106 protein-coding genes and 2 tRNA genes (2 of these 108 running past the window's edge) are annotated in these 112037 nt (G+C 72.3%); 60 read left to right on the forward strand and 48 right to left on the reverse strand.

Features of this window, described 5'->3' with window-relative positions; translation table 11 throughout:
* Positions 1-823 carry the 5' portion of an ROK family protein gene (locus ACZ4TR_RS29955; protein WP_465290491.1) on the reverse strand. Its footprint begins 347 nt before the window's first position, so only the first 823 of its 1170 coding nucleotides appear in the window; the start codon lies at positions 821-823; its stop codon lies beyond the left edge, outside the window.
* A 207-nt stretch (positions 824-1030) separates the two neighbouring features.
* On the opposite strand from ACZ4TR_RS29955, the gene ACZ4TR_RS29960 reads away from it, so the two are divergent.
* The 3 genes from ACZ4TR_RS29960 to ACZ4TR_RS29970 are packed head-to-tail and all read left to right on the forward strand — an operon-like array spanning position 1031 to position 6152.
* The gene (locus ACZ4TR_RS29960) at positions 1031-2401 is read left to right on the forward strand and encodes an APC family permease (RefSeq protein ID WP_465290721.1); all 1371 of its coding nucleotides are present in this window, start codon (positions 1031-1033) and stop codon (positions 2399-2401) included.
* Positions 2398-5265, forward strand: coding sequence for a glycoside hydrolase family 2 protein (locus ACZ4TR_RS29965; protein ID WP_465290493.1), 2868 nt, complete (start codon positions 2398-2400; stop codon positions 5263-5265). Before ACZ4TR_RS29960 ends, ACZ4TR_RS29965 begins: the two co-directional genes overlap by 4 nt.
* Positions 5262-6152: an ROK family protein gene (locus tag ACZ4TR_RS29970; protein WP_465290495.1), complete on the forward strand. Its 891-nt coding sequence runs from the start codon at positions 5262-5264 to the stop codon at positions 6150-6152. The genes ACZ4TR_RS29965 and ACZ4TR_RS29970 overlap by 4 nt, the downstream gene beginning before the upstream one ends.
* A gap of 47 nt (positions 6153-6199) precedes the next feature.
* Here ACZ4TR_RS29970 and ACZ4TR_RS29975 read toward each other — a convergent pair whose 3' ends face one another.
* On the reverse strand, positions 6200-7414 hold the full coding sequence (locus ACZ4TR_RS29975; protein ID WP_465290497.1) for an MFS transporter: 1215 nt from the start codon (positions 7412-7414) through the stop codon (positions 6200-6202).
* Between the two features lie 77 nt (positions 7415-7491).
* Entirely contained in the window at positions 7492-8487 is a 996-nt protein-coding gene (locus ACZ4TR_RS29980; protein ID WP_465290499.1) for a LacI family DNA-binding transcriptional regulator, read from the reverse strand.
* Positions 8488-8600: 113 nt separating this feature from the next.
* Between ACZ4TR_RS29980 and ACZ4TR_RS29985 the strand changes: the two genes are divergently transcribed.
* Genes ACZ4TR_RS29985 through ACZ4TR_RS29995 form a run of 3 tightly spaced genes read left to right on the forward strand, consistent with a single transcriptional unit; the run spans position 8601 to position 10971 of the window.
* Entirely contained in the window at positions 8601-9140 is a 540-nt protein-coding gene (locus tag ACZ4TR_RS29985) for an NADPH-dependent FMN reductase (RefSeq protein ID WP_465290501.1), read from the forward strand.
* Between the two features lie 11 nt (positions 9141-9151).
* Positions 9152-10129, forward strand: a complete 978-nt coding sequence (locus ACZ4TR_RS29990; protein WP_465290503.1) for an ATP-binding cassette domain-containing protein — start codon at positions 9152-9154, stop codon at positions 10127-10129.
* Complete coding sequence (locus ACZ4TR_RS29995; RefSeq protein WP_465290505.1) at positions 10126-10971, forward strand: ABC transporter permease; 846 nt, start codon at positions 10126-10128, stop codon at positions 10969-10971. The genes ACZ4TR_RS29990 and ACZ4TR_RS29995 overlap by 4 nt, the downstream gene beginning before the upstream one ends.
* On the opposite strand, the gene ACZ4TR_RS30000 is transcribed toward ACZ4TR_RS29995, so the two are convergent.
* Together ACZ4TR_RS30000 and ACZ4TR_RS30005 are read right to left on the reverse strand one after the other, a co-directional pair.
* Entirely contained in the window at positions 10956-11615 is a 660-nt protein-coding gene (locus ACZ4TR_RS30000) for an 8-oxoguanine DNA glycosylase OGG fold protein (RefSeq protein WP_465290507.1), read from the reverse strand. The genes ACZ4TR_RS29995 and ACZ4TR_RS30000 overlap by 16 nt on opposite strands.
* 38 nt (positions 11616-11653) lie before the next feature.
* Positions 11654-14713, reverse strand: a complete 3060-nt coding sequence (locus ACZ4TR_RS30005) for an ATP-binding protein (RefSeq protein ID WP_465290508.1) — start codon at positions 14711-14713, stop codon at positions 11654-11656.
* A 111-nt stretch (positions 14714-14824) separates the two neighbouring features.
* On the opposite strand from ACZ4TR_RS30005, the gene ACZ4TR_RS30010 reads away from it, so the two are divergent.
* On the forward strand, positions 14825-16507 hold the full coding sequence (locus ACZ4TR_RS30010) for a peptide-N4-asparagine amidase (RefSeq protein ID WP_465290723.1): 1683 nt from the start codon (positions 14825-14827) through the stop codon (positions 16505-16507).
* A 466-nt stretch (positions 16508-16973) separates the two neighbouring features.
* A complete protein-coding gene (locus ACZ4TR_RS30015; protein WP_465290509.1) occupies positions 16974-18251 on the forward strand; it encodes a cytochrome P450 in 1278 nt (425 codons plus the stop codon).
* A 4-nt stretch (positions 18252-18255) separates the two neighbouring features.
* On the opposite strand, the gene ACZ4TR_RS30020 is transcribed toward ACZ4TR_RS30015, so the two are convergent.
* The 3 genes from ACZ4TR_RS30020 to ACZ4TR_RS30030 form a co-directional block, all read right to left on the reverse strand.
* Positions 18256-19212 carry a DUF1152 domain-containing protein gene (locus ACZ4TR_RS30020; RefSeq protein WP_465290511.1) on the reverse strand — a complete coding sequence of 319 codons (957 nt, stop codon included), beginning with the start codon at positions 19210-19212 and terminating at the stop codon, positions 18256-18258.
* A 231-nt stretch (positions 19213-19443) separates the two neighbouring features.
* Positions 19444-20070, reverse strand: a complete 627-nt coding sequence (locus tag ACZ4TR_RS30025; RefSeq protein WP_364519890.1) for an alpha-ketoglutarate-dependent dioxygenase AlkB — start codon at positions 20068-20070, stop codon at positions 19444-19446.
* Positions 20071-20104: 34 nt separating this feature from the next.
* On the reverse strand, positions 20105-20680 hold the full coding sequence (locus ACZ4TR_RS30030) for a dihydrofolate reductase family protein (RefSeq protein WP_465290513.1): 576 nt from the start codon (positions 20678-20680) through the stop codon (positions 20105-20107).
* 219 nt (positions 20681-20899) lie between these two features.
* Here ACZ4TR_RS30030 and ACZ4TR_RS30035 point away from each other — a divergent pair, with 219 nt between their 5' ends.
* Positions 20900-21511 (forward strand): hypothetical protein, encoded by a 612-nt coding sequence (locus tag ACZ4TR_RS30035; protein WP_465290515.1) that lies wholly within the window; start codon positions 20900-20902, stop codon positions 21509-21511.
* Between the two features lie 23 nt (positions 21512-21534).
* On the opposite strand, the gene ACZ4TR_RS30040 is transcribed toward ACZ4TR_RS30035, so the two are convergent.
* Together ACZ4TR_RS30040 and ACZ4TR_RS30045 are read right to left on the reverse strand one after the other, a co-directional pair.
* Positions 21535-22470 carry an RluA family pseudouridine synthase gene (locus ACZ4TR_RS30040; protein ID WP_465290517.1) on the reverse strand — a complete coding sequence of 312 codons (936 nt, stop codon included), beginning with the start codon at positions 22468-22470 and terminating at the stop codon, positions 21535-21537.
* Between the two features lie 16 nt (positions 22471-22486).
* The gene (locus ACZ4TR_RS30045; RefSeq protein ID WP_465290725.1) at positions 22487-22864 is read right to left on the reverse strand and encodes a DUF5313 domain-containing protein; all 378 of its coding nucleotides are present in this window, start codon (positions 22862-22864) and stop codon (positions 22487-22489) included.
* 79 nt (positions 22865-22943) lie between these two features.
* Here ACZ4TR_RS30045 and ACZ4TR_RS30050 point away from each other — a divergent pair, with 79 nt between their 5' ends.
* The 3 genes from ACZ4TR_RS30050 to ACZ4TR_RS30060 all read left to right on the forward strand — a co-directional run bounded on the left by ACZ4TR_RS30050 (position 22944) and on the right by ACZ4TR_RS30060 (position 24891).
* The gene (locus tag ACZ4TR_RS30050) at positions 22944-23381 is read left to right on the forward strand and encodes a MarR family winged helix-turn-helix transcriptional regulator (protein WP_284745634.1); all 438 of its coding nucleotides are present in this window, start codon (positions 22944-22946) and stop codon (positions 23379-23381) included.
* Positions 23382-23440: 59 nt separating this feature from the next.
* Positions 23441-24322, forward strand: a complete 882-nt coding sequence (locus tag ACZ4TR_RS30055) for a TIGR03854 family LLM class F420-dependent oxidoreductase (RefSeq protein WP_465290519.1) — start codon at positions 23441-23443, stop codon at positions 24320-24322.
* A 92-nt stretch (positions 24323-24414) separates the two neighbouring features.
* Positions 24415-24891 (forward strand): hypothetical protein, encoded by a 477-nt coding sequence (locus tag ACZ4TR_RS30060; protein ID WP_465290521.1) that lies wholly within the window; start codon positions 24415-24417, stop codon positions 24889-24891.
* 9 nt (positions 24892-24900) lie between these two features.
* On the opposite strand, the gene ACZ4TR_RS30065 is transcribed toward ACZ4TR_RS30060, so the two are convergent.
* On the reverse strand, positions 24901-26418 hold the full coding sequence (locus ACZ4TR_RS30065) for an MDR family MFS transporter (RefSeq protein WP_364519902.1): 1518 nt from the start codon (positions 26416-26418) through the stop codon (positions 24901-24903).
* A gap of 125 nt (positions 26419-26543) precedes the next feature.
* Here ACZ4TR_RS30065 and ACZ4TR_RS30070 point away from each other — a divergent pair, with 125 nt between their 5' ends.
* Positions 26544-27722: a DUF1015 family protein gene (locus ACZ4TR_RS30070; protein ID WP_465290523.1), complete on the forward strand. Its 1179-nt coding sequence runs from the start codon at positions 26544-26546 to the stop codon at positions 27720-27722.
* A gap of 33 nt (positions 27723-27755) precedes the next feature.
* Here the strand turns inward: ACZ4TR_RS30070 and ACZ4TR_RS30075 are convergent, their stop codons facing one another.
* Both ACZ4TR_RS30075 and ACZ4TR_RS30080 read right to left on the reverse strand, forming a co-directional pair.
* Complete coding sequence (locus tag ACZ4TR_RS30075) at positions 27756-28688, reverse strand: squalene cyclase (protein WP_465290525.1); 933 nt, start codon at positions 28686-28688, stop codon at positions 27756-27758.
* Positions 28688-29194 (reverse strand): DinB family protein, encoded by a 507-nt coding sequence (locus ACZ4TR_RS30080; protein ID WP_465290527.1) that lies wholly within the window; start codon positions 29192-29194, stop codon positions 28688-28690. Before ACZ4TR_RS30080 ends, ACZ4TR_RS30075 begins: the two co-directional genes overlap by 1 nt.
* A gap of 71 nt (positions 29195-29265) precedes the next feature.
* Here ACZ4TR_RS30080 and ACZ4TR_RS30085 point away from each other — a divergent pair, with 71 nt between their 5' ends.
* From ACZ4TR_RS30085 to ACZ4TR_RS30095, 3 genes are read left to right on the forward strand one after another with little or no spacing between them, the layout of a single operon-like run.
* The gene (locus ACZ4TR_RS30085) at positions 29266-30345 is read left to right on the forward strand and encodes an ATP-dependent DNA ligase (RefSeq protein WP_465290529.1); all 1080 of its coding nucleotides are present in this window, start codon (positions 29266-29268) and stop codon (positions 30343-30345) included.
* The gene (gene ligD, locus ACZ4TR_RS30090; RefSeq protein WP_465290531.1) at positions 30342-31346 is read left to right on the forward strand and encodes a non-homologous end-joining DNA ligase; all 1005 of its coding nucleotides are present in this window, start codon (positions 30342-30344) and stop codon (positions 31344-31346) included. The genes ACZ4TR_RS30085 and ligD (ACZ4TR_RS30090) overlap by 4 nt, the downstream gene beginning before the upstream one ends.
* Before the next feature lie 10 nt (positions 31347-31356).
* Positions 31357-31812 (forward strand): GNAT family N-acetyltransferase, encoded by a 456-nt coding sequence (locus ACZ4TR_RS30095; protein ID WP_465290533.1) that lies wholly within the window; start codon positions 31357-31359, stop codon positions 31810-31812.
* Between the two features lie 63 nt (positions 31813-31875).
* Here ACZ4TR_RS30095 and ACZ4TR_RS30100 read toward each other — a convergent pair whose 3' ends face one another.
* Positions 31876-32157 (reverse strand): hypothetical protein, encoded by a 282-nt coding sequence (locus ACZ4TR_RS30100; RefSeq protein WP_364519916.1) that lies wholly within the window; start codon positions 32155-32157, stop codon positions 31876-31878.
* A 70-nt stretch (positions 32158-32227) separates the two neighbouring features.
* Positions 32228-33232 carry a CobW family GTP-binding protein gene (locus ACZ4TR_RS30105; RefSeq protein ID WP_465290534.1) on the reverse strand — a complete coding sequence of 335 codons (1005 nt, stop codon included), beginning with the start codon at positions 33230-33232 and terminating at the stop codon, positions 32228-32230.
* Positions 33233-33647: 415 nt separating this feature from the next.
* Here ACZ4TR_RS30105 and ACZ4TR_RS30110 point away from each other — a divergent pair, with 415 nt between their 5' ends.
* The 3 genes from ACZ4TR_RS30110 to ACZ4TR_RS30120 all read left to right on the forward strand — a co-directional run bounded on the left by ACZ4TR_RS30110 (position 33648) and on the right by ACZ4TR_RS30120 (position 36789).
* On the forward strand, positions 33648-34799 hold the full coding sequence (locus ACZ4TR_RS30110) for a nitric oxide synthase oxygenase (protein ID WP_465290536.1): 1152 nt from the start codon (positions 33648-33650) through the stop codon (positions 34797-34799).
* Positions 34800-34908: 109 nt separating this feature from the next.
* The gene (locus ACZ4TR_RS30115; RefSeq protein ID WP_364519922.1) at positions 34909-35415 is read left to right on the forward strand and encodes a flavodoxin domain-containing protein; all 507 of its coding nucleotides are present in this window, start codon (positions 34909-34911) and stop codon (positions 35413-35415) included.
* A 78-nt stretch (positions 35416-35493) separates the two neighbouring features.
* Entirely contained in the window at positions 35494-36789 is a 1296-nt protein-coding gene (locus ACZ4TR_RS30120; protein WP_465290538.1) for an MFS transporter, read from the forward strand.
* Positions 36790-36838: 49 nt separating this feature from the next.
* Here the strand turns inward: ACZ4TR_RS30120 and ACZ4TR_RS30125 are convergent, their stop codons facing one another.
* From ACZ4TR_RS30125 to ACZ4TR_RS30135, 3 genes are all read right to left on the reverse strand, one after another.
* Entirely contained in the window at positions 36839-37354 is a 516-nt protein-coding gene (locus ACZ4TR_RS30125) for an STAS domain-containing protein (RefSeq protein WP_465290540.1), read from the reverse strand.
* A 164-nt stretch (positions 37355-37518) separates the two neighbouring features.
* On the reverse strand, positions 37519-39003 hold the full coding sequence (locus ACZ4TR_RS30130) for a sialidase family protein (protein ID WP_465290541.1): 1485 nt from the start codon (positions 39001-39003) through the stop codon (positions 37519-37521).
* A gap of 116 nt (positions 39004-39119) precedes the next feature.
* Positions 39120-40088, reverse strand: a complete 969-nt coding sequence (locus ACZ4TR_RS30135; RefSeq protein WP_465290543.1) for a YeiH family protein — start codon at positions 40086-40088, stop codon at positions 39120-39122.
* 70 nt (positions 40089-40158) lie between these two features.
* On the opposite strand from ACZ4TR_RS30135, the gene ACZ4TR_RS30140 reads away from it, so the two are divergent.
* Positions 40159-41061: a LysR family transcriptional regulator gene (locus ACZ4TR_RS30140; protein ID WP_465290545.1), complete on the forward strand. Its 903-nt coding sequence runs from the start codon at positions 40159-40161 to the stop codon at positions 41059-41061.
* Here ACZ4TR_RS30140 and ACZ4TR_RS30145 read toward each other — a convergent pair.
* Complete coding sequence (locus tag ACZ4TR_RS30145) at positions 41042-41263, reverse strand: hypothetical protein (RefSeq protein WP_465290546.1); 222 nt, start codon at positions 41261-41263, stop codon at positions 41042-41044. The two genes, ACZ4TR_RS30140 and ACZ4TR_RS30145, sit on opposite strands and share 20 nt — an antisense overlap.
* Positions 41264-42014: 751 nt before the next feature.
* On the opposite strand from ACZ4TR_RS30145, the gene ACZ4TR_RS30150 reads away from it, so the two are divergent.
* Complete coding sequence (locus ACZ4TR_RS30150; protein WP_364519936.1) at positions 42015-42503, forward strand: PadR family transcriptional regulator; 489 nt, start codon at positions 42015-42017, stop codon at positions 42501-42503.
* A 528-nt stretch (positions 42504-43031) separates the two neighbouring features.
* The gene (locus ACZ4TR_RS30155; RefSeq protein ID WP_465290548.1) at positions 43032-44063 is read left to right on the forward strand and encodes a class I SAM-dependent methyltransferase; all 1032 of its coding nucleotides are present in this window, start codon (positions 43032-43034) and stop codon (positions 44061-44063) included.
* A gap of 1 nt (position 44064) precedes the next feature.
* Here the strand turns inward: ACZ4TR_RS30155 and ACZ4TR_RS30160 are convergent, their stop codons facing one another.
* Entirely contained in the window at positions 44065-45387 is a 1323-nt protein-coding gene (locus ACZ4TR_RS30160; protein ID WP_465290550.1) for a M14 family zinc carboxypeptidase, read from the reverse strand.
* 201 nt (positions 45388-45588) lie between these two features.
* On the opposite strand from ACZ4TR_RS30160, the gene folP reads away from it, so the two are divergent.
* The 3 genes from folP to ACZ4TR_RS30175 are packed head-to-tail and all read left to right on the forward strand — an operon-like array spanning position 45589 to position 47674.
* Complete coding sequence (folP, locus tag ACZ4TR_RS30165) at positions 45589-46452, forward strand: dihydropteroate synthase (protein WP_465290727.1); 864 nt, start codon at positions 45589-45591, stop codon at positions 46450-46452.
* Complete coding sequence (locus ACZ4TR_RS30170) at positions 46449-47189, forward strand: dihydrofolate reductase family protein (RefSeq protein WP_465290729.1); 741 nt, start codon at positions 46449-46451, stop codon at positions 47187-47189. The genes folP and ACZ4TR_RS30170 overlap by 4 nt, the downstream gene beginning before the upstream one ends.
* Positions 47186-47674, forward strand: coding sequence for a DUF6630 family protein (locus ACZ4TR_RS30175; RefSeq protein WP_465290551.1), 489 nt, complete (start codon positions 47186-47188; stop codon positions 47672-47674). The genes ACZ4TR_RS30170 and ACZ4TR_RS30175 overlap by 4 nt, the downstream gene beginning before the upstream one ends.
* Positions 47675-47711: 37 nt before the next feature.
* Here ACZ4TR_RS30175 and ACZ4TR_RS30180 read toward each other — a convergent pair whose 3' ends face one another.
* Positions 47712-53285, reverse strand: a complete 5574-nt coding sequence (locus ACZ4TR_RS30180; protein WP_465290553.1) for an ATP-binding protein — start codon at positions 53283-53285, stop codon at positions 47712-47714.
* A 323-nt stretch (positions 53286-53608) separates the two neighbouring features.
* Positions 53609-53848 carry a hypothetical protein gene (locus ACZ4TR_RS30185; RefSeq protein ID WP_364519946.1) on the reverse strand — a complete coding sequence of 80 codons (240 nt, stop codon included), beginning with the start codon at positions 53846-53848 and terminating at the stop codon, positions 53609-53611.
* Positions 53849-54058: 210 nt separating this feature from the next.
* Between ACZ4TR_RS30185 and ACZ4TR_RS30190 the strand changes: the two genes are divergently transcribed.
* The 3 genes from ACZ4TR_RS30190 to ACZ4TR_RS30200 all read left to right on the forward strand — a co-directional run bounded on the left by ACZ4TR_RS30190 (position 54059) and on the right by ACZ4TR_RS30200 (position 56875).
* On the forward strand, positions 54059-54379 hold the full coding sequence (locus tag ACZ4TR_RS30190) for a hypothetical protein (protein WP_465290555.1): 321 nt from the start codon (positions 54059-54061) through the stop codon (positions 54377-54379).
* A gap of 90 nt (positions 54380-54469) precedes the next feature.
* On the forward strand, positions 54470-55984 hold the full coding sequence (locus ACZ4TR_RS30195) for a CehA/McbA family metallohydrolase (RefSeq protein WP_465290557.1): 1515 nt from the start codon (positions 54470-54472) through the stop codon (positions 55982-55984).
* Positions 55985-56086: 102 nt separating this feature from the next.
* Positions 56087-56875 (forward strand): hypothetical protein, encoded by a 789-nt coding sequence (locus ACZ4TR_RS30200; RefSeq protein ID WP_465290559.1) that lies wholly within the window; start codon positions 56087-56089, stop codon positions 56873-56875.
* Positions 56876-57032: 157 nt separating this feature from the next.
* Here the strand turns inward: ACZ4TR_RS30200 and ACZ4TR_RS30205 are convergent, their stop codons facing one another.
* Genes ACZ4TR_RS30205 through ACZ4TR_RS30215 form a run of 3 tightly spaced genes read right to left on the reverse strand, consistent with a single transcriptional unit; the run spans position 57033 to position 59744 of the window.
* Entirely contained in the window at positions 57033-58058 is a 1026-nt protein-coding gene (locus tag ACZ4TR_RS30205; protein ID WP_465290560.1) for an NAD(P)-dependent alcohol dehydrogenase, read from the reverse strand.
* Positions 58055-58729 carry an iron-sulfur cluster assembly protein gene (locus tag ACZ4TR_RS30210; protein WP_465290561.1) on the reverse strand — a complete coding sequence of 225 codons (675 nt, stop codon included), beginning with the start codon at positions 58727-58729 and terminating at the stop codon, positions 58055-58057. Before ACZ4TR_RS30210 ends, ACZ4TR_RS30205 begins: the two co-directional genes overlap by 4 nt.
* A 1-nt stretch (position 58730) precedes the next feature.
* Entirely contained in the window at positions 58731-59744 is a 1014-nt protein-coding gene (locus ACZ4TR_RS30215; protein WP_465290563.1) for an amidohydrolase family protein, read from the reverse strand.
* 179 nt (positions 59745-59923) lie between these two features.
* On the opposite strand from ACZ4TR_RS30215, the gene ACZ4TR_RS30220 reads away from it, so the two are divergent.
* On the forward strand, positions 59924-61393 hold the full coding sequence (locus ACZ4TR_RS30220) for an AAA-type ATPase lid domain-containing protein (protein WP_465290565.1): 1470 nt from the start codon (positions 59924-59926) through the stop codon (positions 61391-61393).
* A 12-nt stretch (positions 61394-61405) separates the two neighbouring features.
* Here the strand turns inward: ACZ4TR_RS30220 and ACZ4TR_RS30225 are convergent, their stop codons facing one another.
* A complete protein-coding gene (locus ACZ4TR_RS30225) occupies positions 61406-62629 on the reverse strand; it encodes an MFS transporter (RefSeq protein ID WP_465290566.1) in 1224 nt (407 codons plus the stop codon).
* Between the two features lie 81 nt (positions 62630-62710).
* Here ACZ4TR_RS30225 and pdxR point away from each other — a divergent pair, with 81 nt between their 5' ends.
* Positions 62711-64114, forward strand: coding sequence for a MocR-like pyridoxine biosynthesis transcription factor PdxR (pdxR, locus tag ACZ4TR_RS30230; protein ID WP_465290567.1), 1404 nt, complete (start codon positions 62711-62713; stop codon positions 64112-64114).
* On the opposite strand, the gene ACZ4TR_RS30235 is transcribed toward pdxR, so the two are convergent.
* Positions 64042-65475 (reverse strand): MFS transporter, encoded by a 1434-nt coding sequence (locus tag ACZ4TR_RS30235; protein WP_465290569.1) that lies wholly within the window; start codon positions 65473-65475, stop codon positions 64042-64044. The genes pdxR and ACZ4TR_RS30235 overlap by 73 nt on opposite strands.
* 237 nt (positions 65476-65712) lie before the next feature.
* Positions 65713-66186, reverse strand: a complete 474-nt coding sequence (locus tag ACZ4TR_RS30240) for an SRPBCC family protein (RefSeq protein ID WP_465290571.1) — start codon at positions 66184-66186, stop codon at positions 65713-65715.
* Positions 66187-66345: 159 nt separating this feature from the next.
* Between ACZ4TR_RS30240 and ACZ4TR_RS30245 the strand changes: the two genes are divergently transcribed.
* Positions 66346-66861 (forward strand): bifunctional nuclease family protein, encoded by a 516-nt coding sequence (locus tag ACZ4TR_RS30245; RefSeq protein ID WP_465290573.1) that lies wholly within the window; start codon positions 66346-66348, stop codon positions 66859-66861.
* Between the two features lie 46 nt (positions 66862-66907).
* Positions 66908-67876, forward strand: coding sequence for a sigma-70 family RNA polymerase sigma factor (locus tag ACZ4TR_RS30250; RefSeq protein WP_465290574.1), 969 nt, complete (start codon positions 66908-66910; stop codon positions 67874-67876).
* On the opposite strand, the gene ACZ4TR_RS30255 is transcribed toward ACZ4TR_RS30250, so the two are convergent.
* Positions 67840-68304, reverse strand: a complete 465-nt coding sequence (locus ACZ4TR_RS30255; RefSeq protein ID WP_465290576.1) for a DUF2087 domain-containing protein — start codon at positions 68302-68304, stop codon at positions 67840-67842. The genes ACZ4TR_RS30250 and ACZ4TR_RS30255 overlap by 37 nt on opposite strands.
* Before the next feature lie 78 nt (positions 68305-68382).
* On the opposite strand from ACZ4TR_RS30255, the gene ACZ4TR_RS30260 reads away from it, so the two are divergent.
* Genes ACZ4TR_RS30260 through ACZ4TR_RS30295 form a run of 8 tightly spaced genes read left to right on the forward strand, consistent with a single transcriptional unit; the run spans position 68383 to position 76732 of the window.
* On the forward strand, positions 68383-68826 hold the full coding sequence (locus ACZ4TR_RS30260) for a MarR family winged helix-turn-helix transcriptional regulator (RefSeq protein ID WP_465290578.1): 444 nt from the start codon (positions 68383-68385) through the stop codon (positions 68824-68826).
* On the forward strand, positions 68823-70214 hold the full coding sequence (locus ACZ4TR_RS30265; RefSeq protein WP_465290580.1) for an MFS transporter: 1392 nt from the start codon (positions 68823-68825) through the stop codon (positions 70212-70214). Before ACZ4TR_RS30260 ends, ACZ4TR_RS30265 begins: the two co-directional genes overlap by 4 nt.
* Complete coding sequence (locus ACZ4TR_RS30270) at positions 70207-70809, forward strand: cysteine hydrolase family protein (RefSeq protein WP_465290581.1); 603 nt, start codon at positions 70207-70209, stop codon at positions 70807-70809. Before ACZ4TR_RS30265 ends, ACZ4TR_RS30270 begins: the two co-directional genes overlap by 8 nt.
* A 10-nt stretch (positions 70810-70819) precedes the next feature.
* Complete coding sequence (locus ACZ4TR_RS30275; protein WP_465290583.1) at positions 70820-72466, forward strand: fatty acyl-AMP ligase; 1647 nt, start codon at positions 70820-70822, stop codon at positions 72464-72466.
* Entirely contained in the window at positions 72459-72716 is a 258-nt protein-coding gene (locus ACZ4TR_RS30280; protein ID WP_465290585.1) for an acyl carrier protein, read from the forward strand. Before ACZ4TR_RS30275 ends, ACZ4TR_RS30280 begins: the two co-directional genes overlap by 8 nt.
* A 1-nt stretch (position 72717) precedes the next feature.
* Positions 72718-73035 carry a hypothetical protein gene (locus ACZ4TR_RS30285; protein WP_465290587.1) on the forward strand — a complete coding sequence of 106 codons (318 nt, stop codon included), beginning with the start codon at positions 72718-72720 and terminating at the stop codon, positions 73033-73035.
* Entirely contained in the window at positions 73035-76331 is a 3297-nt protein-coding gene (locus ACZ4TR_RS30290; RefSeq protein WP_465290589.1) for a WXG100 family type VII secretion target, read from the forward strand. The genes ACZ4TR_RS30285 and ACZ4TR_RS30290 overlap by 1 nt, the downstream gene beginning before the upstream one ends.
* Positions 76332-76339: 8 nt before the next feature.
* Positions 76340-76732 (forward strand): hypothetical protein, encoded by a 393-nt coding sequence (locus ACZ4TR_RS30295; protein WP_465290591.1) that lies wholly within the window; start codon positions 76340-76342, stop codon positions 76730-76732.
* A gap of 17 nt (positions 76733-76749) precedes the next feature.
* Here ACZ4TR_RS30295 and ACZ4TR_RS30300 read toward each other — a convergent pair whose 3' ends face one another.
* Positions 76750-77565 carry a class I SAM-dependent methyltransferase gene (locus tag ACZ4TR_RS30300; RefSeq protein ID WP_465290593.1) on the reverse strand — a complete coding sequence of 272 codons (816 nt, stop codon included), beginning with the start codon at positions 77563-77565 and terminating at the stop codon, positions 76750-76752.
* A 26-nt stretch (positions 77566-77591) separates the two neighbouring features.
* On the opposite strand from ACZ4TR_RS30300, the gene ACZ4TR_RS30305 reads away from it, so the two are divergent.
* The 6 genes from ACZ4TR_RS30305 to ligD (ACZ4TR_RS30330) all read left to right on the forward strand — a co-directional run bounded on the left by ACZ4TR_RS30305 (position 77592) and on the right by ligD (ACZ4TR_RS30330) (position 82005).
* Complete coding sequence (locus tag ACZ4TR_RS30305; RefSeq protein ID WP_465290595.1) at positions 77592-79166, forward strand: glycoside hydrolase family 13 protein; 1575 nt, start codon at positions 77592-77594, stop codon at positions 79164-79166.
* A gap of 127 nt (positions 79167-79293) precedes the next feature.
* Positions 79294-79482: a hypothetical protein gene (locus tag ACZ4TR_RS30310; RefSeq protein WP_465290597.1), complete on the forward strand. Its 189-nt coding sequence runs from the start codon at positions 79294-79296 to the stop codon at positions 79480-79482.
* Positions 79482-79658, forward strand: coding sequence for a hypothetical protein (locus ACZ4TR_RS30315; RefSeq protein WP_364526666.1), 177 nt, complete (start codon positions 79482-79484; stop codon positions 79656-79658). The genes ACZ4TR_RS30310 and ACZ4TR_RS30315 overlap by 1 nt, the downstream gene beginning before the upstream one ends.
* A gap of 56 nt (positions 79659-79714) precedes the next feature.
* A complete protein-coding gene (locus tag ACZ4TR_RS30320) occupies positions 79715-80269 on the forward strand; it encodes a hemerythrin domain-containing protein (protein WP_465290599.1) in 555 nt (184 codons plus the stop codon).
* 5 nt (positions 80270-80274) lie between these two features.
* Entirely contained in the window at positions 80275-80409 is a 135-nt protein-coding gene (locus tag ACZ4TR_RS30325; protein WP_364526662.1) for a hypothetical protein, read from the forward strand.
* Positions 80410-80427: 18 nt separating this feature from the next.
* Positions 80428-82005, forward strand: a complete 1578-nt coding sequence (gene ligD / locus ACZ4TR_RS30330; RefSeq protein WP_465290601.1) for a non-homologous end-joining DNA ligase — start codon at positions 80428-80430, stop codon at positions 82003-82005.
* Positions 82006-82122: 117 nt separating this feature from the next.
* Here ligD (ACZ4TR_RS30330) and ACZ4TR_RS30335 read toward each other — a convergent pair whose 3' ends face one another.
* Positions 82123-83061, reverse strand: coding sequence for a PfkB family carbohydrate kinase (locus ACZ4TR_RS30335; RefSeq protein WP_465290603.1), 939 nt, complete (start codon positions 83059-83061; stop codon positions 82123-82125).
* Between the two features lie 258 nt (positions 83062-83319).
* On the opposite strand from ACZ4TR_RS30335, the gene ACZ4TR_RS30340 reads away from it, so the two are divergent.
* Positions 83320-83715: an anti-sigma factor antagonist gene (locus ACZ4TR_RS30340; RefSeq protein ID WP_465290605.1), complete on the forward strand. Its 396-nt coding sequence runs from the start codon at positions 83320-83322 to the stop codon at positions 83713-83715.
* A gap of 8 nt (positions 83716-83723) precedes the next feature.
* Here the strand turns inward: ACZ4TR_RS30340 and ACZ4TR_RS30345 are convergent, their stop codons facing one another.
* Positions 83724-85133 carry a PP2C family protein-serine/threonine phosphatase gene (locus ACZ4TR_RS30345; protein WP_465290607.1) on the reverse strand — a complete coding sequence of 470 codons (1410 nt, stop codon included), beginning with the start codon at positions 85131-85133 and terminating at the stop codon, positions 83724-83726.
* 7 nt (positions 85134-85140) lie between these two features.
* Positions 85141-85872, reverse strand: a complete 732-nt coding sequence (locus ACZ4TR_RS30350; RefSeq protein WP_364526652.1) for a GAF and ANTAR domain-containing protein — start codon at positions 85870-85872, stop codon at positions 85141-85143.
* Positions 85873-85978: 106 nt separating this feature from the next.
* Between ACZ4TR_RS30350 and ACZ4TR_RS30355 the strand changes: the two genes are divergently transcribed.
* From ACZ4TR_RS30355 to ACZ4TR_RS30370, 4 genes are all read left to right on the forward strand, one after another.
* Positions 85979-86722 (forward strand): ANTAR domain-containing protein, encoded by a 744-nt coding sequence (locus tag ACZ4TR_RS30355; RefSeq protein WP_465290609.1) that lies wholly within the window; start codon positions 85979-85981, stop codon positions 86720-86722.
* 284 nt (positions 86723-87006) lie between these two features.
* A tRNA-Leu gene (locus tag ACZ4TR_RS30360) sits at positions 87007-87079 on the forward strand.
* Positions 87080-87183: 104 nt separating this feature from the next.
* Positions 87184-87257, forward strand: a tRNA-Cys gene (locus ACZ4TR_RS30365).
* Between the two features lie 636 nt (positions 87258-87893).
* Positions 87894-88736: a lysostaphin resistance A-like protein gene (locus ACZ4TR_RS30370; RefSeq protein WP_465290611.1), complete on the forward strand. Its 843-nt coding sequence runs from the start codon at positions 87894-87896 to the stop codon at positions 88734-88736.
* On the opposite strand, the gene ACZ4TR_RS30375 is transcribed toward ACZ4TR_RS30370, so the two are convergent.
* From ACZ4TR_RS30375 to ACZ4TR_RS30425, 11 genes are all read right to left on the reverse strand, one after another.
* Positions 88727-89425 carry a response regulator gene (locus tag ACZ4TR_RS30375; RefSeq protein ID WP_465290613.1) on the reverse strand — a complete coding sequence of 233 codons (699 nt, stop codon included), beginning with the start codon at positions 89423-89425 and terminating at the stop codon, positions 88727-88729. The two genes, ACZ4TR_RS30370 and ACZ4TR_RS30375, sit on opposite strands and share 10 nt — an antisense overlap.
* Positions 89392-90534: a sensor histidine kinase gene (locus ACZ4TR_RS30380; protein ID WP_465290615.1), complete on the reverse strand. Its 1143-nt coding sequence runs from the start codon at positions 90532-90534 to the stop codon at positions 89392-89394. The genes ACZ4TR_RS30375 and ACZ4TR_RS30380 overlap by 34 nt, the downstream gene beginning before the upstream one ends.
* 329 nt (positions 90535-90863) lie before the next feature.
* Positions 90864-92336 carry a class I adenylate-forming enzyme family protein gene (locus ACZ4TR_RS30385; protein WP_465290617.1) on the reverse strand — a complete coding sequence of 491 codons (1473 nt, stop codon included), beginning with the start codon at positions 92334-92336 and terminating at the stop codon, positions 90864-90866.
* Complete coding sequence (locus ACZ4TR_RS30390; RefSeq protein WP_465290619.1) at positions 92333-93700, reverse strand: CoA transferase; 1368 nt, start codon at positions 93698-93700, stop codon at positions 92333-92335. The genes ACZ4TR_RS30385 and ACZ4TR_RS30390 overlap by 4 nt, the downstream gene beginning before the upstream one ends.
* Complete coding sequence (locus tag ACZ4TR_RS30395) at positions 93697-94482, reverse strand: class I SAM-dependent methyltransferase (RefSeq protein ID WP_465290620.1); 786 nt, start codon at positions 94480-94482, stop codon at positions 93697-93699. Before ACZ4TR_RS30395 ends, ACZ4TR_RS30390 begins: the two co-directional genes overlap by 4 nt.
* Positions 94479-96026 (reverse strand): class I adenylate-forming enzyme family protein, encoded by a 1548-nt coding sequence (locus ACZ4TR_RS30400; RefSeq protein ID WP_465290622.1) that lies wholly within the window; start codon positions 96024-96026, stop codon positions 94479-94481. The genes ACZ4TR_RS30395 and ACZ4TR_RS30400 overlap by 4 nt, the downstream gene beginning before the upstream one ends.
* Positions 96023-97321 carry a protoporphyrinogen/coproporphyrinogen oxidase gene (locus ACZ4TR_RS30405; RefSeq protein ID WP_465290623.1) on the reverse strand — a complete coding sequence of 433 codons (1299 nt, stop codon included), beginning with the start codon at positions 97319-97321 and terminating at the stop codon, positions 96023-96025. Before ACZ4TR_RS30405 ends, ACZ4TR_RS30400 begins: the two co-directional genes overlap by 4 nt.
* Positions 97318-98235 carry a UbiA family prenyltransferase gene (locus ACZ4TR_RS30410; RefSeq protein WP_465290624.1) on the reverse strand — a complete coding sequence of 306 codons (918 nt, stop codon included), beginning with the start codon at positions 98233-98235 and terminating at the stop codon, positions 97318-97320. The genes ACZ4TR_RS30405 and ACZ4TR_RS30410 overlap by 4 nt, the downstream gene beginning before the upstream one ends.
* Positions 98232-98870 (reverse strand): class I SAM-dependent methyltransferase, encoded by a 639-nt coding sequence (locus ACZ4TR_RS30415; RefSeq protein WP_465290626.1) that lies wholly within the window; start codon positions 98868-98870, stop codon positions 98232-98234. The genes ACZ4TR_RS30410 and ACZ4TR_RS30415 overlap by 4 nt, the downstream gene beginning before the upstream one ends.
* 12 nt (positions 98871-98882) lie before the next feature.
* The gene (locus ACZ4TR_RS30420; RefSeq protein ID WP_465290628.1) at positions 98883-99986 is read right to left on the reverse strand and encodes a DegT/DnrJ/EryC1/StrS family aminotransferase; all 1104 of its coding nucleotides are present in this window, start codon (positions 99984-99986) and stop codon (positions 98883-98885) included.
* Positions 99983-101065: a DegT/DnrJ/EryC1/StrS family aminotransferase gene (locus ACZ4TR_RS30425; RefSeq protein ID WP_465290630.1), complete on the reverse strand. Its 1083-nt coding sequence runs from the start codon at positions 101063-101065 to the stop codon at positions 99983-99985. The genes ACZ4TR_RS30420 and ACZ4TR_RS30425 overlap by 4 nt, the downstream gene beginning before the upstream one ends.
* 285 nt (positions 101066-101350) lie before the next feature.
* Here ACZ4TR_RS30425 and ACZ4TR_RS30430 point away from each other — a divergent pair, with 285 nt between their 5' ends.
* The 6 genes from ACZ4TR_RS30430 to ACZ4TR_RS30455 are packed head-to-tail and all read left to right on the forward strand — an operon-like array spanning position 101351 to position 106780.
* The gene (locus tag ACZ4TR_RS30430) at positions 101351-102373 is read left to right on the forward strand and encodes a Gfo/Idh/MocA family oxidoreductase (protein WP_465290632.1); all 1023 of its coding nucleotides are present in this window, start codon (positions 101351-101353) and stop codon (positions 102371-102373) included.
* Positions 102363-103217, forward strand: a complete 855-nt coding sequence (locus ACZ4TR_RS30435; RefSeq protein ID WP_465290634.1) for a sugar phosphate isomerase/epimerase family protein — start codon at positions 102363-102365, stop codon at positions 103215-103217. Before ACZ4TR_RS30430 ends, ACZ4TR_RS30435 begins: the two co-directional genes overlap by 11 nt.
* Entirely contained in the window at positions 103214-104446 is a 1233-nt protein-coding gene (locus ACZ4TR_RS30440) for a M20/M25/M40 family metallo-hydrolase (RefSeq protein ID WP_465290636.1), read from the forward strand. The genes ACZ4TR_RS30435 and ACZ4TR_RS30440 overlap by 4 nt, the downstream gene beginning before the upstream one ends.
* Positions 104446-105492 (forward strand): Ldh family oxidoreductase, encoded by a 1047-nt coding sequence (locus ACZ4TR_RS30445; protein ID WP_465290638.1) that lies wholly within the window; start codon positions 104446-104448, stop codon positions 105490-105492. Before ACZ4TR_RS30440 ends, ACZ4TR_RS30445 begins: the two co-directional genes overlap by 1 nt.
* A complete protein-coding gene (locus ACZ4TR_RS30450) occupies positions 105489-106376 on the forward strand; it encodes a Gfo/Idh/MocA family protein (RefSeq protein ID WP_465290640.1) in 888 nt (295 codons plus the stop codon). The genes ACZ4TR_RS30445 and ACZ4TR_RS30450 overlap by 4 nt, the downstream gene beginning before the upstream one ends.
* Positions 106373-106780: a DUF6917 domain-containing protein gene (locus ACZ4TR_RS30455; protein WP_465290642.1), complete on the forward strand. Its 408-nt coding sequence runs from the start codon at positions 106373-106375 to the stop codon at positions 106778-106780. The genes ACZ4TR_RS30450 and ACZ4TR_RS30455 overlap by 4 nt, the downstream gene beginning before the upstream one ends.
* 64 nt (positions 106781-106844) lie before the next feature.
* Here the strand turns inward: ACZ4TR_RS30455 and ACZ4TR_RS30460 are convergent, their stop codons facing one another.
* The 3 genes from ACZ4TR_RS30460 to ACZ4TR_RS30470 form a co-directional block, all read right to left on the reverse strand.
* The gene (locus tag ACZ4TR_RS30460; protein WP_465290644.1) at positions 106845-107378 is read right to left on the reverse strand and encodes an EF-hand domain-containing protein; all 534 of its coding nucleotides are present in this window, start codon (positions 107376-107378) and stop codon (positions 106845-106847) included.
* 72 nt (positions 107379-107450) lie between these two features.
* A complete protein-coding gene (locus ACZ4TR_RS30465; protein WP_465290646.1) occupies positions 107451-108698 on the reverse strand; it encodes a nucleotide sugar dehydrogenase in 1248 nt (415 codons plus the stop codon).
* A 45-nt stretch (positions 108699-108743) separates the two neighbouring features.
* Positions 108744-109052 (reverse strand): hypothetical protein, encoded by a 309-nt coding sequence (locus tag ACZ4TR_RS30470; protein WP_465290647.1) that lies wholly within the window; start codon positions 109050-109052, stop codon positions 108744-108746.
* Positions 109053-109523: 471 nt separating this feature from the next.
* Between ACZ4TR_RS30470 and ACZ4TR_RS30475 the strand changes: the two genes are divergently transcribed.
* Both ACZ4TR_RS30475 and ACZ4TR_RS30480 read left to right on the forward strand, forming a co-directional pair.
* A complete protein-coding gene (locus ACZ4TR_RS30475) occupies positions 109524-109844 on the forward strand; it encodes a hypothetical protein (protein ID WP_465290649.1) in 321 nt (106 codons plus the stop codon).
* Between the two features lie 346 nt (positions 109845-110190).
* The gene (locus tag ACZ4TR_RS30480; protein ID WP_465290651.1) at positions 110191-110634 is read left to right on the forward strand and encodes a hypothetical protein; all 444 of its coding nucleotides are present in this window, start codon (positions 110191-110193) and stop codon (positions 110632-110634) included.
* Positions 110635-110835: 201 nt separating this feature from the next.
* On the opposite strand, the gene ACZ4TR_RS30485 is transcribed toward ACZ4TR_RS30480, so the two are convergent.
* Positions 110836-111540 (reverse strand): SDR family oxidoreductase, encoded by a 705-nt coding sequence (locus tag ACZ4TR_RS30485; protein ID WP_465290653.1) that lies wholly within the window; start codon positions 111538-111540, stop codon positions 110836-110838.
* Positions 111541-111610: 70 nt separating this feature from the next.
* Between ACZ4TR_RS30485 and ACZ4TR_RS30490 the strand changes: the two genes are divergently transcribed.
* On the forward strand, positions 111611-112037 hold the 5' end (the start) of the coding sequence (locus ACZ4TR_RS30490; protein WP_465290655.1) for a LysR family transcriptional regulator. Its footprint extends 437 nt past the window's final position; the window shows 427 of its 864 coding nt (coding positions 1-427); the start codon lies at positions 111611-111613; the stop codon falls past the right edge of the window.

Here is a 112037-nt window from a genome sequence, read left to right on the forward strand (position 1 = left end):
CGGTCAATCCCAGCGAACGGGCCGCCGAGACCACCGCCTGCCCCGCCGCCGCCGTCTCCACCGGCCCCGGCCGCCGCGCACCCGCCCCCGCCGGCCGCGGGCCGAACGGCAGGTCCGCGATCTCGCCCGCCGCGCCGTGCGCTCCCCGGAACAGGCGGCCTTCCACCAGCAGCCCCATGCCGATCCCGGTACCGACGGTCAGGCACACCAGCACGTCCACGCCCAGCGCCGCCCCGAGCGCGTGCTCGCCCACCGCGCACAGGTTCGCGTCGTTCTCCACCACGACGTCGGACCCGGCGCCGGCCAGCGCCGTGACGAGCTCGTGCAGCACTCCGCGCCGCTCCCACCCCGGCAGGTTCGGTGCGCGGTGGACCGTCCCCGTCGCCGGGTCGGGGACGCCCGGCGTGCCGACCACCGTCGAGACGACGTCGTGCGGGGTCAGGCCGGCCGACGCCACCGCGCGTTCGACGGATTCGCTTACGGTACGCACCAAAGCGCTCGCGGAGCGGCACCGGTTCGGCTCGTCGAGCCGCGCGACGATGCTGCCTTCCAGATCGGCCACGGCGATCCGGATCGCCCGCCGCCCGATGTCGACGCCGACGACGTGCCCCGCGTCCGGCGCCGCGCGGTAGACGACCGCCGCGCGTCCCGGGCCGGCCAGGCTGCGGCCGGTGGTCCGGACCAGTCCGTGCTGCTCGAGATCGAGGAGCGCCTGTCCCACCGTGGGTTTCGACAGTCCCGTCGCGGCCGCGATCTGCGGCCGGGTCGCTTCGCCCTGCCCGCGCAGCCGCTCCAGCACCAGACGCTGGTTCAGGGCGCGCATGCTCGCCGGGGTTCCCACCTGCGGCCCGATTCGCCCCACGACGTCCCCATCTCCGCTCCGCGTTGCCGCAAGTTTATCCACGGATCTCTTCCGGCCCCGGGTGTTCTATGTTAAGAAACTTTACTAACTACTAGACGGAGGCACGTCGTGAGTTCACCCACCCGCTCAGGGGAGCCGCAGCCCGCCCTTGAGCGCAAGATCGGCCCGATGCAGGCCACCGCGATCAACATGACCCAGATGTGCGGTATCGGCCCGTTCGTCACGATTCCCGCCATGGTCGCCACCATGGGCGGCCCGCAGGCGATGTTCGGCTGGATCATCGGGGCGATCGTCGCGCTGGCCGACGGGCTCATCTGGGCCGAACTCGGCGCCGCGATGCCGGGTGCCGGCGGCACCTACCTGTACCTGCGCGAAGCGTTCCAGTACCGCACCGGACGGCTGATGCCGTTCCTGTTCGTCTGGAGCGCGGTGCTGTTCATCCCGCTGATCATGTCGACCGGCATCATCGGCCTGGTCCAGTACCTCGGCTACCTGATCCCCGGCGTCACCGACGACGCGGGCACGACGCCGCTGGGCAAGATCATCGGTGTCGGCATCACGCTCGTCATCGTGGCCGCGCTGTTCCGCAAGATCGGCCAGATCGGCAAGCTCACGACCGTGCTGTTCGTGGTCATGCTGATCGCGGTGCTCACCACGATCGTCGCGGCCTTCTCGCACTTCAGCGGCGCGCAGGCGTTCGCCTTCACCCCGGGCGCGTTCAGCTCGGCCGGTGAAGGCACGTTCTGGGGCGGCCTCGGCGCCGGCCTGATCATCGCGATCTACGACTACCTCGGCTACAACACGACGGCCTACCTCGGCGGCGAAGTCCGCACGCCGGGACGGACGATCCCGCGGTCGATCCTCTTCTCGATCGTCGGCATCATGAGCCTCTACTTCCTGCTGCAGGTCGGCGTGCTCGGCTCGGTTCCCCTGGAGGAACTGAAGACCGCCACGTCGGTCGCCTCGACCGTGCTGGAACAGGCGTGGGGTACCGCCACGGCGAAGGTCGTCACCGTCTTCATCGTCGTCGCGGCCATCGGCTCGGTGTTCGCCGGCCTGCTCGGCGGCTCGCGTGTGCCGTTCGAAGCCGCGCGCGACAAGGTGTTCCTCTCGATGTTCGGCAAGCTGCACCCGAAGCTGAACCTGCCGACCGCCGGCGTCCTCACCATGGGCGCGATCACCATCATCGGCTCGCTGTTCACGCTGACCGACGTCATCAACGCGGCCGTCGCCACGCTCGTCATCATCCAGTCGCTGGCCCAGGTCGCGGCGATCGTGACGCTGCGCCGCCGTCAGCCGGACCTCAAGCGGCCCTACCGGCAGTGGCTGTACCCGGTGCCGACGATCGTCGCGCTGGTCGGCTGGGTCTACCTCTACGTCTCCGCCACCTGGCTGTCGATCGGGTTGTCGCTGGGCTGGATCGCCGTCGGCGCCCTCGCGTACCTGGTCTATGCCAAGGCCGAGAACACGTGGCCGTTCGGGCCGAAGGAGATCAAGGAGGCCTTCGCCTCCACCGAGACCGAAGGGGCTCAGGCATGACGAAGAAGCTCGCGGCGCTGGCCGCGCTGCTCCTGGTGCCGGGGGTGCTCAGCGTCGCGACGCCGGCTTCGGCGCAGGACGTCCACACCGAAGCGGCGAAACCGCACGGCCTGAGCACCATCGGCCTGCAGGGCTGGCAGGTCCTCACCACCGCGAACGTCAAGGACGGCGGCGAGAAGGTGTCGACGCCCGGCTACGGCACCGGCGGCTGGCTGCCGGTCAAGCCGGACGACGCGGGCGCCCCGGGCACCGAGATCAACGCCCTGGTGCAGAACGGGCAGTGCCCGGACGTCTTCTACTCCGACAACATGCGCAAGTGCTTCGGCTACGTCGACAAGCTCGGCCCCGTCGTCACGAAGCCGTTCGCCGACCCGTGGTGGTACCGCACCGACTTCACCCCGGCGATCCGCCCAGGCCAGCACGCGAAGCTGACCATCCCGGGCATCGTCGGCGAGGGCGACGTCTGGGTGAACGGCAAGCTCGTCGCCACGAAGGACGTCGTGAGCGGCGCGTTCGCCGGGCACACGTTCGACGTCTCGAAGCTCGTCAAGCCGGGCAAGAACACCCTGGCGATCAAGGTCTACCCCAACGACCCGCTGAAGATGTACACGCTCGACCAGGTCGACTGGGGCCAGATCCCGCCGGACAACAACACCGGCATCCAGTTCCCGCCGACCCTGCAGGTGTCCGACGCGCTGACCGGCGACAACGCGCACGTCGTGCAGGACAACGCCCCCGACCTCTCCAGTTCGAAGCTGACAGTGAAGGTCGACGTCACCAACAACGCGGGCGCCGCGCAGACCGGCGACGTCGCGGCGACGGTGAACCCGCCTTCGGGTGCGCCGATCGTCGTCCACCAGCGCGTGACGATCCCGGCGAACACCAAGCGGACGGTGGCCTTCGCGCCGGTGAAGATCGACAAGCCACAGGTCTGGTGGCCGTACTCGATGGGCGACCAGCCGCTGTACACACTGACCACCGCGGTCTCGCAGGACGGCGTGCTGTCGACGTCGTCCAAGAGCACCTTCGGCATCCGCACGGTGACTTCGCGCCTGGTCGGGAAGTCCGCGCCGCTGCCCGAGGGTGCGCGGCAGTTCACGATCAACGGCAAGGACTTCGTGTTCCGCGGCGGCGGCTTCGCGCCGGACCTCTTCCTGCGCTACGACCAGGCCGACACCGCGCACCAGATCGCGCTGATCAAGAACATGGGCCTCTCCGGCGTCCGCCTCGAGGGCCACGACATGCCGCAGGACTTCTACGACCAGGCCGACCGCGCCGGGCTGCTCGTCATCGGCGGGTTCCTGTGCTGTGACGCCTGGCAGCCCGAGGACGCCTCGACGCTGACCGAGCGCGATTACCGGATCATGCACGATTCGGCGTACACGATCGCCCGGATGGAGCGGAACCACCCGAGCGTCTTCAACTACGGCTGGAGCGACAACGAGCCGGTGCCACGTCAGGAGTCCGAGACGCTGAAAGCGTTCAAGGAAGCCGACTTCCAGGTACCGGTGATCGCCTCGGCGGAGTACAAGAGCACGCCGGCGCTGGGGCAGTCGGGGGAGAAGGAAGGCCCGTACGACTGGGTCCCGCCGTCCTACTGGTACGACACCTCCCACTTCGACGCGGACGACTCCTCGCGGACCAACGCCGGCGGGTCGTGGGGCTTCGCGAGCGAGCAGAGCGCCGGGCACACCGTGCCGACGCTGGACTCGATCAAGCGGTTCCTGTCGCCCGCCGAGCAGGCGAAGCTGTGGCAGGACCCGGAATACAACCAGTACCACGCGAACTTCGAGCCCGGCCACGGCGGCTACAAGTTCGGCACGCTCTACACGCTGGACCAGTCGATCACGCAGCGGTACGGGAAGTGGAACTCGCTGAAGTCCTATGTGGACCTCGCGAACATCGCGAACTACGAGAACACCCGCTCGCAGTTCGAGGCGTTCCTGCACCACTCGACGGACAAGGACAACCCGGCGACCGGTGTCGTCTACTGGCAGCTGAACAAGGGGTGGCCGACGCTGCTGTGGTCGCTCTACAACGACGACGGCGACCAGGCGGGCGCGTTCTTCGGCGCCAAGAAGGCGAACAAGCCGCTGCACGCGATCTACGGCTACGACAACGGTTCGGTGACCCTGGACAACCTCGGCGCGGGCACGCAGTCCGGCCTTTCGGTGCAGGCCCGTGTGCTCGACACCGCGGGCAAGGTCCTCGACGACCGGACGGCGTCCGGGCTCTCGCTGGGTTCGCAGGGTGTTCGCACCGGGGTGCTGAAGCCGAAGGTGCCCGCCGAGACGAAGGCCCCGGCGCCCGCGCAGGTCTACTTCGTCGAGCTGCAGGTGAAGCAGGGCGGGAAGGTCGTCGACCGGAACGTCTACTGGCTCTCGACGCAGAAGGACGTCGTCGACTGGGGCAAGACGCTGGGCAACCCGCAGGCGACGCTGTCCCAGTACAGCAACCTCCGGGCCCTGCAGAACCTGCCGAAGTCGCAGGTCAGCGCGGTCGCTTCAACGCGCTCGAACGGCGGCGACCTCGTCTCTACGGTGACCGTGACCAACACGGCGAAGACGCCGGGGGCGGCGTTCTTCCTGCGGGCCGACGTCCGCCGCGGCACGCCGGACGGGCGTGAGGGACCGGGCGACAACCAGCTCGCGAACGCGACCTGGGACGACAACGACATCACGCTGTGGCCGGGCCAGTCGCAGACGCTGACCGTTACCTACAAGGCGTCCGACCTGCGGGGCGCGGTGCCGGTGATCAGCGTCGACGGCTTCAACACCGGCCGGATCGTGGTGCGGGCGGCCGGCGGGCACGGCCACCACGGGGACGCGGCCGTGGCGCCGCAGATCGAGGGGTTCAGGGAGTGACGGGCGAACGGATTCTCGGCATCGACTTCGGCGGCACGAAGGTGGCGCTGGGGCTCGCCGACCGCGACGGGAACCTGCTGGCCACGCGCCGGCTGGACACCGACGCGCAGGCGGGGGCCGAGCAGGTCGTGGTGCGGGCGCTGGCCGGCGCGCGAGCGCTCCTGACCGAGGCGGGCGCGGAGCCGACCGCCATCGGCGTCGTCAGCCCGGGAATCGTGCTGCCGGACCGGATCCTGCTCGCGCCGAACGTCCCGGGCTGGGAGGAGCTGCACCTGGCCGAGCGGGTGGCGGCCGAGTTCCCGGCCGTGCCGATCTCGGTGGGGACGGACGCGAAGGCGGCGGCGCTGGCGGAGTGGCGGTGGGGCGCGCTGGCCGGGGCCGACCCGGCGGTGTTCCTGTCCCTGGGCACCGGCATCGCGGCGGCGGTGCTGGTCGGCGGCCGGTTGCTGACCGGCGCCAACGGAGCTGCGGGCGAGATCGGGTACAACCTGCTCTCGCCGCAGGACACCGAGGGTTTCGCGAGCGGAGCGGCGCCGCTCGAGGAAGCCGTCGGTGGGCGCGGGCTGGGCGGCCGGGCGAGTGATCTGCTCGGCCGCCCGGTCACCGCGGGTGAGCTGTTCGCCCTGGCCAAGGAGAACGTCGAGGCCAAGGAACTGGTGACGGCGGCGCTCGACGAGCTGTCGATGCACGTGGCGAACCTGGCGATCGCGCTGGACCCGCAGCGCATCGCGGTCGGCGGCGGGCTGGTCCGCTCGGCGGACGTGCTGCTGCCGGCGCTGGCGGATCGGCTGGCGCACGCGGTGCCGTTCCCGCCGGAGCTGGTATCGGCCCGCTTCGACCAGGACGCTGCGTTGCTCGGCGCGGTGGCGCTGGCCCTGGGCGGGTAGGCCTCCGGGTGGCGCGCCGGTGCCCCGACCCGGTGCGCCACCCGGTATCAAGCCCGGGCGGCCTCGGCCGTCGCGAGTTCGGTGCGGCGGAAGGCTTCCGGGGACAGCTGGATCCACACCAGCACCGCGCTGAACGCCTGGATCGCCGCGACCACCACCCAGACGCCCCGCAGGCTCCAGTGCGCCGCGACCAGGCCGCCGGTCAGCGCGCCGAGCGGGGTCAGGCCCCAAGCCAGCGCGCGGTGGCTGGTCAGCACCCGGCCGAGCAGCGGCGCCGGCGTGAAGCGCTGGCGGCTGGACTGCGAGCAGACGTTCCAGACCAGCACCGTCGAGGTCAGGAAGACCAGCACCACGCCGATCAGCGGCGGCCACGGCGGCAGCACGGCCAGCAGCAGCGGCGCCACCGCGCCGAGGCTCTGCGCCCACCGCATCGACCACGAGTACCCGAGCCGGTCGACGACCTTCTGCACCACGAACGACGACGCCACCCAGCCGACCGCGAGGCAGGCGAGCAGCAGGCCGTAACCGACCGAGCCCACGTGCAGGATCTGCGTCGCGTACAGCACGAGCATCGAGTTACTGGCACTGGCGGCGAACGAGCCCAGCGCGACGTTGATCGTGATCGACCGCAGCAGCGGCGTCCGGACCAGGTGCGTGAGCCCGGCCGACAGGTCCCGCAGCGGATGGGTCCGCGCGGCCACCACCGACGCCGACGGGATGCGCCGGGTCAGGAACAGGGCGAGCAACGCGCAGGCGGCGGCCAGCCAGGCGGGAGCCCCGGCGCTGACCACGACGAGGAAGCCGGTCAGCGGCGGGACGACGAACTGCACGACACCCCGGTCGATGACGGTGAGGCGCGCGTTGGCGTGGGCGAGCCGGTCGGGCTCGACGAGCTCGGGCACGAGCGCCCCGCTGGCGCCGTCCCCGAGGACCTGCGCGGACGTGACGACGAAGGCGACGACGAGCAGTACGGGCAGGCTGAGCAGCCCGGCGGAGGCGACGGCGGCGAGCACGACCGCGGCTCCGACCTGGACGGCATACGCCCAGGCGAGCACGGCGGTCCGCCGCACGCGATCGATGAGCACGCCGGCGAAGAGGGAGAGCAGCAGCCACGGCGCCTGCCCGGCGATGTTGATCAGCGAGATCTCACGCGGATCGGTGGTGAGCGAGACGGCGAGCAGCGGAAGCGCGGCGAGCATCAGCCCTTCGGCGGAGGAACCGGACACCGCGACGGCCTGCAGCCGCGCCCACCTGTCGATCACGCGCGAAGCCCCATGATCGGCAGTGTGCCGAAAAGTCGTGAGCAAGCCAAACTATTTTCCGGCGACGTCGGTCACGCTCAGCGACGCACCCGGGTCGACTCGCGGACGACCAGTTCCGGCGTGAACACCACGGCTTGGTGCTCCACTGTGGTGTCCGCCGTCTCCGCGAGCAGCAGCTCCGCCGCCGTGCGGCCGAGGCGCTGGGCCGGCTGGCGGACCGAGGTCAGCGGCACCGCCGCCGCGCCGGCGAACTCGATGTCGTCGTAGCCCACGATCGCCATCTCCTCGGGGATGCGCACGCCCGCGCCGACCATCGCCTGCAGCACGCCCAGTGCCAGCAGGTCGTTCGCGCAGAACACCGCCGTCGGGCGGGGGCTCATGCCCAGCAGGCGGGCGCCCGCGTCCCGGCCGGACGAGACGTCGAGGCCGATCGCCTCCAGCACCGTCAGCTCCGCCGCCGACCCCGCCAGCGCTGTGCGGACGCCCTGCTCGCGGTCGCGGCACTGGGCGAGGATGGCGGGACCGTTGACGAACGCGATGTTGTGGTGCCCGGTTTCCAGCAGGTGGCGGGCCGCGAGGGCGCCGCCCGCGATGTCGTCCACCGCGACCGAGCTCGCCTCCGACGTCGGCGCCTTCCGGTCGACGAACACGTACGGCGTGCCGCTGCGGCGGAACGCGCGTAGGGCCTCGCCGGACGTCGCGACCGGGCTCAGCAGCACGCCGCGCACCCGTTGCTCGGCGAACATGGCCAGGTAGGACGCCTCGAGGTCGGACCGCTGGCCGCTGTTGCAGGTGATGATGTTGAGGCCTTCGGCATGCGCGGCCTGCTCGGCGCCGCGGGCGACGTCCACGAAGAACGGGTTGCCGAGGTCGAGCACGAGCAGCCCCATGATCCGGCTGCGGCCGGCGCGCAGCTGCCGCGCCGATTCGTCGCGGACGTAGCCGAGCTCTTCGATCACCGACAGCACCCGGTTCCGGGTGGCCACCGCGACCACGTGCGGCCGGTTGACCACATTGGACACCGTGCCGATCGAGACGCCGGCCCGCTTGGCGACGTCCTTGATGCCGACCAAAGCACCCCCTCGCAGAGAAAGCGCGAGCCTACCACGCGGATGAAACGTTTCAGCCAGATTCGATCTGGCAGCGCGTCTCGCGCCTTCCGGGTAGCGGGCGAGAGGAGGCCGGAATGGACGGTGGGCCGCTGCGGGTGGTGGTGCTGATCGGCAGCACCCGCGAAGGCAGGGCCGGCGCGCGCGTCGGCGGCTGGTTCACGGCGACGGCGGCCCGGCGGGCGGGGCTCGACCTCGACCCGGTCGACCTCGCCGAGGCGGACCTCCCGGCGGCGTACCCGGCGGAGCCGACGCCGGGGCTGACCCGGTTCCGGGAGCGCATCGCCCGGGCGGAGGCGTACGTCGTCGTGACACCCGAGTACAACCACAGCTTTCCCGGGCCGCTCAAGCAGGCGATCGACTTCGCCTACGACGAGTGGCACGCGAAACCGGTCGGCTTCGTCTCCTACGGCTACCGCGCCCGCGGCCGCCACGCCGTCGAACAGCTGCGGGAGGTCTTCCTGGAGCTGCACACCGTGACGATGCGCGACGCGGTTTCCCTGGACCTGCTCGCGCCGTCGTTCGACGACGAACGCGTGCCGGCCCTGCTCGACGAACTCACCTGGTGGGGGCTCGCGCTGCGCGACGCCCGCCGGACCCGCCCCTACTGCGCGTGAAAGGACCGCAGATGACCTCACCCGCGATCGAAACCTCCGGGCTCGTCAAGGTTTTCGGCGACACCCGGGCCGTCGACGGTGTCGACCTCGTGGTGCCCGCCGGCACCGTCTACGGCGTCCTCGGACCCAACGGCGCCGGCAAGACCACGACCGTCCGGATGCTCGCCACCCTGCTCCGCCCGGACGGCGGCGAGGCCCGCGTGTTCGGCCGTGACGTCGTCCGCGACGCCGACGCCGTCCGCGGCCGGGTCAGCCTCACCGGGCAGTACGCGTCGGTGGACGAAGACCTGACCGGTGCCGAGAACCTGGTGCTGCTGGGCCGCCTGCTCGGCCACACCCGGCAGGCGGCGCGCGACCGCGCCGCGCAGCTGCTGGCGGCCTTCGGCCTCACCGAAGCCGCCGGCAAACCGGTCAAGCAGTACTCCGGCGGCATGCGGCGGCGGCTCGACATCACCGCGAGCATCCTCAACACGCCCGACCTGCTGTTCCTCGACGAGCCCACGACCGGGCTGGATCCACGCAGCCGCAACCAGGTCTGGGACATCGTGCGCGCGATCGTCGCGCAGGGAACGACCGTGCTGCTGACCACGCAGTACCTCGACGAGGCCGACCAGCTGGCGTCGCGGATCGCGGTGATCGACCACGGCCGCGTGATCGCCGAAGGCACCCAGGGGGAGCTGAAGGCGTCGGTCGGCGCGGGCGCGATCCACCTGCGGCTGCGCGACGCCGCGCAGCGCGAGGCCGCCGAGAGCGTGCTGTCCCGGGTGGTCGACGCCGCCGTCCAGCGCGAGCCCGATCCGGTGGCGCTCACGGCGAGGCTCACCGCCGCGGCCGGCGACGTGGCGGCCGCGGAGCAGTCCGCCCGCGCGCTGGCCGAGCTGGCGGCCGCCGGGATCACCGTCGACACGTTCTCACTCGGCCAGCCCAGCCTCGACGAGGTCTTCCTGGCCCTGACCGACCACACCGCGAGCGGAGAGGAAGCAGCGTGAGCGCCACCGCGGTCAAGGAAACCGAACTCGCCGCACCGAAGCCCGAAGACCTGGCGGCGGTGCTCGTCGCGACCCACCGGCCTCCCCGCCCGGGCGCGCTCTCGACGTCGTTCACGTTCGGCTGGCGGGCGGTGCTGAAGATCAAGCACGTGCCCGAGCAGCTGTTCGACGTGACGGCGTTCCCGATCATGATGACGCTGATGTTCACGTACCTCTTCGGCGGCGCACTGGCCGGTTCGCCGGGGGAGTACCTGCAGTTCTTCCTGCCCGGCATCCTCGCGAGCAGCGTCGTGATGATCACGATGTACACGGGGATCGCGGTCAACACCGACATCGAGAAGGGCGTGTTCGACCGCTTCCGCACCCTCCCGATCTGGCGCCCGTCGGCGATGGTGGGCTACCTGCTGGGGGACGTGCTGCGCTACCTGATCGCGTCGGTGGTGATCATGCTGGTCGGCCTGGTGCTGGGCTTCCGCCCGGGCGGCGGGTTCCTCGGCGTCGCGGCGGGGGTGGCGCTGCTGCTGGTGTTCTCGTTCGCGTTCTCGTGGGTGTGGACGATGTTCGGGCTGCTGCTGCGCAGCGAGAAATCGGTGATGGGGGTCAGCATGATGGTGATCTTCCCGCTGACGTTCCTGTCGAACATCTACGTGAGCCCGGAGACGATGCCGGGGTGGCTGCAGGTGTTCGTGGACCTCAACCCGATCTCGCACCTGGTGACGGGAGTGCGCTCGACGATGGCGGGCGCGTGGGACGTGCCGGCGGTACTGATCACGCTGGGCGCTTCGGTGGTGCTGGTGGCGGTGTTCGGGACGTTGACGATGCGGCTCTACAACCGCAAGTGACCGTGGTCGAAGAGCGTGAACTCGAGTTCGTCGGCAGCGAGGCCGGCGGTCCGGGCCCAGCGGGCGAGCAGGGTGCAGTACCGCTCGTAGGTCACCGCCGGCCAGGGCCCGGTGCGGTGCAGCGAGTCCCACCCGCAGTGGTCGCGCAACGCGGTCGCGACCACGCGGTCGAGGATGAGGCACGGGTGGTCCGGCGCGCCGCCGCCGGCGAAGTACAGGAACTTCGTGAAGAACGACGGGCCGAAGGACCGGAACCTGTTCAGCCGCCCGGGGCGCAGGAGTTCGAAGGCGCGCGCCGGGTCGACTCGCGAGACCACCGCGGCCTCGGTCAACAGCGCCCGGGCGGCGGGGACGTCGGCCGCGATGCTGTCCAGCCGCCGCGCGTTCTGGCGCAGGTGCGAGCCGGCACCCCAGGCCAGCGTGCGCCACAGCAAAGTGAACACGTCACCGGCCGGCGCCCACACTTCGGCGCGCGTCGAGGTCGGCCCGGTCGGCCGGTCACCGGGCAGGCTCCGCCGGTCGAGTTGCGTGTGCCACCACTCGGCCTGGATGGGGATGCGATGCTCCTCGACCGCCTGCCGGCGGGACACCGTGGGAACCGCCCACTCCGGGAGCGCCAAGGGGGCCAGGTCGGTCATCGTCATGGCAAGTGGGTCGCCCGCGGGCCGCGGCTGTTACGGCTTCACAGCCGCCAGCGGATGTCGGGCTCCGGGGCGTAGCGGCACGACGAACCGGTGGTCACCCTCTCGTTGAGGTGCTCGGCCAGCTGTGGGTGGGAGTCCGCCAGCTTGCGGAGCGTGTCGCGGATGCGGGCCGTCACCGCTTTGCGGGCTCGCTCCGCCTCGTCGCCGAGGCGGCGGGTCCGGCCGCCCAGTCCGGCGGCCGTTCGCAGCTCCGCCAGCAGCGCCTCGCGTTCGCGGTCCAGCTTCGCCGCCAGCCTGTCGTTGCCGAGGGACGTGGCGTCGTCGATCTCCGCGTCGAGGTGGTCGAGGCGGCGGCGGTACGCCGACTTCGCCGTCTCGTCGAGGACCGGGTCGCCGCCCAGACGCCGCGCCGCCACCACCGTCTCGCCGCCTTCCGGTGCGAGCAGGCGGACCGCCGGGATCTCGGCACCGGGCGAACCGAGCAGGAGGTGCAGGTCTCGCAAGCCTTTCGCGTCCGGCACCCGGACCTCGCGGCCCGCGAACCGCAGCGTCCACACCTCGTCCGTGCGGCGGAACTCGTTCGCCGGAACCGGTGGCGGCGCAACGAGGTGCGGCATGCCCAGCTCCGACGCCTCCGCGCGGACCGCCGCCGTCAACGCTGCGGCCCGCTCCGCGTCGCCGGGGGCGTCGCGCTCGGCGAGTACCGTCGCCAGGCGGGCGCGGATCTCCGCCGCCCACGGGCGCAGGCGCAGCCGGTCCGCCGAGGCCGCCGCGGTGGTCAGCCGCTCGATCGCCGGATCCCGGCGGCCGAGGGCGGCTTCGAGGAGACCGGCCCAGAGGTCCACCGGCCCGCTGAACTCGCAGCCGTACAACGCCACCAGCCACTCGCCGGAGTACGGCGTCAGCTCGGCCAGGACCTGCTCACACCGCGCACGATCCCCGGTCAGGGCGGCCGCCTGGGCCTGGTGACGCAGCCACATCGGGGCGAACTCGCGGGAGAACGGCCCGGCCACCGCGTGGGTCGCGTCCCCTCGCTGGACCGCCGCCAGTGCCGCCAGCAGATCCGGGTGCGGGTGGTCGCCGGCGGCCAGCCGCGCGGTGTGCGCCGCCAGGTCGTCGAACCGGCCCTGCAGCAGCAGGTAGCTCCAGCGCACCTGCTCCACCATGTAGCCGCCGAACTCGTGGCCGTACGCCGCCTCGACGCGGTCCAGGTCCGCGTGCGCCTCGGCGAACCGGCCGCGCAGCGCACCGACGATGCTGCGGTCCAGCAGCGCCGCGAACTCGGCGCCGCGCAGGCCGCTGCCGGCCGTCAGCGCCTGGAACGCCCGGAACTGGTCGAGGTAGCGCGGGTCGCCCTGCTCCAGCAGCGCGACCCACTTGAGCGACGACGCGAAGTACTCGTTCTCGCGATCGCCCGTCCGCCGCGCCAGCACGGCCAGCTCGTCGGTCAGCCGCTCCCGCTCCCGCGCGCTGCCCGGACCCCAGAGCAGGTCGTGGCGCGCCCACAGCGTGAACGACAGCTCCTGGTCGTCGGCGCCGTCGCGGGCCAGCACCGCGGCCCGCGCCGCCAGCTCCAGCGTGACGCGGTCGAGCGACAGCGGCTCCGCCGGCTTCCCCGCCAACCGTTCGTGCGCCGTGACCAGCAGATCCGACGTCAGGTCGAGGCGCGCCCCGGTCGGCGCGGTGCGGGACAGGGTGAGCGCGGCCCGCGCCAGCAGCGCGTCGTCGTCGAGCTCGCGCACCAGCGCCACCGCCTCGTCGAAGACGCGCCACGCCTCTTCGTCGTCTCCGCAGCGGCTCAGCATGGTGCCGAGGTCGAGCGCGACCACCACCCGCTGCCGTGGCTCGGCCGCCCGTTCCAGCGCCCGCCGGTAGTGACCGACGGACTCTTCGTTCGCCAACCGCGCGCTCGCGTCCCGCGCCGCGGCCACCAGCAGCCCGGCGGCGCGCGCGGGCTCGACCTCGTCGCCGGCGAGGTACGCGTGCCGGGCACGGTCGGCCGCGAACACGAGCGGCACCAGGTCGGGCGCCGCGTCGAGCGCGTGGACGACCGCGGCGTGTCTTCGCCGGACCTCGGCCGGGCCCAGCTCGGCGTAGCGCGACTCCCGCACGAGGTCGTGGGCGAAGGCGAACCGGCCGTCACCGAGCGCGGTCACCAGCCGCGCCGCGGCCGCGCGGGCCAGCAGCTGGTCGACCTCCGGGACCGGTGCCCCGGTCAGCGCCGCGAGGATCCGGCGGTGGAACTCCCGGCCCAGCACCGCGGCGTCGGTCAGCAACCGGGTGACCGGGGCCGGCAGCAGGGAAAGCCGCCGCTGCAACGCATCCCGGACTCCGGGCGCGACGGCCGACACCGGGCTGCCGCTGTGCCAGAGCCGCGCGGTCTGCTCGACGAAGAACGGGTTGCCGCCGGTCCGCAGGTGCACCTCGGCGGCCAGCGCGGGATCCGGCTCGGTGCCGGCGGTGCGGCTCATCAGCTCGGCCACCTCGGCCGGCCCGAGCCCCGTCAGCGTCACCGTGGTCGCCTTCGCCACCAGCGGCAGGACGAGCTCGCGCAGCGGGTGACCGGGCGCGTCGACCTCGACGTCGCGGTACGCGCCGACGAGCAGCAGCCGCTCGAACCAGGTGTGCCGGGCGGCGAACTCCAGCAGCCGCAGCGACGCCGCGTCGGCCCAGTGCAGGTCGTCGAGCACCACGACGACCGGGCGGTCGTGCGTCGCCGCGGCCAGCGCGGTCGTGACCGCGTCGTGCAGCCGGAAGCCGTCTTCGGCCGGCGCGCCCGCCGACTCGCCGAGCAGCGCCGACAGCGTCGCCGTGTCGGCCCGCGCCCACTCCTCTTCCGGCAGCTCACGCCGCAGCGCGCGCACCACCTGGACCCACGGCCAGTACCCGGGCGCGCTGTCGGAGTCCCAGCAGGCGCCGGCGAGCACCAGGGCGCCGCGCCGGCGGGCGTCGTCGGCCAGCCCGGTGACGAGCGTGGTCTTGCCGATCCCGGCCTCGCCGGTGACCAGGACCAGGCCGCCGTGGCTCGCCACGGCGCGGTCGAGTTCGGCCCGCAGCGCGGCGGCGGGGTGCGCCCGCCCGATGAGCGCGGCTGTCATGTCCGGTTCCTCCCGATTCCGGTGCCGAGCCTCTCACGCTTTCCCGCCGTTCGTCGCACGATTACCGCACTAGGCTGCGCAGCGGTGAGCCTGCCGCTGGGAGGAGTCGGGGTGCGGATCTTCACGATCGTCCTGTCCGTCGTGGTCGCGTCGGTGCTTTCCGGGGCGGTCGCCGCGGCCGCGCCCCCTTCTTCCGGGACCATTGTCGAGGGCAGCACCGACAATCCCGTGACGGCGGCGCCCGCGGTCACCCGGCCGGACACCCCGCACTGCACGGTGACCCTCGCCGATGCCTTCCGTTCCAACGCCGCCGACGGCACCCCGCAGTTCTACGAAGGCACGCTCACGCCGCCGAAGGCGTGCCCCGGCCCGTGGGCGAAGGTCGTGATGGACCAGACCGTGACCGTCAGCGGCCGGCAGTACGACCGGATCGGCGACCTGCGGATCGGCGCGACCGAGGTCTGGTGGGGAACGACCGAGGAGCCCAGCGGCGAGGGCACCCGCCCGATCACCTACCACTTCGACAAGGACCTGACGCCGTACGCCGCGCTGCTGCGCACGCCGCAGCCGTTCCACGGCGGCATCGAGAACTACAACTCGCCGATCTACACCGGTGTCTACGCACAGACCGTGACGCTCACCTACTACCAGGCCGACCGCAAGCACCCCGCGCCCAGTACCGCCGACCACGTCGCCGGTTTCGGGCACGCCGACGCGACCCCCGCGGCGCCCACCGTGCACTTCACCGCGAAGGACCTGCCGCGCAACATCACGCGCGCCTACCTCGAGGTGACGCTCGAAGGGCATGCCTGCGACGAGCAGTGGTTCGACGACGTGCCGGACGCGGTGTCGGCGAAGTACCCGGCGGCCGGGCTCTGCGGCAAGGGGCCGTACCGCGAGGCGAACTTCGCGCTCGACGGGACACCGGCCGGCAGCGCGTTCACCTTCCCGCACATCTATTCCGGCGGGATCGTGCCGCAGCTGTGGCGGCCGATCGTCGCGATCGACACCTTCAGCCTGCACGCCGAAACCTACGACATCACGCCGTTCGCGGGCCGGCTCGTGGACGGCGGTGCGCACGATCTCTCCTTCTCGTTCCCGGACATCGGCGGTGAATTCACCGTCGTGCCGACCCTACTGCTCTACACCGACAAAAAAGCCGCGCAGACATCCGGCGCCCTGACCCAGCACGACGTCGCGGCGGCGCCCGTGCGGCAGACGGCGGTGAAGGACATCGCCGGCGGCGTGAACGTCAAGGTGACGGCGAAGCGCCACGACGTGACCGCGGGCTACGTCGACACTTCCGCGGGGCGCGTGTACACCCGCGTCGAGCGCACGCGCGACTACCGCAACAGCGACGACATCACCGGCGGCGGCTTCACCCAGCACGTCGTGCAGGGCGACTCGGGACAGCAGACGTCGACGTCCACTGTGGACGGACGGGTGCGCTCGGCCGCCCGGCACACGTGGTCCTACCCGCTGACCACCGACGCGACGGCGAACATCACCGACGACCAAAACCTGCGGATCTCCGGTGCGGCCGAGATGACGAAGACCCTGGGCGACCTCACGGGCGACGGCCGGGCGTGGTGGCCGGTCCGCGCGTCCAGCGAGTGGCTGAGCTCATCCGGCGTGCTGGCTCGCACGAACGGCGTCAACACCGAAGCCGACGGCCGTTCGCGCACGTCGTTCGCGGGTTCCGACGACCTCGGGCGGCCGTACTTCCACTACGTGGCGAGCGAGCACGGGCTGATCACCGAGAACCGGGAGCTCCCGCCGGGTGGTCACCGGTAGACCGTGGGCAACGGGCCGCGGCACCGCTCGGTGGAGTCGTAGCCTCTCCGAGTCCCATCCCGAACCGCGTCCGGCCGCCACGGAAGCAGACCAGCTCGCCGGCGTCCGTCGTCGTCAGCGCGGCCGAGAAGACCTCGGACCCCGGGGCGTGCAGGCACGACGGCCGGGCGGAGGCGTCGCCGGTGGCGCGGACGGGCTCGATCAGCGCGGCCACCAGCCTTCCACCGCGACCCGCACGCACGAATGCCCGTCTCGCCTCCGGTGCCCCACGTTTCGAGCAGCGTCCGGGCCGGGCTCCGGCCGGGTCGAGGTCGGAGGCGCGGAAGATCGCGACGGCGTCCGCGCCGCGCGCGCGTGTGAGCCGTCCGTCGTCCTCGAAGATCGATGGGTGCTCGACCACCCACCGCAGGTGAGTCCCGTCTCGCCGTGCCTCACCCGATCGGGCTAGTGCGGTACTGTCGGATGCATGGGGAGTCTCCGCTCACGGGTCCTGGGCTGGGTCGGGCGTCGGTATCTCGCGCGGCAGTCGAAAAAGGGCTTCGACCTCGAGAAGATGTCATCCTTCCTGCCCGACGCGGCGCTGCTGCCGCTCCGGCGCGACAGCCTCGATCCGGTCGCCGAGATCGGCGCGATCCGGGCCGAGGCGCCGATCAGCAAGCTCGATCTGCCGTTCGGGATGAACGCCTGGCTGGTCACGGGGTACGACGAAGCGAAGGCCGTGCTCGGCAAGGTGACGGAGTTCTCCACCGACTTCACCAACCTCGTCGGCAACGCCGGGGTGACCGAGGACCAGAACCCGGGCGGGCTCGGCTTCGCGGACCCGCCGGTGCACACCCGGCTGCGCAAGCTGCTCACGCCGGAGTTCACCATGCGCCGGCTCAACCGGCTGACCCCGCGCATCGACGAGATCGTCGCCGAGCAGCTCGACGCGATGGCCAAGACCGAGGGCCCGGTCGACCTGTGGCAGGCGTTCGCGCTGCCGATCCCGTCGCTGACCATCTGTGAACTGCTCGGCGTGTCCTACGAGGACCGCGAGGACTTCCAGCGGCTGGGCACCGCGCGCTTCGACCTGTTCGGCGGCGCGAGTGCGTCGCTCGGCGCGATGTCGGAGTCGCTGACCTACCTGCTCGACATCGTGAGGAAGCAGCGCGAAGAGCCCGGCGACGGCCTGCTCGGCATGCTGATCAAGGAACACGGCGACGAGATCTCCGACCGCGAGCTGGCCGGGCTCGCCGACGGCGTGCTCACCGGCGGCCTGGAAACCACGGCCAGCATGCTCGCGCTCGGCGCGCTGGTGCTGCTGCGCGACGAGAAGGCGTTCGAAGCGGTCCGCGGCGACGAGCAGTCCGTGCACCGGTTCGTCGAGGAACTGCTGCGCTACCTGACGGTGGTGCAGATGGCGTTCCCGCGGTTCGCCAAGGAGGACATGGAGATCGGCGGCGTGCGGATCAGCGAGGGCGACATCGTGCTCGTATCGCTGTCGGCCGCGGACCGCGATCCGAAGCTGGGCGCGGACATGGAGAAGTTCGACGCCGCCCGCGAGCCGACGTCGCACCTGGCCTTCAGCTACGGCATCCACCGCTGCATCGGCGCCGAGCTGGCCCGGATGGAGCTGCGCACGGCGTACCCGGCGCTGGTCCGCCGTTTCCCGAACCTGCGGCTGGCGGTGCCGGCGGAAGAGCTTTCCTTCCGCAAGGTGTCCATTGTGTACGGTCTGGACGAGCTGCCGGTGCTGGTGGACTGAAGCGTCAGTGCGGGATCGCCCGCCGTGGCCGTCGCTCGACGCGGTCGCGGTGGGCTTCGATGGCCAGGGCGACGTCCACGATGGTGTTCGTGTCCTCGAGTTCGGCGAGGTAGCCGACGCTGCCGGCCAGGATCGCCAGGTCGGCGCTGAAGTAGACGCCCATCAGCGGGTTCACGAACAGCTCGCTGCCCGCGGTGCGCGGGGTGAACTGGGCGTCGCCGAACTCGCCCCGCAGCGCGGCGGCGATCTGGCCCTGCACGATGCTCGGCCGGTCCGGGGTCGCGCGCTGCGCGTCGGCGACGGCGTCCAGGTAGGTCGCGGCTTCCGCGGAGCCGGACGGGATGGACAGGGCACCCAGGTACCCGCCGGCCCGGTCGAGGGCGGCGAGGTTCTCCAGGACGTGCGCGTGGCAGACGCCGTGGAAGGCGTCGATGCCGAAGCCGAGGCTGACGACGAGCCGATCGACGCCTTCGAGCGCGGCGACGGCGGCGAGGCTGGCCATGTCCTCTTCGGGCGTGCCGAGGCCGGCTTCGTCGCCGCGCAGGAGGATGTCGGTGCCGCCGTCGACGAGGACGACGGTGTCCACGCCCAGGTGGGCCACGAGGTACTCGTAGGCATCGCGCAGCGGCCGGGCGCCGGTGCGCGGGAAGGCGTGCACGACGGACGGCCAGCCCTGGGTGCCGAGCCACCGCGCGAGGGTCCGTTCCGGGAAGTAGGCGTCGTCGCCCGCGCTGCCGGGGTGCACGGCGGCGACGTCGGGGGAGAGCCAGTCGTCGAGGTCGAGCCGGTTCAGGTCGCTGAAGGCGAGGTTCGCCAGGTGGACATCCTTGCCCTGGGCTTTCAGGGCCACGGCGAGGGGAAGTCCGGCGTAGACGTCGAAGCCGCCGCCCGCGCCGGCGATGAGAACCCGGCGCGCGGGACGGAGCCGGGCGAAGAGGGGCGGTTCGGCGAGGGTGTGCACCCGGCCATCCTACGGAGGTTCGGAACGGTCCTCTGTGGACTTACCGTGCCGGTCCGGTGGCGAAACCGAATCGAACCCGGAATCGCCTGAGCGAAGCCGTGACTCGGGTGACTGAGGCCGGGTCCCGCGTGATCGGAGCCGGAACTCGCGTGATTCGAGCGTAACTCGGCCATCCGGGGGAGTTCCGTGCTCGATCACGCGAGATCCGGCTCGGGTCACGTGAATGTGGGGTCAGTTCACTCCGCGGGGCCGGAACTGGATGCTGATGCGCGGCCCGACCGGCTTGGCCGTCTTCGGGACCGAGTGCTCCCAGGTCCGCTGGCAGCTCCCGCCCATCACCAGGAGGTCCCCGTGCCCCAGCGGCCGCGCCAGCGTCTTGCCGCCGCCGCCTCGCGGGCGCAGCGCCAGGGTGCGGGCCGCGCCGACCGAGAGGATCGCGATCATCGTGTCCTCGCGGGCTCCGCGGCCGATGCGGTCGCCGTGCCAGGCCACGCTGTCGCGGCCGTCGCGGTAGTAGCACAGGCCCGCCGTGCGGAACGGCTCGCGCAGCTCCCGCAGGTAGTGCCTGCTCAGCGCGTCCCGCGCCGCGACCAGCGCCGGGTGGGGGAGCGGCACGCTCTCGCGGTAGTAGCTCAGCAGCCGCGGCACGGCGACGACGCGGTCGTACATCTTCCGCTTCTCCGCCTGCCACGGCACGCCCTCGACCAGCGCCGCGAACAGCTCGTCGGCGCCCTCGAGCCAGCCCGGCTGGATGTCGACCCACGCGCCGGAGCCGAGGTCGGTCCGCTCGGGCGCGAGCGGACGCAGCGCGATCGCGCGCTCGGTGCCGAACAGGGAAGACTGCAGACCCGCGTTCATGGTCCTCAGCCTACACCAAGATCGAACACCTGTTCTAGTGAATCACGTCGTAGACGAGCTTCTGGATCCCGTTGCCGTAGGACTCGCTCTCGACGAGCTTCAGGGCCTGCTTGTCCTTGTCGGTCTCGCCGAACAGCCGCTTGCCCGCGCCGAGCAGGACCGGGAACACCAGCAGGTGGTAGCGGTCGACCAGGCCGGCGTCGGCGAGCGCGCGGTTCAGCGCGGCGCTGCCGTGGACGATGATCGGCCCGCCCTCGGACTCCTTGAGCGCGGCGACGTCGTCCAGGGACCGGAGGATGGTCGTCTCGCCCCAGTTCGTCACGAGGTCGGACTCCTGGAGCGTGGTCGACACGACGTACTTCGGCATCGCGTTGTAGCCCGCGAACTCGACGGTCATGCCCGGCCACACCGGCGCGAACGCCTCGTAGCTGACCCGCCCCAGCAGCAGCGCCGTCGCCTCTTCCTGCTCGGTGCCCTTGATGGCGTAGGCGGCGGGGTCGAACTCGATGTCCTTGAAGGTCCAGCCGGAGTTGCGGTAGCCCGGTTCGCCGCCGGGCGCTTCGACGACGCCGTCGAGGGAGACGAACGAGGTGGAGATCAGGGTGCGCATGGGTCCTCCTGGGGCGATCTTGCGTGCGTTCACCAGTGTGTCGAACGGCGACGACCGGATTCGACAGCGCGCCGCGGAAAACTTCCGACGCGCTGCGCGGCGCGAGAGTGGGTCTTGTCCGTGGCCGTCCGGACTCGTACAGTCACAGCCACGTCGGACAAAGGTCTGGTGGACCTGTGTCCCGCTACCGCCGCCTCGAGTGATACAGGAGGTCGGACGGTGCGCAGACTTCGCGGCGCGGGCGTGCTCACGGCGGTCGTGGCGGTCGTGGCGGGGCTCGCGATATTCGCCCCGGCAGCGGACGCCCAGGTCGGGACCGGCCCGTGGACATCGGATTCGCCCGGCTACTCGGAGCAGGAGCGGGGATGCGGCGACGTCTCCGGGCTCACCTTCAAGCTGACGTGCTCCACGGCGAGTGGTGACCAGCGGGCGGAACGCCGGTACACCACGTATTCCGGCGGGACCCACCAGTTCGAGGGTTCCTTCAAGATCACCAGCATGACCGGCTCCCGGATCAGCCTCAAGCAGACGTTCCGGGACGGCTCGAGCGCCGGCCCGTACTTCCTGCTGGCCGTCGAGAAGGGCGGCCGGATGTACGCCGTCGAAGGCGGGGCGACGCTGGGCAGCGGCGCGACCGTCGGCACGGCGGTGCGGGTCAACACCATCAACCAGGTCGGCAGCTCGCACAAGGTGTACCTCAACGGTTCGCTGAAGCAGACGATCTCGAGCCCGGGCGGCAGCTACTACGACAAGTTCGGCAGCTACCGCACGGCCAGCGGCGCGGGACCGATCACGGTGACGTGGAGCGGGATCAAGTTCTGGCACAGGTGACGCCGCCGGCGGCGTCCCCGGGGTCACGCCGGGGGCGCCGCCCACGCGTCGAGACCGTCGCGGGCGGCCAGCCGCCGGCCGCTGGTGAACCGGCGGTGCGTCCCGGTGACCGGGTCGTCGAAGGCGAGGACCCGGGACAGCAGCTGCAGGGGTTTCGTGAAGTCGCCGAGGGGTTTCTCCCGCAGTTCGGGGTAGAAGTCGTCGCCGAGGATCGGGATGCCGAGACCGCTCAGGTGCACGCGCAGCTGGTGCGTCCGCCCGGTCGACGGCACCAGGCGGTACCGGCCCAGGCCGTCGTGGTGGCCGGCCAGCTCGACGTACGTCTCGGCGTTCGGCTCGCCCGGGACCTCCTGCGCGGCCAGCACGCCGCGTTCCTTGACGATCCTGCTGCGCACGGTCCGGGGCAGCGCCAGCGCCGGGTCGTACGGCGCGATCGCCTCGTACTCCTTGTGGACCTTCCGGTCGCGGAAGAGCGTCTGGTACTTCCCGCGCAGCTCCGGCGTGATCACGAACATCACCAGCCCGGCGGTGACCCGGTCGAGGCGGTGCGCGGGGGAGAGGTACGGCAGGTCGAGGTCGCGGCGCAGCCGCACGAGCGCCGTCTCGAGGATGTGCTGCCCGCGCGGGATGGTCGCCAGGAAGTGCGGCTTGTCGACGACCAGCAGGTGCTCGTCGCGGTGCACGACGCGGATTTCGAACGGCACCGGCACCTCGTCCGGCAGGTCACGGTGGAACCAGATGAACGACCCGGGCGCGTACGGCTCGTCGACTCCGAGCGGGCCGTCCGTGCCGTGGATGCGCTCCTCGCGCAGCATCTGCTCGATCCGGTCCGGCGTCACCCGCGGGAGACGGTCGACGAGGTGGGCCAGCAGGGTCGGCCACTCGCCGTCGGGCAGTTTCAGCCGGGCGGCCTCCAGCCCGTGGCGGGGCGGGATCGGGGGCTGGAGCTTGCGTCTCATCGTCCCCCGACTGTAGCTAACCCTCCGACGGGGTCCGGTAGCGCGCGAGGTAGCGGGCCGTCGCCTCGGCGTTCTTCGCCTCGGCCGCTTCGGCGCGGACGCGGCGGCCGGTGTGGTGCGGGAAGCCCTGCCGGCCGAGCCGGTGCTCGATGCTCTCCTCCATGTAGGCGCAGGAGTAGAAGTACGCGACGAGCGCCGCCATGAGGACCAGGGAAAGGCGCAGCCAGATCGAGCCGGGCAGCAGCAGCCACACCGCGCAGAGCGGCACGATGCCGACCGACCGCTGGAGCACGTACCGCGCGCGCCAGTGCTTGGACGTCGCGTCGTGCAGAGCCCAGTCCTTGAAGCGGTCCGGCAGTTTGACGCCGACGGCGTAACCGAACCAGCGGAGCACACCAGGTCGTTCCATGGGGTCTAGAGTACACTAATAGTTAGTGTACTAATTGTCTCGTGGGCCACGTTAGGATCACGCCATGATCGACCTCGGTGAGGACCCGCTGAAGCTCGACCGGCAGGTGTGTTTCGCGCTGTCGGTGGCTTCGCGCAGCGTGATCGCGATCTACCGGCCGCTGCTGGAGCCGTACGGCCTGACCCATCCGCAGTACCTGGTGATGCTCGCGCTGTGGGAACGGTCGCCGCGGTCGGTGAAGGACCTGGGCGCGTCGCTGAGGCACGAGCCGGCGACGCTGTCCCCGCTGCTCAAGCGGCTGGAGGCGCTCGGCTACGTCACGCGCAGCCGGAGCCGGGCCGACGAGCGCCAGCTGATCGTCGAGCTGACGGAGTCCGGGCGCGCGCTGCGGGCCGAGGCCGAGAAGATCCCGTACAAGGTGGTCGAGACGCTCGGGATGGAGGTCTCCGAACTGGAGGCGCTCCACGGCGTGCTGTCCCGGGTGATCGCGGCGACCGCCTGAGGAATGTTCCTTCGGCCGGCGCGTTGTCGTCTTCGGGGGCCGACTCGCGAGGGGGCAGTGTGCTGAAGATCAGGCTGGGTGTCGCACCGGCGGCGGGAACCGGGCCGGCGGAGTTCGCCGGCCTCGCGGAACGGCTCGAGAGCGCCGGCGTCGATTCGCTGTGGCTGTCCGAGCTGGTCTATTCGCCCGAGGTCGACCCGATGATCGGCATGACGCACGCGCTCGCGCGGACGTCGAAGCTCAAGGTCGGCACCGGCGTCGCGATCCTGCCCGGCCGGCACCCGGTGCTGGTGGCCAAGCAGCTGCTGACGCTGGCCGGCCTGGCGCCGAAGCGGGTGCTCCCGGTGTTCGGGCTGCGTCCCGCGCGCGCGGCCGAGCACGACCTGTTCCCGGTGCCGGCCGGGCGCCGCGCGGCGGTGTTCGACGAGTCGCTGGTGCTGTTGCGACGGCTGCTGGAGGAGGACTCCGTGTCGTTCTCCGGCTCCTTTTTCGAGGTCGCCGACGTGTCGCTGGGGCCGCGGCCGGCGAAGCGTCTCGACGTGTGGTTGGGCGGCTCGGCGCCGGCGGCCCTGCGCCGGACGGGCCGGCTGGCCGACGGGTGGCTGGGGAGTTTCCACACGCCGTCGCAGGCGCGGGAAGCCGTTGTGGCGATCCAGGCCGCCGCGGCCGAGGCGGGCCGGGAGATCGAGGAGGACCACTTCGGGTTGAGCCTGCTGGTGGCGGACCGGGGCATCCCGGACGAGCTGGCGGCGATGGCGGCGCGGCGCAGTCCCGGCGCCCCGCTGACGGACCTCGTGGCGACCAGCTGGGCCGAGGCCCGGCGGCTGGTGGAGCAGTACATCGAGGCGGGGCTGTCGAAGTTCGTGATCCGGCCCGGGCACGGGGATTTCGACGACTTCCTGGAGAAGTTCCAGGCCGAGCTGGTGCCGCTGCAGAACTGAGCCGATCGAGTGAGCCGTCCGGCGGGCATCAACCCGCGGCCGGGTGTACGCGTTTCCACCGCGACCACACCCGGACTGGAAGGACTCCCACGATGCGCCGCTTCGCACGACTCGGAACGATCCTCGGCATCTCGGCGGCACTCGTGGCGGCGACCGCCGTGCCCGCCGTCGCCTCGCCGGTCAAGTTCGCGCTCGCGGTGGTCCACGGCGGCGGAACGGGAGCCACGGCCGGGTCGCTCAAGGGTGGGATGAGCTGGTCGGCCTCGCTGAAAACCGTGACGCTGTCCGAAGTCACCCTGTTCGTCAAAGGCGGCGAGTGCATCGATTTCACGATCATCGGTCGGCAGGGCTCCACTGTCGTCACCGACGACGGATATTACCCGCCCCAGGGCGGTCAATACTGCCCGAGCGCGGACTACACCTGGTGGTTCGGGACGATCAGCCTGACGGCGAACCGCCCGGGCGGGGTCGAGCACGTCAACTTCGACATGTACGACTACTGGCACCACACCCAGGGCTACATCAACTGCGATCGCCGCGAACCGGTCTGTTACGGCAGCGACCACTGACGGGGCCGCTCAGAACTCCAGCTGCTCCGCCTTCCGCGGCATGAGCAGCAGCGCCACGACCGAAACCGCCGCCACCACCAGAAGCCCGACGAACACGTAATGCGTCGCCTCCGCCAAGGCGCCCCGCACGAACGTCGTCACCGGGGAATTGTCCGTGTGGCCGCCCAGGACCAGGCTCGTCGCGTCCACCGACGGCGGCAACTTGCCCGCCACCTCCGCCGGCGGTGAGGCGAACCGCGAAGCCAACGTCGCGTTCGCGATCGCGCCGAAGACCGCCGCTCCCACCGCGCTGCCCAACGACCTGCTGAACAGGTTCGTGGCCGTCACCACGCCGCGGCGGTCCCAGCCCACCACCGACTGGACCGCCACCAGCGTCGGGCTCGACGTCATCCCCAGGCCCAACCCCAGGACGAACGCCGCCAGCGCCGCCGACCAGATCGACGACGACGCGTCGAGCAGCGCCACCAGGACGGCGCCGCCGACGACGAACACCGTGCCGATCAGGGATGTGTCGCGGAAGCCGATGCGCAGGTAGATCTTGCCCGCGAGGGACGCCGAGAGCGGCCAGCCGACCGTCAACGCCGCCACCGCGAACCCGGCGGCCAGCGCGCCCGCGCCGAGCACCCCTTGGGCGTACGTCGGCAGGTACGACGTCAGCCCCATCAGGACCGCGCCGACCACCACGGACAGCAGGTTGCCGCCCACCAGGATCCGGCGGGTGAACACCCACAGCGGCAGCACCGGCTCGGCGGCGCGCTTCTCCGCCAGCACGAACGCCACGAGCAGCACCGCGCCCGTGACGAAGATCGCCACGCTCGGCACCGAGCCCCACGCCCACGCGACGCCGCCTTCGAGCAGGCCCAGGATCACCAGCGAGCAGCCGACCGTCAGCAGCGCCGCGCCCGTGTAGTCGACCTTGTGGGGCTTGCGCTCGACGCGCTCGGAGAAGTTGCGGAACAGCATCAGCGCGGCGATCGCGCCCAGCGGCAGGTTGATGAAGAAGATCCAGCGCCAGTCCAGGTACTCCGCGAACACGCCGCCGAGCGTCGGGCCGACCACCGACGCCATGCCCCAGACGCTCGCGACGTAGCCCTGCACGCGGGCGCGTTCCTCCACCGTGTAGAGGTCGCCGATCACCGTCATGGACATCGGCTGGATCGCGCCGGCGCCGATGCCCTGCACCGCGCGCGCCGCGATCAGCACCGGCATGCTCCACGCGGCGCCGCACAGCACCGAGCCGACCAGGAACGCCGCGATCCCGAAGAACATCACCGGACGGCGGCCGAGCACGTCGGCGAACTTGCCGTAGAGCGGGACGGTGACCGCCTGGGTCAGCAGGTAGACCGAGAACAGCCACGGGAACTGCGAAAACCCGCCGAGGTCGCGCACCACCGACGGGACGGCGGTCGCGATGATCGTGCTGTCGAGGGCGACCAGGCCGGTGCTCAGCATGACCGCGATCAGCACCGGGCCGCGGTCAGACCGGAAGCCGACCCCTTTCGCGCTGGTGGCGGCGGGGATCGTCATCGGCGGGCTGCTCCTCGGGGAAGTCATGACGGGGATCAACTACTTTGCAATCCTAAGCATTCCATCCGGGGACTGGGTACCCCAGTGAATTTCCGTCACAGTGCGATGCGCGGAAGATGGGTGCGATGAACGACTGGATCCGGCCGATCGGTCAGGGGTGGGTGGTCCGCGACGCGGTGCCCGGCCCCGACGTCGACGAGTTCGCCGAACCCGACCGCGTCGTCGCGGCGCTGGGCACGCTGGGTGCCGCGGACAGCCTGCTGGCCGTGCAGCACCCGGCCCGCACACCCGCGGCGCTGGCGCGCGGGCTCGACCTGACCGCGGCGGTCCCGGTCGCTCGGGCCGTGCTCGAACGGCTCCGCAAACGGTTCTACCGGCCGGTGCGCGAGTTCGTCGCGCCCTACCGGATCGACGGGCCGGACGGCGTGGCGCTCGGCTTGCTGTGCCTGGTCGACCCGGCCGCGGTGACCGACGACGGCGCCGCGCGCGTCCGGCACACCGAGGACGTCTACGCCGACGTCGTGGCCGAGCGCGCGGCCGTGCTGGCCGGACTGGGCTGCGCGACGAGCGCGGCGATGCTCGTCCCGGCGGCCGGCGGCGACCTGCTGACCGAGCAGGTCGAACGGGCCTGCGCCGGCCTCGGCCTGCCCGATCTGTCCACCGCGGACGCGGCCGGGCGGCGGCACGAGCTGTGGGTGGTGTCGGCGGGCCCGCAGCAGAACCGGCTGCTGGCCGCGGTCGCCGCCACCGATCTGCTGGTCGCCGACGGCAACCACCGCGTGGCCGCGGCGTCGGCGGCCGGGCACGGGGCGCTGCTGGCCCTGGTCACCGCGGGCCCGCAGCTGCGGATCGGCGCGATCAACCGGGTCCTGACGGGCACCGGGCTCGGCCCGGAGGACCTGGTGTCGCGCTGGTGCGCGGCCGGCCTGGACGTCCGGTACGACGAGCACGCGGTGCCCGTCACGGGCGAGGTGGTGGTCCGGGCCGGCTCGGCCGTGCTGCGGGTACCGCTGCCGGAGCAGCCGGGCCCGGGGCCGGTGATCGACCACGAGATCGTCGAGCGGGTCCTGTTCGCCGAGGCGCTCGGAGTGGATCCGGACGGGCCGTGCGTGCTGCCGCTGCCCGCCGGACGGCCCGTGCCGGCCGACGCGGACGCGCTGGTCCTGCTCGCGCCGGTGCGGTACGCGGACGTGCTCGCGGTGCACGCGGCCGGCCGCCGGATGCCGCGGAAGGCCACCTACTTCACGCCGAAGCCGCGCAGCGGGCTGGTACTGGCGGAGCTTCCGCGCCCCGGGACGGCGTGAAAGGGTCGTTCATGACGTCCGGAGGGCCCGCGGTCAGGTGGCGGCCTGCGAGTCCCACCAGTTCAGGACGCGAGTGGCGAACAGCGTCAGCCACTTCGACGGCTGACCCGGCGGGACGTCCACCTCGAACCACACCCGGCCGGTGTGCCGCGCGCTCTGCAGCCACGTGCCGTCCGGCTGCCGCGCCGAGCGGATCAGCTCGATCGCCTCCGCCATGCGCGGGTCGCGCCGGCCGGCGTCGCGGAAGTACGAAGCCGCGTTGAGCACGTCGTAGAACCAGCGGATCGGGTACGAGAACTCGCTCACCCACGGCGCGATCGGCTCACCCGTCGACAGCCGCCGGAACAGCCCGCGCTCCAGCAGGTACTCCTCGCCCGCCAGCCGCGCCGCGCGGGAAGCGTCGGTGCCGCCCGTCGCGGTCTCGAACGCGAGCAGGCCCTTCAGCGAGTTGAGTGTCGAGTGGACGGACGAGCGCGTCGCTCCTTCGACCCACTCGCAGTTCCACGCGCCGTCCGGCAGCCGGTGCGCGACGAACCAGTCGGCGATCCCGGAGACGTCCGCGCCGAGCCACACCCCGTTGGCCAGCGTCCAGGCGTTGATGCAGCAGTCGACCTCGCCGTCCCAGTAGGGCAGGCCTTCGTACTCCCACCGGCAGTTCGCGGCCAGCGACGCGGCGGTTCCCCGCAGGGCCGCGGCGTCCAGGCCCCATTCGCGCAACGAGTTCAACGTCCACGTCGTCGCCGTCCAGGGCTGGGCCTCATCGCCCTTGAAGCCCGTCGGGAAGAACGCGCCGCCCGCCCACTGGCCGTCGGGATCCTGCAGCGCCAGCAGCCGCGCGCCGAAACCCTCCGTGGCGACCCGGGCTCGCGTCGCTTCCCACACCGGGGGCGGCTCGCCCGCCAGGTCGCGCTCCACCTGCCAGCGCAAGGCCGGGTCGGAGCCGCGCAGCCAGGCGAGCACGTCCATCAGGCCCCCGTGACGCCGTCGATGGCTTCGCGCAGGAAGTCGGCGTGGCCGTTGTGCCGGGCGTACTCGTGGATCATGTGCAGCATCACCAGCCGCAGCGAGACGTCCTCGCCCCAGCGCGCCTGGTGTCCCGTGACGTCCAGCGACTCGGCCGCCTCCTCGATCTTGCGCGAGTGCCCGACCTCGGTCTGCCACGCCTCGAACGCCTCCGCGCGCGTCGAGGTGCTCGCGTCGTAGGCCGCCTGGAAGTCGCCCTCGGCCGACCACCGCAGCGGGACGTCCTCGGCGTCGATCACCCGCCGGAACCAGGTGCGCTCGACCTCGGCCATGTGCCGGACCAGGCCGAGCAGCGAAAGCGTGGACGGCGGGCTCGACGCGCGGCGCAGGTCCTCGTCGGACAGTCCGTCGCACTTCATGGCGAGGGTGGCGCGGTGGAAGTCGAGGAACGTGCGCAGCATTTCGCGCTCGCCCCCGACCAGCGGCGGTTCGGGGCGTTCGGTGGTCACGAAGGAGTGTGTATCACGCCCTGCTCGTTCCTTCTCAAGGAATTGTCGTACCGGTGTTTTAAGCTCGCGCGGTGGACTTGCCCGTGATGCCGCCCGTGCGGCCGATGCTCGCGAAAGCCGTGCACGAGGTGCCTCGTGACCCGGGGCTGCTCTACGAGCCCAAGTGGGACGGCTTCCGCTGCATCGTGTTCCGCGATGGCGACGAGATCGAGCTCGGCTCCCGCAACGACCGCCCGCTGACCCGCTACTTCCCCGAGCTGGTCGAGCTGCTGGCCGCCGCGCTGCCGCCGCGGTGCGTGGTCGACGGTGAGATCGTGCTGGTCACGCCGCAGGGCCTGGACTTCGAGGTGCTGCAGCTGCGGCTGCACCCGGCGGCCTCGCGCGTGCGCAAGCTCGCCGAGGAGACGCCGGCCAGCTTCATCGCCTTCGACCTGCTCGCCCTCGGCGACACCGACCTCACCGCAGAGCCGTTCCGAGAGCGGCGCAAGCGGCTGGAGAGCGTTCTCTCGACCGCGGCCGAGGGCCTGCAGCGCGTCCACCTGACTCCGCTCAGCGAGGACCCCGCCCAAGCCGAGGACTGGTTCACCCGGTTCGAGGGCGCGGGCTTCGACGGCGTCATGGCCAAGCCCGCCGACCTGCCGTACGAGCAGGACAAGCGCGTCATGCTGAAGGTCAAGCACGAGCGCACGGCCGACTGCGTCGTCACCGGGTTCCGCTGGCACAAGGACGGCGCGGGCGTCGGCTCGCTGCTGCTGGGGCTGTTCGACGACGAGGGCGTGCTGCACCACGTCGGCGTGGCCAGCAGCTTCACCAAGGCCCGGCGGGCCGAACTGGTCGAAGAACTGGCGCCGCTGCGCGAAAACGCCCTGGAGAACCACCCGTGGCGGTCCTGGGCCGAGTACGAGCCGGAGCCGGGCCGCCGGCCGGGCGCGAACAGCCGGTGGGCGCCGCAGAAGGAGCTGACCTGGGAACCGCTGCGCCCCGAATGGGTGGCGGAGGTCCGCTACGAGCACCTGCAGGCCGGCCGGTTCCGCCACGGCGGGCGGCTGGTCCGGTTCCGGCCCGACCGCACCCCGGAGTCGTGCACGTACGCCCAGCTCGACGAGGCGCCGCCCGCCGAGCTCGCGAAGCTGTTCGGGGAGGCGAGATGAGCGAGGCGATGCTGCTCGACGTCGACGGCGTCGAGGTCAAGATCACCAGCCCGGACAAGGTCTACTTCCCCGAGCACGGCCAGACGAAGCTCGACCTCGTCGAGTACTACCGCGCGGTCTCCGGGCCGCTGCTGGCCCGGCTCGGCGGCCGCCCGCTGCTGCTGGAGCGCTACCCGGACGGCGCCGGCGGCAAGAACTGGTTCCAGAAACGCGTGCCGAAGGGCGCCCCGCCCTGGCTGAGCACCACGGTCGTCTCGACACCGAACGGCACGACGAGCGACGCGCTGGTCGCGAAGGACCTGGCCCACATCCTGTGGGCGGTGAACCTGGGCTGCCTCGGCTTCCACGTCTGGCCCTACCTCGCGGACACCCCCGAGGTCACCGACGAGCTGCGCGTCGACCTCGACCCGTCGCCCGGCATCGGGTTCGACGAGCTGCGCGAGGCCGCGCTGCTGAGCAGGGAGTTCCTGGCCGAGCACGGCATCGAAGGCCACCTGAAGACGTCCGGTTCGCGGGGGTTGCACCTGTACGTGATGCTCGAGCCGCGCTGGGACGGCTTCCAGGTGCGGGCGGCGGCGGTCGCGCTGGCGCGAGCCCTGGAGCGGCGGCACCCGGAGAAGATCACCGCGCAGTGGTGGAAGGAAGAACGCGGCTCGCGCGTGTTCGTCGACTTCAACCAGAACGCGCCGCACAAGACCGTGTTCGGCACCTGGTGCGTGCGGCCGCGGGTGGGCGGCCAGGTGTCCACGCCGATCGGGTGGCACGAGCTGGACGGCGTCGAGCCCGACGCGTTCACGCTGAGCACCGTGCCGGCCAGGGTGGCCGAGCGCGGCGACCCGTGGGCCGGGGCGGGGGAGCGGCCGCAGTCGATCGAGCCGCTGCTGGAGATGTCCGAAACGGACCTGAAGAACGGGCTGATGGACGCGCCGTGGCCGCCGGTGTACCCGAAGATGCCGAACGAGCCGCCCCGGGTCGCGCCGAGCCGGGCGAAGAAGGCGTGAGGTGGCTGGGGTGGCTGAGGGGTCTACGGTCACCGAGTGCCCGGCCGACGACGGGTTCCTGCTGGCGCTGATGACGGCGATGACGGCCGAACTGGTCGTGGCCTACGACCTGCCACCGGACGCGCGCCCGCGGCCGCTGGGCCCGGCGAGCCGGTACCTGCTGGCCCGCGACGGCGAGCGCGTGATCGGCTGCTGCGCGGTCGAGCCGGTCGGCCCGGGCGTGTACGAGCTGAAACGGATGTTCGTCGCCCCGGACGCGCGCGGCACGGGGGTGTCGACGGCGCTGGTGGCGGAGTCCGAACGGCTGGCCCGCGGCGGCGGGGGCGTGCGGCTGCGGTTGGAGACGGGAGTGCGTCAGCCGGCGGCGATGCGGCTCTACGAGCGGGCGGGGTACCGGCGGGTGCCGAACTTCCCGCCGCACGAGGCCGACCCCGATTCGGTTTGCTACGAGAAGGTCCTGCGGTAGCCGGAGCGCAGTGAATGACTCATTCCTGGCGCCGGACGCCAGGAATGAGTCATTCACTGCACCTCAGAGTTCCAGTTCGAGGGACAGCTGGCCGCGGTCGTCGCCGGCCGGGGTCACCCGGACTCCCGCCGGGGGCGCGGGCAGGGTCGCCACGCACGCCGGGCAGGGTGCCACCTCCGACGTCGTCAAGTCCACCGGCTTCCAGCTGCGGGACTCCTTCGCGCCGCACGCCGAGCGGCGGTAGCGGAGGTCGCCGGAGCGGGTCATCACGTGCGCCAACGGCACTTCTTCGGGCAGCACGCCGACCAGGTACCAGCGTGGTGCGCTCACCGCGGTGGTCGTCATGGCCGCCAGTCTCCGTCGCGGCCGGCGGCACCCGGGTGCATTTGCCGATCTTCGGCGTGGCGGGCGGCCCTCAGGTCTCGTCCGGCAGGTAGCGCAGGACGTGCAGCAGCCCGCGCTCGTCGACCGCCGACGGGTCCGGCGCGACGCACCGCTCCAGCTCGGCCAGCACCGCGCCGGTGTCGAGGCCCGCGCCGATCAGCACCAGCTCCGTGCGCCGGGGCGCGCCGGACGGCCACGCCGACCGCTCGAGCTGCACGAACCCGCCGACCGTGTGCAGGTGGAAGCGCGTGTCGGCGGCGAAGTCCGCCTGGCCCTTCATCCGGTAGAGCCCGGCCGGCCGCCGTTCGAGGAAGTCGACGAACGCGCGCGGAGCCAGCGGGGTATCCGCGGTGAACGTCACCGTCTCGTACCGCGCGTGCAGGTGCCGCGAGTGGTCGTCTTCGCGCAGATCGTCGAAGGACAGCTGGCCGACGCGCTCGCCGCGGGGCTCCGGGTCGAAGAACAGCCTCGGGTCGACGCGCCCGTGCGAGGTGACCAGCAGCGGGCCGCCCGGCGCCAGTTCCTCGACGGTCGCGGTGACCTTGGCCAATGCCTCGGCGGACACCCGGTCGGCCTTGTTCAGCACCACCAGGTCGGCGAGCCGCAGGTGGTCGGCCAGCTCCGGGTGGCGTTCGCGCGCGGCCTCGAACTCGGCGGCGTCCACGACCTCCGCGAGCCCGCCGTAGCGGATGTCCGGGTTCTCACTGGCGATCATCAGCCGGATCAGGTCGCGCGGTTCGGCGATGCCGCTGGCCTCGACGACGATGACGTCGATCCCCGCTTCGGCCGAGGAAAGCCGCCCCAGCATGGCATCGAGCCCGCTCGCGTCGACCGCGCAGCAGAGACAGCCGTTGCCGAGCGAAACCATCGTGTCGACCTGGCCGGCGACGGCCAGCGCGTCGACGTTGACGCTGCCGAAGTCGTTGACCACGACGCCGACCCGGGCGCCCTCGCGGTTGGCGAGCAGGTGGTTGAGCAGCGTCGTCTTGCCCGCGCCGAGGAACCCGGCGACGAGGACCACGGGGATCTTGCGCACGAAACGACTCTACGACGCGCGCGGGCGTGCTGATACACGGGGGACCGCCGCCGGAGTAGGCCGTTGGCCGAATACCCTCGAAAAGACGAATGCGGTCCGGCGAGAAAGGATCACGGCAGGTTCACCGTCCACTGTGATCGATTGACGAAGAATGCGCTGCGACATGTCCGGATAACGCTTGGTAGCAGTTATTTTTCGGTGTTTTCGCTGGCGGGAGCGGAATGGGAGATCGGGTGCGGCGTCGTTCCCGTCCGGCGGATTGCCTCCGCGAGAACGTCGGGTACTCTCCCCGGCCTGGCCGGAGGAGCTGCTGTGGCAGCGACTTCCGGCCAGGCCCGTTGTCGGCGACCATCGGAGGAACGGTGAACCTTTCCGTCGGGATGCAGAGCACGATTTCGGAGAGTGGGGTGACGTCGTGACGGTTACACCCGAGCGGGTGACGTCCGCGTCGCCGATCTACCAGCGCGTCTCGGCGGAGCAGAGCGTCAATTCCGCGGAAGCCGAAGAATTCCTGGACCGGATGTTCGCCGAAGGCGCCGCCGAAGAGGGCGACCGATTCGAGACACGGCTGGCGGAAGTCCGCGCGGAAATCGCCGAAACGGGCACCTACCGGCACACCGCCGCCGAGCTGGCCTACGGCGCGCGCGTCGCGTGGCGCAACTCCGCCCGCTGCATCGGCCGGTTGTACTGGCACAGCCTCCGGATCCGCGACCGGCGCCGGGTCACCGACCCGGCCGCGATCGCCGGCGAGTGCGTCGCCCACCTGCGCCAGGCCACCCGCGGTGGCCGGATCCGGCCGACGATCACGGTGTTCGCCCCGGACACACCCGCGGAGCCCGGGCCGCGCATCCACAACGAGCAGCTGATCCGGTACGCCGGGTACCGCTTCGAGGACGGTTCGGTGCTCGGCGACCCGCGCTACGCCGAGTTCACCGAGCAGGTGCGAAGACTCGGGTGGCGGCCACCGGAGCGAAGAGGCTCCTTCGACGTCCTCCCGCTGCTGATCGAGGCGCTCCCGGGTGATCCGCAGCTGTTCACGCTGCCCGCGGACGCCGTCCTGGAAGTCCCGCTGACCCACCCCGACCACCGCTGGTTCGCCGGGCTCGGGCTGCGCTGGCACGCCGTCCCGGCGATCAGCAACATGCTCCTGGAGATCGGCGGCATCACCTACCCGGCCGCGCCTTTCAACGGCTGGTACGTCGGCTCCGAGATCGGTGCCCGCAACCTCGCCGACGAGCAGCGCTACGACCTGCTGCCGGTCGTCGCCGAGCTGATGGGCCTGGACACCGCGAGCGAACGCACGCTGTGGCGCGACCGGGCGCTGGTCGAGCTGACCCTCGCGGTGCAGCACTCCTTCGACGCGGCCGGCGTGACGATGGCCGACCACCACACCGAGTCGCGGCGGTTCCTGACCCACCTCGACCGCGAGGAGCGGTCCGGCCGCCGGTGCCCGGCCGACTGGAGCTGGATCGTCCCCCCGCTGTCCGGTGGGCAGACCCCGGTCTTCCACCGGTACTACGACCCGCCGGATCCCGGGCTGCGACCGGCGTTCCTCTCACCGGACTGAGGCAGCCGGCCGGGCCGGGAACCACGGAGAGCAACGGGGGAGCGCCCGTATGGCGGATCGTGCCCGGCCCGCGGCGCAGTACCGCGCGGCAAGGCCGACAATGGGACGCATGACCGCAGTCCTCGTCGCCTACGCCGGGCGCCACGGCGGAACCCGGCAGATCGCCGAGGTCATCGCGGCCGAGCTCGGCGAGGCCGGCCTGAGCGTGGACGTGCGCGACGCCGCCGACGTCGCCGCGGTCGGCGACTACGCCGCGGTCGTCGTCGGCAGCGCCCTGTACTACCACCGGTGGCGGCCCGAGGCCGTCCGGTTGCTGGAACGCCACGCCGCGGTGCTCGCGGAGCGTCCGGTGTGGCTGTTCCACAGCGGACCGTGCGGCCCGGGCGCGGCCTCCCAGCAGGTCAGCTTGCCGGCGAACGTGGCGCTGCTCGCCGCGCGCATCGACGCGGAGCGCACCGCCACCTTCGGCGGCCGGCTCGACCCGGCATGCGTGCGCGGCCTGATCCCGCGGCTGATGGCGTCGGGGCAGCGCGCGGGCGACTTCCGCGACTGGGACCGGATCAAGGCGTGGGCCCGCGACGTCGGCCGCCGCGTCCGCACCCGCGTCCCGCTCTGAACCCTTGCCCGCGCGGGTCGGTGAGTGCTAGACCAGCCCTGAGGTCTTCCGGTGGGAAACCGACGGGACGGGGCAAACGTGACGGATCGGCAGGCGGGGCCCGAAGCCGGAAAGAAAGCGCTTACATCCGATCAGCGCAACGCGTTCCTCGCGGCGCTGCTCGGCTGGAGCATGGACTCGTTCGACTACTTCCTCGTCGTGTTCGTCCTCGCGGACATCGCGAAGGACAAGTCCTTCGGCGCGACGGCGACGCAGCTGGCGTTCATCACCACGGCGACCCTGGTGATGCGCCCGGTCGGCGCCCTGCTGTTCGGCCTGTGGGCCGACCGGGCCGGCCGGCGGATCCCGCTGATCGCCGACGTCCTGCTGTACTCGGTGGCCGGTCTGCTGTGCGCGTTCGCGCCGAACTTCACCGTGCTGCTGATCCTGCGGTTCGTCTACGGCGTCGGGATGGGCGGCGAATGGGGCCTCGGCGCGGCGCTGGCGATGGAGAAGATCCCGGTCGCGCGGCGCGGGTTCTTCTCCGGCCTGCTGCAGGTCGGCTATTCGATCGGGTACCTGCTCGCCGCGCTCGCGTACCTGCTGCTCCACTCGGCGCTCGGCCTCGAGTGGCGCTGGATCTTCGTGCTGAGCATCTTCCCGGCGCTGATCACCCTGCTGATCCGCGCGCGGGTGCGCGAGTCGGAGGTCTGGGAGACCACCCGGGAGAAGCTGCGCGTGACGCGGACGTCGGTCAAGGACATCCTGCTGAACCCGAAGGTGATCCGCCGCTTCTTCTACCTGATCCTGCTGATGACGGCGTTCAACTGGATGAGCCACGGCACCCAGGACGTCTACCCGAGCTTCCTCAAGGCCCACGACAACGGCGGCGCCGGCCTCAGCGCGGCGACGAGCACGTGGATCGCGGTACTGTACAACGTCGGCGCGATCATCGGCGGGTGTGTGTTCGGCACGCTGTCGGAACGCCTCGGCCGCCGCCGGACCATCGTGACGGCCGCGGTGCTCGGCCTGCCGGTGATCCCGATCTTCGCGTTCGACCACGGCGCGGGCATGCTGGCGCTGGGCTCGTTCCTGATGCAGATCATGGTGCAGGGCGCGTGGGGCGTGATCCCGGCGCACCTCACGGAGATGTCCCCGGACGCGATCCGCGGCTTCTACCCGGGCGTGACCTATCAGCTGGGCAACCTGCTGGCGGCGCTGAACCTGCCGATCCAGCAGGCGATCGCGGAGTCCCACGGGTACTCGTCCGCTCTCTTGTGGACGGTCATGCCCGGTTTGATCGCGGTCGCGGTGCTCACCGCGCTCGGCAAGGAGGCCAAAGGGATCCGGTTCGGCGAGTCGGCGGTGGCGACGGCGCCGGCCGGGCCGAAGTAGCCCACCGGGCGGCGGGACCGCGAACCGGATCACTTCGGTCGGCGCGAAGTCAGTGCAGCGTCTCCAGCCGTTCGACGAGTTCGAGCCACTCGACCGCCTCGGCCGTCGTGGCGTGGAGCTCCAGCGCTTCGCCCAAGCCCAGCGCGTCGATCGCCCGGCGGACCACCGGCGCGCACCCCGCGATCGCGAACGGGACGCCCGCGGCGCGCGCCTCCTCGGCCGCTTCCAGGAGCACCGCCAGCCCGCGGGCGGAACAGTGGGCGGTGCCGGTCAGGTCGAGGACCAGGGCCCGCGGGGCCAGGCGGACCTCGTCGGCGAGCCGGGACCGCAACCGGACGCTCCCGGCCAGATCGATCTCGCCGCGGACGGCCAGGACGCTGACCTCGGCGGTCGTCGTGACGACCAGCGCCGTCACGGCCTCTTCGCGGAGGCTCTCGTAGTGGCGGGCCATCAGCGCGTCGATGTCCAGGCCGGGCGGGTAGGGCACGGCGTCGACTTCGCGGGCCCACGCGTGCAGGGCCGCGATCACTTCGCGGTGCCGTGCGTCGTCTTCGGGCCAGACCATACCCGTTACATCGCTCCAGAGGCCCTGGACGCAACAGCCGGGGCCACGGTGTGACGAGTCCCGCTTCGCAGGCGAAGATCGTCAGCCGGACCCGGTGGCCCACTTCGACGGGCGGCTTGCGCGGAGGGTGGGACCCGGCCGGGGGCGGGGCCCACCCTCGCCGGTCAGCCGCAGTGCTCGAACTCGCTGGCGAAGGACGCGCCGCCGGTGGCGCCGCCCCACTTCACGCACTTGTCCGCCGCGACCGCTTTGACCGGGCCGGCGAACCAGGAGAACGAGCCGGAGTCGGTCTGCCGCGTCGAACCCTGGACCTCCAGGAAGGCCGAGGTCGCCGTGGGTGTGCCGGTGGCCGCGCTCTTCATCGTGCTGACGCAGTTCTGGCCGTTGGCCGCGTTGTAGGTCAGGTAGACCGTGCCCGCCGTGCCGAGCGGCTTCGAGTCGAGCACGCGGTAGCCGCCACCGCAGGCCGGGGCACCGAGAGCCGTTTCGGTGACCGTGGCGTAGCGGATCGTGTCGTTGGCGTGGAACTCCGGGCCCGCCTCGAACAGCACACCGGCCGAGGACTGCGACAGCTGCACCATGTCGGAGTACGCGGCGTCCTGGCCCCAGACGAGCAGGCTGCCCGCGGTGCCGGTCCAGTTGGCGCCTTCGTCGAACGAGGAGTGCACCCGCAGCTCCTTGCGACGGTCGCAAGTGGACGGTGCCGCGAACAGGATCCGGTTGTACTTGCCGCCGATGTCGGTGGCGCTCATCCGGGCCGTCGAACCCTCCACGGTCGGGGCGACGAGATCGGTGGCGAAGGCGAACTTCGAGCTGAAGGTGGCGCCGCCGTCCGAGCTGATCGCGAAGGCCCGGTTGTGCGTGCCGTCCAGCAGGCACTTGTCGCCGTCGTTCGCCTGGTTGCGCGCGGCGGCGTAGACCCGGCCGTCGGTGAGCTCGGTGACGCTGATCTCCTGCGGGTTCATCGTGCTCACGGCCGGCTTGTCGGTGGCGCCCAGGTGCCACGTGGTGCCGTTGTCGTCGCTGTAGACCAGCGCGCCGACGTTCGAGTAGCTCATGCCGGCGACGAGCCGCCCCTTGTGGACGCCGCGGGTGAGCACGATGCCGTGCGACGGCCCGGTGGCCAGCCAGCTCGGCGCGGACGGGAACCCGAGCTCCGTGGTCAGCACCTTCGGCGCGCCCCACGTCTTCCCGTTGTCCTCGCTGATCGACACGCGCGGAACCCGGCCGCAGTCGGGGTTGGTGTAGCACTGCATGGTCGAGAGCAGCACGACCCGGTCGCTGCCCGGGATGACGATCGGCGCCGGGTTCCCCTTCGTGTCGCCGTTCGCCTTGATGACGGTTTGCAGCGCGCTCCACGTCTTGCCGCCGTCGGTGGAGCGCTTCATGACGAGGTCGATGGCGCCGAGATCGTTGCAGAAGCTCGCACCGCCGTTGCGGCCTTCGGCGAAGGCGAGCAGCGCGCCGTCGTTGGCCTTGACGACGGTGGGGATGCGGTAGCAGTCGTGACCCTCGGTGTTCTTGCTGAACACCAGGGTGCTGGCGACATCGGCCTGCGCGGTGCCGGTGCCGATGGCGGCCGGGACGGCGACGGCGGCGCACCCCAGCAGCCCGGCCAGCAGGCCTCGGGCGATCCGGGTGATCTTCACGGGTTCTCCTACGGATTCGTTCTACGTCCTACGTCTCGGCGGTAGCGTCGACTCGGCCCGTACAAGACCCGTACAACCCGGCGTATAACGACGTACACGTTGCCGGTAGGAGAACGTCAGGTGAACGCGGCCAGCGTGCCGAACCCGGTCCCCAGCACGAGAAGCGTCGACAGGAGACCCAGCAGCAGCGCCCGGCCGCCGCCGCGCAGGAGCGGCCCGAGCCGGACGGCGCAGCCGAGGCCGAAGAGCGCGCCGGCGAGCAGGAGCGTCGACGCCGTCTTCGTGACGTCGAGCGCGAACGCCGGGACGAGCCCGGTGCTGCGGACCACGACCATCGCGAGGAACCCGAGGACGAACAGCGGGACCAGGGGAGTGTGCCCGCCGCGGCGGGTGCGCTCGGTGGCGCCGACGATCGCGACCACCGGCGCCAGCAGGACGACCCGGCTCAGCTTGACCACGATGGCCACCGCGACCGCGGCGGCGCCCACCGGCCCGGCGGCCGCGACGACCTGCGCGACCTCGTGCACCGAGATCCCGGCCCAGCTGCCGGCCCTGGTCGCGTCCAGGCCGAGGGCGCGGGCGAGCAGGGGGAGCACACCGAGGGCGAGGCTCCCGTAGCAGGTGACGAGCGCGACGGCGGTCGCGACGTCTTCGTCGTCGCGTTCGACCACGCCCTCCATCGCCGCGATCGCCGAGGCGCCGCAGATGGAGAAGCCGGTGGCGACCAGCAGGGCGAGGCCGCGCGGGACCCGGACGAGCTTGCCGAGGCCGAGCGTGCCGAGGAACGTGACGGTGACCGTCAGCACCACCGCGGCGAGCGTGCCGGGGCCGAGCGCGAGCACGGCCGGGATGGCGAGCTGCAGGCCGAGCAGGACGACACCCGCGCGCAGCAGGCGTTTCGTGATTCGGGCGACGGCCTTGCGGTGCTCGTCGGTGAGTATCGGGGTACTGCCGGCGACGATGCCCAGCACCACGGCGACGGTCAGCGCACCCGCCACCGGCCAGACCGAGCTCAACGTGTACGCCGCGGCGACGCCGAGCGCGGTGATCGCCAGGCCGGATGTCCTTGCCGCCGTCAGTGCCATGCCGCCAGCGTCCCTCTCGCCGGGGAGTTCGGGTAGCCGTCGCTTCGCGGGGAGGTCATAGACTGGGGCTATGACCGGACCGGATCTGGACTCGCTGCGTCTGCTGGTGCTCGTCGACGACCTCGGCAGCATCGGGCAGGCGGCCGGGGCGCTCGGCATCGCCCAGCCGTCGGCGAGCAAGCGGCTGTCCACTTTGGAAAGACAGTTGGGACTGTCCCTGGTGGACCGGACCCGGCGGGGTTCGGCGCTGACCCCGGACGGCCGGGTGATCGCGGGCTGGGCGCACCGCGTGCTGGCCGAAGTGGACGGACTGCGCACGGGGGCGGAGGCGCTGCGGACCCAGCGCGGCGCGAAGCTGCGGGTCGCGGCGAGCATGACGCTGGCCGAGCACTTCGTGCCCGCGTGGATCGGCGAGGTGAAGCGGATCGAGCCGGACACCTACGTCGGGCTCGAGGTGGTGAACTCGGAACACGTGGCCGGCCTGGTCACCGGCGGCCGGGTGGACCTCGGGTTCGTCGAGTCGCCGGGGCCGTGGCCGGGCCTGTCCACGCGGCGGGTCGCGACGGACCGGCTGGTCGTGGTGGTCCCGGCCGGGCACCCGTGGGCGCGCCGTCGCCGTCCGCTGACGGCGGCCGAGCTGGCGGCGACGCCGTTGGTGGTGCGGGAGCCGGGTTCGGGGACGCGCGAGACGGTCGATGCGGCGTTGCGCCGGGCCGGGGCGGGGCCCGTGCGGCCGTTGCTGGAGCTGGGATCGGCGTCGGCGGTGCGCAACGCGGTGATCGCCGGCGCCGGGCCGGCGGTGATCAGCGAGCTGGACGTGGTGCGCGAGGTGGCGGGCCGCCGGCTGGTGCCGGTCGCGGTGGCCGGGGTCGAGCTCGGCCGGGTGCTGCGAGCGGTGTGGCCGGCGGGGCGCCGGCTGTCGGGCCCGGCGGCGGAGCTGCTGACCCTGGCGGTCAAGTCCGGGGCGGCGTGAGGTCCGGCCGGCCGTCGAGCTTGGCTTCGATCCGCGCGAGGGCGCCGGCGACGTAGTCGATCTTCGCTTCCAGCACGGCGATCCGGCGGCAGTTCTCCCGCAGCTCCGGCAGGATGCTCGCCACGGTCGCCGGGGTCACCTGCGGAGTGCTGTAGTTGTCGTAGAACAGCGGGCTGTGGAGCACGTATTCGGCTGCGTCCATGATCCCCTCCTCGTTTTGCCGACAGCGTAGGGGAGGGGCGGGCGGGTTGCCGTCGATCGCACGCCGATATATCGTCGTAGTGTCGGCGATACGGCGAGTGGAGGAGACAGTCATGGAGATGAGTGCGGGAGCGGGACGCATGCTCGGCGGTTTCGGGGGCGGCGGCGGGTTCGGCGGGCACGGGCCCGGGTTGGCCGGCCACCACGCCCACGGCGGCTTCGGTCACCCGGGGCCCGGCCGCTCGGGCCAGGGGGAGGGGCCGGGTGGGCGTGGCCATCCGGGGCACGGGCGTCCCGACGAAGGGGGAGAGCCGGGCGATCCGGGCCACTTCGGGCCACCCCACCGAGGACCGGGCCGTCCAGGGATCGGCCTGCCGGGGCACTTCGGGCCACCCCACGGCGGTTTCGGTCACCCCGGCCACGGTTTTCCGGGCGGACTCGCCGGACACCTGGGCCATGACCAGGGTTTCCCCGGCGGACCCGCCGACCACTGGGGTCACGACTCGCCAGGTCACGAGCCAGGCGAGCACCCCGGCCACGACCACGGCATTGCCGGCCACGAGGACTGGGACGCCGGCCCCGAGCTGGCGCGCGGTGGGTTCCCGCCCCATCCTCCGCACCCGCCGCAGCCGCCCGGTCCGCCGGGTGGGCCCGGTTTTCCCGGCTTCCCCGGTGCCCCGGGCTTTCCTGGCGGCCCCGGCTCGTTCGGGGGGCCTGGTGGCTGGGGTGGCGGGGCCGGGCCGTTCCAGCGGGTGCGGGAGTTCCGCGGCCGGGCGCAGGCGCGGCCGGTGCGGCCGGCGGTGCTGGCGCTGCTGGCCGAAGAGCCGATGCACGGCTACCAGCTGATGCAGGAGATCCGTCGCCGCACGAACGAGCGGTGGCGGCCCAGCCCCGGCTCCGTCTACCCGATCCTGCAGCAGCTGGAGGACGAGGGCCTGGTCCACACGGCCGAGACCGGCGGCCGCCGGGTCGCCGAGCTCACCGAGGCCGGCCGGGAGCACGTGGCCGGGCGGGAAGCCGAGTTCGCCGCACTCTGGGACGACGGCACGCCCGAGGACGAGCCCGGCGCCGACCGCTTCGCGGCGCTGTGGCACGCGCTCGGCGAGCTGTCCGGCGCGGCCGCCCAGGTCGGCTACAGCGGTACCGAAGCCCAGGTGGCCGAGGTGAAGAAAATCCTCGCCGACGCGCGCCGCCGCGTCTACGCGGTGCTCGCCGACGCCGGCCTCGAAGACGAGGACTGATCCGCTCCGGGCCACGGGGTGCTCCGCCGGTTCGCCCGGCAGGCCGCTCCGGTCGCCGCTTGATCCGCGCCGGGTGGCCTGAGCCGGGTCGCTGAGCGGGCGTTCGGCTGGTGGGGCAGTGCGTTGCCGCGCCGCGCCGGGCGGTCCAAGCCGGTTTGGCGAGTGGGCGTTCGTCCGGCGACCCACCCGGGTTCGTACGTGAACGGCATCCTCGCCGACCCCGCCTGACCCGGGTTCCCAGCGCCCCAATGTGGCGTTGGTTGCGTCTGACGCACCCAATGTGGCGTTCGGTGCGTCTGACGCACCGAACGCCACATTGGGGTCGGGTTGCCGGTGTGGGGGCCGTCGGCGTGGTCGGTCGGGGGGCGCGTTACCGCGCCGGGGGTCCAAGCCGGGTCGGTGACCGGGCGTTCGACCGGCCGCACCGGCCGGCCGGTGCTGTATACGGCCGGCCGGCCAGCGCGTTATCGCACCACCGGGCGGATCGTCCACATCGGACGGTCCGCCCGGCCGCTAGACTACCGCCGCATGGAGGAAAGGGACTTCGCGGCGCACCTCACCGCGATCATGACCGGCAGCGCGCTCACCATGCTCATCGGCGTCGGGCACCGCACCGGGCTCTTCGAAGCCGCCGCTCGGGGACCTGCCACCAGTGCCGGGCTTGCCGAACGCGCCGGGTTGCACGAACGGTACGTCCGGGAGTGGCTCGGTGCCATGGTCACCGGCGGCATCTTCACCCTCGAGGCCGGGCAGTACACCTTCCCGCCCGGGCACGCGAAGTTCCTGCTCGGCGAGACGTCGGCGAACCTCATGCCGTCGCTGCTGACGCTGAGCGCCTTCACCGGCATCTTGCCCGACCTCGAACGCAGCTTCGCCGACGGCGGCGGCGTCCCGCGGTCGGCGTACGGTCCCTACCTCGAAACCCTCGGCGCGAAGACCGGCGACAGCTGGAAGCACGTCTACCGCGAGCACCTCGTCGACGGCTTCTTCGGGGCGGTCCCGGGTCTGAACCGGAAACTGACCGCCGGGGCGCGCGTGCTCGACCTGGGCTGCGGCACCGGGAACGCCGTCGCCGTCGCCGCCCGTGCGTTCCCCGCGTCGCGGTTCACCGGCCTCGACATCAACGCCGACGTCGTCGAGCAGGCGCGGGAGACCGCGGCCGGGCTGGCGAACGCCGAGTTCGCCGTCGGGGACGCCGCGGAGCTGGCCGGTGAATTCGACGTCATCACCGCCTTCGACGCCATCCACGACCAGGACCGTCCGGACGTCGTGCTGCGCCGGATCCGGGGCGCGCTGAAGCCGGACGGCCTGTTCTTCATGGTGGACACCAACTTCTCCAGCGACGTCGCGAAGAACGTCGGCAACCCGCTGGCCGCGCTCTGCTACTCGATCAGCCTGATGTACTGCACGACGACGTCGCTGGCCGAGGGCGGCGCCGCGCTGGGCGCGATGTGGGGTACCGAAACGGCGAGGGAGATGCTCGCGGACGCGGGGTTCGGGCACGTCGACGTGCTCGCTTCCCCGCGTCCGCAGAACTGCATCTACGCCTGCCGGCCGTGAGTCACTGCTGGTACGGCGCCGCCGCGGCCTTGGCGGCGGTGACGAACGCGCCCTTGTTCTTCGGCCAGAACGTGCTGTCGACGCAGGTGTAGCGGGGCAGGAAGCCGCCGCAGGTGCCGCTCGAGCCGCCGACCTCGAACGTCACGCTGGCGACGCCGAGTTCGCCGTAGGTGAAGTCGTCGGTGGTGCCGCTCGTGTCGTAGCCGACGGTCTCCTCGTTGGTGCCGACGAGGTAGCCGTTCGACGCCGAGTACTTCGCGCCGAGCCTGCGGTACTGCGCGTCGTTCGGCGAGGTGGCCTGCGTGAAGCCCCACGGGATGATGATGTCGTTGCCGTAGCTGTGCAACGTGATCATCGTGCCCTTCGCCGTCGTGGGCGCCGGGTCGTTGTTGCCGGTGCCGCGCTGGTCCGGGAAGATCGACCGCGCCAGCTTCTCCAGCGCCTGCGTCTCGGGTTCGGAGCCGGCGCTCACGCCCTGGTAGGTCTCGGAGCAGGCCGAATTGGAGTCGGCACCCCACTTGAACGTCGAGTTCCGGTTGAGGTCGATGCCGATGTTCGTGCCGGTGCAGCCGCCGCGGGTGTTGTTCGCGTTCTTGCGCTGCAGCTTCGGCGAGTTGCCGCCCGAGGCGACGATGTCGACGCCGTCCGGGTTGGAGATCGGCACCACCCACACCTCGGTGGTGTCCAAGATGGACTTCGCGGTGGCGTCGGAGGCGTAACCGTCGGCGAGGTAGTCGATCCAGCGCCAGGCCAGTTCGCCGGTCGACAGCTCGCGCGCGTGGATCTGGGCCATGATGAAGAACTTCGGCTTCGGCGACGTCGTCGAGAGCGTGCAGTCGCCGGACTGCTTCTTGGTGAGGCAGATGGCCTGGATGTCGTGGCCGCCCTGGCCCTTGGTCTTCTTCCACGACTGGCCGATCGTGTACTTCGTGGCCAGGTCCGGGTGCGCGGCGGCGACGGCGGCGAGGTGGTTCTCGTGCGCGGTGACGGTGCGGTACCCGCCGTAGAACGTGTCGGCCGCCAGGGAGTTCGCCTGCGCAGGGAGCTCCTTGTAGACGGTGTCGAAGAACGAAGGCCGGTAGCCCAGCGCCCGCAGCCGGTTCGCGACGGCCTGGCCGCCGACGACGTAGGCGGCTCCGGCGTCCCCTTCCTCGACGTCGAACCCGGCGTTCTCGAGGGCGTGCGCCTGGGCGGGGGTCGCCGGGACGCGCCAGAACACGGGGGTGTCGGCGGCGGGCTGCGCGGCCGCGGTGCCGCCGAGGAGCGCGGACAGCACGACCCCGGTCGCCGCCAGGGCGAGCCGGGACAGGGACCTTGACACCATCGGGGGATCTCCTCACGGCCGGACGGATGGAGTTCCGGCCCGGGGCACTCGGTCACCGGACCGGCACGCACAGTGTGTCGCTCCGGGACAAACCTGCCATACCCCCGAAAGTCGCGAAACCGGTCGCGCCACCCCCGCGGCCCGCGCTCACTATGCTCGGAGTGGACAGATCCGCTTTCCGACCGGGGGTGCCGCTTGCCGATCCACGAACTCGTCTTCCGGGGCAAACGCCTGTCCAGCGACCACGCGCTGGTGATGGCGATCGTCAACCGCACCCCGGACTCGTTCTACGACAACGGGGTGACGTACCTGGAGGAGCGCGCGCAGGCGGCCATCGGCCAGGCGATCGAGGACGGCGCGGCGGTGATCGACATCGGCGGCGTGCCGGCCAGCCCGGGGCCCGAGGTCACGGTCGCGGAGGAGATCGCCCGCGTGGTGCCGACCGTCGCGTGGGCCCACGAGCACTTCCCGGACGTCGTGATCAGTGTCGACACCTACCGCGCCGAGGTCGCCGACGCGGTGTGCCGGGCCGGCGCGGACCTGATCAACGACAACTGGGCCGCCTACGAGCCGGAGATCCTCGACGTCGCCGCGGAGCACGGCGCGGGGTACATCTGCGCGCACGTCGACGGTCTCGACCCGCGGACCGACCCGGTGAAACCGCAGTACGACGACGTGGTCGCAGCGGTCGTCAAGGACACCACCGAGCTCGCCGAGCGGGCGGTCGCGAAGGGCGTGCCCCGCGAAGGGGTGATGATCGACCCCTGCATCGACTTCTCGAAGAACACCTACCAGTCCCTGGAGATCCTGCGCAACGTCGACAAGCTGGTCGCCACCGGCTGGCCGGTGCTGATGGCGCTGTCCAACAAGGGCGTGGTCGGCGAGACGCTCGACGTCCCGATGGGTGACCGGGTCACCGGCACCCTCGCCGCCACCGCGCACGCGGCCGCGCAGGGCGCCGCGATGTTCCGGGCGCACCAGGTCCGCGAGACGCGGCACGTCACCGAGATGATCGCGAGCATCGTCGGCACCCGTCCGCCGAAGAACGCCGTGCGGTGGCTGTGATCCGGCAGATCTGGCCGCCGGAACGCACCCGGGAGATCGGACCGGACGACCTCGAAGCCCTCTACCGCTTCCCCGACGCCGCGAAGTGGCTGGTCGTCAATTTCGTGGCGAGCACCGACGGCGCGATCACGGTGGGCGGCCGGTCCCGGCCGCTGTCCACCGCCCCCGACCGGGTCGTCTTCAAGCTGGGCAGCGACCTGGCCGACGTCGTCCTGCTCGGGGCGGGAACCGCGGTGATCGAGGAGTTCGACGGCGTCCACCCGGACGCCGCGACGGCCGAGCGCCGCCGCCGCAACGGCCTCGAGCCGATCCCGCCGATCGCCGTCGTGACGACGGGCCGCAGCCTGCCGCCGGACGCGCCGGTGCTCACCATGGCCGCGGTGCCGACGATCGTGCTCACCTGCGAGCGGGCGCCGGTGGACCTGCGCGACGCCTGGAAGGCGGCGGGTGCCGAGGTGGTCGTCGCGGGCGAGGACGCGGTGGCGCTCGACGTCGCCGTGGCCGCTCTCACCGAGCGCGGCCTCCGGCGGATCGACTGCGAAGGCGGGCCGAAGCTGTTCGCGTCGCTGGCCGAGGCGGGCCTGGTCGACGAGTTCCGGCTGACCGTCGCGCCGTTCCTCGTGGCCGGGACGGCGGACCGCGCCGCGGTGGGCGGCGCGTTCGACCCGCTCGAGCTGGAGCTGGCCACGGTGCTGACCGACGGCGCGAGCCTGCTGACCCGGTATCTGGTGCCTTGACGGCGGCTCGTGACGCGCTGGTCGCGGTAGCCGCGCTGCTGGCCCCGGACATGCCGGAGGTCGCCGGGCCGGCCGCGGCCGCGCACGACGACCCCGGCGCCTACCTGGTCACGCACGCGGATCAGCTCGACGAGCGCGGCATCGACGAGCCGATTCCCGAGCTGGCCTGGATCGCGCTGGTGGACGCGCTCGCCGACCACGACCTGCTGGCCGAGGTGGACTGGAAGGAAGCGGCGGACGAGATCGTCGGCCGGCTGCAGGCGCTGCGGTCCGCGTCTCCGGACGAGGTCTGGGCGGGGCTCGCCGAGTCGGACCTGCCCACCTACGAGTTCCTGGCGGCGGCGGGGGACCGGCTGGCCGCGCTCGCCGTCCTGGACATCGAATCCGACTGCTACCCGCTCGTGCTCCTGCCGGCCGGTCGCGCCGGTGAACTCGAGCGACTCGCCGCGGCGGCCGGGTTCAAGGCGGCCGTGCCGACGACGTGAGCCGGGGCCGGCCACCTCGGTGACCGGCCCCGGAACGCTACTTCTTCAAGCCGTGCTCGATGGCCTCGATGATCCGCGGCCGCAGCTCGGCCGTGCTGATGATCGCGTCCACCGAGCCGACCTCGACGGCGCGCTGGATGCTGTGCACCTTGTCGAACTCCGCCGCGATTTCGCTGACCTTCTCCGCGCGGACCGACGACTGGATCTCCGCGAGCTTGGCGCTGAGTGCGGCCCGCTCGGCGGCACCGGCCGCCGCGACCTGGGTCTGGAGCTCGGTCACCCGCGGGTCGTTGGCCGTGCGCTTGGCCACCTCACCGGCGAACACGACCGCCGCCGCCGGGGCGCCACCCAGCACCGAGGCGAACGACCCCTCCAGGGCCAGCACCGTCATGTTCGGGTTGAGCGCCTTGGAGAACACCACGAACGCGCCGCCGTGGTAGCGCGAAATCACGGTGAACACGATCGGGCCCTCGAAGTTGACGATCGCCCGGCCGATCTCCGCGCCGTACTCCAGTTGCAGCTTGCGCAGCGACTCCGGCGAGCCGTCGAAGCCGGACAGGTTCGCCAGCACGACCAGCGGCCGGTTGCCCGACGCCGCGTTGATCGCCCGCGCCGTCTTCTTCGACGACCGCGGGAACAGCGTGCCCGCGGTGTAGGTGTCCGGCCCGTCGGTGGGAGGGAAGCCGCGGCGCGGCACCGAACGCGACTCGATGCCGACCAGGCAGACCGGGCGGCCGCCGATGTGCACGTCCTGCACCGCGGCCGTGTCGGCGTCGGCCATGCCCGCCCAGCGCTCCAGCACCGGGTGGTCCTGGTCCGACAGCGCGCGCATCACCGTGCGGATGTCGAACGGCTTCTTGCGGTCCGGGTTGTGCTCGGCCGAGAAGATCTCCCCGACGGTCGTGAAGTCGCTCCCGACGATCGCGTGCGGGAACGACGAGACGTCGCGGTCGATCGGGTCGTTCGTGCCGACCTTCCGCGGTCCGGCCTCGCCCGGGACGACGTACGTGTGGTCGTAGTGCGACATCAGCACTTCGCGGGCGGCGGGCAGGTTCGGTGCCCAGTACTGCGCCTGGCCGTTCGGGCCCATGACGCGGTCGTAGCCGCCGATGCCGAAGTTGTCCTCCGCCGACACACCGCCGGAGAAGTCGAGCGCCTGCTTGCCGGTGAGGACCATCGCCGAGTCCGGCGTCATGATCAGGACGCCCTTGGTGTGCATGAGCATCGTGGCTTCGGCGTTCCAGTACGGCTGGGCGCCGACGTTGATCCCGTTGACCACGATGTTGATCTCGCCGCCGTCCTGGGTGAACGTGACGATCCGCTTGAGCGCCGCGGCGACCCAGTCCATGTTCTCGGTGCCCGAGGACATCGAGATCCGCGCCCCGGACGACAGCGCGAACCACTCCAGCGGCACCCGCATGCGCTCGGCCAGGTCGAGCGCCGCGATGACGCGCGAGCACTCCGGCTCCGACAGCGCGCCGAGCGACTTCGTCGGGTCGCCGATCAGCACGACCCGGGTGACGCCCTCGGGGTGCCGCTCGGTCGGGGTCGTGACGACGCCCGCGACGATCGCCGCGGTGTTCTGGCCCTTCGGCCGGTCGACCGGCACCAGCGCGCCGGCATCGTCGAAGTCGTGCTCGGTGAACGTGCCCTCCGAACCGGCGAGCAGCCCGGTCAGCTCGTACGGGTAGACGGTTCCGCGCCGCGCCGCGCGCAGCACCTTCAGGCGGTAGTCGTCCAGCGGCTTGACCGGCTCGGTCGACGCCGGCCCGACGTGCAGCCGCGCGCCGTGGCCCGGGTCGAAGGTGATCCGGACGGCGAGCTCGGTCAGCTTGCCCGCCTCGGTGCGCCGGCGGGCCAGGAACTGGACCTCCTCCAGCCCGGCGCCCACCGACGTCGGCAGGATGCGCTGGACGAGCGTGTTCAGCTCTTCGGTGGTCAGCTCCGTCTGCGGCCAGACGTACATCATGATCCGGTTGGTGTCGAACCGCTTGTTCTGCGGCCGCTGCGCCTGGATGTTGCGGATCGCGTCGAGGCAGGCGGTCACCGCGTCCTCGAGCGCGGGCAGGGCGACCAGCCGGCCGTCGGCCTCGCGCAGCGGCGTCAGGTCGCGGACCTGGCCCATCGCGATCAGCCGCTCGTCGGCCGGGTTGCTCTTGGCGACGGCCTTGAAGAGGTAGATCTCCTCGTCCGCCGACGGCAGCCGGGTGAGGTCGAACTCGTGCAGCCGCTGCAGTTGCAGCCGCTGCGCGATCTGCGGGTGCAGGCCGCGGATCAGCCGGTCTTCGGTGAAGCCCGCGCCGTCGCGCCGGAACGTGAAGTGGTGGTGCATCACCGCGCCGCCGGTGCCGGCCACGGTGAGCACGACCCGCTGCACGCTCGCCGGCAGCGGGTGCTCGGCCAGCAGGGCGCCGAGCCGCTCCGCCGCCGCGTCGACGTCCGGCTGGTCCTCCCAGCGCACGTACAGGTCGGCGACGACGCCTTCGGTCGCCACCTCGCCGAGCGCGCGGACGGCGTCGGGCAGGGCGGCGATGTCGACGGCGGTGGTGACCAGCGGCAGCACACCGTCCGGGGTGTTCCTGATCCGGCCAGAAGCAGGCCGCCCCCCGGCCGGCACGTGATCGTTGCCACGAAGCCATTCGGCCGTGGCTGTGGTCGGATCAGGAACGATCGGCACAGTCAGGTCGGCGGTCAGCAGCCGGCAGCCGGCGATGTCGCGCACGGCGACTCCGGACAGCCGGCGGTTGCCGTAGTAGCGGCGGGTCAGCACCTCCAGCAGCGGCGCGTGGTCGCGGCCGGGCCGCCCGATCCGCTGCCCGATCAGCCGGACGAGCGGCTGCGATCCGGTGATCATGGCCTGGATCCGCTCGGCGCGGTCCGCGGCGTCCGGGTGCTGGTCGAGGTAGCGCAGTTCGGTGCGGACGGCGGCGTACACCTCGGCGCGGTGACGGCGCAGCAGCGGCTGGGCGAACCAGCGGAACACCACGCCGCGGGCCAGGTCGGACACCGCGGGGAAGCGCACCTGCGTGGCTTCGACCAGGTGCTCCAGGGTCAGCCCGGCGCGGTCGCTCAGCGACTCCGCCGGCTGAGCCCCGGCCAGCCACAGCCGCAGCAGCTCCGAGACGACGGCGACGTCGGCCGAAGTCCGTTGCTGCGCCAGGAAGATCCGGAAGACCGCGGACTCCAGCTCCGGGGTGCGCTCCAGGTCGGTGACGCCGTAGTGGCCGAGCACCTTGGCCAGCTTGGCCTGGAAGCCTTCGGTGACGCCCGCGCGCTCGACGTCGAGGCTCTGCAGGTAGCTGTGGAAGAACTCGCGCGGGCTGTGCACCGCGCCGTTCGGCACGGTGTCGAGCTCCCCGCCCGGGGTGTTGCGGCTCAGCTCGGACAGGTCGGCGAAGACGGTGAGCAGGTCCAGCTCGCCTTCGACCGGCCGGCCACCCAGCTCGGCCCGCGCGGCGACGTAGGCCGACAGGACGCGCTTGCGCTCCGACGGGTCGACGTCGAAACCGAGCAGCAGGCTGCGCAGGTCCTGGAGACCGCGCTCGACGCGGTCGGCCGCGGAAACGTCCGCCGCTTCGGCCGGCAGGTCGATCTCGACGGTCTCCGTCTCCTCGGCGACCTCGTCCTCGGCGCCGTCGGCGAGCGGCTCCAGCCGCATCAGCGGCGCGCCGGTCTCGACCTGGCTGCCGACCGACACCGGGCACTCGCGGACGCGGGCGCGGAACGGCGCGCGCAGCACCGTCTCCATCTTCATGCTCTCCAGCACGAGGATCGGCGCGTTCGCCTCGACCTCGTCGCCGACGGACAGCGGTGTCGCGACCACCAGCGCGGGCGCGGGGGAGCGGACGACGCCGCCTTCGTCGCGGCTGACGCGGTGGGTCACGCCGTCGACCTCGACGAGGTGGATCGGGCCGTGCGTGGCCGCCACCAGGCGGAACCGCTGCCCGTTGACCCGGATCCGGCCGCTGTGCGCGTCGAAGCGGTCGATCTCGACGTCGGCGTGGTGCACCTCCGACGTCCCGGCCGAGATCCCGACGCGGAAGCGCTGCCGCCCGATGCGCGCGACGCTGACGCGGTAGCCGACGCCGCGGAGCTTGAGGTCGAGCGGGCGGCCGACCTCGTGCTGGACCTGCGGGCGGCCGCCGTGCGCGGTGGAGAGCAGCCGCTGGACGGAGACCTCTTCCTCGTCCTGGTAGGCCTCGATGGCGGCCGCGGCGAGCGCGACCGCGGAGTGCCGGTGGGTGACCAGGCGGCCTTCGGCGCGGACGCGGTCGATCCAGCCGGTGTCGGCGCTCGCGTCGATCACCTCGGGCTGGTCGAGCAGGTCGAGCACGAAGCTCTTGTTGGTCGCGCCGCCCTCGATGATCACGGTGGTCTCGGCCATCGCGCGGCGCAGGCGGCCGAGCGCCTCGTCGCGGTCGCGGCCGTAGGCGATGATCTTGGCGATCATCGAGTCGAAGTCGGCGGGGATCGTGTCGCCTTCGCTGACGCCGGTGTCGACGCGGATGCCGGGCCCGGCGGGCAGCGCCAGCCGCGCGATGCGGCCGGGGGAGGGGGCGAAGTCGCGGTCGGGGTCCTCGGCGTTGAGCCGGGCTTCGACGGCGTGACCGAGCTCGGCCGGCTGGTCGCCTTCGAGCTTGCCGCCGCCGGCGACGTGCAGCTGCAGCCGGACCAGGTCGGTGCCGGTGGTGATCTCGGTGATCGGGTGCTCGACCTGCAGGCGGGTGTTGACCTCGAGGAAGGCGAACAGCTTCTCGCCGGGGTGGTAGAGGAACTCGACGGTGCACGCGCCGCGGTAGCCGACGGCGACCGCGAGCCGCTCGGCCGACGTCTTCAGCTCGGCGGTCTGCGCGGGCGCGAGGACCGGGGAGGCCGACTCTTCGATGATCTTCTGGTTGCGCCGCTGCACCGAGCAGTCGCGGACGCCGAGCGCCCACGCCGTCGCGCCGTCGGAGATCACCTGGACCTCGACGTGCCGGGCGCCGGTGACCAGGCGCTCGAGGAACACGACGCCGGAACCGAAGGCGCGCAGGGCTTCCTGGCTGGTGCGCTCGTAGGCGTCGGCGAGGTCTTCGCCGGAGGCCACCATGCGGATGCCGCGCCCGCCGCCGCCCGCGGTGGCCTTGAGCATCAGCGGGTAGCCGATCCGGTCGCCGGCCTTCAGCGCGTCTTCGAGGGTGGCGACCTCGCCGCGGCTCCACGGCGCGACCGGCACGCCGACCTCTTCGGCGATCAGCTTCGCGCCGATCTTGTCACCGAGCTTGCGCATCGCGTCGGCGCTCGGCCCGACGAAGGTGATGCCGATCTTCTCGCACAGCTCGGCGAAGGCCGGATCCTCGGCGACGAAGCCCCAGCCGACCCACGCGGCGTCGGCCTTCGTCTCGACGAGGGCTTGCTCCAGCTTGGCCAGGTCGAGGTACGGGCGGGCCGAGGCCGGACCGAGGTCGTAGGCCAGATCGGCCTCACGGACGAAGGTGGCGGTGCGGTCCGCGTCGGTGTAGAGGGCGACCGTCTCGATCTTCGTACCGGTTTCCGCCGACAGATCCCGGACGGCGTGGATGAGCCGCATCGCGGCCTCTCCGCGGTTGACGATGGCGACACGATTGAACACCGGTTGAGCCTCCCAAGTACCCACGCACAGAAGGCGACGCACCTGTCCTGGGGCGTCGCCTGCACCTGTCTACACCCTGCTGGATTACCGCCGGGTAGACCAATGTCCGCGATGGCGCATGCCAAGGCGGCTGCGTTGTGGGAACCCCACAAAAAGCGATCGGGGCCACACTGCCACGGACGCATTTCTCGCGAGGACTGCCACAAAGCACGGTGCGGAGCTTACGGCGGGAACGAGTAGGGGAACATCCGGTTGCGCGGAAGTACGGGACCCCTGTTCCGCCTCGCCCCGGCACGTGACCCGAGGCGAAGCAGGGGTGGCGCTCAGGAGGCCAGCAGGACGTCCGACTCCAGCACCTGGCCCAGCTCGTGGCGTTCGGCTTCCGACAGCGGCACGGCGGCGACGTCGCACCGGCCGTCCGGGCCCGGGGCCGTCGTGATCGTCAGCATCGGCTGCCCGTCGATCTCGCGTAGCGTGACGCGGCCGCCGCAGGAGAGGTCCACCGTGACCCCGGGGCGTTCGCGGTGCCTGCCCAGCCAGCGGCCGACGAACTGGAACGTCATCGCGGTCTCCCCTCGAAGCTGCCCGGTCGGGGCACAGGTGTCGTTGGTTGATGCCCGCGATACCGGAGGTTTACACCCGATCGTGGGGAAAAGTCGCCGGACCGCGGCGGCGGCGCCGGAGATCCGGCGGATTTTCGCCGGTCACGGGGTTGTGCGGTCCGGGCTGCCAGGGAGGCGCGCCGCGGGCCGTTCCGCCACCAGAATGGTCCGATGAAACTCGGGCAGCTGGCGTCGACCGCGCGGGACCTGTTCACCGCGAAGCTGGTCTACGGCGATCCGGTCGAGCGCGACGGGACCGTCGTGATCCCGGCCGCGGCCGTCTTCGGCGGCGGGGGCGGCGGCGCGGGCGACACGGAAGCGGTGCCCGTGCGGGAGGGCGCCGGGTTCGGGGTGCTCGCCCGGCCGGCCGGGGCGTTCGTCGTCCGGGGCGGCGCCGTGACCTGGGTGCCCGCCGTCGACGTCACGCGGCTCGGGCTGGCCGCCGCCGTCGTCGCCCTCGCGACGGTTCTCGCGCGGCGCGCCAAGGCTTGACCGGCCGCGCGCCGAGAGTTCACCGCCGGTTCTTGTCGGTGTTCGCGTTGCTCCCCTAGCGTCAGGTCGTCTTTCGATGCGGAGGTACGCATGAGTTCTGGGGACTTCAGCCGGCGCGCGCTGCTGCGCGCGGGTGGCGTGGCGGCGGCGGGAGCCGCGATGGGTTTGCTGCCGGGTGTCGCGTTCGCCGACCAGCCGGGCGGCACCGGCAGCCAGACCCGGACCGTCACCGGCACCCTGAAGCCGGACGTCCCGGACTGGTACTACCTGCCGGTCGACGTCCCGCGCGGTGTCCGGCAGATCGACGTCGTCTACTCCTACGACAAGCCCCAAGTGCCCGCCGGCACGCGGGGGAACGCCTGCGACATCGGGATGTTCGGGCCCGAGGGCCACGAACTGGGCACTGCCCGCGGGTTCCGCGGCTGGTCCGGCGGGTTCCGCGACCGGTTCTCGATCAGCGCGTCCGAGGCGACGCCGGGCTACCTCGCCGGTCCGATCAAGCCGGGCCGGTGGCACGTCATCCTCGGGCCCTACACCGTCGCGCCGCAGGGCCTGACCTACAAAGTGGACATCACGCTCACCTTCGGGCCGGACGCCGAGCCGTTCAAGCCGGACCCGGCGCCGGAGACCGCGCCGGCCCGCGAGCGCGGCCGCGCCTGGTACCGCGGCGACGGCCACCTGCACACCGTCCACTCCGACGGCCGCCGCACCCCGGAGCAGCTGGTCGCCGACGCCCGCGCCGCCGGGCTGGACTTCATCGTCTCCACCGACCACAACACGTCCAGCTCGCAGCTGGTGTGGGGCCGGTACGCCACCGACGACCTGCTGATCCTCAACGGCGAAGAGGTGACGACGCGGTCCGGGCACTGGCCGGCCATCGGCCTGCCCGCCGGCACGTGGATCGACTGGCGCTACCGGGCGGCCGACCCGCGGGACTTCCGCCGCTTCACCGACCAGGTGCACCGCGCGGGCGGGCTGGTCACCGCGGCGCACCCGTTCGCCAACTGCTTCGGCTGCACCTACGAGTTCGCGTACGAGATCGCCGACCTCGTCGAGGTCTGGAACGGGCCGTGGACCCAGGACGACGAAGCGAGCGTCATCCACTGGGACGGCCTGCTGCGCGGCGGCCGGTTCATCCCGGCCATCGGCGACTCCGACGCGCACAACCCGGACCAGCGCGTCGCGCTCCCGCACACCGTGGTCCTCGCCGACCGGCTGCGCCGCAAGGAACTGCTGGAGGGGTTGAAGGCAGGCCGGTCTTGGCTGGCCGAGTCGTCGGCGGTCCAGCTGGACTTCACGGCGTCGGGCGGCGGGCGCACGGCGGGGATCGGCTCGCGCCTGCCGGCGGGCACCGGGACGCCGGTGACGGTCAGCGCGGTGGTCGCCGGCGTGCCCGGGACCACGGTGACGTTCCTCGACCAGCTGGGACCCGAGCACACGGAGACCGTCGGCGACTCGGGGGCGGCCACGGTGACGTGGACGACCTACCCGCGGTACTCCCGGTGGGTCCGCGTCGAGGTCCGCCGGCCGTCCGGGGGCCCGAACACCACCCAGCCGAACGCCATGGTGGCGATGTCCAACCCGATCTTCCTCGGGGACGGCTGAACAAGCCCCACTGAACCTCCCCCCGGTGCGCCGCGTCCTGCTTTTGGCAGACTGGTGCGAACGGGTGAGAGTGGGGGCAGGGTGCGCGGGTGTGGCCTGAAGGTGGCCCTCTTCCTGGGGGCGGTCGTGGTGCTGACCGCGGGGGTCGTCGTGGCGGTGGTGCTGACGCGCGGCCAGGTCAAGACGCCGGGCTGCACGGTGGCGGTGCCCGGGCAGGACGGGTACACGTTCACCCCGGAGCAGATGGACAACGCCGCGCGGATCGCGGCCGTCGGGACCAAGCTGGGGCTGCCGCCGCACGCGGCGACGGTCGCGCTGGCCACGGCGTTGCAGGAGTCGAAGCTGCGCAACCTCGAGGGCGGTGACCGCGACTCGGTCGGGCTGTTCCAGCAGCGGCCCAGCCAGGGCTGGGGCACGGTGGCCCAGCTGCGCGACCCGGTCTACGCGGCGACGGCGTTCTACGAGAAGCTCGAGAAGCTGCCGGGCTGGGAGACGATGCCGATCACCGAGGCGGCCCAGGAGATCCAGCGTTCGGGCGTCCCGGACGCGTACGCGCAGTGGGAGCCGCAGTCCCGCGCGATGGCGGCGGCGTTCACCGGCCAGTTCCCGGCCGCGCTGACGTGCCGGAACCTGACCCTGGCGGCTCCCGGCGACGTGGCCGCGTCCGCCACGGCGGAGCTGGGCACGGCCCGGCTGAGCGGAGCCCACCCGGCGGCGCAGGGGTGGGCGTACGCGAGCTGGCTGGTCGGCCGCGCGGAGGCGCTGGGGCTGGACAAGGTGAGCTTCGCCGGCCAGACGTGGACGGCGGAGTCCGGCGCCTGGGCCCCGGACTCCGCCGCAGGCCCGAATCTCGCCCTGCACCAGGCCCCGGCGTCCCAGCCCAGCCAGTAACGCCACTTTCGCTACGAAAGTGACCCCCGGGCCTGCTGCGGACGTCACTTTCGCTACGAAAGTGACGTCAAGCCCGGCTGTGGACGTCACTTTCGTGGGGAAAGTGATCCGGAGTTCCCACTCCGGAGGGCACGTTAGGGTGGAAGTGGTGGGTTGGTCAGGGGATCAGGATCGCGCGGCCGCGGATGCGGCCCGCGTCGAGGTCGGCGAGGGCGTTCTGGAAGTCGGCCAGCGGGTAGCGCGCCGTGTGGAGCTTCACGCGGCCCTGGGCGGCCAGCACCATCAGCTCGCACAGGTCGTTGTACGAACCCACGAGGTTGCCGATCAGGTTGATCTCCGTCGAGATGATGTCGATCGTCGGGACGTCGATGTTCTCGCCGTAGCCGACCACGTGGTAGTCGCCCGCGCGGCGCAGCATGCCGATCCCGTCGGCGGTCGCGCCGCCTTCGCCGACGAAGTCGATCACCGTCTCCGCGCCGTTTCCGCCGGTCAGATCCAGCACCTGCGAAACCTGGGAGCCGTCGCCGACGACGCCGTGGTCCGCGCCGATCGACACCGCCAGCTTCACCGCGTCCGGGTTGCGGTCGACGACGATCAGCTCCGCCGCCGAGATCGCCTTGAGCACCTGGATGCCGATGTGCCCGAGCCCGCCCGCGCCGATCACGACGCACTTGTCGCCGGGACGCAGGCGCCGCGCCGCCTTCGCCGCCGCGTGGTACGCCGTCAGCCCGGCGTCCGCCAGCGCCGCGACGTCCGCCGGTTCCAGCGAATCGTCGATCTTCACCACGCTGCGCGCGGACGTCTTGAGGTACTCCGCGTAGCCGCCCGCGGTGTCGATGCCGGGGAACAACGACTGTTCACAGTGGACGTCGTCGCCGAAGCGGCAGGCCCGGCAGAGCCCGCACGTGATCAGCGGGTGCACGATCACCTTGTCGCCCTCGGCGACGTTCGTGACCGCGCTGCCCACCGCGTGCACCCAGCCCGCGTTCTCGTGCCCGATCGTGTAAGGCAGCGTGACGCCGGACTTCTCCTTCCACTGCCCCTCGAGGATGTGCAGGTCGGTGCGGCAGACGCCGGCGCCGCCGATCCGCACGACCACGTCGAACGGGCCGGTGACCCGCGGTTCGGGGACCTCGGTCAGCCGCAAGGGCTCGTCGTACCCGACGACCTGGACCGCCTTCATGCTGATGCCTCCACGGGAGTTTCGGGGTAGCGGGTGCGAAGCAGCCCCCGGCAGAAGTGGGAGTTGCCTTCGATCGAGATGCGGACCGACCGCGCGAACCGCAGGCGGATCGGGATTTCCTCGCGGGGGAACGGAGCTCCGTCGTGGTCGACCAGCACGGGCGCCGACGGGCCGGTGGGCAGCCCGAGCGCCTCGCGACGCCGCAGCAGCGCGTGCGTCGCGGACACGTCCGGCAGGTCGGCCAGCCGTACGCCGTGCAGGTCGACGTGCTCGTCCGCCCGCAGCAGCACCGTCAGCGCGCGTTCCATCGCCGCCTGGTGGGCCTTGCGGCGGAACGTCTGCCGCAGCTCCTCGAGGTCTTCGTCGGCCTCGTGGCCGAACGTGCCGCGGTAGCCGGCGTCCGCGGCGAGCCCGCGGTTGATGAGGTCCGAGTCGTGGTGGTCGTCGAGCTCGACCACGACTTCGGAGGTCCACGGCAGCGCGGTCAGTACGTCCTTCGCGTCCGACGCCATGAGGTAGGCGAAGTTCGGCGCGCAGAACGACGTCGGCAGTCGCAAGTGGACGGTCACGCGCGTGCCCTCCACGGTGAGCGACTTGACGAAGCCGAGGTCGGTGATGGGCTCGTCGAGCTCGGGGTCGAGGACCGCGTCCAGCGCGGTCAGGGCGTCCACCTCACGCCACCGACACGGCCTGCGGCTCGACCGGAGCCAGCCGCAGCTCGGCCGGCACCGGGATGTCGTACATCGCCGCCGCGTTGAGGCCGAGGATCTTCTTCTTCTGGTCGACGGTCAGCGGTGCGTACTCCGGCAGGTCCTCCGGGATCTGGAAGTCGACGAACCGCTCGATCAGCCACCGCGGTGTCCAGATCGCGTAGTCGCTGGAGAACTGGATGCGGTCTTCGTCGAGCCAGTACAGCAGCTCGCCGATGATCTGCGCGAAGTACTTCGGCCGGGTGTGGATGAACGGCATCGCGACGGCGAGTCCCGCGTGGACGTTCGGCTCCTGCGTCGCGATCCAGCAGAAGTCCTCCAGCCGCGGCAGCCCGCAGTGCTCGACGACGAAGTTCAGGTCGGTGAAGTCGGTGGCCACGTGGTCGACGTCGGCGACGTCGAACGCGTCGCGGTCGAGGGGGCGGATCGTCGGTCCTTTGTGGACGTGGATGTTCTTGATGCCCAGCTCCTGGCAGGCATCGAAGTACTTGTACGTCCACTTGTCGTCGAGCTTGTAGCCGCGTGAGTCGCCCTGCCATTCGGCCGTGTAGAGCTTGACGCCCTTGAGGCCGAAGCGCTCCGCGTCGCGCCGCAGCCGGTCGATGCCGGCCTGTTCGAACCGCGGGTCGAAGTTGTGGTTGTAGGTCAGCTTGTCGGGGTGTTTCCGCGCCAGCGCGAAGGCTTCTTCGGTTTGCCCGAAGCCGTTCTCGTAGAACGCGCCGAGGTGCGCGGGCTGGAAGATCGCGTGGTCGACGTACCCGTTCTCGAACAGGTCGCGCATCAGCCGCTCGCCGCCCTGGTAGAGGTAGTCCTCGTACGGCCACACCTCGGACTCGGGGCTGAGGTTGCGGTGGTAGTCGTAGAAGCAGTCGATGAACTGCTTGCCGTGGATGTTCCGCTGGTTCTCCGGGCGCGCGTCCCAGAGCGCCACGTGGGCGTCCACGATGAAGTACGTCTCGCCGTCCTTGCTGTACATCCGCTGTCCTCCGCGTTTCGTGTCCGCCGTTGGCCACGTCGAAAGGGGACGGTAGGGACGTCCGGGCTGCTCAGGGACCCCTCTCGTGTCTCGATATGAGACAGCGGCGTGCGCCGGGACCGGGGAGGCCGACGTAGCCTGGGGGAGTCCGACGCAGAGCCGCGTCCCGGGAGGCCCAGGTGGAGAACCCGCAGGTGGAGGTCACGCGCTCGTTCGACGCGCGCGGGGCGGCCGCGATCGCGCCCCGGCTGCGGGCGTCGTGGCAGCGCAGCGAGCGCTACGGCGTGCCCGAGGACGAGGTCATGCCGGTGTTCTCGGGTGCGGTCGACACCGGTTCGCTGCTCTACGAGTGCGGCACCGAGGTGCTGCGCGGCCTGCAGGCGACGCTGGCCAACGAGCCGATCAGCCTGATGATCACCGACAGCGAAGGCCTGGTGCTGAGCCGGCTGTGCACGGACGCGTCCATCAACCGTTCGCTCGACCGCGTGCACCTGGCGCCGGGGTTCTACTTCGCGGAGAGCAACGCGGGCACCAACGGGCTCGGCCTGGCGCTCGCCGACCGGGCGCCGTCGCTGGTCCGGGCGAGCGAGCACTACTGCACCGATCTGCGCGGCTACACCTGCGCGGCGGTACCGGTGCTCGACCCGCTGACCGGGACGCTCGCCGGCAGCGTCAACCTCACGACCTGGTCGGAACAGTCGTCGGAGCTGCTGCTGGCCCTGGCGCAGGCCGCCGCCGGCAACACGGCGGCGCTCATGCTGGCGCGCGCGTCCGGGCGCATCGCCCGGCCGACCCCGCGCGGCGAGGTCTTCCGGGTCTACGCCGACCGTGTCGCCCCGGGTGACGTCACGCGGCTGTCGGCCGCCTGGACCACCGCTGCCGGCTCCGCGCGGAAGGCGTTCGAGGAGGGACGCGTCGTCGCGGTCGTCGGAGAGCCGGGCGCGGGCAAGACGGCGCTGGCGGCGCTGGCGCGGCGGGAACTGCGGCCCCGCGAGCGCCTCCTCAACGCGCGCCCGCCGGCGCCCGACGACGTCGACACCTGGCTGACGCTGTGGACGCCGGAGCTGGCCAAGGACGGCACGTGCGTGATCGTGTCGGGCGTGGAGGCATTGCCGGCGTGGGCGGCGGAGGAGCTGGCGCGGCAGTTCGCCGAGGTCCGGGGCGACGGGCCGCCGCCGTTCGCGCTCACCGCGACGGACGCGGGTGCGGTGCCGGCGGCGCTGCGGCCGCTGGTGGACCGGGTGGTCGAGCTGCCGGCGCTGCGCTTCCGCCCGGACGACGTCCTCCCGCTGGCCCACCACTTCGCGCGGCGGGACCGCGGCCGGGACGTCACGTTCACTTCCGCGGCATCGCGGGCGTTGACGGCCTACGACTGGCCGGAGAACGCGAAGCAGCTACGGCGGGTTGTGCGCGAAGCGGCTTCGCGGTCCGACGTGGTCGATACGGCGCACCTGCCCGCGGAGGTGTTCAGCGGGGTGGGACACCGGTTGAGCCGGTTGCAGGCGATGGAGCGGGACGAGATCGTGCGCTGCCTGTCCGAGCCCGGGGCGACGGTGGTGCAGGCGGCCGGGAAGCTCGGCATGGGCCGGGCGACGCTCTACCGGAAGATGGCGCAGTACGGGCTGAACGCGCGGCAGCTGAAGTCGTAGGGACGGGGCTGGTCAGCGTGGACCGGCCGTGGTCCGGGTCGACTGGGCCCACCGGACCGCCGGGCCCATCGCGTACCCCGCCGCCAGGAAGAGCGCGCCCAGCAGCAGCCATCCCGGCAGGCCCCAGCCGATCACCACCGTGCTCAGCAGCACCGGCCCCACCGCGCGCGCCACCGACACGCCCGTTCCGAAGAACCCCTGGTACTGCCCCTGCCGGTCGGACGGGGCCAGCGCGAAGCCGATCTCCCACGTGCCCGCCGACTGCAGCATCTCGCCGAACACCTGCACCACCGCGCCCACCACCAGCACCGCGAACGCGACCCACGGCGAAGTCCCGGACGCCGACAGCGCGAACGCCACACACGACGCGAACAGCAGCACCCCCGACCGGCGCACCATCCGCGCCGCCGCACCGATGCTCGCCAGCCGTCCGGCCACGCGGACCTGGAGCAGCACCACCACGACCGTGTTGAGCACGAACAGCGCGGACACCGCCCAGCCCGGCGCGGCGGTCCGTTCGACGATCCACAGCGGGATCGCGACGCTCAGCAGCGGCATCCGCAGCAGCAGGACCGCGTTCAGCAGCGTCACGAGCGCGTACGGCCGGTCGCGCAGCACGGCCGGCTTCGGTTCCCCGGTGCGCGGGGCCGACGCCGGGACGGAGGGGAGCGCGAGCATGAGCGCCGCGGTGACCACGAAACCCATCGCGTCGAGCACGAAGACCGTCAGGTACGCCGGCGCGGTGTCCGCGGATAGCGCGAGGCCGCCCAGCCCGGCGCCGACGGCGAGCCCCGCGTTGCCCGCGGACTGCAGCCGGGCGCGGATGCGCGTCCGCCGTTCCGGGTCGGCCAGCGCGGCCAGCAGTGCCTGGCGGACGGCGGCCAGGCCGGTCTGGCAGCTGCCGTAGAGGCAGGCCGCGAGGACGAACAGCAGCGGCGTGCGGACCAGCAGGAACGTCAGGATCGACGCGCTCGTCGCGAGCGCCAGCAGCACCGCGGAACCTCGCGCGCCGTGGCGGTCGGCGAGGTGACCGAGGGGCACGCCCGCGACCGAACCCACCGCCCAGCCGAGCGTGAGACCCAGCCCGACCTGCGCCGGGCTCAGGCCGACGATCCGCGTGAAGAAGAGCACCGAGCAGGTCAGGAACGCGCCGTCGCCGAGCGAGCCGGCCAGCTGGGCGGCGGCCAGCAGCCGGCCGGAACGCGGGGGCGCGGGACGGTCCACAGTCAGCGTCATGACGGTAACGGTAAAGCGGCCTTTGGCCCGATCCCAGATCCAATTCCGGCCAATCGGATTGGGCCAATATAGGCTCGCCGGATGGACTTCCACGTCAGCCTGGCCGGGCGCGGCGACCTGTCCGCCCGGATCTACCGGCAGCTGCGTGACGCCGTGCTCGACGGCAGGCTGCGGGCGGGGGAGCGGCTGCCGCCGACCCGGGAACTGGCCCGGCGCCTGGCGGTTTCGCGCAACACCGTCGCGGTCGCCTACGACCGGCTGACCGCCGACGGGTTCCTCACCGGCCGCGTCGGCGCCGGGACCTACGTGACCGGTTCGCTGCCCGCGCCGAAGCCGCGCAAGACCCCTTCGGCGCGGGGCCCGCAGCCGAAGGCGATCTGGCGTTCGCTGCCGTCGCCGGCCGCCGCGGTGGCGGACGCGCCGGAGTACGACTTCCGCGTCGGCATCCCCGATGCCGCGCTGTTCCCGCTCGAAACCTGGCGACGGCTGCTCGGGCGCGAACTGCGGTCCGGCTTCGCGCACTACGCCGACCCGAGCGGCCACGCGGGTCTGCGGGCGGCGATCGCCCGCCACGTCGGCGTCTCCCGCTCGGTGCGCGCCGACGCGGACGACGTGCTCGTCACGCAGGGCGCGCAGCAGGCTCTCGACCTGCTGTGCCGAGTGCTGCTTTCGCCGGGTGATCGCGTCGCCGTCGAAGAACCCGGCTACCGGCAGGCGAAGCTGCTCTTCGCGTCGCACGGCGCCGAAGTCGTCGGCGTGCCGGTGGACAGCGAAGGTCTTGACGTCGACGCGCTGCCGTCGCGGACGAAGCTGGTGTACGTCACGCCGTCGCACCAGTTCCCGCTCGGGACGCCGATGTCCCTGGCCCGCCGCACGGCGCTGCTGGCGTGGGCCGAGCGGGCGGACGCGGTCGTCGTCGAGGACGACTACGACAGCGAGTTCCGGTTCTCCGACCGGCCGCTGGAACCGTTGCAGAGCCTGGACCGCGACGGGCGCGTGGCGTACGTCGGATCGTTCTCGAAGACGCTGCTTCCCCTGCTGCGCCTGGGTTTCCTGGTGGCTCCTTCCTCGTTGCGCGATGCCCTGCGCACCGCGCGCCAGCTGTCGGACTGGCACGGCGACGTCCCGGCGCAGGCGGCACTCGCCCGGTTCGTCGACGAAGGGTTGTTCGCCCGCCACATCCGCCGCGCGACGAAGGTGTACGCGGAGCGGCACGAGCGGATCACGTCCACTGTGGACCGGGTGTTCGCCGGCCGGCTCCGGGTGGTCCCGTCGGCGGCCGGGTTGCACCTGTGTGCCCTCGCCGACGCCGACCTGGAGCCGATCGCGGCGCGTGCGGCCACCGCGGGGGTGGCGGTGCAGACGCTTTCCGATCTGTGCGGCGGTTCTCCGTCGCCGGGGCTGGTACTGGGCTACGGCTCGATCCCGGTGGAGCGGATCGACGACGGACTCGCCGCGCTGGACCAGTCCTGGGGTTCCCCGTAGTGGTCCGTCCGGCGGCGCGCGGCGATGAGGAGCCCGCCCGCCGACGTCGCCACCGCCGTGCCCAGGACCAGGAACCAGCCGTGCCGGAAGTCCATCAGGTCCGGAGTTCCCGCGAAGATTCCCGCCAGTACCGCCGTTCCCAGGACCGTGCCGATCTGGCGCATCGTGTTGACCATCGACGAGCCCGCGCCCCACCGCGCCGGCGGCAGGACCGTGCCCACCACGCCCGACAGGCTCGGCAGGATCAGCCCGACGCCGATGCCCGTCAGGAGCTGGCCGGGCAGCATCGAGGCCGCGTAGTCGGGCGTCGATCCCATGCGCAGCAACCAGATCAGCACGCCCGCCCCGAACGAGACGCCGCCGAGGGCGACCACCGGGCCCGGGCCGAAGCGGTGCACGAACCGGCCGCCGAGGATCGACACCGGCACCACCATCAGCGGCCCCGGGGCCAGGGACAGCCCGGCCACCAGGATCGAGTCGTGCCAGACCGACGTCAGGAACAGGACGTTGCCGAACAGCATCGCGGCGAACCCGGCCGCGAACAGGCCGGTCGTGACGCACGCCAGCCACAGCGTCGGGACGCGCAGCGCCGGCAGGTCCAGCATCGGCACGGCGTGGCGCGCCGAGCGCAGCGGCACCCACGCCAGCGCGACGGCGGCGACCGCGAACGCGAGCAGCACCGGTCCCGCGGTCCAGCCGTGGTCGGGCGCTTCGACCAGCGCGTAGGCCAGCGCGCCGACACCCACGAGGAGCCCGGCCGCGCCGAGCAGGTCCGGGACGCCGGTGGTGGTGTCCCGCGACTCGCGCAGCACGCGCGGCCCGGCCAGCAGGGTGAGGGCGCAGATCGGCAGGTTCACCAGGAACACCCAGCGCCAGGACGCCGCCACGAGCAGCCCGCCGACGGGCGGGCCGAGGGCGGCGGCCGCGGCACCCACCGAAGCCCAGACGCCGACCGCCATCGGCCGCCGGTGGGCGGGGAACGCGGTCAGCAGCAGGGCCAGCGACGTCGGCATGACGAGCGCGGCGCCGATCGCCTGCACCGCGCGGAAGGCGACGAGGACGGGAATCGACGGCGCGGCGGCGCACGCGGCCGAAGCGAGGGTGAAGACGGCGACGCCGAGGAGGAACAGGCGCTTCCGGCCGTAGCGGTCGGCCAGCCGCCCGGCCGGGGCGAGGCAGGCGGCGAACAGGACCGTGTAGCCGTTGAGCACCCACGACAGCGTGGCGAGGTCGTCGCCGGGGAAGGCGGCCCGGATGCCGGGGAACGCGATCGTGACGATGAAGGTGTCGAGGCTGGCGAGGAACGCCGCGGTCGAGACGACCAGCAGCACGAGGCCGGGCTTCGGCGCGGTGTCGGGCATGGTCCTCCTAGGTTTGAAAAAGCAACCTAGTCGGAGGCGGTGGGTCTCAACAAGAGACTGACCAGTTCGACGCGACTTATGTCACGCGGGGACTGCGGTGCGGGTGCGACGTGGTGCGGATCGGCGGGTGGCCGGACTTGCCCGTAGTCCCGAAAGCCGTGAACGTCGCATTGAGGGACTTCAAGTCCCTCGATGCGACATTCACGGACTTCGGCCGTCGGGACGTGGGCCGGGCGCTCAGGCGGCGGCCGCGGCCTCGGCCCGGGCCTTCAGCGCGGCCAGCGTGTGCTCGATGGACCGCACGTTGTACCCCGGCCGATCGGCCCGTCCGGTCACCTTCGGCCCCATGAACTTCCGCACCACCCAGCTGCCGCTGCGGTACCAGTTCTCGGTCACCCGGCAGCCCGCCGGGCTCGGCGTCAGCACGTACTCCCACCGCGACACCCGGGACCCCAGCGGCGTCCGCACGTCGAACGCGAACCGGTGCCCCTCCTCGAAGCGCACCACCTTCACCCGCGTCCACCACCGCAGCGCGCCGTTCACGTTGCGGCCGCGGAAGCGGGCTCCCAGTGCCGGGCCGGTGCCGTCCAGCCAGCGGCCGCCGATGTTCTCCGGGCTCAGCTCACCCATCCGGGGCAGGTCGGTGACCCACGACCACACCCTGCCCGGGGTGGCCGGGACGTCGATGCTGCGCGAAATCGTCGGTTCCACGCCCCGACGGTGACAGTGCCGTCCCAGGCCGGGCAAGGATTCCCGGCGCAGTCCGCAGCCCAGGAGAGCCCGGGTGAAAAACCCGGCTCCCCGAGCACGTTGCAAACAAGGTAGTTCTGGGTACCTCGCGCGCGGGGAAGTGTCTACACGGAGGGTGCGGTGGTCAGCGTGATCCCGATCGAGGTCGTGGGAATGGCCGTCCCGGTGCCCGGCGAAGCGCCGCTGATGCTGCTCCGGGAGCCCGACGGCGCCCGGCGCTGGCTGGCCATCATGATCGGGTACGGCGAGGCCGAGGCCCTCGTGCGGGCGCGCGAGCAGATCGAGCAGCCGCGCCCGGGCACGATCGAGCTGCTCGGCGACGTGCTCGCGGCGTTCGGCCAGGGCGTCGCCGCGGTCGAGCTGACCGAGGTGCGGGACGGGATCTTCTACGCCGACCTGGTGCTCGCGGACGGCACCCGCGTGTCGGCCCGCCCGAGCGACGCCGTCGCGCTCGGCCTGCGCCAGAACGCGCCGATCAGCGTCGCCGAGGAGGTGCTCGACGTCGCGTCGGTGCAGCTGGAGGTCGAGCAGGAAACCGAAAGCCCGGCCGCCGACGTGCTGGACACCGAAGCCGAGGTCGCCCGCTTCCGCGCCGAGCTCGACGGCCTGCGGCCCGAGGACTTCGACGACCTGTAGGGAATCATCTCCCGTACCGGACCGACGCCGGACCGACGGGAGAGCGATGCCGGATTTCGCGACGAGCACCGAGCCGCACCGGCGTGAGCTGCTGGTGCACTGCTACCGCATGCTCGGCTCGGTGCACGAGGCCGAGGACCTGGTGCAGGAGACGCTGGTCCGCGCCTGGAAGGCGTGGGACGGCTACGACCCGGCCCGCGCGTCGGTGCGCACCTGGCTGTACCGGATCGCGACGAACGCCTGCCTCACCGCGCTGGACGGCCGGGCCCGGCGGCCGCTGCCCTCGGGCCTCGGCCGCCCGAGCGAAGACCCCGGCGCGCCGCTGACGCCGTCGTTCGAGATCCCGTGGCTGCACCCGTTCCCGGACGCGCGCCTCGACGACCCCGGCGTGCGCCTGGCCCGCCGGGGCACGCTGCGGCTGGCGCTGCTCGCGGCGATGCAGACGCTGCCGCCCAAGCAGCGCGCGGTGCTGATCCTGCGCGACGTCCTGGAGTTCAGCGCGGCGGAGGTGGCCGGCTTCCTGGAGACGACGCCCGCCGCGGTCAACAGCGCTCTCCAGCGTGCCCGCGCGGGTATCGGCGGCCTGACGGCGGACGAAGTTCCCGAACCGGACGACAAGGCGGTCGAAGCGGTCCTCGACCGCTACGTCCGGGCGTTCGAATCCGCCGACGTCGCGAGGCTCGTCGAGCTCTTGGCCGATGACGTCGTGCTGGAGATGCCGCCGGTGCCGCTGTGGTTCCTCGGCCGCGACGGCTACGGCCGGTTCCTCGAGCGGCTGTTCACGATGCGCGGCCCGGACTGGCGGATGACCCGCGCCTCCGCCAACGGGCAGCCGGCCCTGGTGGCCTACTGCCGCGACGCCGCCGGGGTGTACCGGCTGCACACCTTGCAGGTGTTCACCGTCGAGAAGGCGCGCGTGGCGCACAACGTGGTGTTCGCCGATCCTGCCGTGCTGGCCCTGTTCGACCTCCCCGCGACTCAGCCGGCGGCGCGGGCCTCCGACGGGCGGCCGTAGGCGCTGCCGTCGTTGCTGCGCTGCAGCAAGCCTTCGTCGACGAGGTAGCGGCGCAGCGTCGCGTGGTCGTCGTGGACCATCGACAGCTTCTCGCGGACGTCCTGCTCCGTGTAGAGCCGGCCCGGCTCGAACCGCTCGGCGAGGTGCGCGAGCAGCAGCTGCCGCCGCCGGCCCGAATGCGGGATGGTGACGAGCCTGCCGTGGCGGAACAGCCCGTCGAGCGGGTCGCTCGGAGCCTTGGCCAGTGCCTCGCGGAACACCCCGGGCACGGCCCGGTAGGCATCTCCGTCCATCGTGACGAGCCCCGCGTCGACCAGCCGCTTCACGAGTTTCGGGTCATCGGCCGGGAGCCCGGCGCAGATCCGGGCGAACAGCTGCAGACGGGCGGGGTCCGCGAGGGCGGAGACCAGCGCTTCCGGTGAGGCCATGGCCCCGAAGCCTACTCGGTTTCGCCGCACGCGCCCCGAAAACTCGACAGGGTTAACTGATAAGCCTAGGCTGTCGATATGGGATCGAAGACGGTTCCCGCTCCGGCGGTCGCGGCCGCGCAGACGCTGCGCGTGCTCGTCGGCCGGTTGCGGCGGCAGATGATGGACGCGACGGTGGCCGGCGACCTGACCTCCGCGCAGGCCTCGGCGCTCGCCCGGCTCGCGAAGATGGAGCCGGCCACGGCGAGCGTGCTGGCCGGCGCGGAGCGGGTGCGCCCGCAGTCGATGGCCGCGACGGTGGCCGCGCTGGAGAAGCTCGGCCTGGTCCGCCGCGAGGACGACCCGGAAGACGGCCGCCGCCAGCTGATCTTCTTCACGCCCGAGGGCCGTGCGTACGGCCAGGGCGCCCGCGCCTCGCGGCAGGAGTGGCTGGCCCGGACCCTCGCGCAACGGCTCACCGAGGACGAATTGGCCGTGGTCAACGAGGCGCTGGCCCTGCTCGGCCGCGTCGTCGAACCATGACCACACGGGAGCGGACGCTCGACGGGTTCGACCGGAAGCTGCTCGCCCCGCTGATCTCGGGCGCGGTGCTCAACCCGGTCAACTCGACGATCATCGCGGTCGCGCTGGTGCCGATCGGCGTCGCGTTCGGACAGCCGGCGTCGGCGACCGCGTGGCTGATTTCCGCGCTGTACCTGGCCACCGCGGTCGGGCAGCCGGTGGCCGGGCGGCTGATCGACCGGTACGGCCCACGGCGCGTGTTCCTCCCGGCGACGGCCCTGGTCGGGCTGGCGGGCGTGCTCGGCACCGTCGCGCCGAACCTGGCGTGGCTGGTCGTCGCCCGGGTCGTCCTCGGGTTCGGCACGTGCGCCGGCTACCCCGCGGCGATGCGGCTGATCCGCGACGAGAGCGACCGCACCGGCCGGGACAGTCCTGCCTCCGTGCTCACGGTGCTGGCGATCTCCACCCAGACGATCTCCGTGATCGGCCCGGCGCTGGGCGGCCTGCTCATCGGGGTCGGCGGCTGGCGCACGACCTTCGCCCTCAACATCCCCATCGCGCTGGCCGCCTTCGTCCTCGGCGCCCGCCGGTTCGCGAAGGTGGCCCGGCCCGCGGCGAAGGGCTCCTTCGACCTCGACTTCCCGGGCATGACGCTGTTCGCCGGCACGCTCGTCTCGCTGCTGCTCTTCCTGATGCACCCGGGTGCGGGGGACTGGTACCTGCTCGCGATCGCCGTCGCGGGCGCCGCGGGCTTCACCGGGCGCGAGCTGACCCACGCCCACCCGTTCATCGACCTGCGGCTGCTCGGCCGCAACGGCCCGCTGCTGCGCACCTACGGCCGCGCGCTGCTGGCCTACGTCGTGGCGTACAGCTTCCTCTACGGCTACACGCAATGGCTCGAGCACGGCCGCGGCTTGTCGGCGAGCGAAGCCGGCCTGGCCACCCTGCCACTGTTCGCGACCGCGATCCTCGTGTCGCTGCTCACCGGGCGTCGCGAAGCGGTCCGCGGCAAGCTGGCCGTCGCCGGGCTCGGGCAGCTCGCCGGGTGCGCGCTGCTGCTGGCCCTGGACTCGTCGGCCGCCGTCTGGCTGCTCGTGGTCGTCGCGCTCGTGGCCGGGGTGCCGCAGGGGCTGAACAGCCTCGCGCTGCAGAACTCCGTGTACCGCCAGGCGAATCCCGACGACATCGCCGCGTCGGCCGGGCTGCTGCGCACCTTCGGCTACCTCGGCGCGATCGTCTCCTCCGCGCTGCAGGGCGCCCTCTACGGATCCGCCGCCGACACCGGCGGCCTGCACGAGCTCGCGCTGCTGCTGCTCGGCATCGGCGTGCTCTTCCTGATCGCCACCGTGTTCGACCGTTCCCTGTCCCGAAGCACCACCCGACCCGAGGAAGCCGAAACCGATGCCTGACCGGAACACCGCCCTCGACCCGAACCGCACGGCGCTGCTCGTGATGGACTACCAGGAGGGGATCGTCGGGCAGCTGCCCGGCAGCGAGGCGCTCCTCGACCGCGTGACCACGGTTGTCGACGACGCCCGTCGACGAGGCGCCCACGTCGGCTGGGTGCGCGTCGGATTCGAAGACGCCGAGTTCGAGGCGATCCCCGAGACGAGCATGTTCGCGCCGTACGCGGCTTCCGTGGAGCACCGGGCCGTGATGCGGGCGGACGGGCCGGCGACGCAGATCCACGCCCGGCTCACGCCACGGCCCGAGGATGTCCAGGTCCGCAAGATCCGCGTCGGCGCCTTCACGACCACCGACCTCGACCAGCAGCTGGAGAAGCGCGGGATCACCACACTCGTCCTCGCGGGGATCAGCACCAGCGGCGTCGTGCTGAGCACCGTCCGGGAAGCGATGGACCGCGACTACCGGATCGTCGTCCTGCGCGACGCCTGCGCCGACCGCGACCAGGCGACGCACGACTTCCTGACCGGCACGCTGTTCCCCCGCACCGGCACCGTCGTGGACGTGGCCGCGCTCGGTGACCTCTGGGCCGTCCAGTAGGTTGCGCTGCGTGCCCCGTCCGCCCGAGACCGTGCCCGGCGAGGTGCTGCGCGCCTCGATCGTCGACCGGCTGTTCGCCCGCGCGGACGACGCGCGCCCGCTGTTCACCCACCAGGACTTCACCCACGACGCCGAGCACACACTGACGTGGGCGGAGTTCGCCGCGCGGGTCCGCGTGGTCGCGGCCGGGCTCCGCCGGGTCGCGGAGCCGGGGGAGCGGGTCGCCGTGCTCGCCGGGCAGGAGCTCGCCTACCCGCTCGCGTTCTTCGGCGCCCTCGCGGCGGGCATGATCGCCGTCCCGCTGATGGCGCCGGGGAACCGCGCGCAGGCCGACCGGCTCGCCGGGGTCCTGGCCGACTCCGGCGCGCGGGTGTGGCTGACGTCGTCCGCCGCGGCGGCGCGGGTCCGCGAGTTCGGCGCGCCCGGCGACCTGCTGGTGGCGGACGAGCTGAGCGGGCCGGGCGCCGACCCGGTGCCGGTCGCGCCGGAAAGCCCGGCGTACCTGCAGTACACGTCGGGTTCGACGCGGGAGCCCGCCGGCGCGGTGATCCCGCACCGGGCCATCGTCGCCGCGTGCTGGCAGGGCAGCCAGGCCTACGGTGTCGACGAAGGCACCACCTGCGCGGGCTGGATCCCGTTCTTCCACGACATGGGCCTGATCCAGCTGCTGTGCCTGCCGGTCTTCGCCGGCGGCCGCGCGGTGTTCATGGCCCCGGCCGAGTTCGTCCACCGGCCGCGGCGGTGGCTGCGGCAGCTGGCCGACCACCCCGCGGTGTTCACCGCGGCCCCGAACTTCGCCTACGACCTCGCGGCCGACGCGGGCCCCGGGGACGACGACCTGGACCTCTCGGACGTGCGGGTCGCGCTCAACGGCGCCGAACCGGTCCGCCCGCGCACGGTCGAACGCTTCCTCGAGGTCTTCGGGCCGCACGGCTTCCGGCGCGAGGCGTACCGGCCGTCGTACGGGCTCGCCGAAGCCACCGTGTACGTCGCGAGCGCGGGAGAAGAAGGGCCGCGCGGTGCGAAGTTCGATCGCGAGGCGCTCGCGCAGGGCCACGCCGTCGAAACCGTCGACGGACCGGAGCTCGTGTCCGTGGGCCGTCCGGTCGGGCAGCTCGTCCGGATCGTCCACGAGGGACACGAGCAGCCCGAGGGCGCCGTCGGCGAGATCTGGATCCACGGCCCGAACGTCGCGACCGGCTACTGGGGCCGGGGCGACGCGGCCGCGTTCGACGCCACGCTGGACGGGCTCGGCGGCTGGCTGCGCACCGGCGACCTCGGCGTGGTGCACCGCGGCGACCTGTACGTCACCGGCCGGCTCAAGGACCTCATCGTCGTCGACGGCCGCAACTTCCACCCCCAGGACATCGAGGCGGCGGTGGGCGAGGCCCACCCCGCGGTCCGCCGCGACCGCGTCGCCGCGTTCGGCGTCGCCGACGAGGACGGCGAAGGCGCGATGGTGGTGGCGGAGTGGGTCCGCGGCGCCGACGCGGACCTCAAAGAGGTGACCCGCGCGGTGCTGCGCGCGGTGTCACGCGAGCACGATCTCACCCTCCGTGCGGTACATCTGGTCCCTTCCGGCGGACTTCCGCGCACATCGAGTGGCAAGGTCGCCCGGTCGGCGGCCAAGGCACGTTATGGTGACGTCCGTGGGTGATCACCGCGCCGAGGTCACGAAGGTCGTCAGTGAGACCTTCCGGCTCGACCCGGCCCTCGTCGACCCCGACGCTCCCCTGGAAGAGCTGGGCATCGACTCGAAGGGCCGGATCAAGCTCCTGGCGGCGCTGGAGGTCTATTACGGCGTGACGATCGACCTGGACCAGCTCGACCGGTTCACCGACGTGGGGTCCGTGGCGGACGTGCTCGCGGAAGTTCTGGGAACTGCAGGATCTGAGGAGAGGCGCTGAAATGAGCGGCGGGGGGTACACCGCGACGACGGAAGCGTTGTCGACGGCGTCCAAGACCATCGGGGACCTGGCGGAGCACCTGCTGGACGACAACCCGGACCTGGAGAGCCCGCAGGTGACCGCGGAGGGCTTCGGCCGGGCGCACAACGCCCACGCGGCGAAGTACACCGCCGGCGCGCAGGCACTGTGGGCGGCGGTCTCGGGCTACAGCACCACGCTGGGCTCCTTCGGCACCAACCTCGGCACCGCCGGCACGAGCTACGGAACCAACGAAGACAACCAGTCCGGCGCGATCACGAACGCCGGGGGCTCGCTCTGATGGCCGACAAGAAGAAATGGTCCGACGTCAAGGCGATCCTCGACGACCCGAGCGTCCCCGCTGCTCAGAAGAGCGCGCTGATCAGCAGCTGGCTGCGGGAGAACCCGCCCCCGCCGCCGTTCCTGGCCGACCAGGAACCCGACGAAATCAAGCAGAAGCGGCAGGAAGCCGAGAAGTACGCCGGCGCCTACAACGCCAACCCGCTCTTCGCCGGGCAGTCGGTCGACGAGGCCTACGACAAGGCCAAGTCGAGCGGCGACCAGAACTCCTACAACGAAGACCAGGAAAAGAAGGCCGTCGACGACGGCAAGACCAAGCTGAACGACACGAAGCCGCCCGCGGCCGGCGAGAACGGCGGTGACGCCACCGGCACGAAGACGTCCGACGAGATCTTCGACGCCGCCGCGCCCGCGCTGAAGCTGTTCGAGACCTTCGGGTCGCTGCTGGCCAAGGTCCCGGCCGACTGCCGCGGCAACACCCGCGCGCTCGACCTCGACAAGGACATCCGCGCGCCGTTCGACGAGCAGCGCGGGATCAGCTTCGCGAACTTCGTCCAGGACGCCGCGCACTTCAAGACCGGCTCCGAGACCGTCGACCGCACGCTGGAGGACACCGGTTCCCAGCTCGGGACCCTGTACCAGACGTGGAGCGGCGCCGGTGCGGACGCCGCGTCCGACACCTACAACGACAAGATCCAGCCGAAGGCCGCGAAGCTGTCCCAGACGCTCGGCGACGTGAGCGAAGCGACGCTGACCACCGCGACCACGGTGTTCCAGCTGTGCAAGGGCAAGGCCGACGCCGTCATCGGCATGTACACCGACCTGGTCGGCAAGGCCGACTACACGATGGCGCAGAAGGTCATCGCGGTCGCCAGCGGCGAGCACGGCAACGAGCAGGACCTCGCCCAGATCGCGGGCTGGATGGACCTCAACTTCGGCACCAACCTGGTCAAGACCCTCAACGACCAGGGCTGCTGCGACGGCGACGAGATCAAGAAGCACGGCCAGGACCTGGCCAAGCAGTGGATCCAGAACCAGTTCAACCCCGACATGTGGGACCGGCTCTACAAGGGCTTCGAGAAGACCTGCAAGGACACCAAGGAGCTCGTCGACCAGGCCTACGACGCGCTCGACAAGGTCATGGGCAAGGTCAAGAACGAGTTCGAGGGCGTGAGCATGCCGGGCGGATCCGGCACCGCCGGCGGCTCGGGCGGTGGGCCCGGCGGCTCGGGTGGTTCGGGTGGTTCGGGCGCTGGTGGTTCCGGTTCGGGTTCGGGTTCCGGCTCGGGTGGTTCGGGCAGCGGCTCGGGGAGCGGTGGTTCGGGCTCCGGCTCAGGGTCGGGCTCCGGCTCCGGCTCGGGTTCGGGTGGGTCGGGGGCCGGCGGGAGCGGTGGCCCGGTGCCGTCGATTCCCGACGGAAGCTCCGGTTCCGGGGTGCCCGGCGGTGGGGCGGGATCCGGGGGCTCGGGTACCGACTTGCCCAGTGGCGCGGACGGCGGCTCCGGCAGTGGTTCGGGGAGCGGTTCGGGCAGTGGTCCCGGGGGCGGCGGCGGTCCGGTGCCCTCGATCCCCGACGTCTCCGGCGGTGGGTCCGGCTCGGGCAGCGGTTCCGGCTCGGGTTCGGGGGCCGGCGGTGGGGGCTCGATGCCGTCGATCCCCGACCTGTCCACGCCCTCTGGTGAGGGCGGGGCTTCCGGGCTGGGCTCCGGAGGCGGTTCCGGCTCAGGTTCGGGCTCCGGCCTCGGCTCGGGTGGCGGTTCGGGTTCGGGTTCCGGCTCTGATGACACCTCGCCGTCGTCGGTGCCGTCGCCGTCCGACACCGGCCAGGCGGAGGCGGCCGCGGCCGCCGAAGCGGCCAAGAAGAAGGCCGCGGACGCGTTGAGCCAGTTCAGCGGCCCGGGCATCCAGACCGAGTCCGGCAGCGGCGCCGGTTTGGGCTCCGGGGGCAGCGGCCTGGGCGGCGGCGAAGGCCTCGATGGCGGCTCCGGCTCTGGGGCGGGGTCCGGTCTGGGCGGCGGCTCCGGTTCGGGCGGCGGTTCGGGTTCCGGTTCCGGTGGCTCCGGCGACGACGGCAAAGCCGCCGCCGAGCAGGCCGCGGAAGAAGCGAAGCAGAAGGCAGCCGACGCGCTGAAGGAGTTCAGCGGCGAAGGCATCAAGACGGACTCCGGCGACGGCGCGGGCCTCGGCGACACGGGCTCCGGCGAGCCCGGCGCCGACAAGGACGGCGACGGCAAGCCGGACAACCCGCTGGGTGTCGACAAGGACGGCGACGGCAAGCCCGACAGTCTGCTCGGCGAGGACAAGGACGGCGACGGCAAGCCTGACAGTCTGCTCGGCGAGGACAAGGACGGCGACGGCAAGCCCGACAGTCTGCTCGGCGGCGACGAAGACGGTGACGGCAAGCCGGACGGCGACGACACCCCCGACACCCTGAAGGTCAAGCAGGGCGACAAGACCTTCGAGATGACCGAACCCGACCACGACGGGAAGATGGACATCAAGGTCGGCGACGGGTCCGACGACGCCAAGGACTTCAAGCTCGACTGGTCCAAGGGCGCCGACGGTCCACAAGGGACCGGCGACGGCACGTACTGCCCCGGCCCCGACGGCAAGATCCACATCGAGGACGGCGACCTCAAGATCACCGCCGAGCGGCCCGACGGCCCGGACGGCCCGACCGTCGTCACCGTCGACGACGGCAGCGGCACGCCGACGACCTACACCCTCGGCGAGGACGACAAGACCTCCGACGTCCTCGGCGACACCCCCGGCAAGAAGCTCGACGACGACCTGCCGAACCACCGCGGCACCCTCGAAGACCTCGCGTCGCACGGCAGTGACGGCCCCGCGGCGCATGACGGCGGCAGCGGTGGCGGCAGTGGTGGCGGAGACGGCCACGGCGGCGCCGGTTCCCCGGGCGCCGGCATCGGCGGCGGTTCGCACGGTGGAGCCGGCATTTCGGCGGCCGGTCTCGACCCGGGCGGCGCAGGACACGGGCTCGGCGAGACGCCGATGTCGAACGGCGTCCACAGCGGCGCCGGCGCGGCCCACGCCCAGCCCGCGGCCGCGTTCGCCCCGGCCGGCGCGTCCGCCGGGCCCGGCGGCGGCCAGCCGATGTCCGGCATGCCCATGGGCGCGATGGGCGGCGGTGCCCAAGGCGGCGGAGGGGACACCGAACGCCGGTCGCCGGCCTACCGGATCGAGGGCGCCGTCTTCGACAACCTGGGTGAGCCCGGCCGCCGGATCATCGGCTCCCTCAACGACGACGAAGACCCGCCGTCCGCCCGGACCTGGTAGGAGGACGCATGAGCGAGATCGACGCGATGAAGGCCGAGCTCGACGGTCTCGTCCGCGAACAGTCCGAGCGGCGCGTCCTGCGCGAGCAGCGGGGCGAAGAGATCAAGGCCCAGTCCCACGAGTACATGACCAAGCAGGTACAGGCGGCCGAACGGTACGTGCAGCACGTGCGCGAAGTGGCGCAGCGCAAGACGAAGTCGGGCTGGAGCACCGACCGGGGCACCACGGAACCGCCCTCGGCCTTCGCCACGGACGCGTTCGGCGACGAGCCCGGGGCGGCGTCGCCGTTCGCGCCGGGGCCGGACTCGCGGCCGTCCGCCCGTGACGAAAGCCCCCGGCGCGCCCGCCGGGCCCGCGCGGCGGAGGCCGACGACGACGGCTACGACAACAACCCCTGGTAAACCGTCCACAGTGGACGTCAGGGCCACCAGAGGTCGACGGCGATCTCGCCCAGCCGCTCGGTGAACGTGCCGGCCGGGCTCGCCCGGTGCAGCGCCGCGCGCAGCTCGGCCTCGAACTCCGCACGGCGGTCGCCGAACAGGTGCGGCGCCGCGCTGGACAGGGAGAAGACGCCGGCGACGACGTCGTCGGTGGTGCGGGTGACGTCCCGGCCCGGGACCTGGAACCGCCGCGGCCCGCGGAACCCGGCGGCGCGGTAGATCTCCGGCTCGCCGGCGGCCGTGCCGTCCGGCAGCCTGCCCTGCCCGGCCCGCCGCACCGGCCCGAGGTAGGACCGCACCAGCTCCGCGATCTCCGCGTGCGGCACCGAGCTTTCGACGCCCTGGTGCGTCGTCGCGTGCACGTGGGCGCAGGCGCCGCCGGGCGCCAGCATGCCGCGCACCGCGGCGGCGACCCGCGCCCGGTCGAGCCAGTGGAACGACTGCGCGAAGGTGACGAGCCGGAACCGGCCGAGCCCGGCGGGCAGCTCCTCCGCGCGCCGGTGCACCCAGCGGCAGTTCCGGACGCCCGCCTCGGTCGCCAGCCGGTCCGCTTCGTCGAGCATGTCCGCGTCGGCGTCCAGCCCGACCGCTTCTTCGAACGAGCCGGCCAGCAGCAGCGTGAGCGAGCCGGGCCCGCAGCCGACGTCGAGCAGGCGTCCGGACCCGGCCGGCTCCAGCTCCAGTTCGGCCGCGAACGCCTCGGCGAGCTCCGGGGGATAGCCGGCGCGGCCCCGCGCGTAGTACCCGGCACTGCCCGAATAGAGGGACGGATCCCACTTCCACGCGTCGCTCACGGCTCCAGCGTAGATACTCGGGTGTCATGGACTCCGCGAACTGGTGGCGCGACGCCGTGGTCTACGAGGTTTACGTACGCAGCTTCGCCGACGCGGACGGGGACGGCACCGGCGATCTCGCGGGCCTGCGCTCGCGCCTGGGTCACCTGGCCGAGCTCGGCGTCGACGCGGTGTGGACCACGCCGTGGTACCGCTCGCCGATGGTCGACGGCGGGTACGACGTCGAGGACCACCGGACCCCCGACCCGCTGTTCGGCACCGACTCCGACGTGCTCGACCTGGTCGCCGAGGCGCACCGGGCCGGGCTGCGGCTGCTCATCGACGTCGTGCCGAACCACACCTCCGACCGGCACCCGTGGTTCCGCGCCGCGCTCGCCGGCGGACCCGAACGCGCGCGGTACCACTTCCGGCCGGGCCGCGGCGCCGGCGGCGAGCTGCCGCCCACCGACTGGCGCAGCGTGTTCGGCGGCCCGGCGTGGACGCGGGTGGCCGACGGCGAGTGGTACCTGCACCTGTTCGCCCCCGAGCAGCCCGACCTCAACTGGGACAACGCGGAGGTCCGCGCCGAGTTCGAGGACCTGCTGCGGTTCTGGTTCGCCCGCGGCGTCGACGGCGTGCGCATCGACGTCGCCCACGGCCTGCTCAAGGACCCGGCGCTCCCCGATCTCGGTGCCGAGGACGAAGAGATCACGCAGCCGCCCGACCGCGGGTCCCACCCGCACTGGGACCTCGACGGCGTGCACGAGATCTACCGCTCGTGGCGCAAGATCGCGGGGGAGTTCGGCCCGGACCGGGTGTTCGTCGCGGAGGCGTGGGTCGACCGGCCGGACCGTCTGGCGCGGTACGTGCGCCCGGACGAGCTGCACACGGCGTTCAACTTCGAGTTCCTGCGCTGCGCGTGGGACGCCGATGCGCTGCGCGAGGTGATCGACCGGACGCTCGAAGCGCTGGAGGCGGTCGGCGCGCCCGCAACGTGGGTGCTGTCCAACCACGACGTCGTCCGGCACGTGACGCGGTTCGCGCCCGGCGGCGACCTGGCGCTGGGCCGGCGCCGGGCCCGGGCGGCGCTGCTGCTGATGCTCGCGCTGCCCGGCGGGGCGTACCTCTACCAGGGTGAGGAGCTGGGCCTGGAAGAGGTCGAGGACCTGCCCGAGGCCGTGCTCGCCGACCCGACGTGGGAGCGGTCCGGCCACACCCGCCGGGGCCGCGACGGCTGCCGGGTGCCGCTGCCGTGGTCGGGCGCGGCACCGCCGTTCGGGTTCTCGCCCGGCGGGACGGGCACGTGGCTGCCCCAGCCGCCCCACTGGCGCACGGCGACGGCCGAGGCCCAAGCGGCCGACCCGGGTTCGATGCTGAGCCTGTACCGGGAGGCCCTCGCCACCCGCCGGGCGCACCCGGCACTGGGCGACGGGACGCTGACGTGGTCGCCGGCGTCTCCCGGGGTGCTGTCCTTCGTGCGGGAGCCGGGGTTCGCCTGTGTGGTCAACCTGTCGGCGGAGCCGTGCGAGCTGCCGCAGGACGGGCGGGTGCTGCTGGCGAGCGTGCCGCTCGAGGGCCGCCGGCTGCCGGCGGACGCGGCGGTGTGGCTCGCCCGGGACTGAAGGCAACAGGGCTCGCCGGGAGTTGAACCGAGATCACCCGGCCGGGTTGGGTGAAGCGGTGTGAAACCGGGAGCGACGGGGTATCCGGTCGCGTTCGTTGCCGCCTGTCCGAGCCGGAGGTCGTCCGATGCCCGTCCGCACCCCGCGCCCGCCCGCCACCGACGTCGTGGCCATGGCGCTGAAAGTACTGGTGGCCCAAGGCATGACGGGCGCGGCCGCGCAGGCCGCCCTGATCTCGATGGCGCAGGAGCGCGGCCTCGCGGTGCGGAACTGCGCGGCGCTGATCGTGGCCGCCGTGGACGGGAGGCGGGGCTGATGGCCGTGGCCGGGGGATTCTCGAAGGCCGGGGACGCCGACACCGGCGGGGGCGTGCTGCTCGCCGTCGGGCTGGTCGTCGCGTTCTTCACCTGGTGGTCGTGGTGGACGGTCGCGGGCATCGCGCTGACCGCTGCCGGCGTGCTGTGGCTCACGATGGCGAACCGGCAGGAGTAACCGGCCGGCGACGGGGAAAGCCTTCCTCCTTACCACCCACGAGGAGGAGGCTTTCCGTGCCGGAGAAGGAAGAAGACGTCATCGAGCTGCTGCAGCGGCAGCACCGGGAGATTCGCGAGCTGTTCGCCGCGCTGGAGACCGCGGAAGGCGACCGGCGACCGGAGCTGTTCCACGACCTCGTGCGGCTGCTGGCGGTGCACGAGACGGCGGAGGAGCTGGTCGTGCACCCGGAGATCCGGGACCTCGAGCCCGCGGCCGAACCCGTCGTCGACGCGCGGCTGGGCGAGGAGCACCGGGCCAAGGAGCTCCTGACGACCCTGCAGAAGATGGGCCCCGAGGCCGACGGGTTCGACACGCTGCTCGTCCAGCTGCGCGAAGACGTGCTCGCCCACGCCGAGCACGAAGAGCGGGAGGAGTTCCCGCTGCTGCGCGCCCACCGGCCGCCGGAGCGGCTGCGGGCGATGGCGGCGACCGCCAAGCTGGCCGAAGCGGTCGGGCCGACCCGGCCGCACGCCGGCGTCGAGAGCGCGAAGGCGAATCTGCTGCTGGGCCCGCCGGCGGCGATCATGGACCGCGCGCGGGACCTCATCCGCGGCGCGCTCGGCGGGTGATCGCGGTGACGGAACCGGACGGCGACGACACGGACCCGGAGGAGTTCGCCGAGGCGGCCGGGCTCGACCCGACCCCGCAGGAGGTGGACGAGTACCGGAAGCTGGCGGAGCGGAATCCGCCGTGGTCGTCGCCGGAGTGAACGGGGTACCCCGTCGTCATGGCTGACGTGCCGGGCCGCAAACTGCGGCGTTATCAGGAGATGCGCGACTTCCGGCGGACCGCCGAGCCGGCCGGCGGGGAGCCGGGCGCGCCGGGCGGGCACCGGTTCGTGGTGCAGCGGCACCGCGCCCGCCGACTGCACTACGACTTCCGGCTCGAGCTCGACGGCGTCCTGGTCAGCTGGGCGGTGCCGAAGGGGCCGACGCTCGACCCCAAGGCCCGCCGGCTGGCCGTGCACGTCGAAGATCACCCGATCGAGTACGCCGGCTTCGAAGGCGTGATCCCGCACGGGGAGTACGGCGGTGGAGACGTCATCGTCTGGGACCGCGGGGTGTGGCGGCCGGTCGACGCCGATCCGGCCCGCGCGATCGAGGACGGCACGCTGCACTTCGACCTCGAGGGCGAGAAGCTGGCCGGGCGGTTCGTCCTCGTGCGCACGAACCGCGGGGAGAAGGACCAGTGGTTCCTCCTGCACAAGGACGACGACCACGCCGAGCCCGGCTGGGACGCCGAGGACCACCCGCGCTCGGTGAAGAGCGGCCGCACGAACGACGAGGTCGCGGCCGCGCCCGGTGCGCTGTGGCACGGCGACCGGCCCGCCGCGGAGGCCGAGGAGGCGGTCGGTTTCGCCGCGGCGACCGAGGACGAGCTGGCGGCCCTCGATGCCCTGGGCGCCAAGGGCAAGTGGACGGTCGCGGGGCGGGAGCTGGCCCTGACCAACCTCGACAAGGTTCTCTTCCCGGCGGCGGGCACCGGCGAGCCGGTGACGAAGCGCGACCTGATCCGCTACTACGTCACCGTCGGCCCGGTCATGCTGCCGTACCTCGCGGGCCGGCCCCTCAACACGAACCGCTTTCCGCAAGGTGTCACCGAACCGGGCTTCTGGCAGAAGGAAGTGCCGAAGCACGCGCCCGGCTGGCTGACGACGTGGCGCAACGAGCGCGCCGAGGCGGGGGAGAGCCAGCGGTACGTCGTGGCCGACAGCGTCGCCACGCTGGCGTGGCTGGCGAACTACGGCGCGCTCGAACTGCACGCCTGGACTTCGTGTGCCGCGGATGTCGACCATCCGACCTGGGTGCTGTTCGACATCGACCCGGGTCCGGAGACGTCGTTCGCGGAAGTCCTGGAACTGGCGCGGCTGCACCGCACGGCGCTCGAGCACCTCGGCCTGACCGGGCGGCCGAAGGTGACCGGCCAGCGCGGGATCCAGGTGTGGGTCCCGATCGCGCCGCACTGCACGTTCGAGCAGACCCGGACGTGGGCGGAGACGGTGTCGAAGACCATCGGGCGGGTCCTGCCGGACCTGGTCAGCTGGGCGTGGGCGAAGGACAAGCGCCGCGGCCGCGCCCGGCTCGACTACACGCAGAACGTGCTCAACAAGACGCTGGTCGCGCCCTACAGCGTGCGCCCGCGACCCGGGGCGCCGGTGTCGGTGCCGCTGGAGTGGGAGGAACTCGACGACGACGCCCTCACTCCGGACCGGTGGACGATCCGGGACGTCCCCGCCCGGCTGGCCGAGCGCGGCGATCCGTTCGCGAAGCTGCTCGGGGTGGAGCAGAAGCTACCGGGCCTGTAGCGGGCCGGTTCGCGACGCAGTGAATGACTCATTCCTTGCGCCGGACGCCAGGAATGAGTCATTCACTGCAAGCGGAGGCGGCCGGATGCCGGGCGTTAGTCGCCCACGGCGGCCCGCTCAGGCGTGGACGGTCTCGAGGTGCCGGGGCTGCAGCCGGTCCAGGACCGGGCCGGACAGGTGGGGCCGTCCGCCCGCGTGCTCGGTCGTCGCCGCGGCCGCCGCGACCGCCAGGCACGCCGCCGTCTCCAGCGGGCGGCGGCGGGTCAGCGCCGCGGTCAGCGTCGCGACCAGCGCGTCCCCGGCCCCGGTCGGATCGACCACTTCGGTCTCGACGTGCGGCACGAACAACGACTCCGCGGGCCCGGCGAACAGGTTCCCCTGTCCGGCCACCTCGAGCACGACCACCGACGGTCCGCGACGCTGGAGGTCCGCCGCGGCGCGCGCCGCGGAGGCGACGTCGTCCACCGGCTGTCCGGTGAGCAGTTCGGCTTCGTGGCCGTCGGCGCGGACGACGTCGGCGAGGGCGAGCAGGTCCGTCGTGAGGGCGTCGTCTCCGGGCGCGCCGTCCAGCACGACCCGCGTGCCCGCCGTGTGCGCGAGCCGGGCCGCCAGCAGCGCCGCCGGGGCCGGCTGCTGCAGCTGGACGATGAGGGATCCGGCGGCCGAGATCGGGGCGGACGCGGCGAACACGTCGGTCTCGGTCACCAGCGTCGCGTCCGGGACGTGCTCGAGGTAGCGGCGGCGGCCGTGCTTGTCGACCACGTCGATGAGCAGCGCCGTCTCCGTGTCCGGCCGGCGGACCACGTGCGAGGTGCCGATCCGGTCGGCGCGGGCACGGGCGCGCAGCGCGTCGCCGACGGCGTCCTGCCCGACGACGCCGACCAGCGACACCGCCACCCCGAGCTGGCTCAGCGCCACGGCCTGGTTGGCGCCCTTCCCGCCGAGCATCTCCTTGCGGTGCTTCACCGGCGCCGACGAGTCTGCGCCGGGCGCATCCGGGACCTCGACGACCAGGTCACGGGCGATCTGCCCGACCACCACGACTTCGCTGAACATCACCGGTACCGCCGGTCCATGGCGCCTCCTCGGTTGGTGAAGATCGGTTACCCCGGTGTGGCTCGGGAGCAAACCGCCCGTTCGGGTCGCGGGCGAGCACGATCGGCGGGTCTTCACCAGTGCCCGGCCGTCCGGCCCGAGCCGGCGTCCACCGGGAAAGAGGGCGTTTCCGTTCCGGCGGTTTGGGTATCAAGATCCCGACCTTGATCACCCCTCTGCGTCGCCGGCCCACGCCGGCGCGGAAGGCCTGCCGAATCCGTGTCCCCCACGTTCCCGGTCCCCACGCGGTCCGCGCCGCTCACGGCGCGCCGGACCCAGTACCGCCCCGGTCTGCTGGTGCTGACCTTCGCCGGCGAGATCGACACTCTGACCCTGCCGGTCCTGCGGCGTGAGCTGGCTGCGTCGCCCCCGGGGACGACGGTGGTCGACCTGTCGCAGGTGGCGTTCCTCGGGCTGGCCGGCGCCCGCGCCCTGGCGGCGGCCGCGGAGCTCGCGGGCAAAGAGGGCGGGCGGCTGGTCGTCGTGGCGAACAGCCGGACTCTGGCGCGGCTGTTCCGGATCACGGGCCTCGCCGCGGTGGTCCCGATGTTCGCTTCGCTGTCGGACGCGCTGCGGGAGCTGTTGTCCGCGGGGATGCAGAACGCCGCCTGCTGAGCGAGCGCTCAGCGCGGTACCCAGCGGGCGACCAGGACGCCGGCGTCCGAGCGCGGCTCGCCCGCGCCGTGATCGGCGACGGCACGGGTCAGCAGGCGCGCGGCCTCCGGCGGCAGCCGCTCCTCCGCGAGGTACCCGGCCACCCGCTCCCGGCCGAACGGCGTCCCGGCCCGGTCGGTGGTCCCGGTCAGGCCGTGCGAGTACAGCGCGAGCACGTCACCGGGCCGCAGCCGCACCTCCACGGCCCGCGGCAGCTCACCCGCGGTGGCCTCGGCCGGGCCGGCCTCCGGCTCCGCCAGCGTCCGGCCGTCGCGGACGATCAGCGGTGCGGGGTGGTGGCCGGCGGTCAGCCAGCGCAGCGTGCCGGTCCGCAGGTCCAGCTCCGCGAGCACCCCGGTGACGACCGGTTCCGCCCCCGCGAGCTCCCGGCCGACGGCGGTGTACTGCTCCCCGAGCGAAGCCCCGTCGCGCCGGTTGGCGCGGTAGGCGGCGAGAGCGTTCACCACCGCGTAACCGGCCCCGTCCGTGCGGGTGCCCGCGTCGAACATCGCCAGCCGCGCCCGCCGTTCCGAGAGCGCGTAGTCGAACACCACCCCGCGCAGGTCGTACGCCGGCTGGACGCTCGCGCCGACGATGACGCAGTCGGTCGCGCCGGTCAGCGGCGGCAGGCTCTGCCACAGCAGCTCGGCGGGGGTCGCGCGGTGCTGCCGCCGGCGCCGCACGTCGAGGCCGTCGCCGTACTGGGTCGTGATCGTCACGAGGTGGCCGAGCAGGGTCGCCAGCCAGTGGCACTGTTCCCGCAGCATCGGGTCGTCCAGGTCGGCGTCGTCGGTGGGCACGATCTCCAGCACCCCGAGCCGTTCGACGCCGTCGAGCAGCACCGTCCACAGCGTGGGGGCGGGCCCGTCCCGCGTCACGACGGTCTCCGCGCGGCGGAAGACGTCCCCGGCGACGCTCGTCTCGATGTCCAGCTCCGCGGCGGCCTCCGCGCGCAGCGGCACCAGCGTCCGCTGGTCGTAGTCGGCGAGGTACATGCCGATCCGCAGGTCGAGCGCGCGGCCGGCTTCGGCGACGACCGCGGGCAGCCGTTCGGGCGGCGCGCGGTGAGCGCCCTCCAGCAGGTCCACGAGCGCCTTCAGCGGGCCGTGCAACGGCTTCCCGTCGCGGAACGAATGACTGTAGGGCGCGCGCGACGGCCCGGCCAGCTCGTCGAGCCGCTCGTTGACGGCGTGGGCCAGCATGTCGCGGTCGACCCGGGGCAGCGTGGTGAGCCCGTGGAGGTAGGCGTCCAGCTCCAGGAGGCTCTGGCCGCCGCCGAGCGCGAAGTAGCGCATCCACAGCTGTTCCGGCGTCAACCGGCTCCGCTCGTAGCAGGCGGCAAGCAGCCGCTGCTGTTCGTCCTCGGGCAGGTAGCGCATCGGCGGCTCACTCTCCCCGGGGCGCGGGGGAGAGCAGGTCGGCGGCGGCCTCGGCGGGACTGCGGGCGCCGGCGCGCGCCAGCCCCAGCAGCCGGTCGAACGCGGCGTCCTCGTCGAGGCCGTCGCGGCCCATCAGGAACCCTTTCGCCATGGTGACCGCGTCGCGCTCGCGGAGCGTGTCCTTGAACCGCTCGCTGAAGCGGCTCGCCCGCTCGTACGCGCGGGCGTTGGCGACGAGGACGGCGGCGCGGCCCGCGAACGTCCCGAGCGTCGCTTCGTCGGCGAGGCTGAACGCGCCGGCGGCGGTCGCGTAGATCTTGATGGCGCCCAGGCAGCCGTCTTCGGTGACGAGCGGCGTGCTCAGCACCGACCGCAGACCCGCGTCACCGGCCGCGGCGCACCAGCGCGGCCAGCGCCGTTCGGTGGCGACGTCGTCGATCCGCTTCGGCGCGCCGGCCGCGATCGCCGCCAGGCAGGGGCCCTCGCCGAGCTGGTACTGCTGGGCGTCCGCGTCGCGCACCCGGGGGTCGGACGCGCTGGTCGTGGCGGGGTGGCCCTCGTCGTCGACGAGCGTCACCCCGGCGCCCACCGCGGTGGTGATCGTCATCCCCGCGAGGGTGACGATCAGCTCGAGCACCGAATCGACGCTCTCGCGCGAGAGCAGCAGTCCCGACATCCGCGCGGCGACCCTCGCCAGCTCGCCGTCCAGCGGCAGCTCAGCCGCCTCTTCCGTCGCCATGGCGACGGATTACCAAGCCAGGGCCGTCGTCAAACGTGCGTGCCGGGACATGGGCGGGCGCGGAGTGGGTACCCGACCTTTTCGGCGTCCAGCGGGAGGAGCGGACATGGAAAGGCCGGAACCCACCACCACGACGGCCGCACCGGTGCTCGACGACGTCACCGGGGCCCTCGAAGCGCTGACCGCGGTGCTGCGGCAGGAGGACGACCTCCCGATCCTGCTGCGGCACGTGTGCCGGCAGGTGTGCCACGCCGTCCCGGGCGTGGACGAAGCGTCGATCACGCTGGTCAGCGGCGGCGTGCCGCACACGGCGTCCTCGACGGCCGCCGTCGTCGGCGAGCTGGACGGCGACCAGTACCGCCTCGGCGACGGCCCGTGCCTCGAGGCGGTCCGCAGCGGCAAGATCGTCCGCACGTCGGTGACGGGCGCGGCCGAGCGCTGGCCGCCGTTCGCGACCGGAGCCCGGGAAGCGGGCTTCGAGAGCTTCCTCGCCGCGCCGCTGGTGGCCGACGAGCAGTACTCGGGGGCGATCAACTGCTACGGCCGCCAGGACGGCGGCTTCGAGGCGATCGAAGCCCAGGTGCTCGAGCTGTACACGGCCGCGGTGGAAGCGGTGTTCCGCGTGTACCACCGGTACGTCGAGGCCCGCGAGACGGCCGAGCACCTGCGGACGGCGCTGACCTCGCGCGCGGTCATCGACCAGGCGAAGGGCATGCTGATGGCGATCCGCCGGATCAGCGCCGACGACGCGTTCGCTCTCTTGGTCGAGCAGTCGCAGCGCGAGAACGAGAAACTGCGCGAAGTCGCGGAGCGATTCGTGGAGCGGGTGGTTTCCAGCGGTGTGATGTGAATGTGGCCGGATAACTGATTGACGGTGCTGCGGGGCGGGTGCATGATGAATGCACATCACCTCGGAACTTCAGTGGGAGAAAGTCATGGCGAGCACGTGGGTGCGGGCGACGCGGCGGCGGGAAACCGTCGTGTGTCTGTCGTGCGCGTGGCTCGCCTGCCTGCCGGGTGGTGCCGGCTCTCCGCCGTGACGGGCAACCGTCAGGTCAGGAGCCGCCCCTCGGGAAACCGGACCGGGCGGTTTTTTGTTGTCGTTTTATCGGCGCGCCGGTGCTCATTGTTTTCGCCCCTGTAGCCCAACGGAAGAGGCAACGCGCTCAGAACGCGTCCAGTCCAGGTTCGAATCCTGGTGGGGGTACGAGAAATGCGGAGGATGGGTTCGGGAGACGCGCCGGAGCGCAGGCGGATCCTTGCACGATCACCGGGGAGGGTTCGACACTCTCGTCTTCCACGAAGTTCTTCGGCCTGCTTCACGACGGTCGTGCGCCGGCCTGCAAAGCCGGACGGTCCGGGTTCGACTCCCGGGTGGGCCTCCAGCAGTTCGGATCGGGCGCCATCGGGGTGGCGGCTGCGTCGTCGAGCGGGGCGATCGCCGCGAGTGAGGTCTTCTTCTGGTGATCGAGCTCGTGGTAGCTCTCGCGCCGTCCTTGCGTGAGCGGGTCGTCAGGATCTCCCTGGCGTGCCTGAACGCCCACGGTCGTGGCCGACCGCCGGATGCCGACGACCGCACGGCGGCGCGAAGTGCCGCTGCCGGGATCTTGATCCCGAAACCCGCCGGACCTCGGTCGGGAGCCGCTCAACGCGGCCTGCTCGCCGACCTGGACAACGGCCATTACTTCCCCGCCGGCTGACGGCAGCGACCCGAATGGCACCGACTGCGGCAAATGACCACGATACGGCTCTTCCGGAGGAACGCTGAATATGACGACTGGGATTCACCGGAAGCGGCAACATCGGCAGTACCATCGCGCAGCTCACACGGCACTAACCACCGCAACGCGGTAGTGGGGAGCTGACGCGGGCAGCGGTTCGACGGAGTTGCGGCCATCGGCCTGGACGAGCGGGTGTCGCCCGCACCCGTCGTCCTTATGTCTTGTCCCCCGTGAGAGCTACAACCGGATGTTCTCACCACGGGGATTCCCGGATTCCGGAGGATGGCTAGCTTTCCCGGCATGACAACGAAGACGGACACACCCAGCAAGTTCCGTTTCCCGATCCTGTTCATCGCGATGCTCGCCGTGGTGGCGATCGCGAGTCTCATCAACGCGGGCCTGTCGGGCCTCGGTCCCCTCTCGGTCGTCGGCGGTATCGCCACCGCGGCAGCCGGACTCTTCGTGTATACCCGCCTGTCGCGGCGGCTTGAACGCCGCCGCAGCATCCCGGAGCTGGCCCGAACCGAGGCACTGCCAGGGCTGCTCCGCGGAGCCGCGATCGGCGCCGGCGCCTTCATCACGACGATGCTGTTCATCGGGTTGTTCGGCGGCTGGGACCACTTCGCCAGTGGCTCGTTCTGGGGGTTTCTGACCAGCGTGGGCGTGATGGCCGGCGCCGCAGTCAACGAAGAGCTGCTGTTCCGCGGCGTGATCTTCCGAATGACCCAGAACCGGTTCGGCACATGGATCGCGGTGACGCTGTCAGCGGTCCTGTTCGGCGGCTCGCACCTGCTCAACACCGGAGCGACGCTGTGGGGCGCATTCGCGATCGCCATCGAAGCCGGCGTCACACTCGCCATCTGCTACGCCGCCACCCGCTCACTGTGGCTGCCGATCGGCTTCCACTTCGCCTGGAACCTTTTCGAATCCGGGGTCTTCGGCACCACCGTCTCCGGCGCTACGGGCACCGCGCACGGCCTGTTCACCACCACGCTGTCGGGCCCCGCGCTTCTCACCGGGGGCTCCTTCGGCCCCGAAGCGAGCCTCATCGCGGTGCTCGCCTGCTTGGCGCCCATCGCGTACTTCCTCCGCAAGATCAAGCGTGACAACCTGATCGTCCGGCGATCAGCAGCTCAGTCCTGAACCGCGACCAGCCCCGACTGGTACGCCAGCACCACCGCCTGAACCCGGTCACGCAGGTCGAGCTTCGTCAGGATCCGCGACATGTACGTCTTCACAGTCTCCGAGCCGATCACCAGCTCCGCCGCGATCTCCGCGTTCGACAGGCCCTGCGCGACCAACTTCAGCACCTGCCGCTCGCGGGGTGCCAGGGCCTCCAGTGCCTGTCGGCGCGGGGCCTCGTCGGCGGGGCGGATGCGTTCGGCGAACCGGCCGATCAGCGTGCGCGTGACAACCGGTGCCAGCAGCGATTCGCCCCTGGCGATCGTGCGAACACCGTTGATCAGTTCCTCCGGCGGTGAATCCTTCAGGAGGAATCCGCTGGCGCCGGCCTTGAGTGCCGCGTAGACGTACTTGTCGACGTTGAAATTCGTGACCACTAGGATCTTCGCCGGGTTCGCGACCCCCGCGCCCGCCAGCCGCGTCGTCACCTCGATCCCGTCCATCAGCGGCATCTGGATGTCCATCACGATCACGTCCGGCTCGAGCCGCAGCGCCGCCTCGAGCCCGGCCGGACCGTCCGCCGCTTCACCGACGACATCCAGGTCAGGCTGCGAGTTGAAGATCGTCGCGTAACCGGCACGGATCACCGCTTGGTCGTCGCAGATCAGGACCCGGATCATTCCCTGCTCTTCACCGGAATCCTCGCCCATACCCGGAACCCCCCATCAGCATCAGGCCCGGTTGCCAATTCGCCCCCCAAGCCCTCCACCCGCTCCCGCAACCCGCTCAACCCCCGCCCACCCGAAAGCTCCGGCATCGGTGTCCCACCTGCGTTGGCCACCTCGATTTCCACGGCCGTCACCGTGTAACCGATCCGCACGGCCGTCGGAGACCCCGCGGCGTACTTCACCGCATTGGTGAGAGCTTCCTGCACCACCCGATATCCCGCCAGCTCCACGTTCTCCGGCAGTACCATCGCGGCCCCCTCCACCGCCAACCGCACCGGCTGCCCACCGCTCTTCGTCAGCGCTACCAACTCCACGACGTCATCCAGCCCGGGCACCTCACTCGCCTCGGCCTGCTCACCCGTGGCCTCCAGCACGCTCAGCAACGACCGTAACTCCGTCAAGGCCCGCCGCCCCGTCACACCGATCGTGTCCAGCGACTCCATCGCGCGCTCCGGCAGGTCCGGCAGGTACTTCGTCGCACCGGCCTGCACGACGATCGCGGTCACGTGGTGGGTCACCACATCGTGCAACTCACGCGCGATGTGTGCCCGCTCCGCCGCCTTCGCGCCCTCGGCCTCCAACCGGCGCCGCGCCACCTCTTCCGCGCGTCGCGCCCGCACCAACGCGCCGATCCCCACGCACACCGCCAACGCCGCGTAGAACACCACGAAGTCCGCTATTCCCTCCGGCGAACGCCGCAGGACCAAGGCCAGGCAGAATCCGAGATACCCGGCGGTGCTCACGATCGCGACGGTCCAACGGTGCCTCTTCTGCAGCGCACCGACCGAATACAGCGCGGCCAGCAGCCCCAACGTGCCCGCCGTGGCGGGGTACGCGACCACCTCGTGCACCGCGAAACATGTCGCAATCACCGCGAACGACGCGGCGGGCCACCGCCGACGGCCCGCGATCGGCACCGTCATCCCCAGCGTGAGCAGGACGGCGAACACGTCGGGCGGCCGTTTCGGCAGATCCCCGAAACTCGCCCCGAGCACGGCCGTGAAGGGCAGGAACCCGAGAACGGTGAACACGACGGCCAGCACGGGATCGGCCATCAGGCCCGTGAACCAGCGCACGGGGCGCTTCGACATGGAGGCAGTCTAGCCTGGCGGTTCTGCTGGATTCGCCACGTCAGTGGATCTCTGCCACACCGGCGATGCGACTTCCGGACGACCTGGGCAAACTCGGCGAAGCGGCGGAAACAGGGGCGAATTCTTCCCGTGCACGGCGCACGCCGCTCTCGCCGGCGGCCAAGGCGGCTCCACTGTGCAAGCGGATGCAGTAGGTGCACCCGTTGAGCTGGAACAGCGCAGGCGGACGAGTTCGAGCAGACCTCGGGGGAGGTCGGTGTCGGCGTCGACGGTCGTGGAGAGGCCGATCAAGGCTGAGTAGCCGCGGCCGGCCTGCGGGTCGAGGGCGGTCATCGTTCTCCGTGGTGTGCGGTGGCGAGGTCGGCGAGCGTGCGCAGGCAGACCTTTCCGGTGTGGCTCAGGGGAAGCCGGCCGAGGACGAGCAGGCGTTCGGGGAGTTTGGAAGGGGTGATGCCGCCGTCGGTGCGCAGGAACGTGGTCAGCGCAGTGAGGTCGGGAACCGGGTGGCCGGCGCGGACGGTGACGCACGCGCACAGCCGTTCCCCGAGGTCGCGGTCGGGCACGGGCACGCACGCCGCGTCGGCGATGGCGGGGTGGCCGGTCAGCGCGGACTCGACTTCGGCGGGGCTGATGGTGTAGCCGCCGCGGATGACGACGCGTTTGATGCGCCGCAGGACGTGCAGCGTGCCGTCAGGGTCGAAGCTGCCCCGGTCGCCGGTGCGGACCCAGCCGCCGGGGAGCCGGGGTGGGCCGTCGCCGACGTGGTCGAGCGGGGTCATGGGCCCCAGGGCGCAGATCTCGCCGGCCACGATCCGGATGGCGGTCACGGCCGGGTCGGGACGGCCCACCCCGTGCTCGGGCGTGGTCGTGTGGCAGTTGACCCCGTCGGAGGAGCCGTAGACGTTGACCACGTCGACGCCGAACACTTCGCGGCACCGCCGCAGCGTGTCCGACGGCAGCACGTCACCGCTGGACACGACGGCCCGCAGCGACGAGGTGTCGAAGTCCGCCGCGTGTTCGGCGAGGCGGCGCAGCATGGTGGGCACGCCGAACACGTGCGTGGGCCGGTGCTCGGCGATGGCTCGCAGCGCGTCCACAGCGTCGAACCGGGGGCGCAGCAACAGTGTTCCGCCGAAGCGGCACAGGGTGATGGTGGCCCCGAACGACCCGTAGGCCGAGGACAGCGGCACGAGCACGAGGTCCCGCCACACCGGGGTATCGCCGTGCACGGCACGCAGGTAGTTGCCGCGGCCGCCGGCGAAAGCGTTGTGGGAGTAGGCGACGAGCTTCGGCTCAGCTTCCGAACCCGACGAAACCAGCAGTCTCGCCGGAGACTCCGGGTCCACGGTGACCGGTTCCCACCCCTCGCCTCGGGCGCGGGGTGACACCGTCGGCCACGGCAGGTCGTCGTCGGTGATCAGCCACGCGGCGCGGGCCCGGCCCAGCAGGTTCAACGCGTCGGCCCGTCCTCCCGTGAACGGCAGGGCGACCGCGCCGCACGCGGCGACGGCGAGCTCCGCGATCACGGCGTCGCGGCCGTTGGGCACGCGGACGCCGACGATGTCGCCCGGCCGGGCCGCCAGCGCGCCTGCCAGTCCCCGCACCTGCTCGGCCAGCTCGGCGTAGGTGAGTTGCCCGCGGTCGTCGACGACGGCGACCCGGTCGGGATGGCGGTCGACCCGGTCGCGCAGCAGTGAGTGCAGGTCCCGGCCGGGGCAGTGCCCGGCGCGGACCCAGGCTCGCCTCGCCGCGGCCGGCACCCGGTCGGTGAGCACGATCCCGTTGCGCGAGACCCACGTCATCGGAAGAACTCCCAAGGCGAACCCGGCAGCACGCACCGCTCCCGGACGAGGGCCCGCGCGAACCGCGGGTCGCGGCCCAGCGCCGCGAGGTCGGTGCACACCGGCACGGTCGGCGCGGACACGTCACGGTGCCGGGTGAGCGCGTTGAGGCGCGAGGCGGCGGACAGCAGCGACGACGCCACAGTCTGGCCGCGCCCGGTCCGTTCGCGGCGCAGTAGCGCGTCCACCACGGCGTGGGCGGCGACCACGCCACCGAACACGTCCACGACCGTCATGAGCGAGGCGGGCACGCCCGCGTGGGCCTGGACGACGAAGTCGGTGCCCAGCGGCGGCTCGAGACCGAGCTCGTCGCCCCAGCCCGACGCGTGCGCGTACACCGAGCCGGCCGGGAAGTCCTCGGCTTGCAGGCCCCAACGGGTAGCTTTGCCCGGCGCCCAGTTGTGCACGAACACATCCGCCGCCGCGGCGAGGTCGAGCACCTCGTCCCGCCCGGTGCGCAGGTCGATCTCGACCACCGCCTTGCCCCGGTTGAGGGCGAGGAACCGGGCGGAGGTGTCGCCGGCCGTCGGCGGTACCCAGCGCAGCGGGTCGCCCCCGGGCGGCTCGATGCGCACCACCGTCGCCCCGAGCATCCCCAGCAGGTGCCCGGCCAGCGGTCCCTGCACGCGCCGGCACGATTCCAGCACGACGATGCCGGACAGCGGCAGCTCCCCGGCCGACGGGACCTCGTGCCGGGCGATCCCGCGCGGGGAGATCCGGTAGGCGGGCAGGCTGTCCAGCGGCCGCTCCGCCCGGACGACCAGGGTCATGCCGACCCGTCGAGCGGTGGTCTCCAGGACCGCGAGCGGGAAGCGGGCCGCGGAGGCGGCGAACTCGGGCGGCAGCGGGCAGGTGGCGGTGGCGAAGCGGTGCAGGAAGGGGCGCCAGCCCCGTTCGACGGCCCGGGCCGGAACACCCAGCTCGGCCCAGAACGCATGCCACGGAACGGGATCCAGTGCCTCCACCTCGAACACCACGTCGTCGGACGACCGGAACGGCGAGCCCACGCCGGGGTGCCACTCGTCGGGCTCGTCGGCGGTCGCGGCCGCCAGGTACTGGGAGACCGCGAGCAGCGCGGCCTGCGCGACCGAAGTGGTGTGCCCGGCGAGCGGAATGCCGCGGGTGCGCCCCAGTTCGACGGCGAGCAACCCGATCGCGGACAGTTCGACGGCGACGGCGCGGGCGTAGTCCAGCCCGAGCGGCGCGGGACGGCCGAGCCGGCGGCCGTGGACGTGCATCAGCCCGCACGCCGCCTGCACGTCGGGTTCGCCGCGCAGCGGGAGGTCGACAGGTCCGCTCCAGCTCGGCGCGTCGACCGCGGTCATGCCGGGCGCCGGCCTTGGACGGTGTAGAAGACGCAGGACGTGGCGCGGAACGCGGGGTGCGTCATCGCGGCGCGGGCAGTCTGCAGGCCGGTGTCGGTGGCGCCCACCGCGAGCAGCTTGTCGCGGAGGTGATGGGTGTGGTGGACCAGCAGGTGCAGCCCGGGGGAGTCCGCGGTCCACAGCTGCACCACCGGTGCCGGGTCGACTTCCACCAGGCCGGCGGCGACCATCGAGGCGGCGACGCGGCGGCCCCAGCGGCAGTCCGCGCCGGCCGCGTCGAACATGCGCTCCTTGGCGGCCAGGAAATCCTCGTAGGCGGCGGCGTGTCCGGGGTCGGCAGCGAGCAGCACCGGTCCGTAGTCGACGTCGAACTCGTCCAGCTGCAGCAGGCCGCCCGGCTTGAGGGCGCGCACGAGCTTGCGCAGCACCTGTTCGCGCTCGGGCAGGTGCAGCAGCACGAGACGGGCGTGGACGAGGTCGAACTCGGCCTCGGGCAGCGGGTCGTGAACGGCGTCGTGCCGCAGTACGGTCAGCCCCTCGGCGGGCGGGACGTGCTCGGGCTTGACGTCGGTGGCCACGACCGACGCGCCGCGATCGGCGAGCCAGTGCGCGACGCTGCCGCCGCCGGCACCGACCTCCAGGCACCGCCACCCCGGTCCGACGCCGGTGCGCTCCAGCCGCGCGAGCGTCGTGGGGTCGTAGGCGGCGGCCAGGCAGCGGTGCTGCTCGGTGGCGTGCACGCTGTGGTTGTCGAAGGCGTAGCCCTCGTGGATCGTGGTCATGTCCACCTTCCGGTGCCGTGGGTGCCGGTGTGCCCGGCGATGCGGGTGAGCAGTTCGCGGCGGCGCACCTTGCCGGTGCCGGTGCGCGGGAGGTCGTCCCAGGTGACGACGCGCGGAGGCGCCAGCGGCGGCAGGCCGGCGACGGCGGATCTCCAACGCTGCGGGTCGAGGTGCCCGTCGGCGGTGACGACGACCGGGACGGGCGGGCGGCCCGGGGTGCCCAGGACGACGCACTCGACCACCTCGGGCAGCCGGTTCTCGAGCACGTCCTCGGTTTGCAGGCAGCTCAGGCCGGGCACGGTGTCGACCTCGCGGTCGAGCAGCAGCACGGCTCCGGTCCGGGTGCGCACGCCGAGGTCTCCGGTGTTCCACCAGCCGTCGCTGTTCTTGTCCTGCCAGCGGTCCTGCTCGCCCACGTACCCGGCGCAGAGGGCCTTGGTCCGGGCCAGCACGAGTCCCGGCCGCCCGCGAGGCACCAGCCGGAACGTCTCGGCGTCCACGACCGCGAGCTTCGCCCGGCCCGGCAGCGGGCGGCCGAGGTGGCGGGCGTGGGTGGCCCGGTCGACGGCGGCGCGGGTGAGGAAGCGGAAGGTCAGCGGCCCGGTTTCGGTCTGCCCCCAGCCCTGCATCCACAGTGGACGGCGGCGGCGCGACGCGTGGAGCATGGTGCGCACGACGGGCGGGTGCACGGCGTCGTAGGTGCTGACGAACAGGCGTACGTCGCGGAAGGGGTTGTCCGCCTCGCGCGCCAGGGGGCGCCACCGCACGTAGGCGGCGGGCAGGGCCTCGATGGTGGTGGGCGGGTGGGCGCCGAGCACTTCCCGTGCCGAGGCGGGGTCCGACAGCAGCACGATCTTGCGCGGGGCGAGGCAGAACACGCTTCCGGTCCAGCAGAAGGGGCGGCCGTGGGCGTAGGAGGAGGCGTTGGCGACGACGTCGTCGCGGCGGGTGCCCAGGACCGGGACGCGCAGCGCCTCGAACCGGGCGAGCCGGCCGATGATGGTGCGCGTGGTGTGGATGACCAGCTTGGGGGTGCCCGTGGTGCCGGAGGTGTGGTTGATCACCAGCGGGTCGTCGTCGGGCCGGCGCCGGGGCGCGGGAGCTCGGGTGCCCCGCACGTCGTCGAGCGCGAGTTCACCCGCGCCGGGGGTGGCCAGGGACAGCACGCGGCGGGCGTGGTGCGCCGGGACGGGCCGGTCGGTGACGAGGACCGCCGGCTCCAGGCGCTCGAGCAGCGTTTCCAGGACGTCGCCGGACAGCTCGCCCGAAAGCAGGGCGGGTACGGCGCCGAGCCGGATCGCCGCGCAGGCGAGCAGGTCGTAGTCGTAGTGGTTGCGTTTGACCACCGCGACCCGCTCTCCCGGGCGGGCCCCGGCGGCGTGCAGCCAGCCCGCGACCTCTTCCACGAGGTCGGCCAGCCGGGGCACCGTGAACTCGGTGCCCCGGCCGGGCGCGATGTCGAAGGGCCGATCGAGCACGACGGTGGTGTGCGTGCGGCGCGCGGCGACCTCGTCGAACAGGGCGCCCATGTCGTGGGGTCTCATACGGGTTCTCTCCTGGCGGGGTGGGTGGAGAGCAGCCGGGCGGCGGCGCGCTGTCCGGAGCGCACGGCCGCCTCGCTGCACGGCACGAGCCCGGTCCAGTCGCCGGCGTACTCGACCGCGGAGACGGGCCGGGTGGAGAAGGCGGCGCGCAGGGCCAACGCGCGCGGGGTGGCTTCGGGCAGGGCGTGGCGGAAGCGCGTGACCACGGCGCCGGTGGCCGTGCGAAGCGCGGGGAGGAACCGCAGGCCGGCGCCGGACAGGACGTCGGCCACCTCGGCGTCGGTCGCGTCGAGCAGGTCGGGAGTGACGGCGGGATTCGCCATCACGGTGACCAGGCCCCGTCCGGCGGGTGCCCGCCCCGGGTGCTTGACGTGGTCGAGGATGAGCGTGGACACCACCCGGTCCTCCGCGGTGGGGACGACGATCGCGTACGAACGCGATGCCGGGCGGGTCGGCAGCATGAAGTGCGCCTTGACCACCGGGGTGAACGTGGCGGCGGCGAGGAACTCCGCGTCCTGGGCGGGGGCGTCGAGGTGCAGGACGCGGGCCACCGGTGCGGGCACGGCGAGCACGACCTGCCGCGCGCGGATCCGGTCGTCGCCGCAGAGCACCACGACCGATCCGGGCTCCGGCACCACGCCGTCGACCCGGACGCCGGTGGTGACGTCCAGGGACCGGGCCAGGGCGCGCGCGAAGGTGTCCATGCCGTCGCGGTAGGTGCGCCAGGTGTTCGCCGGTCCGGCGGCGGCCAGCAGCGCGAGCAGCGGCGCCGCGGCCGAACGCTCGGGCCGCCAGCCGAAGAACCCGGACACGACCGGCTGGCACAGGTAGTCCAGCACGTCGGGGTGGAAGGCCCCGGCGAACTCGGTGACCGTGCCGAGGGCCGCGCGTTCCGGGTGGTCGAAGTCCGGGCGCACGCGCAGTATCCGCAGCAGGTCCAGCCGGGCCCGCGGACCGAGGCCGGCCCCGGTGAGCAGTCCGCGGGGGTGGGCGAGCCCCGGCCGCGCGCGGCCGCCGCGCCACACGGCGAGGTGGCGGCCGATGCGGGGCACGGCAGCCTGGTCCACACCCAGCTGCCCGAGCAGCTCCCACGTGGCCGGGTAGCCCCGTTCGGGCACCTGCTCGGCCCCGGTGTCGACGAGGAACCCGCCGGTGCGCAGGGTCCGCATCCGGCCGCCCACGGCGTCGGCGGCCTCCAGCACGCGCACCGAGCGCCCGGCGAGGCGCAGCCGGTGCGCGGCGGCCAGCCCGGCGACGCCGGCCCCGACGACGATGACGTCCTCTTCGGCGGTCACAGCAGGTTCACCACGACCAGCGCCACCACGGTGACGCGGTGGATGCGGATCCCCAGGAGGCGGGCGCGCAGGATGTCGCCCTGGCCGAAGGCGAGGTGCAGCTGCCAGGCACGCAGCAGGAGCGTCGGCAGCAGCGCCACCGGGAACCACCACACGGTGCCCAGCCACGGCCCGCAGACGATCAGCGCGGCCTCCACGGCCGTGACGGCGAAGATGAAGTGCATGTTCCCGCGCGGCGAGGTGAGCGCGGCGACGGTGGGCCGGCCCACCCGGCGGTCGCCCTTGATGTCGTTGGTGTTGGAGTAGACGCCGAACAGCAGCGGCCCCAGGCCGAACACCAGCGCCTGCACGACGACGTTGCCGTCGAGCGAGCCCACGGCCAGTCCGTAGGGCGCCAGCACGAGCGCCCAGCCCAGGGCGGCGATGAAGAACTCCTGGAACCCGTGGTAGCTGAGCTTGACACCCCAGGAGTACTGCACGGAAAAGAAGTAGGTGACAGCGATCAGCACAACTGTCCACAAGGGAGTGTGCGGTGCGGTGACCATCGCCGCGATCCACAGCAGCGCCCCGATGATCCCGGTGACCCACGCGAACCGCAGCACCTGATCCTCGGTCAGCGTCCCGGCGACGAGCGGCTTGCGGTGGCGGCGGCGCTTGAGGTCGTCGGGGGCGTAGTTGGCGACGTCGCTGCCGTCGCGGAAGCCGGTGAGGTCGTCCAGGGCCACCATCGCGGCGATGACGAACACCTCGCCGAGCAGGAACAGCCCGCCGGTGGCGAGCACACCGCCGTCGAAGCGCAGCGCGGCGGGCAGCAGCGTCCCGACGACCAGGACACCGAGGTAGTAGTCGACGATGTCGAGCTTGGCCAGCCGGACGTAGGCGCGGGTGGTCGTGGAGGTGATCGAGGTGGTCACCGGTGCCCCTCCAGGGCGATCAGGGCGGCGAACGACCGGTCGCCGCCGTAGAACACGTCGCGCCGCTCGACCAGCCGGGCCCCCGGCAGCAGCTCGAGGTAGGCGTCCAGGTCGCGCAGCCGCGAGTACTCGCCGACCGGGATGTCGGCGTGCTCGTACTCCACGAGCACCAGGTGCCGGGCGGAGGCGGCGATGCGGCGGCACGCTTCGGCGAGGTCGTCGTCGCCGAGCACGTGCATGAGGACCCACACGCACACAGCGACGTCGACCGGCTCTGCGGGTACCGGCAGCTGCTGGACGGCGGCGTGCGCGAACCGCACGTGCGGCAGGTCGGCGCACTCGGCGCGGGCGAGGTCGAGCATCCGGGGCGTCAGGTCCACGGCCAGCACGTCACGGGCGTGCGCGGCGATGGCGGGGGTGAGCCGGCCCATGCCGCAGCCGATCTCCAGCGCGGTGCGGGGCGCGATCGCCCGGAGGTGCTCGGTGAGGATCGCGCGGGTGCGTTCGGTGGTGGTCCCGGCGAGGCCGGCGGGCTGGGACGCGCGCATGACGCGCGTCAGGCCGGGGCGCGCGGCCCGGCGGTGCCACTCCAGGGCGACGGCGTCGGCGGTGGGAGCGGGGGTGGTGTGCGGCATGGGTTCTCCGTTTCAACAGCGAGCGAACCGGCACACTTCGTCGGCGATGTGCTCGACTTCGGTGTCGGTCAGATGGGGGTGGATCGGGATGGCGAGCTGCCGCGAGCAGGAGCGTTCGGCCGCCGGCCAGTCGCGGCCGGTGGTGCGGAACGCCGCTTGGCGCGGCAAGGGGGAGCGGTAGTACACGTGCGAGCCGATGCCACGGGCGGCGAGGTGGTCGTGCAGCGCGTCGCGGTGCTCGGCGAGCAGGGAGTACACGTAGAAGCAGCGTCCGTCGCGCCCGGGCGGCGGTGGCACGACGCCCGGCAGGCCGGTGAACCGCTCGGTGTAGTACTCGCCGATGCGGGCCCGGCGTTCCAGGCGCGCGGGCAACCCCGGCAGGCGGCGCAGCTGGAACGCCGCCATGATCTCGTCGAAGCGGCTGTTCTCGCCGATCCGGTGGTGCAGGAACCGGGTGCGGCCGTCCTGGCCGTGGTTGCGCAGCATGCGCACGACGCGGCCCAGCTCCGGGTCGCCGGTCACGACCATGCCGCCCTCGCCGGGCATCCCGAACGTCTTGACCTGGACGAACGAGTAGACGCCCGCGTCGCCCCAGGTGCCCGCGGCCCGGCCGCCGAGCACGCCGCCCTGGGCGACGGCGGAGTCTTCCAGCAGCCGCGCACCGGCGCCGTCGGCGATGACGCGCAGCGTCGGCATGTCGGCCATCACGGAGAACACGTGCGCGGGCAGGACGACCTTGGTGCGCCCGGTGACCGCCTTCTCGACCTCGACCGGGTCGACCACCATCGTGGCCGGGTCGACGTCGGCGAAGACCGGCGTGGCGCCGAGCAGTGCGGGGGCGGCCGCGAGCGGCGCACAACCGTAGGCGGGGACCACGACCTCGTCACCGGGCCCCACGCCCATGGCGCGCAGTACGAGCGTCAACGCCGAAGTACCGCTGGAGCAGGCGACCGCGTCGGCTGCTCCGACCGCGTCGCGGACGACGGTCTCGAAGTGCTCGGTGCGGCGTCCGAGGATGAACCGCTGCTCGGGGTCGAGCGCCACTTCCCGGACCACGTCCAGCAGCACCTGGCGGTCGTCTTCGAAGAGATCCGGCGGGAAGAACGGGATCTTCACGCCGCCTCCGTGGATCGGAAGAAGTCGCGGATCTCGTCGCAGACCCGGGCGACGTCGTCCTCCTGGAGGTCCGGGTAGAGCGGCAGCGCGAGCGCGTGCCGGCAGGCGGCCTCGGCGTGGGGAAAGTCCCCGGGCCGGTGGCCCAGGTCGGCGAAGCAGGGCTGCAGGGGCAGCGGGATCGGGTAGTACGTCTCGGTTCCCACGCCGCGCGCGGCCAGGTGCGCGGCCAGCTCGTCCCGCTGCTCGACCTCGACCGCGTACACGTAGAACACTCCGCGCACGTCGGCCCGGCGCGGCAGGACCGAGGGCAGCTTTCGCACCCCCGGCACGCCGGCGAGCAGTTCGGTGTAGCGCTGGGCGAGGGCTGCGCGGCGCTCGATGTCCGCTTCCAGCCGGCTGAGCCTGGCCAGCAGCACCGCGGCCTGCAGGTCGTCCATCTTGCTGTTGACCCCGACCGTGCCGGTGGTGGTGTTGATGGCGGGGAAGTGGTCGGCGGTGGGACCGAACCGGCCGTGGTGGCGCAGGGCGGCGACGGTTTCGGCGACGACCGGGTCGTCGGTGAGGACCGCGCCCGCGTCGCCGAGCGCGCCCAGGGTCTTGGTCGGGAAGAACGACAGCACCCCGCCCGCGCCGAGCAGTCCCGCGTGGGTGCCGCCGTAGCGCATCCCGATCGCCTCGGCGCTGTCCTCCACCACGGTCAGCCCCAGTCGCCGGGCCGCGTCGCCCACTCCCGTCATGTCCGCGGGTTGGCAGAACAGGTGCACCGGCATCACGAACCGGGTGCGCTCGGTGGCCACGGCCGCAAGTGAGGCGGGGGACAGGCCGTAGCCGTCGGGCTCGATGTCGGCGAACACCGGACGGCCGCCCGCGAGCACCACGGCGGAGGCCGAGGCGATGAACGAGAAAGCGGGCACCACCACTTCGTCACCGGGGCGCAGGCCGCACGCGCGCAGCAAGAGGACCAGCGCGTCGGTGCCGCTGTTCACCCCCACCACGTGCTTCGCGCCGGTATACGCGGCCAGCGCTGCTTCCAATTCGACGACCTTGTGGCCATGTGAGTACTTTCCGCGGTCCAGCACGTCGATAATGTGCCTGTTCGTGGTGGGCCACAATTCTGAAAACGACGCTGATTGGGTGAATAGTGGCACGGTCAACTGTTCGCCTCCGCTGTCGGAACTCTCCAGCGATCCTAATTCGGAGCCAAGCGGCGACCGGCAATGCGAGTTGTCTTCACTCTTCTTGGTCAACTACGAGAAGGCGGTGTTGACAAGTGTTGCCGGAACCGTGAAATCTCCCCTTGTTCGAATCGGATGGCCTTTCGGCGACCCGGGCGATATTCAATCCACAATGGACGGTGATCGGTGGTGCGGACACTTCTGGTGGGGCTGGGACGAGCCGGCGCGCAGCTGCACCTCCCGGTGCTCGCGGGCGCTCGTGCCGCCGCGCCGCAGTTGTTCGGCGACGAGCCGGTCGTGGGCTGCGACCCGTGGCGGAAGCCGTCCGAGCGACCGGGGCTGATCGTGCGGGCGAGCCTGGCGGCCGCCGCGGCCGGGGTGGACCCGGCGCGGACCGTGGCGCACGTGTGCACGCCGCCGGAAAGCCGATCCGAGGTGATCGCCGCGCTCGCGCGACTGGGGTTCCGGCAGTTGGTGGTCGAGAAGCCGCTGGCCATCGACACCGATGAGCTGTCCCGGGTGATCGAGCTGCGCCGGCAGCACGGACTGCGGATTGCCGTCGTCGAGCCGTGGCTGACCAGTTCGCTGACCGCGCGGCTGACGGCACTGGCGCGGGACGGGCGGCTGGGCGAGGCGCGCTCGATCGCGCTCGTGCAGAACAAGCCGCGGTTCCGGCGCTCGTTGACCACGACGTCGCACCGGACGGCGTTCGACGTCGAACTGCCGCACGGCGTGGGCTTGGCGTTGCGCCTGGCCGGCAACGCCCGGGTCACCCACGCCTGCGGCACCGACCTGGTGGTCGGCCAGACGCGGGTGCCCCGCATGGGTGGCGCCCGGGTGGGGCTGCGGCACACCAACGGCACGCGCACGGAGATCGAGTCCGATCTGACGTCCCCGGTGCGGGAACGGCGCGTTGTGCTGCGGTTCGAAAACGCTACGGCGGTCGGGCACTACGCGGTCAGCTCCGACGACCCCTACTCCCAGCTGACCGTGACCGTGGACGGCCGACGCGAGCACCAGGTCCTGCGGGACGACTCGCTCACCGAGTGGATGATCTACGCATACCGGTTGTTCCAGGGCAGCCGGGACCAGCACGCGAAAAGCTTCTCCGTCGCCTGCGACGTGGCCAGGCTGCTGTCGGTGGCCAAGAACATCAGTGCCGAGCCGGTGGTCCCGGCCGGTCACGTGCCGGAGGCCGTCAGTGCGGTCTGAGGCCCCGGCGACCGCGTCCCCGCGGCACGCCGGCGACGCCGTCCTGGCCGGTATCACCGACGAGGCGGCCCCGGACCTGGCCGGCCAGCTGGCCGTTCTCGACGAGCTGGGCTGGTCGGCCGTCGAACTGCGTACCGTCGACGGGCTGGCCGTCGCCGACCTGGACGACCGGCACTTCGCCCGGGTGGCCTCGACGCTGGCCGGCCACGGCGTGCGGGTGGTGTGCGTGGCGTCGCGGATCGGCGGCTGGGCCCGGCCGGTCACCGCGCCGTTCGAGGACGACCTGGCCGAACTGGCCGTGCTGGCCCGGCGGTGCGCCGTCCTGGGCACCCCCTACGTGCGGATCATGTCCTACCCCAACGACGGCCTGGACGAGCCCCGCTGGCGCGCGCAGGTGCTCGACCGCGTGGCGGTGCTCACCCGGACCGCCGAGGCCGCCGGTGTCGTGCTGCTGCACGAGAACTGCTCGGGGTGGGCCGCTTCGGACGCCGACCGGATGCTGGAGTTGCTGGACGCGGCGAGCGGCTCTTCGCTGCGGCTGCTGTTCGACACGGGCAACCCCGTCGCCCACGGCTACGACGGCTACGCAGTGCTGGAGCGCATCGCGCCGCACGTGGCGCACGTGCACGTCAAAGACGCCCGGGGGACCACGTTCGTCGACCCCGGCACGGGCGAGGCGCGCGTGCGCGACTGCGTGCGATTGCTGCGCTCGGCCGGCTACCCCGGGGCGTGGTCGCTGGAACCGCACGTGGCGCTCCAGCCGCACCGCTCGGACCGGCTGGCCGAGGGCGCGGCGGCGTCGTTCGTGGGTGCGGGACGGGCGCTGACCCGGCTGCTGCGGTGATCGCCCCGGACCGCGACCTGCTGCTGGAGCTGCTGCGCACGCCCACCGCGGGTCCGCTGGAAACCGACGGCGAAGTGCGGCTGTGGGACGCGATGCACACCTACGCCGAGGCCGCGCACGCGTTCGGCATGTACACCGCGCACCTCGGTCCCGCGTCGTCGGACGCGATCCGGGGGGCTGATGTCCCCGCCGCCGTGCGTGAGGCGGCGCGGCGTGATCCGGGCTTCCTGGAGTGCCAGCCGAGCCTGGTGCTGCGGCTGGGCCACGCCGAGCCGGCCGTGATGTTCAACGTGCACCTGGACACGGTGGCGCCGGCCGAACCGGTGGGCTTCGACGGCGGCCGGTTCCACGGCCGGGGCGCGATCGACGCCAAGGGGCCTGCGGTGGCCTTGCTGGCGGGCCTGCGGGAGGCGGCCCGCGATCCGGCGGTGGGCCGCGACGTCAGCGTGCTCGTGCAGGCCGTCTCCGGCGAGGAGGGCGGCGCGATGGGCGTCTTCGGCACCCGGCCGCTGGTGGAGGCGGGCTTCCACGGCACGCTCAACGTGTTCTGCGAACCCACCGGCCTGCGCTACCTGCCGCGCTGCACCGCCGCCATGACCGCGGCCGTCGTCGTGCGCGGCGAGGACGCGATCGACGACGAGCCGCACGCCGGGCACAACGCGACGGTGCTGCTCGGGTTCCTGGTCCAGCACCTCGCGCTGGTGCTGGCGGGGCGCGTTCCGGACGGCCGGGTGTGCGTGGCGGGCCTGCACACGGGGCGGCTGCACAACCGCGTCTACGGCTCGGGGGAGCTGCTGCTGAACCTGTCCTACGGAAGCGCCGAGTCGGCTGCGGTCCTGACCGCGGCGCTGGAGGAAGGGCTACGGGACGGTTTGGCGGAGTTCACCCGGCGCTTCCGGGACACGCAGCCGTTCCGCCGCACCGCCGTCGACGCGCGCGCGATCACGGCGCTGGAGTGGCGCAAACGCGGCCTGCCCGCGCTGCGCGACCACGACGTGCCGGACCTGGACGGGATCGCGCCGCCCTGGCCGGCCGGCGAGCCCGGGTTCACCTGTGACGCGATCTGGCTGGCCGACGTGCCCGGAACCCGGACCGCCGTGCTGGGGCCGGGATCGCTGGAAACCAACAACGCCCACGCGCGCGGCGAACACGCCGACGTCGAGGAACTGGACCGGTTCTCGGCGGTGGTGTGCGAGCTGGTCACGCGCTTCGCCCGCAACGGAGGATGATGAACGTCGTCGTGCCCTACCCCGAACTGGTCTCGACCGTGACGGGGGTGTTCACCGGCCGCGGCGTCCCGCCCGACCGCGCCGATACCGCGGCCCGGGCGCTCGTGCACGGGGACCTCGCCGGCGTCACCTCGCACGGCTTGGTCAACCTCACCCGGCTGTACCTGCCGCTGCTGGCGTCCGGTCGCGCCGATCCGGCGGCCGACATGGAGGTCCTCACCGATCTGGGAGCGTGCGTGCTGGCCGACGCCCACCGCACCCTCGGCCTGTGGTCGGCCGCCCAGGCGATGGACCTCGCCGTGTCCCGCGCCGAGCGGCACGGCGTCGGCGTGGTGTCCTTGCGCGGTGCCACGCACATCGGGTGCGCGGGCTTTCACGCCGCCCGCGCCGCCGAACGGGGCGTCCTCGGCCTGGTCACGTCCAACTGCGGCGGCCAGGCCATCGCCCGGCCGCCGGGTGGCCTGGCGAAGGTGCTGGGCACCAACCCCTTGGCGCTGGCCTGCCCTGCGGGCGACCGGCACCCGTTCGTGCTGGACATGTCCACGACCGTGGTGCCCACCGGCCGGGTCCGGGCCGCGGCGCGGGCGGACGAGCCGATCCCCGCCGGGTGGCTGGCCGCCGAGGACGGCACGCCGGTCACCGACCCGGCCGCCTACGACCGGGGCGAGGGCCACCTGCTGTGGCTGGGCAGCGCCCCGCAGACCGGTGCCTACAAGGGTTTCGGGCTGGGACTGGTGGTGGAGGCCCTGTCGGCGCTGGTGTCCGGTGCCGCGCTGGGCCCGGTGCGGGCCGGGGACACCGACGACGACATCGGCGTCATGGCGCTCGCCATCGCGCCCGCGCGGCTGCGGACGGGCTTCGCCGACGACGCCGACGGGTTGTTCTCCGCTCTCCTGGGCTGTCCGCCGGCCGACCCGCGCCGCCCGGTCGTCTACCCGGGCTGGCACGAAGGGGAACGGGCGGCGTGGCGGCGGACGCACGGCGTGCCGCTGCCCGCCGGCCTGTACGAGGAGCTGCTCGCATCGACCCTGCGGGCGGCGGGGTGATCCGGCTGGGGGTGGTCGGCCTCGGCGTCATCTCCCGCTTCTACCTCGCCGCGATCGACCGGCTGGCCGGGTTAGCCCTGGCCGCCGTGTGCGATCCGCGCCCCGAGGCCCGCGTCGGCCATGCGGTGCCGGCGTTTTCCGGCCACCGGGCGATGCTGGCCGCCGGCCTGGTGGACGCCGTGGTGGTGACCGCGCCGAACGATGCGCACGCGGCGATCTGCCGCGACGCGGTCGAGGCGGGGCTGCCGGTGTGCGTGGAGAAGCCGCTGGACATCGACCTTTCGCGCGGCCGCGAGCTGGCGGCGGCGGCCCGCGCGCGTGGTGTCGCGCTGTTCACCGCGTTCCACCGGCGGTACAACGACAACGTCCTCGCCTTACTGGCCGAAGTGGACGGCCGGCCGCTGGAATCGGTGACCGTGCGGTACTTCGAACGCATCGAGGAGCACGTCGGCACCGACCGCTGGTACCTCGACGCCGCCCGGTCCGGCGGTGGTTGCGTGGCCGACAACGGCCCCAACGCGCTCGACGTGGCACGCCTGTTCGCCGGTCCGCTGCGGCTGTGCGAAGCGCGCGTCGGCCGGGACGCGGCCGGGACCGACCGGTACGCCGTCCTCACCGCGCGGGGGAGGGCGCGGGTGCGGGTGGAGCTGGACTGGTCCCACCCGGGTGAGGTGAAGGACGTCACCGCGTGTCTCGCCGACGGCCGCGAACTGCGCGCCGACATGCTCGCCGGACACGACGGCTTCAAGGGCTCGTTGTGGCACGAGTACGAGGGCGTACTGCGGGACTTCGCGCGCGCCGTGGCCGCCGGCGGCACGTGGGCCGACGGTGGCTTGGCCGCCTTGGCCTTGGTGGACGAGGCGTACCGAAGGGAGAACACGTGATCGAGGACGGGCCGAAGCGCCCGGTGCGCAGCCGGGTGGTCAAGGTGCTCGTGCACCGCCGCGACGACCGCGGCATGCGGCTGGAGCCGTTCGCCAGCCGCTGCGTCCGCCAGGGGGAGGTGCACGAACTCGTCACGACCGACCACCCGGTGACCGCGGACCGGATCGACCGGGTGGGGTTCCTGGGCTTCGTGGAAATCGACGACGCCGGGGTGATCGACCGCGGCGACGAGGTGTGGCTGGAAGGCGAGCTGATCGGCACGGTGCTGGGGTTCGACGCGTGCCACCACCCCAACCACTACAACATCCTCATCTCCACGCCGCGGCCGCACACCGGGCCCGAGGTCGGGATGCACCCCGAGCGCACCGTGCGGTTCGGCCGGCCCACCGGCGTCGCGCGCTGACCGCACCCACGACGGACGGGCCCCGGAGGGATGCTCCGGGGCCCGTCCGTCGTGGGTGAACTCCTCAGCCGAGCAGCGGTACGTCCAGCGTGCCGAAGTGGTAGGCCTTCACCGCCGCGACCAGTTCGTCCACGGTCAGCGAGCCGTTGCCGTTGGTGTCGATGAGGCGGAACGACTCCTCGGCCTTCGCCCGGCTCACCCCGGCCGCCCCGAGCCACTTGGCGAACTCGGCGGGGTTGATCTCGCCGTCGCCGTCGGTGTCGCACACGTTGAGGATCGCCTGGATCATCGGCCGCACCACGCGCCCGAACCCGGCGTCACCCCCCTTGAACACCTCCGCCTCGATGACTTCGGTGAACTGACGGCGGTCCAGAGCGCCGTCGCGGCCGACCCCGGCTCGCTCGGCGAGGTACTCGAAGGTGCTGGTGAACGACTCCACCAGGGCGCGGCCCTGCGGGGTGGACGGCGGCTCGCCGAACGCCTCGAGGATCCGGTCGGCCTCCGCCTCCAGGTCGGACCGCTCGATGCGGCCGTTGCCGTTGCGGTCCCACTTGTCGAAGCGGAGTTCCAGGCGCTCGTTCTTGACAGCAGTGGTCATTTTCTGCGTGCTCCTTCAGCATGCGGACGGTGTCATGACCGCGGCCGGGGCTCCACCCGCGGCCGCGGGGTACTACAGGCGGTGGACCTCCTCCCCAGGTACGCGACCCGTGATGTCGAGCAGGAGCCGGGCGTTCCTGGCCAGGCGGCTCAGGTCGTACCCGCCGTGCCCGACGAGCAGGACGGTCACGTCCGCGTCGCGCAGGGCGGAGTCCAGATCGGCTACCGGTGGCCCGAGTTCGGGCACGGGGCCGGTCACCGGGTCGTGGTAGCGGACGCGCGCGCCGAGCGCGGTCAGTTCGGCCGCGACCCGCAGCGTCGCCGACTCGCGCGTGTCCGGCACCCCGGCCTTGTACGCCACGCCGAGGAGCAGCACCGTGGAGCCGTCGAGCTCGCGGCCGGCCCGGGCGAGCAGCCGGGCCGTCCGCCGCGCCAGATAGGACGGCATGGCGGAGTCCACCTCGCGCGCCGCCTCGACGACGCCCAACCGGCTCCCGGCGCGGCGCGCCTTGTCCAGCAGGTAGCGCGGGTCCACCGGGATGCAGTGCCCGCCCACCCCGGGGCCGGGCGTGAACGAGGCGAACCCGAACGGTTTGGTGCCCGCGCAGTGCAGCACGTCCCAGACGTCCAGGCCGAGCTGGTCGCAGAACATCGTGATCTCGTTGACCAGCGCGATGTTCACGTACCGGTAGGTGTTCTCCAGCAGCTTCGCCATCTCGGCCTCACGGGTACCCCGTGCCACGACCACGGTGTCCACGAAGCGGCTGTAGAACGCGACGCACTGCTTGGCGCACAACGGCGTGTGCCCGCCGACGACCTTGGGGGTGGTGCGGATGCCGTACCGCCGGTTGCCGGGGTCGACCCGTTCCGGCGAGTACGCGAGCGAGAAGTCTTCCCCCGCCACGAGACCGTGGCGCTCCAGGATGGGCCGCACCACCTCGTCGGTGGTGCCGGGGAAGCTGGTGGACTCCAGGACCACCAAGGTGCCCGGACGCAGGTGATCGGCCACGGCGGCCGCCGCGTCCCGCACCGCCGACAGGTCCGGGCCGCCGTCCGGCCCGAGGCCGGTGGGCACGCAGAGCACCACTGTCTCCGCCCCCGCGATCACGGACGGATCTCCGGTCACCGCGAACCCGGCCGAGCGCACCGCCCGCAACTGCGTGCTGCTCACGTCCGGCACGTGCGGCCGGCCCTGTCCCACCTGCTCCCGCACCGCCGGGGAGGTGTCGTAGCCCACCACCGACAAGCCGGCGGTGGCCGCGGCGACCGCGAGCGGCAAGCCGACGTACCCGACCCCGACCACGACGAGATCGACGGACACGGGCACCCTTTCGGTCAGATCGGAATGTGTGCGCACGACTGCCGATCAGACGCGGAAGCTCGCCGCGGCCGGGGGGACGTGCGATCCCCAGTTCGCTTTCACGGTGAGGATGGGCACTCCTAGGCATTCGGGCGTCCCGTAAACGTGCACCGGCCGGTCGGTGCGATTGGCGAGCACGTGCGCTCCCTCGGGAAGCGGGTAGCAGCCATGAGGGTTTTCGTGGACGTCCAGCGGGACGACTTCGGTGGTGAAGACCACGACTTCGCCCGTTGCGGCGACGGCCGCGGGACTGGCCGACACCAGCAGCGCAGCGACCGCCACCGTGCTCGAAAGGACTGCCGTGAACCGCTTCATCTTTCCTCCATGAGGGAAGTCCCGTCGTCCTCAGCGAAACTAACAGCCGATTCCGGGGAAACGCCGGTTCGATCGGAATGCCACTCGTGCAGGTCGCGGTGCGATCCGGGAGTTCAGTCGGATGGCGGCCTATTGTTCTTGATCGAGTACGCGAACTCCTCGCGGAATCGCCTTGGTTCACGATGTCGAGTGATTGGTGACGCGGACACGGTGATGCACAGTGAACAGTGGCAAGCCTGTCCGCTGACGCCGGCCTGCAGCCGAAACGCCGACGCGGCAATTCCCGAAAGGGTGATGGACGGCCCGGCGGACTCGAACCCGGACGTGGCCGACTATTCCGCGTCCGGTGGCTTGTCGAGCGTCCGCCGGAAGCGTGGTGCACACCACAAGGTGAAACGTCCCCCGGTGCGTTCCACCGAGGACGGCGATGGGTACCCGGGCGCTCGTCGGCCGATGAGTGGAGGATGTGGCATGGCGAACCGGGCCTTCAGTTGTGCGCGGGTGGCGCTGCCGGCGCGGCTGGAACTGGATGACGACGACGCGATGGCGGCGTTCGTGAAGTCGATGCCGTCCATGGCGACCGCCTCGGACGCCGATGTCGCCCGGCTGGTACGCACCATCCGCAACCTCGACGCGCAGCGCACCACCCCAGATGTCGCCGTGGCAGAGGGGCACCGGCGTCGCAGTCCACGCGTATTCCCCGCGAATGCCGCCATGCCGGCGTCCGACACACCAGGACGCCGTCGGCGCCGACTCCGATGGGGAAGTGGATGGACGTCACCGGGCGCCTAGCCGAATGCGACAGCAGCACCTCGGCGACACAGCCTCTCAGACCGTTTCCGTGGCTGGTGGTCGACGACGGTGAGCTGGTCGAACCGGCTCGCAGAAACCTGAACGACCTCGTGCGCTCGTTCACCCGCTGGAGCGCCGACATCCGGTTCTTGCCGAGGTTGATGCGCGACGCTTGCTCCGAGTTGCTCCGGACGGGAAACCATGGGAAGTCCGGCGTTCGTCGACCGGAAACCGGCTCGGCGGTTCCAGGCCTACGACACCGAAGCCGACGGCCGGATCAGTCCGGCCGAGTACGAGGTGGCCTCCGCGGCGGCGCCCGGCCGGTGCCGCGCCCGGAGCGGCTCCCTTGGGAAAGCCGGCGACCGCGGCTTCCGCCGCGTCCGCGGACTTCTGCCAGCCGCCGTCGCCGCTGCCTGCCGAGCCGCCTGGCGCAGTCATCCGCACCCAGCCGATGCCGGCCCTGGCGACCGCGTTGACCACGACGGCCACCACGGTCATGTACCACTCCCGCGACGCACGCAACGCCGACATCGCGGTCACCGGCACGGTGCTCACACCTCGGCTGCCTCGGCTCGGCGCCGGTTCCCGGCCGTGGGTCGACCTCGCGGTCGGCACCCAGGGGCTCGGGCCGCAGTGCGCGGCGTCCAAGCAGTTCGCCACCTCCACCGAGCAGGAACTGGAACCGGTCGCGCTGCTGCTGGCCCGGGGCTGGTCGTGCAGTTCGTCGCTCGATTCGACGTCGAAGCCCGAAAGAGCTGGCGTACTCACCGGCGCTGCGCCATCAGCATGAGCCCGGCGTGCCTCGTGCGCGAACCGCAGATCGATTTCGAACCGGGGTGATCCGGACAAGGCACCGGTCGTGGCGCTCTGCGGGTCTGGCTGGCATACCACTGCCCGACCCGGGATTGCTGGATGCTGGGCCGGCCTTCCGGGGTATCCCTGCGCGGGCAGCTTCCGGCTGAACCGAGCCGCGGCCGCGAGGTTGCCGTCCTCACCACGGCAAGGTCTTGTTCCGGTGGTCGACGAAGTGCAAACCGCCCTCGCCGACGCGCGCGGTGATCGTGTCGACGACACCGGGAACGCTCTCCTCGATCGCCAGGGACGCGCCGGGGCCGCCCAGCCCGGTCCGGACCCAGCCCGGGGAGATCAGCAGCAGCGTGCGCGGGTCGTCGGCGTGCCGGGCGGCGAAACTCCGCATCAGCTGGTTCAACGCCGATTTGCTCGCCCGGTAGACCTCGTAGCCGCCGTTGGCGTTGAGCGTGACGCTTCCCTGGCGCGACGACATGACCCCGATCGTCCCGGCCGGCGTGACGACGTCCTGGAAGGTCTCCACCACCCGCACGGGGCTCAGCGCGTTGGTCACCATCAAGCGGGCGAAGGTTTCGGTCGGCACGGCGGTGACCGGGACATCGCCGTTGCTGATCCCGGCGTTGACGAACAGCAGGTCGAACACCGTGCCGCCGACCCGCTCACGCAACGCGGCCACCTGCTCGGGCACGGTGATGTCCACGTCCTCTTCGACGGTCAGCCGGCCGCCGGCCGAGTCCGCCAGGTCGTGCAGCTCCGTCCGCGCCGTGCCGCGCACCGTCGCCGTCACCCGCCAGCCGCGGTGCACGTACTCCCCGGCCATCGCCAGGCCGAGCCCGCGCGACGCCCCGATGAGGAGGGCATGGTGTCCGGACGCTGTTGTGGTCATGTGCCGATGACAGCACCGGCGGCACGCCGACGTCCAAGACCGGTCCGGAGCCGGTCGATAACCTGGAGGCATGGATCGACTGGAGACCCGGGAGCTCGAGTACTTCGTCGCCGTCGCCGAAGAACTGCACTTCGGCCGCGCTGCGGCGCGGCTCCTGATCGCGCAGCCCGCGCTGTCGAAGGCGATCCGGCAGCTCGAACAACGGCTCGGTGTCCGGTTGCTGGAACGCAGCAGCCGGCACGTCTCGCTGACCGCGGCCGGCGAGGTCCTGCTCGACGAGGGACGGCGCGCGCTGGAAGCGGTGCAGGCCGCCGCCCGCCACACCCGGCAGGCGGGAGCGCCCGCCGCCCGCCTCAGGCTGGTGGTGAAGCCCGGCGGCGACGGCGGCCTCCTACCCGGCATCCTCGCGGCCTACGAACACCAGCCGGACGCACCGCCCGTGGAGATCATCTTCGGCGATGCCGCCGGCCGCGCGGCCCTGCTGCGTGACGGACGCG

It is taken from the genome of Amycolatopsis sp. NPDC028719 (genome assembly GCF_055565395.1).

Excerpts from the sequence above, each read along its gene's own strand:
- ACZ4TR_RS29960 (WP_465290721.1), top strand. The coding sequence starts at position 1,031 with ATGCAGGCCACCGCGATCAACATGACCCAGATGTGCGGTATCGGCCCG.
- ACZ4TR_RS29965 (WP_465290493.1), top strand. The coding sequence starts at position 2,398 with ATGACGAAGAAGCTCGCGGCGCTGGCCGCGCTGCTCCTGGTGCCGGGG.
- ACZ4TR_RS29985 (WP_465290501.1), top strand. The coding sequence starts at position 8,601 with ATGGACGGTGGGCCGCTGCGGGTGGTGGTGCTGATCGGCAGCACCCGC.
- ACZ4TR_RS29990 (WP_465290503.1), top strand. The coding sequence starts at position 9,152 with ATGACCTCACCCGCGATCGAAACCTCCGGGCTCGTCAAGGTTTTCGGC.
- ACZ4TR_RS30000 (WP_465290507.1), bottom strand. The coding sequence starts at position 11,615 with ATGACGATGACCGACCTGGCCCCCTTGGCGCTCCCGGAGTGGGCGGTT.
- ACZ4TR_RS30005 (WP_465290508.1), bottom strand. The coding sequence starts at position 14,713 with ATGACAGCCGCGCTCATCGGGCGGGCGCACCCCGCCGCCGCGCTGCGG.
- ACZ4TR_RS30015 (WP_465290509.1), top strand. The coding sequence starts at position 16,974 with ATGGGGAGTCTCCGCTCACGGGTCCTGGGCTGGGTCGGGCGTCGGTAT.
- ACZ4TR_RS30025 (WP_364519890.1), bottom strand. The coding sequence starts at position 20,070 with ATGAACGCGGGTCTGCAGTCTTCCCTGTTCGGCACCGAGCGCGCGATC.
- ACZ4TR_RS30030 (WP_465290513.1), bottom strand. The coding sequence starts at position 20,680 with ATGCGCACCCTGATCTCCACCTCGTTCGTCTCCCTCGACGGCGTCGTC.
- ACZ4TR_RS30040 (WP_465290517.1), bottom strand. The coding sequence starts at position 22,470 with ATGAGACGCAAGCTCCAGCCCCCGATCCCGCCCCGCCACGGGCTGGAG.
- ACZ4TR_RS30050 (WP_284745634.1), top strand. The coding sequence starts at position 22,944 with ATGATCGACCTCGGTGAGGACCCGCTGAAGCTCGACCGGCAGGTGTGT.
- ACZ4TR_RS30060 (WP_465290521.1), top strand. The coding sequence starts at position 24,415 with ATGCGCCGCTTCGCACGACTCGGAACGATCCTCGGCATCTCGGCGGCA.
- ACZ4TR_RS30065 (WP_364519902.1), bottom strand. The coding sequence starts at position 26,418 with ATGACGATCCCCGCCGCCACCAGCGCGAAAGGGGTCGGCTTCCGGTCT.
- ACZ4TR_RS30070 (WP_465290523.1), top strand. The coding sequence starts at position 26,544 with ATGAACGACTGGATCCGGCCGATCGGTCAGGGGTGGGTGGTCCGCGAC.
- ACZ4TR_RS30075 (WP_465290525.1), bottom strand. The coding sequence starts at position 28,688 with ATGGACGTGCTCGCCTGGCTGCGCGGCTCCGACCCGGCCTTGCGCTGG.
- ligD (WP_465290531.1), top strand. The coding sequence starts at position 30,342 with ATGAGCGAGGCGATGCTGCTCGACGTCGACGGCGTCGAGGTCAAGATC.
- ACZ4TR_RS30100 (WP_364519916.1), bottom strand. The coding sequence starts at position 32,157 with ATGACGACCACCGCGGTGAGCGCACCACGCTGGTACCTGGTCGGCGTG.
- ACZ4TR_RS30115 (WP_364519922.1), top strand. The coding sequence starts at position 34,909 with ATGACCGCAGTCCTCGTCGCCTACGCCGGGCGCCACGGCGGAACCCGG.
- ACZ4TR_RS30125 (WP_465290540.1), bottom strand. The coding sequence starts at position 37,354 with ATGGTCTGGCCCGAAGACGACGCACGGCACCGCGAAGTGATCGCGGCC.
- ACZ4TR_RS30135 (WP_465290543.1), bottom strand. The coding sequence starts at position 40,088 with ATGGCACTGACGGCGGCAAGGACATCCGGCCTGGCGATCACCGCGCTC.
- ACZ4TR_RS30140 (WP_465290545.1), top strand. The coding sequence starts at position 40,159 with ATGACCGGACCGGATCTGGACTCGCTGCGTCTGCTGGTGCTCGTCGAC.
- ACZ4TR_RS30145 (WP_465290546.1), bottom strand. The coding sequence starts at position 41,263 with ATGGACGCAGCCGAATACGTGCTCCACAGCCCGCTGTTCTACGACAAC.
- ACZ4TR_RS30155 (WP_465290548.1), top strand. The coding sequence starts at position 43,032 with ATGGAGGAAAGGGACTTCGCGGCGCACCTCACCGCGATCATGACCGGC.
- ACZ4TR_RS30160 (WP_465290550.1), bottom strand. The coding sequence starts at position 45,387 with ATGGTGTCAAGGTCCCTGTCCCGGCTCGCCCTGGCGGCGACCGGGGTC.
- ACZ4TR_RS30185 (WP_364519946.1), bottom strand. The coding sequence starts at position 53,848 with ATGACGTTCCAGTTCGTCGGCCGCTGGCTGGGCAGGCACCGCGAACGC.
- ACZ4TR_RS30190 (WP_465290555.1), top strand. The coding sequence starts at position 54,059 with ATGAAACTCGGGCAGCTGGCGTCGACCGCGCGGGACCTGTTCACCGCG.
- ACZ4TR_RS30195 (WP_465290557.1), top strand. The coding sequence starts at position 54,470 with ATGAGTTCTGGGGACTTCAGCCGGCGCGCGCTGCTGCGCGCGGGTGGC.
- ACZ4TR_RS30205 (WP_465290560.1), bottom strand. The coding sequence starts at position 58,058 with ATGAAGGCGGTCCAGGTCGTCGGGTACGACGAGCCCTTGCGGCTGACC.
- ACZ4TR_RS30215 (WP_465290563.1), bottom strand. The coding sequence starts at position 59,744 with ATGTACAGCAAGGACGGCGAGACGTACTTCATCGTGGACGCCCACGTG.
- ACZ4TR_RS30225 (WP_465290566.1), bottom strand. The coding sequence starts at position 62,629 with ATGACGCTGACTGTGGACCGTCCCGCGCCCCCGCGTTCCGGCCGGCTG.
- pdxR (WP_465290567.1), top strand. The coding sequence starts at position 62,711 with ATGGACTTCCACGTCAGCCTGGCCGGGCGCGGCGACCTGTCCGCCCGG.
- ACZ4TR_RS30235 (WP_465290569.1), bottom strand. The coding sequence starts at position 65,475 with ATGCCCGACACCGCGCCGAAGCCCGGCCTCGTGCTGCTGGTCGTCTCG.
- ACZ4TR_RS30250 (WP_465290574.1), top strand. The coding sequence starts at position 66,908 with ATGCCGGATTTCGCGACGAGCACCGAGCCGCACCGGCGTGAGCTGCTG.
- ACZ4TR_RS30255 (WP_465290576.1), bottom strand. The coding sequence starts at position 68,304 with ATGGCCTCACCGGAAGCGCTGGTCTCCGCCCTCGCGGACCCCGCCCGT.
- ACZ4TR_RS30260 (WP_465290578.1), top strand. The coding sequence starts at position 68,383 with ATGGGATCGAAGACGGTTCCCGCTCCGGCGGTCGCGGCCGCGCAGACG.
- ACZ4TR_RS30265 (WP_465290580.1), top strand. The coding sequence starts at position 68,823 with ATGACCACACGGGAGCGGACGCTCGACGGGTTCGACCGGAAGCTGCTC.
- ACZ4TR_RS30270 (WP_465290581.1), top strand. The coding sequence starts at position 70,207 with ATGCCTGACCGGAACACCGCCCTCGACCCGAACCGCACGGCGCTGCTC.
- ACZ4TR_RS30285 (WP_465290587.1), top strand. The coding sequence starts at position 72,718 with ATGAGCGGCGGGGGGTACACCGCGACGACGGAAGCGTTGTCGACGGCG.
- ACZ4TR_RS30290 (WP_465290589.1), top strand. The coding sequence starts at position 73,035 with ATGGCCGACAAGAAGAAATGGTCCGACGTCAAGGCGATCCTCGACGAC.
- ACZ4TR_RS30295 (WP_465290591.1), top strand. The coding sequence starts at position 76,340 with ATGAGCGAGATCGACGCGATGAAGGCCGAGCTCGACGGTCTCGTCCGC.
- ACZ4TR_RS30305 (WP_465290595.1), top strand. The coding sequence starts at position 77,592 with ATGGACTCCGCGAACTGGTGGCGCGACGCCGTGGTCTACGAGGTTTAC.
- ACZ4TR_RS30310 (WP_465290597.1), top strand. The coding sequence starts at position 79,294 with ATGCCCGTCCGCACCCCGCGCCCGCCCGCCACCGACGTCGTGGCCATG.
- ACZ4TR_RS30315 (WP_364526666.1), top strand. The coding sequence starts at position 79,482 with ATGGCCGTGGCCGGGGGATTCTCGAAGGCCGGGGACGCCGACACCGGC.
- ligD (WP_465290601.1), top strand. The coding sequence starts at position 80,428 with ATGGCTGACGTGCCGGGCCGCAAACTGCGGCGTTATCAGGAGATGCGC.
- ACZ4TR_RS30335 (WP_465290603.1), bottom strand. The coding sequence starts at position 83,061 with ATGTTCAGCGAAGTCGTGGTGGTCGGGCAGATCGCCCGTGACCTGGTC.
- ACZ4TR_RS30345 (WP_465290607.1), bottom strand. The coding sequence starts at position 85,133 with ATGCGCTACCTGCCCGAGGACGAACAGCAGCGGCTGCTTGCCGCCTGC.
- ACZ4TR_RS30350 (WP_364526652.1), bottom strand. The coding sequence starts at position 85,872 with ATGGCGACGGAAGAGGCGGCTGAGCTGCCGCTGGACGGCGAGCTGGCG.
- ACZ4TR_RS30355 (WP_465290609.1), top strand. The coding sequence starts at position 85,979 with ATGGAAAGGCCGGAACCCACCACCACGACGGCCGCACCGGTGCTCGAC.
- ACZ4TR_RS30370 (WP_465290611.1), top strand. The coding sequence starts at position 87,894 with ATGACAACGAAGACGGACACACCCAGCAAGTTCCGTTTCCCGATCCTG.
- ACZ4TR_RS30375 (WP_465290613.1), bottom strand. The coding sequence starts at position 89,425 with ATGGGCGAGGATTCCGGTGAAGAGCAGGGAATGATCCGGGTCCTGATC.
- ACZ4TR_RS30380 (WP_465290615.1), bottom strand. The coding sequence starts at position 90,534 with ATGTCGAAGCGCCCCGTGCGCTGGTTCACGGGCCTGATGGCCGATCCC.
- ACZ4TR_RS30385 (WP_465290617.1), bottom strand. The coding sequence starts at position 92,336 with ATGACGTGGGTCTCGCGCAACGGGATCGTGCTCACCGACCGGGTGCCG.
- ACZ4TR_RS30390 (WP_465290619.1), bottom strand. The coding sequence starts at position 93,700 with ATGACCGCGGTCGACGCGCCGAGCTGGAGCGGACCTGTCGACCTCCCG.
- ACZ4TR_RS30395 (WP_465290620.1), bottom strand. The coding sequence starts at position 94,482 with ATGACCACGATCCACGAGGGCTACGCCTTCGACAACCACAGCGTGCAC.
- ACZ4TR_RS30400 (WP_465290622.1), bottom strand. The coding sequence starts at position 96,026 with ATGAGACCCCACGACATGGGCGCCCTGTTCGACGAGGTCGCCGCGCGC.
- ACZ4TR_RS30415 (WP_465290626.1), bottom strand. The coding sequence starts at position 98,870 with ATGCCGCACACCACCCCCGCTCCCACCGCCGACGCCGTCGCCCTGGAG.
- ACZ4TR_RS30445 (WP_465290638.1), top strand. The coding sequence starts at position 104,446 with ATGAACGTCGTCGTGCCCTACCCCGAACTGGTCTCGACCGTGACGGGG.
- ACZ4TR_RS30460 (WP_465290644.1), bottom strand. The coding sequence starts at position 107,378 with ATGACCACTGCTGTCAAGAACGAGCGCCTGGAACTCCGCTTCGACAAG.
- ACZ4TR_RS30470 (WP_465290647.1), bottom strand. The coding sequence starts at position 109,052 with ATGAAGCGGTTCACGGCAGTCCTTTCGAGCACGGTGGCGGTCGCTGCG.
- ACZ4TR_RS30475 (WP_465290649.1), top strand. The coding sequence starts at position 109,524 with ATGGCGAACCGGGCCTTCAGTTGTGCGCGGGTGGCGCTGCCGGCGCGG.
- ACZ4TR_RS30485 (WP_465290653.1), bottom strand. The coding sequence starts at position 111,540 with ATGACCACAACAGCGTCCGGACACCATGCCCTCCTCATCGGGGCGTCG.